At 37.7% G+C, this 115343-nt stretch carries 106 protein-coding genes and 2 pseudogenes (2 of these 108 cut by a window edge); 67 read left to right on the forward strand and 41 right to left on the reverse strand.

The window, feature by feature from the left end; translation table 11 throughout:
• The 6 genes from parC to PLANO_RS07325 all read left to right on the forward strand — a co-directional run.
• On the forward strand, positions 1–387 hold the final stretch of the coding sequence (gene parC / locus PLANO_RS07300) for a DNA topoisomerase IV subunit A (protein ID WP_038703809.1). It extends 2040 nt beyond the left edge of the window; only the last 387 of its 2427 coding nucleotides appear in the window; its start codon lies off the left edge, out of view; its stop codon occupies positions 385–387.
• 265 nt (positions 388–652) lie between these two features.
• Positions 653–1942 (forward strand): threonine ammonia-lyase IlvA, encoded by a 1290-nt coding sequence (ilvA, locus tag PLANO_RS07305; RefSeq protein ID WP_038703810.1) that lies wholly within the window; start codon positions 653–655, stop codon positions 1940–1942.
• Between the two features lie 116 nt (positions 1943–2058).
• A complete protein-coding gene (locus tag PLANO_RS07310) occupies positions 2059–2625 on the forward strand; it encodes a DNA-3-methyladenine glycosylase I (protein ID WP_038703811.1) in 567 nt (188 codons plus the stop codon).
• 233 nt (positions 2626–2858) lie between these two features.
• The gene (locus PLANO_RS07315) at positions 2859–4805 is read left to right on the forward strand and encodes a fructose-bisphosphatase class III (RefSeq protein ID WP_038703813.1); all 1947 of its coding nucleotides are present in this window, start codon (positions 2859–2861) and stop codon (positions 4803–4805) included.
• A 222-nt stretch (positions 4806–5027) separates the two neighbouring features.
• Positions 5028–7076: a GAF domain-containing sensor histidine kinase gene (locus PLANO_RS07320; protein WP_038703815.1), complete on the forward strand. Its 2049-nt coding sequence runs from the start codon at positions 5028–5030 to the stop codon at positions 7074–7076.
• Positions 7077–7265: 189 nt separating this feature from the next.
• Positions 7266–7694, forward strand: a complete 429-nt coding sequence (locus PLANO_RS07325; protein WP_038703816.1) for an NUDIX hydrolase — start codon at positions 7266–7268, stop codon at positions 7692–7694.
• A gap of 52 nt (positions 7695–7746) precedes the next feature.
• Here PLANO_RS07325 and PLANO_RS07330 read toward each other — a convergent pair whose 3' ends face one another.
• The gene (locus PLANO_RS07330; protein ID WP_038703817.1) at positions 7747–8193 is read right to left on the reverse strand and encodes a DUF305 domain-containing protein; all 447 of its coding nucleotides are present in this window, start codon (positions 8191–8193) and stop codon (positions 7747–7749) included.
• A 247-nt stretch (positions 8194–8440) separates the two neighbouring features.
• On the opposite strand from PLANO_RS07330, the gene PLANO_RS07335 reads away from it, so the two are divergent.
• Together PLANO_RS07335 and PLANO_RS07340 are read left to right on the forward strand one after the other, a co-directional pair.
• A complete protein-coding gene (locus PLANO_RS07335; protein ID WP_038703819.1) occupies positions 8441–9322 on the forward strand; it encodes a DMT family transporter in 882 nt (293 codons plus the stop codon).
• 37 nt (positions 9323–9359) lie between these two features.
• Positions 9360–9911: a GNAT family N-acetyltransferase gene (locus PLANO_RS07340; protein WP_038703820.1), complete on the forward strand. Its 552-nt coding sequence runs from the start codon at positions 9360–9362 to the stop codon at positions 9909–9911.
• 54 nt (positions 9912–9965) lie between these two features.
• Here the strand turns inward: PLANO_RS07340 and PLANO_RS07345 are convergent, their stop codons facing one another.
• Positions 9966–10991 carry a YeiH family protein gene (locus PLANO_RS07345; RefSeq protein WP_038703821.1) on the reverse strand — a complete coding sequence of 342 codons (1026 nt, stop codon included), beginning with the start codon at positions 10989–10991 and terminating at the stop codon, positions 9966–9968.
• Between the two features lie 100 nt (positions 10992–11091).
• Here PLANO_RS07345 and PLANO_RS07350 point away from each other — a divergent pair, with 100 nt between their 5' ends.
• From PLANO_RS07350 to PLANO_RS07375, 5 genes are all read left to right on the forward strand, one after another.
• Positions 11092–12000: a LysR family transcriptional regulator gene (locus PLANO_RS07350; protein WP_038703822.1), complete on the forward strand. Its 909-nt coding sequence runs from the start codon at positions 11092–11094 to the stop codon at positions 11998–12000.
• A 233-nt stretch (positions 12001–12233) separates the two neighbouring features.
• Positions 12234–13070: a hypothetical protein gene (locus PLANO_RS07355; RefSeq protein WP_038703823.1), complete on the forward strand. Its 837-nt coding sequence runs from the start codon at positions 12234–12236 to the stop codon at positions 13068–13070.
• A gap of 123 nt (positions 13071–13193) precedes the next feature.
• Positions 13194–13601: a DUF4279 domain-containing protein gene (locus PLANO_RS07360; protein WP_038705407.1), complete on the forward strand. Its 408-nt coding sequence runs from the start codon at positions 13194–13196 to the stop codon at positions 13599–13601.
• 105 nt (positions 13602–13706) lie between these two features.
• Entirely contained in the window at positions 13707–13961 is a 255-nt protein-coding gene (locus PLANO_RS07365; protein ID WP_038703824.1) for a DUF1871 family protein, read from the forward strand.
• Between the two features lie 588 nt (positions 13962–14549).
• Positions 14550–14969, forward strand: a complete 420-nt coding sequence (locus PLANO_RS07375) for a YxiG family protein (protein WP_038703826.1) — start codon at positions 14550–14552, stop codon at positions 14967–14969.
• Between the two features lie 186 nt (positions 14970–15155).
• On the opposite strand, the gene PLANO_RS07380 is transcribed toward PLANO_RS07375, so the two are convergent.
• Complete coding sequence (locus tag PLANO_RS07380) at positions 15156–16355, reverse strand: MFS transporter (protein WP_038703827.1); 1200 nt, start codon at positions 16353–16355, stop codon at positions 15156–15158.
• Between the two features lie 275 nt (positions 16356–16630).
• Between PLANO_RS07380 and PLANO_RS07385 the strand changes: the two genes are divergently transcribed.
• A complete protein-coding gene (locus PLANO_RS07385) occupies positions 16631–16906 on the forward strand; it encodes a hypothetical protein (RefSeq protein WP_038703828.1) in 276 nt (91 codons plus the stop codon).
• Positions 16907–16908: 2 nt separating this feature from the next.
• Entirely contained in the window at positions 16909–17373 is a 465-nt protein-coding gene (locus PLANO_RS07390) for a GNAT family N-acetyltransferase (RefSeq protein ID WP_038703829.1), read from the forward strand.
• A gap of 166 nt (positions 17374–17539) precedes the next feature.
• Here PLANO_RS07390 and PLANO_RS07395 read toward each other — a convergent pair whose 3' ends face one another.
• Together PLANO_RS07395 and PLANO_RS16080 are read right to left on the reverse strand one after the other, a co-directional pair.
• The gene (locus PLANO_RS07395; RefSeq protein ID WP_038703831.1) at positions 17540–18592 is read right to left on the reverse strand and encodes a DUF4179 domain-containing protein; all 1053 of its coding nucleotides are present in this window, start codon (positions 18590–18592) and stop codon (positions 17540–17542) included.
• Positions 18589–19248 (reverse strand): sigma factor-like helix-turn-helix DNA-binding protein, encoded by a 660-nt coding sequence (locus PLANO_RS16080; RefSeq protein WP_231554761.1) that lies wholly within the window; start codon positions 19246–19248, stop codon positions 18589–18591. The genes PLANO_RS07395 and PLANO_RS16080 overlap by 4 nt, the downstream gene beginning before the upstream one ends.
• 698 nt (positions 19249–19946) lie before the next feature.
• On the opposite strand from PLANO_RS16080, the gene PLANO_RS07410 reads away from it, so the two are divergent.
• Both PLANO_RS07410 and PLANO_RS07415 read left to right on the forward strand, forming a co-directional pair.
• A complete protein-coding gene (locus PLANO_RS07410; RefSeq protein ID WP_038703834.1) occupies positions 19947–24746 on the forward strand; it encodes a DNRLRE domain-containing protein in 4800 nt (1599 codons plus the stop codon).
• On the forward strand, positions 24743–25309 hold the full coding sequence (locus PLANO_RS07415) for a DUF2247 family protein (RefSeq protein WP_038703835.1): 567 nt from the start codon (positions 24743–24745) through the stop codon (positions 25307–25309). The genes PLANO_RS07410 and PLANO_RS07415 overlap by 4 nt, the downstream gene beginning before the upstream one ends.
• Before the next feature lie 1291 nt (positions 25310–26600).
• Here the strand turns inward: PLANO_RS07415 and PLANO_RS07420 are convergent.
• The 3 genes and pseudogenes from PLANO_RS07420 to PLANO_RS07425 form a co-directional block, all read right to left on the reverse strand.
• A complete protein-coding gene (locus PLANO_RS07420; protein ID WP_052124293.1) occupies positions 26601–27923 on the reverse strand; it encodes a VTT domain-containing protein in 1323 nt (440 codons plus the stop codon).
• A 440-nt stretch (positions 27924–28363) separates the two neighbouring features.
• Positions 28364–28639 (reverse strand): annotated as a pseudogene (locus tag PLANO_RS15830) (transposase); the annotation flags it as partial.
• Positions 28640–28916: 277 nt separating this feature from the next.
• Complete coding sequence (locus PLANO_RS07425) at positions 28917–29279, reverse strand: hypothetical protein (protein ID WP_038703837.1); 363 nt, start codon at positions 29277–29279, stop codon at positions 28917–28919.
• A gap of 261 nt (positions 29280–29540) precedes the next feature.
• Between PLANO_RS07425 and PLANO_RS15685 the strand changes: the two genes are divergently transcribed.
• The 7 genes from PLANO_RS15685 (at position 29541) to PLANO_RS16085 (ending at position 33435) form a co-directional block, all read left to right on the forward strand.
• A complete protein-coding gene (locus PLANO_RS15685) occupies positions 29541–29726 on the forward strand; it encodes a hypothetical protein (RefSeq protein WP_052124294.1) in 186 nt (61 codons plus the stop codon).
• 15 nt (positions 29727–29741) lie between these two features.
• Positions 29742–30140 (forward strand): hypothetical protein, encoded by a 399-nt coding sequence (locus tag PLANO_RS15690; protein WP_052124295.1) that lies wholly within the window; start codon positions 29742–29744, stop codon positions 30138–30140.
• A gap of 298 nt (positions 30141–30438) precedes the next feature.
• On the forward strand, positions 30439–31404 hold the full coding sequence (locus tag PLANO_RS07435) for a S66 family peptidase (protein WP_038703838.1): 966 nt from the start codon (positions 30439–30441) through the stop codon (positions 31402–31404).
• 337 nt (positions 31405–31741) lie between these two features.
• Positions 31742–32254, forward strand: coding sequence for a GNAT family N-acetyltransferase (locus PLANO_RS07440; RefSeq protein ID WP_038703839.1), 513 nt, complete (start codon positions 31742–31744; stop codon positions 32252–32254).
• A 192-nt stretch (positions 32255–32446) separates the two neighbouring features.
• Positions 32447–32821: a hypothetical protein gene (locus PLANO_RS07445; protein ID WP_038703840.1), complete on the forward strand. Its 375-nt coding sequence runs from the start codon at positions 32447–32449 to the stop codon at positions 32819–32821.
• 122 nt (positions 32822–32943) lie between these two features.
• Positions 32944–33162: a hypothetical protein gene (locus PLANO_RS07450; protein WP_038703841.1), complete on the forward strand. Its 219-nt coding sequence runs from the start codon at positions 32944–32946 to the stop codon at positions 33160–33162.
• A 123-nt stretch (positions 33163–33285) separates the two neighbouring features.
• Positions 33286–33435, forward strand: a complete 150-nt coding sequence (locus PLANO_RS16085) for a hypothetical protein (protein WP_197053116.1) — start codon at positions 33286–33288, stop codon at positions 33433–33435.
• Between the two features lie 153 nt (positions 33436–33588).
• Here the strand turns inward: PLANO_RS16085 and PLANO_RS15960 are convergent, their stop codons facing one another.
• A complete protein-coding gene (locus PLANO_RS15960; protein ID WP_156108890.1) occupies positions 33589–33798 on the reverse strand; it encodes a hypothetical protein in 210 nt (69 codons plus the stop codon).
• 291 nt (positions 33799–34089) lie between these two features.
• On the opposite strand from PLANO_RS15960, the gene PLANO_RS07455 reads away from it, so the two are divergent.
• From PLANO_RS07455 to PLANO_RS07470, 4 genes are all read left to right on the forward strand, one after another.
• Positions 34090–34440: a YciI family protein gene (locus PLANO_RS07455; RefSeq protein ID WP_038703842.1), complete on the forward strand. Its 351-nt coding sequence runs from the start codon at positions 34090–34092 to the stop codon at positions 34438–34440.
• Positions 34441–34967: 527 nt separating this feature from the next.
• Complete coding sequence (locus tag PLANO_RS07460; RefSeq protein WP_038703843.1) at positions 34968–35159, forward strand: DUF6440 family protein; 192 nt, start codon at positions 34968–34970, stop codon at positions 35157–35159.
• A 398-nt stretch (positions 35160–35557) separates the two neighbouring features.
• Entirely contained in the window at positions 35558–36292 is a 735-nt protein-coding gene (lepB, locus tag PLANO_RS07465) for a signal peptidase I (protein WP_038703844.1), read from the forward strand.
• Between the two features lie 1415 nt (positions 36293–37707).
• Positions 37708–39348, forward strand: coding sequence for a thiamine pyrophosphate-binding protein (locus PLANO_RS07470; protein ID WP_038703845.1), 1641 nt, complete (start codon positions 37708–37710; stop codon positions 39346–39348).
• Between the two features lie 388 nt (positions 39349–39736).
• Here the strand turns inward: PLANO_RS07470 and PLANO_RS07475 are convergent, their stop codons facing one another.
• On the reverse strand, positions 39737–40972 hold the full coding sequence (locus tag PLANO_RS07475) for an MFS transporter (protein ID WP_038703847.1): 1236 nt from the start codon (positions 40970–40972) through the stop codon (positions 39737–39739).
• A 1059-nt stretch (positions 40973–42031) separates the two neighbouring features.
• Between PLANO_RS07475 and PLANO_RS07485 the strand changes: the two genes are divergently transcribed.
• Positions 42032–43837 (forward strand): M3 family oligoendopeptidase, encoded by a 1806-nt coding sequence (locus PLANO_RS07485; RefSeq protein WP_038703849.1) that lies wholly within the window; start codon positions 42032–42034, stop codon positions 43835–43837.
• 95 nt (positions 43838–43932) lie between these two features.
• On the opposite strand, the gene PLANO_RS07490 is transcribed toward PLANO_RS07485, so the two are convergent.
• Positions 43933–44487 carry a peroxiredoxin family protein gene (locus PLANO_RS07490; protein ID WP_038703850.1) on the reverse strand — a complete coding sequence of 185 codons (555 nt, stop codon included), beginning with the start codon at positions 44485–44487 and terminating at the stop codon, positions 43933–43935.
• Positions 44484–45104 carry a hypothetical protein gene (locus PLANO_RS07495; protein WP_038703851.1) on the reverse strand — a complete coding sequence of 207 codons (621 nt, stop codon included), beginning with the start codon at positions 45102–45104 and terminating at the stop codon, positions 44484–44486. The genes PLANO_RS07490 and PLANO_RS07495 overlap by 4 nt, the downstream gene beginning before the upstream one ends.
• Positions 45105–45253: 149 nt before the next feature.
• Between PLANO_RS07495 and PLANO_RS07500 the strand changes: the two genes are divergently transcribed.
• On the forward strand, positions 45254–45853 hold the full coding sequence (locus tag PLANO_RS07500) for a class I SAM-dependent methyltransferase (RefSeq protein ID WP_038703852.1): 600 nt from the start codon (positions 45254–45256) through the stop codon (positions 45851–45853).
• A 94-nt stretch (positions 45854–45947) separates the two neighbouring features.
• Here PLANO_RS07500 and PLANO_RS07505 read toward each other — a convergent pair whose 3' ends face one another.
• From PLANO_RS07505 to PLANO_RS07525, 5 genes are all read right to left on the reverse strand, one after another.
• The gene (locus PLANO_RS07505; protein ID WP_038703853.1) at positions 45948–46433 is read right to left on the reverse strand and encodes a DMT family transporter; all 486 of its coding nucleotides are present in this window, start codon (positions 46431–46433) and stop codon (positions 45948–45950) included.
• 11 nt (positions 46434–46444) lie between these two features.
• Positions 46445–47113: a Crp/Fnr family transcriptional regulator gene (locus PLANO_RS07510; protein WP_038703854.1), complete on the reverse strand. Its 669-nt coding sequence runs from the start codon at positions 47111–47113 to the stop codon at positions 46445–46447.
• Between the two features lie 13 nt (positions 47114–47126).
• A complete protein-coding gene (locus PLANO_RS07515) occupies positions 47127–47552 on the reverse strand; it encodes a DMT family transporter (protein ID WP_038703855.1) in 426 nt (141 codons plus the stop codon).
• Between the two features lie 261 nt (positions 47553–47813).
• The gene (locus PLANO_RS07520; protein WP_038703856.1) at positions 47814–48590 is read right to left on the reverse strand and encodes a 3-hydroxybutyrate dehydrogenase; all 777 of its coding nucleotides are present in this window, start codon (positions 48588–48590) and stop codon (positions 47814–47816) included.
• A 41-nt stretch (positions 48591–48631) separates the two neighbouring features.
• Positions 48632–49915 carry a GntP family permease gene (locus tag PLANO_RS07525; protein ID WP_038703857.1) on the reverse strand — a complete coding sequence of 428 codons (1284 nt, stop codon included), beginning with the start codon at positions 49913–49915 and terminating at the stop codon, positions 48632–48634.
• Between the two features lie 367 nt (positions 49916–50282).
• Between PLANO_RS07525 and PLANO_RS07530 the strand changes: the two genes are divergently transcribed.
• Positions 50283–51710: a GntP family permease gene (locus PLANO_RS07530; protein WP_038703858.1), complete on the forward strand. Its 1428-nt coding sequence runs from the start codon at positions 50283–50285 to the stop codon at positions 51708–51710.
• Between the two features lie 208 nt (positions 51711–51918).
• The gene (locus tag PLANO_RS07535; protein ID WP_038703859.1) at positions 51919–52455 is read left to right on the forward strand and encodes a dihydrofolate reductase family protein; all 537 of its coding nucleotides are present in this window, start codon (positions 51919–51921) and stop codon (positions 52453–52455) included.
• A 58-nt stretch (positions 52456–52513) separates the two neighbouring features.
• Here the strand turns inward: PLANO_RS07535 and PLANO_RS07540 are convergent.
• Positions 52514–53248: pseudogene (locus tag PLANO_RS07540) on the reverse strand (DsbA family protein); the annotation flags it as partial.
• A gap of 271 nt (positions 53249–53519) precedes the next feature.
• On the opposite strand from PLANO_RS07540, the gene PLANO_RS07545 reads away from it, so the two are divergent.
• Positions 53520–54812: an APC family permease gene (locus PLANO_RS07545; RefSeq protein ID WP_038703860.1), complete on the forward strand. Its 1293-nt coding sequence runs from the start codon at positions 53520–53522 to the stop codon at positions 54810–54812.
• 77 nt (positions 54813–54889) lie between these two features.
• Here PLANO_RS07545 and PLANO_RS07550 read toward each other — a convergent pair whose 3' ends face one another.
• The gene (locus tag PLANO_RS07550; protein ID WP_038703861.1) at positions 54890–56392 is read right to left on the reverse strand and encodes a multicopper oxidase family protein; all 1503 of its coding nucleotides are present in this window, start codon (positions 56390–56392) and stop codon (positions 54890–54892) included.
• Positions 56393–56577: 185 nt separating this feature from the next.
• Here PLANO_RS07550 and PLANO_RS07555 point away from each other — a divergent pair, with 185 nt between their 5' ends.
• The 4 genes from PLANO_RS07555 to spoIIP all read left to right on the forward strand — a co-directional run bounded on the left by PLANO_RS07555 (position 56578) and on the right by spoIIP (position 62178).
• Positions 56578–57486, forward strand: a complete 909-nt coding sequence (locus PLANO_RS07555) for a F510_1955 family glycosylhydrolase (protein ID WP_038703862.1) — start codon at positions 56578–56580, stop codon at positions 57484–57486.
• Positions 57487–57724: 238 nt separating this feature from the next.
• Positions 57725–59581, forward strand: coding sequence for a copper-translocating P-type ATPase (locus tag PLANO_RS07560; RefSeq protein ID WP_081976684.1), 1857 nt, complete (start codon positions 57725–57727; stop codon positions 59579–59581).
• 186 nt (positions 59582–59767) lie between these two features.
• Complete coding sequence (locus tag PLANO_RS07565) at positions 59768–61039, forward strand: murein hydrolase activator EnvC family protein (RefSeq protein ID WP_038703864.1); 1272 nt, start codon at positions 59768–59770, stop codon at positions 61037–61039.
• A 77-nt stretch (positions 61040–61116) separates the two neighbouring features.
• Entirely contained in the window at positions 61117–62178 is a 1062-nt protein-coding gene (spoIIP, locus tag PLANO_RS07570; RefSeq protein WP_038703865.1) for a stage II sporulation protein P, read from the forward strand.
• Positions 62179–62257: 79 nt separating this feature from the next.
• Here spoIIP and PLANO_RS07575 read toward each other — a convergent pair whose 3' ends face one another.
• Positions 62258–62914, reverse strand: coding sequence for a TetR/AcrR family transcriptional regulator (locus PLANO_RS07575; RefSeq protein ID WP_038703866.1), 657 nt, complete (start codon positions 62912–62914; stop codon positions 62258–62260).
• 142 nt (positions 62915–63056) lie between these two features.
• On the opposite strand from PLANO_RS07575, the gene PLANO_RS07580 reads away from it, so the two are divergent.
• From PLANO_RS07580 to PLANO_RS07590, 3 genes are read left to right on the forward strand one after another with little or no spacing between them, the layout of a single operon-like run.
• Positions 63057–64616, forward strand: coding sequence for a BCCT family transporter (locus PLANO_RS07580; protein ID WP_038703867.1), 1560 nt, complete (start codon positions 63057–63059; stop codon positions 64614–64616).
• 34 nt (positions 64617–64650) lie between these two features.
• Positions 64651–66696 (forward strand): CocE/NonD family hydrolase, encoded by a 2046-nt coding sequence (locus tag PLANO_RS07585; RefSeq protein ID WP_038703868.1) that lies wholly within the window; start codon positions 64651–64653, stop codon positions 66694–66696.
• A gap of 15 nt (positions 66697–66711) precedes the next feature.
• Positions 66712–67266, forward strand: coding sequence for a DUF2179 domain-containing protein (locus tag PLANO_RS07590; RefSeq protein ID WP_038703869.1), 555 nt, complete (start codon positions 66712–66714; stop codon positions 67264–67266).
• Positions 67267–67331: 65 nt separating this feature from the next.
• Here PLANO_RS07590 and PLANO_RS07595 read toward each other — a convergent pair whose 3' ends face one another.
• Both PLANO_RS07595 and PLANO_RS07600 read right to left on the reverse strand, forming a co-directional pair.
• Complete coding sequence (locus tag PLANO_RS07595) at positions 67332–68423, reverse strand: FAD-dependent oxidoreductase (RefSeq protein WP_038703870.1); 1092 nt, start codon at positions 68421–68423, stop codon at positions 67332–67334.
• Positions 68424–68439: 16 nt separating this feature from the next.
• Positions 68440–69021 (reverse strand): CDP-alcohol phosphatidyltransferase family protein, encoded by a 582-nt coding sequence (locus PLANO_RS07600; RefSeq protein WP_038703871.1) that lies wholly within the window; start codon positions 69019–69021, stop codon positions 68440–68442.
• A gap of 174 nt (positions 69022–69195) precedes the next feature.
• On the opposite strand from PLANO_RS07600, the gene PLANO_RS07605 reads away from it, so the two are divergent.
• The 9 genes from PLANO_RS07605 (at position 69196) to PLANO_RS07645 (ending at position 78518) form a co-directional block, all read left to right on the forward strand.
• A complete protein-coding gene (locus PLANO_RS07605) occupies positions 69196–71079 on the forward strand; it encodes an FAD-dependent oxidoreductase (protein ID WP_038703872.1) in 1884 nt (627 codons plus the stop codon).
• Positions 71076–71735 carry a TVP38/TMEM64 family protein gene (locus tag PLANO_RS07610; RefSeq protein WP_038703873.1) on the forward strand — a complete coding sequence of 220 codons (660 nt, stop codon included), beginning with the start codon at positions 71076–71078 and terminating at the stop codon, positions 71733–71735. Before PLANO_RS07605 ends, PLANO_RS07610 begins: the two co-directional genes overlap by 4 nt.
• Positions 71736–71770: 35 nt before the next feature.
• Positions 71771–73018: an ABC transporter substrate-binding protein gene (locus tag PLANO_RS07615; protein WP_038703874.1), complete on the forward strand. Its 1248-nt coding sequence runs from the start codon at positions 71771–71773 to the stop codon at positions 73016–73018.
• Positions 73002–73886 (forward strand): ABC transporter permease, encoded by an 885-nt coding sequence (locus tag PLANO_RS07620; protein ID WP_038703875.1) that lies wholly within the window; start codon positions 73002–73004, stop codon positions 73884–73886. The genes PLANO_RS07615 and PLANO_RS07620 overlap by 17 nt, the downstream gene beginning before the upstream one ends.
• Positions 73886–74701, forward strand: coding sequence for an ABC transporter permease (locus tag PLANO_RS07625; RefSeq protein ID WP_038703876.1), 816 nt, complete (start codon positions 73886–73888; stop codon positions 74699–74701). The genes PLANO_RS07620 and PLANO_RS07625 overlap by 1 nt, the downstream gene beginning before the upstream one ends.
• 12 nt (positions 74702–74713) lie before the next feature.
• Positions 74714–75787 carry an ABC transporter ATP-binding protein gene (locus tag PLANO_RS07630; RefSeq protein WP_038703877.1) on the forward strand — a complete coding sequence of 358 codons (1074 nt, stop codon included), beginning with the start codon at positions 74714–74716 and terminating at the stop codon, positions 75785–75787.
• 177 nt (positions 75788–75964) lie between these two features.
• Positions 75965–76312, forward strand: coding sequence for an ArsR/SmtB family transcription factor (locus PLANO_RS07635; RefSeq protein ID WP_038703878.1), 348 nt, complete (start codon positions 75965–75967; stop codon positions 76310–76312).
• 30 nt (positions 76313–76342) lie between these two features.
• On the forward strand, positions 76343–76762 hold the full coding sequence (gene arsC, locus PLANO_RS07640) for an arsenate reductase (thioredoxin) (protein WP_038703879.1): 420 nt from the start codon (positions 76343–76345) through the stop codon (positions 76760–76762).
• Between the two features lie 160 nt (positions 76763–76922).
• Positions 76923–78518, forward strand: a complete 1596-nt coding sequence (locus PLANO_RS07645; RefSeq protein ID WP_038703880.1) for a long-chain-fatty-acid--CoA ligase — start codon at positions 76923–76925, stop codon at positions 78516–78518.
• A gap of 408 nt (positions 78519–78926) precedes the next feature.
• Here PLANO_RS07645 and PLANO_RS07650 read toward each other — a convergent pair whose 3' ends face one another.
• The gene (locus PLANO_RS07650) at positions 78927–79247 is read right to left on the reverse strand and encodes a hypothetical protein (RefSeq protein ID WP_038703881.1); all 321 of its coding nucleotides are present in this window, start codon (positions 79245–79247) and stop codon (positions 78927–78929) included.
• A 594-nt stretch (positions 79248–79841) separates the two neighbouring features.
• On the opposite strand from PLANO_RS07650, the gene PLANO_RS07655 reads away from it, so the two are divergent.
• From PLANO_RS07655 to PLANO_RS07670, 4 genes are all read left to right on the forward strand, one after another.
• Complete coding sequence (locus PLANO_RS07655) at positions 79842–80090, forward strand: acyl carrier protein (RefSeq protein WP_038703882.1); 249 nt, start codon at positions 79842–79844, stop codon at positions 80088–80090.
• Positions 80083–81477: an AMP-binding protein gene (locus tag PLANO_RS07660; RefSeq protein ID WP_038703883.1), complete on the forward strand. Its 1395-nt coding sequence runs from the start codon at positions 80083–80085 to the stop codon at positions 81475–81477. The genes PLANO_RS07655 and PLANO_RS07660 overlap by 8 nt, the downstream gene beginning before the upstream one ends.
• 92 nt (positions 81478–81569) lie before the next feature.
• Positions 81570–83021 (forward strand): MBOAT family O-acyltransferase, encoded by a 1452-nt coding sequence (locus PLANO_RS07665; RefSeq protein WP_038703884.1) that lies wholly within the window; start codon positions 81570–81572, stop codon positions 83019–83021.
• A 75-nt stretch (positions 83022–83096) separates the two neighbouring features.
• The gene (locus PLANO_RS07670; RefSeq protein ID WP_038703885.1) at positions 83097–84008 is read left to right on the forward strand and encodes a hypothetical protein; all 912 of its coding nucleotides are present in this window, start codon (positions 83097–83099) and stop codon (positions 84006–84008) included.
• Positions 84009–84249: 241 nt separating this feature from the next.
• On the opposite strand, the gene PLANO_RS07675 is transcribed toward PLANO_RS07670, so the two are convergent.
• On the reverse strand, positions 84250–84726 hold the full coding sequence (locus PLANO_RS07675) for a putative immunity protein (RefSeq protein ID WP_052124298.1): 477 nt from the start codon (positions 84724–84726) through the stop codon (positions 84250–84252).
• Positions 84727–85120: 394 nt separating this feature from the next.
• On the opposite strand from PLANO_RS07675, the gene PLANO_RS07680 reads away from it, so the two are divergent.
• The 5 genes from PLANO_RS07680 to PLANO_RS07700 all read left to right on the forward strand — a co-directional run bounded on the left by PLANO_RS07680 (position 85121) and on the right by PLANO_RS07700 (position 89061).
• On the forward strand, positions 85121–86020 hold the full coding sequence (locus tag PLANO_RS07680) for a DMT family transporter (protein WP_038703886.1): 900 nt from the start codon (positions 85121–85123) through the stop codon (positions 86018–86020).
• Between the two features lie 267 nt (positions 86021–86287).
• Positions 86288–86749 carry an NUDIX domain-containing protein gene (locus PLANO_RS07685; protein ID WP_038703887.1) on the forward strand — a complete coding sequence of 154 codons (462 nt, stop codon included), beginning with the start codon at positions 86288–86290 and terminating at the stop codon, positions 86747–86749.
• Between the two features lie 269 nt (positions 86750–87018).
• The gene (locus tag PLANO_RS07690) at positions 87019–88227 is read left to right on the forward strand and encodes a Bcr/CflA family efflux MFS transporter (RefSeq protein ID WP_038703888.1); all 1209 of its coding nucleotides are present in this window, start codon (positions 87019–87021) and stop codon (positions 88225–88227) included.
• 245 nt (positions 88228–88472) lie between these two features.
• On the forward strand, positions 88473–88745 hold the full coding sequence (locus tag PLANO_RS07695; RefSeq protein WP_231554763.1) for a hypothetical protein: 273 nt from the start codon (positions 88473–88475) through the stop codon (positions 88743–88745).
• 40 nt (positions 88746–88785) lie between these two features.
• A complete protein-coding gene (locus PLANO_RS07700) occupies positions 88786–89061 on the forward strand; it encodes a hypothetical protein (RefSeq protein WP_038703889.1) in 276 nt (91 codons plus the stop codon).
• A gap of 55 nt (positions 89062–89116) precedes the next feature.
• Here PLANO_RS07700 and PLANO_RS07705 read toward each other — a convergent pair whose 3' ends face one another.
• The gene (locus PLANO_RS07705; RefSeq protein ID WP_038703890.1) at positions 89117–89923 is read right to left on the reverse strand and encodes an AraC family transcriptional regulator; all 807 of its coding nucleotides are present in this window, start codon (positions 89921–89923) and stop codon (positions 89117–89119) included.
• A gap of 236 nt (positions 89924–90159) precedes the next feature.
• Between PLANO_RS07705 and PLANO_RS07710 the strand changes: the two genes are divergently transcribed.
• Positions 90160–90546: a VOC family protein gene (locus PLANO_RS07710; protein WP_038703891.1), complete on the forward strand. Its 387-nt coding sequence runs from the start codon at positions 90160–90162 to the stop codon at positions 90544–90546.
• Between the two features lie 689 nt (positions 90547–91235).
• On the opposite strand, the gene PLANO_RS07715 is transcribed toward PLANO_RS07710, so the two are convergent.
• The 5 genes from PLANO_RS07715 to PLANO_RS07735 form a co-directional block, all read right to left on the reverse strand.
• A complete protein-coding gene (locus PLANO_RS07715) occupies positions 91236–93239 on the reverse strand; it encodes an ABC1 kinase family protein (protein ID WP_038703892.1) in 2004 nt (667 codons plus the stop codon).
• Between the two features lie 79 nt (positions 93240–93318).
• Positions 93319–94578, reverse strand: coding sequence for an MBL fold metallo-hydrolase (locus PLANO_RS15835; protein ID WP_081976640.1), 1260 nt, complete (start codon positions 94576–94578; stop codon positions 93319–93321).
• 175 nt (positions 94579–94753) lie between these two features.
• Positions 94754–95269, reverse strand: coding sequence for a P-loop NTPase family protein (locus PLANO_RS07725; protein WP_052124300.1), 516 nt, complete (start codon positions 95267–95269; stop codon positions 94754–94756).
• Complete coding sequence (locus PLANO_RS07730) at positions 95266–95715, reverse strand: SRPBCC family protein (RefSeq protein ID WP_038703894.1); 450 nt, start codon at positions 95713–95715, stop codon at positions 95266–95268. Before PLANO_RS07730 ends, PLANO_RS07725 begins: the two co-directional genes overlap by 4 nt.
• 17 nt (positions 95716–95732) lie before the next feature.
• Positions 95733–96185, reverse strand: coding sequence for an SRPBCC family protein (locus PLANO_RS07735; RefSeq protein ID WP_038703895.1), 453 nt, complete (start codon positions 96183–96185; stop codon positions 95733–95735).
• A gap of 116 nt (positions 96186–96301) precedes the next feature.
• On the opposite strand from PLANO_RS07735, the gene PLANO_RS07740 reads away from it, so the two are divergent.
• Complete coding sequence (locus tag PLANO_RS07740; protein ID WP_038703896.1) at positions 96302–96490, forward strand: hypothetical protein; 189 nt, start codon at positions 96302–96304, stop codon at positions 96488–96490.
• A gap of 218 nt (positions 96491–96708) precedes the next feature.
• On the opposite strand, the gene PLANO_RS07745 is transcribed toward PLANO_RS07740, so the two are convergent.
• The 5 genes from PLANO_RS07745 to PLANO_RS07765 form a co-directional block, all read right to left on the reverse strand.
• Positions 96709–97296, reverse strand: coding sequence for a histidine phosphatase family protein (locus tag PLANO_RS07745; RefSeq protein WP_038703897.1), 588 nt, complete (start codon positions 97294–97296; stop codon positions 96709–96711).
• 75 nt (positions 97297–97371) lie between these two features.
• Positions 97372–97704, reverse strand: a complete 333-nt coding sequence (locus PLANO_RS07750) for a hypothetical protein (protein WP_038703898.1) — start codon at positions 97702–97704, stop codon at positions 97372–97374.
• 368 nt (positions 97705–98072) lie between these two features.
• Positions 98073–99980 carry a PTS fructose transporter subunit IIABC gene (locus tag PLANO_RS07755; protein ID WP_038703899.1) on the reverse strand — a complete coding sequence of 636 codons (1908 nt, stop codon included), beginning with the start codon at positions 99978–99980 and terminating at the stop codon, positions 98073–98075.
• Positions 99977–100909, reverse strand: a complete 933-nt coding sequence (pfkB, locus tag PLANO_RS07760; RefSeq protein ID WP_038703900.1) for a 1-phosphofructokinase — start codon at positions 100907–100909, stop codon at positions 99977–99979. The genes PLANO_RS07755 and pfkB overlap by 4 nt, the downstream gene beginning before the upstream one ends.
• Positions 100906–101658, reverse strand: coding sequence for a DeoR/GlpR family DNA-binding transcription regulator (locus PLANO_RS07765; protein WP_038703901.1), 753 nt, complete (start codon positions 101656–101658; stop codon positions 100906–100908). The genes pfkB and PLANO_RS07765 overlap by 4 nt, the downstream gene beginning before the upstream one ends.
• Before the next feature lie 192 nt (positions 101659–101850).
• Here PLANO_RS07765 and PLANO_RS07770 point away from each other — a divergent pair, with 192 nt between their 5' ends.
• Positions 101851–102120: a phosphocarrier protein HPr gene (locus PLANO_RS07770; protein ID WP_038703902.1), complete on the forward strand. Its 270-nt coding sequence runs from the start codon at positions 101851–101853 to the stop codon at positions 102118–102120.
• Positions 102117–103835 (forward strand): phosphoenolpyruvate--protein phosphotransferase, encoded by a 1719-nt coding sequence (ptsP, locus tag PLANO_RS07775; RefSeq protein ID WP_038703903.1) that lies wholly within the window; start codon positions 102117–102119, stop codon positions 103833–103835. The genes PLANO_RS07770 and ptsP overlap by 4 nt, the downstream gene beginning before the upstream one ends.
• A gap of 852 nt (positions 103836–104687) precedes the next feature.
• Here ptsP and PLANO_RS07785 read toward each other — a convergent pair.
• A complete protein-coding gene (locus PLANO_RS07785; RefSeq protein ID WP_038703905.1) occupies positions 104688–105038 on the reverse strand; it encodes a DoxX family protein in 351 nt (116 codons plus the stop codon).
• Positions 105039–105161: 123 nt separating this feature from the next.
• Here PLANO_RS07785 and PLANO_RS07790 point away from each other — a divergent pair, with 123 nt between their 5' ends.
• Complete coding sequence (locus tag PLANO_RS07790; protein WP_038703906.1) at positions 105162–105530, forward strand: winged helix-turn-helix transcriptional regulator; 369 nt, start codon at positions 105162–105164, stop codon at positions 105528–105530.
• Positions 105531–106757: 1227 nt separating this feature from the next.
• On the opposite strand, the gene PLANO_RS07800 is transcribed toward PLANO_RS07790, so the two are convergent.
• The 4 genes from PLANO_RS07800 to PLANO_RS07815 form a co-directional block, all read right to left on the reverse strand.
• Positions 106758–107048: a hypothetical protein gene (locus tag PLANO_RS07800; RefSeq protein ID WP_038703908.1), complete on the reverse strand. Its 291-nt coding sequence runs from the start codon at positions 107046–107048 to the stop codon at positions 106758–106760.
• 69 nt (positions 107049–107117) lie between these two features.
• Positions 107118–107486: a hypothetical protein gene (locus PLANO_RS07805; protein WP_038703909.1), complete on the reverse strand. Its 369-nt coding sequence runs from the start codon at positions 107484–107486 to the stop codon at positions 107118–107120.
• 70 nt (positions 107487–107556) lie between these two features.
• Positions 107557–108063 carry an SMI1/KNR4 family protein gene (locus tag PLANO_RS07810; RefSeq protein ID WP_038703910.1) on the reverse strand — a complete coding sequence of 169 codons (507 nt, stop codon included), beginning with the start codon at positions 108061–108063 and terminating at the stop codon, positions 107557–107559.
• A gap of 397 nt (positions 108064–108460) precedes the next feature.
• Entirely contained in the window at positions 108461–109180 is a 720-nt protein-coding gene (locus tag PLANO_RS07815) for a 3-ketoacyl-ACP reductase (protein WP_038703911.1), read from the reverse strand.
• Positions 109181–110065: 885 nt separating this feature from the next.
• Between PLANO_RS07815 and PLANO_RS07820 the strand changes: the two genes are divergently transcribed.
• Positions 110066–110911 carry an NAD(P)H-hydrate dehydratase gene (locus PLANO_RS07820; RefSeq protein WP_038703912.1) on the forward strand — a complete coding sequence of 282 codons (846 nt, stop codon included), beginning with the start codon at positions 110066–110068 and terminating at the stop codon, positions 110909–110911.
• 68 nt (positions 110912–110979) lie between these two features.
• Here PLANO_RS07820 and PLANO_RS07825 read toward each other — a convergent pair whose 3' ends face one another.
• Positions 110980–111444 (reverse strand): low molecular weight protein-tyrosine-phosphatase, encoded by a 465-nt coding sequence (locus tag PLANO_RS07825; RefSeq protein WP_038703913.1) that lies wholly within the window; start codon positions 111442–111444, stop codon positions 110980–110982.
• Positions 111445–112030: 586 nt separating this feature from the next.
• Here PLANO_RS07825 and PLANO_RS07830 point away from each other — a divergent pair.
• The 3 genes from PLANO_RS07830 to PLANO_RS07840 all read left to right on the forward strand — a co-directional run.
• Positions 112031–113023, forward strand: coding sequence for a potassium channel family protein (locus PLANO_RS07830; RefSeq protein ID WP_038703914.1), 993 nt, complete (start codon positions 112031–112033; stop codon positions 113021–113023).
• A gap of 135 nt (positions 113024–113158) precedes the next feature.
• Positions 113159–114094 carry an acetamidase/formamidase family protein gene (locus tag PLANO_RS07835; RefSeq protein ID WP_038703915.1) on the forward strand — a complete coding sequence of 312 codons (936 nt, stop codon included), beginning with the start codon at positions 113159–113161 and terminating at the stop codon, positions 114092–114094.
• A gap of 59 nt (positions 114095–114153) precedes the next feature.
• Positions 114154–115343, forward strand: the 5' portion of a protein-coding gene (locus PLANO_RS07840; RefSeq protein ID WP_038703916.1) for a DUF2207 domain-containing protein. It continues 481 nt past the right edge of the window; 1190 of the gene's 1671 nt are visible here — the first part of the coding sequence; the start codon lies at positions 114154–114156; its stop codon lies beyond the right edge, outside the window.

Below are 115343 nucleotides of genomic sequence, written 5' to 3' on the forward strand. Positions count from 1 at the left end.
GGTGGCGTGAAAGGTGTAAACTTAAAAGGCGATGATGAAGCTGTTTCAGCTATCTTAATCAACCCACAAGTTAAACAAGAATTAGTGCTCATTACTCACCGGGGTGCAGCTAAAAAAATGAAGCTTGATGAATTTGAAAGTGGTGGACGTGCGAAGCGTGGCGTAGTTATGCTTCGTGAGTTAAAATCAAATCCTCACCGTGTAGTATCCGTAATAGGAGCAACTGGAAAAGAAGAAATGATTTTAGAAACAGCTAAAGGTGTTCATATTCCATTAATAGCAAATTCATTAAAGAATGTAGATCGTTATTCAAACGGTTCATTCATAGCGGATGAATCAACAGATGGACAAGTAGTAGAAGCTTATCTTTTGAATAAAAAAGAATAAAATGAATAAACCGCTCTTCTGTTTACGGGAGAGCGGTTTATTTTTTATTCAGCAAATGTTAATATTCACTGAATGATTAACCGGAAAATATTCATTCATTATAAAGTTGTATAGGTTTGAATAGTGCATTTAAATCAATACAATCATTGGTTACTGGGGTATTAATACTCTCCAAACTTTCTTCTAATTGTCAAAATCTTCTCGACAATTATATACTTTTATGTGTTAGAGTAGTGAGATAAATAAAAATAAGAGGGTGACAACTATGACTAAGAGCAACATCAAAGAGCTCGACAGAAAAGAAATAGTAACGAAGGTATCGGTAGAAGAAATTATGGTAGCCAACCAGGCGCTCAAAGACGTTGTCATCAAGACACCTTTGCAAAAAAATGAACTGCTCTCAGCACGTTACGAATGCAATGTCTATTTAAAAAGAGAAGACTTACAAGTTGTCCGATCTTTTAAACTGCGAGGAGCATATAATTTCATCCGTAGCTTGAATGCAGTAGAACGGGATAAAGGCGTTGTCTGTGCTAGTGCTGGTAATCATGCGCAAGGGGTAGCGTATTCATGTTTTGCTCTTGGCATCGAAGGAAAAATATTTATGCCTTTAACAACACCTCGTCAAAAAGTATCTCAAGTTAAACGTTTCGGCGGCGATCAAGTATCGGTGGTCTTAGTAGGAGATACGTTTGACGATTCATTCGCAGCGGCGATGGAATATTGTACATCCGAAGAAAAGGTATTTGTTCATCCATTCAACGATACGCGTGTCATTGCTGGACAAGGAACTGTCGCAGTCGAAGTGTTAAATGATATGCAAGAACCTGTCGACTATATGTTTTGCGCAATTGGTGGTGGCGGTTTAACTGCTGGCGTCGGATCTTATTTAAAAGGAATCAGTCCCAGAACAAAGTTGGTGGGTGTGGAACCAGCAGGAGCTGCAAGCATGAAAACCTCATTGGCAAATGGCAAGGTAACGCGTTTAAACACAATAGATACGTTTGTAGACGGTGCAGCAGTCAAGCAAGTTGGGGATTTGACGATGGCGATTTGTACAGATGTTTTAGATGATATTGCACTAGTTCCCGAGGGCAAGGTTTGTACAACGATTTTGCAACTTTATAACGAAAATGCAATTGTTGCTGAACCAGCTGGCGCCTTATCGGTAGCTGCTTTAGATTTTTATAAAGATGAAATTAAAGGGAAAAACATTGTTTGCGTAATTAGCGGAGGCAATAACGATATTGAACGAATGCAAGAAATTAAAGAGAAGTCCTTGATCTATGAAGGACTCAAGCATTATTTTATCGTTACTTTCCCGCAACGTGCTGGTGCGCTTCGTAAGTTTATGGGACAAGTACTTGGTGAAACAGATGACATTACTCATTTTGAATACACCAAGCGCACAAATCGCGACGAAGGACCTGTACTCGTCGGTATTGAACTGAAAAGTCCAGAAGACTATGAGCCACTTGTTAAACGCATGACCGAAAGTGGTTTTCCGTATAAAGACATTAATAACGATTCTCTATTGTTTAATTTATTGATTTAAGGACATGGAAAGGACGATCTACTCAAAAGAGTGGATCGTCCTTTTTTTATATAGTGGAGAATATCAAATAGTTAAAATGATATAGTTAAGACAATGAAGAAAATGGAGTGATTTACATGGAGAAAAGGTGTTTATGGGCTCAAAGTAATGCGCTAATGCAAAGTTATCATGACGAGGAATGGTGCATACCAAGTCGAGACGATCGATACATTTTCGAAATGCTCAACTTAGAGGGTGCACAAGCTGGTTTGTCGTGGAATATTGTGTTGTCCAAACGCCAAGCTTACCAAGAAGCTTTTCAGCATTTTGACATACAGTATTGCGCGCAATTGTCAGAAGAAGACTTAGCCTTTATCAAAGAACATTTCGGGGTTATCAAACACAGTGCGAAATTGAAATCTGTTCGATCTAATGCACAAGCAGTTATTCGGATCCAAAAAGAATGGGGAAGCTTTGCTAATTTTTTGTGGAGCTTTTCAAATGACCAGGTGATCGACAATATCTGGCTGAGCGATGCTCAAATACCAGCTCAATCTGCTATATCCGTTCAGCTCAGCAAAGAGTTGAAAAAAAGAGGATTTAAATTTGTAGGGCCTGTAACAACTTACTCGTTCATGCAAGCAATTGGTATGGTAAATGACCACATTGAAAATTGTATTAGCCGTTCTTCAAGCGACAAGTAAAACTCGAGTTGTACAGAAAATTTTACATGCACAAGGGATTTCCAGATAAATGCAGAATACAGGTAAAGAAGGTAAAAGATTATAAGTTGCTTGAAAGGGTTAGGTTTTAAATAGAGTTGTTTTTCTTGCTAGAGCTTATGCTGTGACTAAGGTAAACTAAGAGATAAGAATAGTCTTTTTGATTCGACTAAATACAATAAACATTAGACATGAAACTATAAGGAGGAGACAAAATGGTTAACTTAAAATACTTAGATTTATTAGCGCAAAACTACGATTGTGAAGAAAAAGTCGCTACTGAAATCATTAACCTTGAGTCCATATTGGATCTACCTAAAGGAACGGAACATTTTGTCAGTGATTTGCACGGAGAGTTTCAGGCGTTTCAGCACGTATTACGTAATGGATCTGGAAACGTAAAAGTTAAAATTAAGGATTTATTTAAAAATGAATTAAGTGAAGAAGAGTTGAACGAATTTGCGACGCTAGTTTATTATCCAGAAGAGAAGCTACTCATGACTAAAAGTCAGTTTAACAGCAAAGCAGAGCTGCATGAATGGTACATAGAGGTAATTGAGCGGCTGTTAAAACTGATTGCGTACGCTTCTTCTAAATACACACGTTCAAAATTGAGAAGAGCGTTACCCGATCAATTTGTTTATATTATCGAAGAACTCTTGTATAAAACAGATGAATTTAAAAACAAAAAAGAGTATTACGCAAAAATGGTTGCACAAATTATATCTTTAGGACAAGCGGACAAATTGATCGTTGGGTTAGCGTATACCACTCAGCGGTTAGTTGTCGATCATGTACATGTAGTAGGAGATATTTATGACAGAGGACCAGATCCGCATAAGATCGTGGACACGCTTATCGATTACCATTCAGTTGATGTTCAATGGGGGAACCACGATGCTCTATGGATAGGAGCCTTTGCTGGTTCAAAAGTATGCTTAGCTAATATTTTGCGTATTTGTGCACGCTATAATAACTTGGATATTATTGAAGATGTATATGGCATTAACTTACGGCCGTTATTAAACTTGGCTGAAAAATACTATGATGACAATCCAGCTTTTCGACCGAAAAGAATTTCAGATGAAAAAATGACAGAGCAAGAGCAGCTGCAAATTACTAAAATTCATCAGGCAATTTCGATTATCCAGTTTAAGCTCGAAAGCCCCATAATCAAAAGACGTCCATGCTTTGACATGAGAGATCGGTTATTGCTTGAAAAAGTTGATTATGAAAAAAATGAAGCAACAATACATGGCAAGACTTATCCCTTAGAAAATACGTGTTTTGCGACCATTAATCCTGAGCAACCAGATGAATTGTTAGAAGAAGAACAACAAGTTATCGATAAATTGTTGTTTTCGGTTCAACATTCCGAAAAGCTCGCAAGGCACATGAATTTCTTGATTAAAAAAGGCAGTTTGTATTTGAAATACAACGGCAACTTACTTATCCATGGGTGCATTCCACTAGATGAAGATGGCAATATGGAGAAAATGGAGATCGAAGGAAAATCATACGCAGGTCGTGAGCTACTCGATGTGTTTGAACGATATTTACGTACTTCATTTGCGCATCCAGAAGAAACAGATGATTTTGCGACAGATATGGTTTGGTATTTATGGACAGGTGAATATTCATCGTTGTTTGGTAAACGCGAAATGACAACATTTGAGCGTTATTTTATTAACGATAAAGAAACACATAAAGAGCGTAAAAACCCTTATTATTATTTACGTGAAGACGAAGAAATTTGTCGGAAAATCCTCACTGAATTTGATATGAATCCTGATCATGGTCGGATCATAAATGGTCATACGCCTGTTAAAGAGCGGGACGGTGAGAATCCAATCAAGGCTAATGGTAAAATGCTCGTAATCGATGGTGGGTTCTCAAAAGCCTATCAGTCAACTACAGGGATTGCCGGATATACGTTGCTTTATAATTCTTACGGTATGCAACTAGTCGCTCACCAATTGTTTAATTCGAAAGAAGAAGTTTTGCAAAATGGGACAGATGTATTGTCCGTGAAACGATTGGTTGATGAAGAAGTTGAACGCAAAAAAGTAAAAGAAACCAATATTGGCGAATCTCTCTTGCAGGAAATTTATAATTTAAATAGTTTGAGAGAATATCGTTATATGAAGTCGGTTAGAAAATAGTAGAAGAATGGAAAAGAAGATGTATATCTATATACCTCTTCTTTTTTGTGTTTTAAAAGCAATTAAAAATACCGGTAGTTAAAAAGGAATGGGAAGGAAAAAATAATTAGTACAAAACTCTTTAAGATAAACCTGGATAATAATATACTGTATAGAATAGCTAACTTTAACTAGACATTGATAAACAATAATTAACATAGATGAAGAGCGGAGCGAATAACCATGTTTATAGAACAAGTAAGATATTCAAGACTGGCAGAAATAACGAGAATCATTAACACCAAGCTGGAATTAGCAGACATGCTACAACATGTCGCAACAGCTATCTCTGAAGAAATTGTTCAGTGTGATTCTATTGGGATCTATCTTCCCGATAGCGAAGGCGTTTTTCGAGCTGTAGCAGGAAAACCTGAAGCTATTGATAGTAACGCCTTGTCTTCTCAAAGAATAGATTTTGATAAAGATCTCTTAGCAAATGAAATTGCCACTACAAAAAGAGTGATTTATATTCCAGATACTTCAGTAGATACACGACCACATCCTGGAGCAGTTGCTGCGTTTAATGTCAAATCTCTTTTAGGTCTTCCAATTACCTACGAGCAACATTTATACGGTCTGGTATTCTTATTCGATAATGGAAAGAAAATGGAGTTAACCGAACTACAAATTCAAAGTGTTGAAGCTTATGTCAATATGGCTGCAGTGGCCATTCAAAATGCCGCTAATCTTAAACAAAAAGAACAACTTCTTGCTGAAAAACAAATGCTGCTCGATGCAAACAATGAGCTTGCTAATTGTTCGACTGTGAACGAAAGCTTAAAAACGTGTTTTCGTTATATAGAGAATGTCATAAGCTGTAAAAATATCGCCGTTTTTTTAAGAAATCCTATGTTTACAAGCAAAGTTGATTTTCAACAAATGAACATAGAATCAGAATGGACAAAACCAGAGTGGGAAAGAATTATTGATGACTTTCAGTCAAATACAAATTCAGAAACAGTTGTCAAAGAAATAATCACTAAAAAAAATATACGTTATGTACCTAATGAAGGAAATTGCCGATTAATTCTCATTCCCTTTCTTTCCAAAGGAGAAGTTATAGGGATTATCGCGATCGCTTGTTCATTGAATAAGGTGCAGTCTTACGAAAAATCGCAAATTAATTTAGCACAATCCATTATTAATGCTACGGCAATTACAATTTCAAATTTGACTTATATGGACCAACTTGAGCATCGCGTTCGAGATCGTACGCTTGAATTGGCTAATGCGAACGAAAAAGTAACAAGTGTTATCGAAAGCATTACGGATGGTTTTTTTGCATTAAATGAAAACTGGGAATTTATCTATATTAATAACCACCAACCTCTGCCAGAAGGGCGGACAGCTGAGAATGTACTAGGTGAAAAAGTATGGTCTGTTTTTCCCGAACGATTTAATGCAGTTATGTACGAAGAGTTTTCTAGAGCAATGCTAAAAAGAGTGCCTTCTCGTTTTGAAATTTCTTCTGTTGAAGATGGCTATAGTTATGATATTGTCGCCTATCCCTTTGATGAAGGTATTTGTTGCATGTGTAAAAACACAACCGATTTGAAAATTTATGAAAATGAGCTAAAGCGACTTTCAAATTTAGAACTTATTGGACAAATGGCTGCAGGAATCAGTCACGAAATTCGAAATCCAATGACTACCGTTCGCGGTTTTTTACAATTGCTTACAGATAATGAAGGGTTAGAAAGCTATAATTCTTATTTTAATCTTATGATAGAAGAATTGGACCGAGCAAACTCCATTATTTCAGAATTTTTATCGGTAGGTAATACGAGGTCATCAGATTTGAAAATGCAAAATTTAAACGCAATCCTTACCGATATTGCTCCCTTGCTAAAAATTGATACGTTCAGTCAAAATAAGTTTATCGAAATTGAAACAATGGATTTACCTGACTTGCTACTAAATCGAAATGAAATCCGTCAATTGCTTATTAATATTTGTCGAAATGGATTAGAAGCGATGCAACCAGGGGAAATGTTGTCTATTCGTACGTATTTAGAAAATGGAAATATGATTGTTCTTGAAATAGAGGATGAAGGCGAAGGGATGAGTGAAGAAGTGTTAAAGAAAATCGGCACTCCTTTTTATACCACCAAAGATAACGGAACAGGTCTTGGACTTGGTGTTTCTTATGCGATTGCTGCTCGGCATAAAGCAAAAATTGACGTGCAGTCAGGGATTGAAGGAACCATCTTCTCATTCAGATTCCCATTATAAAAAATAATTGAAATTAAATAATCTATGCCGAAACTAGAAGACGATAGACAAATAGAATTTGTCTGTCGTCTTTTTTGAAAAGTAAAATGCTCACCTGTGTGAACTTCTAGTATTTACTAAAAAGTCTGTCCATTCTTTATCAGTCTATTATAATAGGATAAAGGCAAGAACCGAAAGGAGAAAAGTATATTGACTAAACTAAGTGCCGATATCGTAACTCCCAAACATATATTATCTGCAGCAGCAATCGTATTAAATGATCAAGGAGAGTTATTACTCATAAAAGGACCTCGACGGGGATGGGAGATGCCCGGTGGCCAAGTAGAAGAAGGGGAGTCCCTAATAGAGGCAGCAATTCGCGAAGTGAAAGAAGAAACAGGAATTGATATTGAAATTCAGAAGTTTTGTGGTGTTTTTCAAAATGTGGAACACTCTATTTGCAGTACGTTATTTTTAGCGAAACCAATCGGAGGCACGTTCACAACCTCGACCGAAAGTTTAGTAGTCGGATTTTATCCGATTGCCACAGCACTGGAAATGGTGACATGGAGAAACTTCAAGGAAAGAATCGAGTATTGTCTCGATGAACGCAAGCAGCCATTTTGTATTGATTTTTAAACAGATAAATACCAAGAGCTAAAATTTTGCTCTTGGTATTTACTTGTTATTTCTAGTCTTTAAGGTCTTTGATTAACTTTTTCATTTCAGCAATTTCTTTTCGCTGCGCTTCTATAATTGAGTCTGCCAATTCTTGAACGCGGGGGTCTGAAAAAGTGGCCCGCTCACTCGTCAAAATTGCAATCGAATGGTGAGGAATCATGGCTTCCATCCACTTAACATCTTCGATTAAAGTTTGACTGCGTACTAGCCATAAAGACAGCGCAAATACAACAGCACTTATCGTAAGAATAAATGTATTGGCTTTTTTGTTTTTGTACATTGGCCACATGAAGAGCAGCATAACAATCGCCATAGTGGATCCCATAATCAATGCCATATAGACGCGTGTTTCACTATAAAAAATGTGATCTAATTGAAATGTATTTAAAAAAGTTAACCAATACATAATAAAAGCTGAAGTCACGATCATGACACCGAACTTCACATAAGCATTCATGAATAAATCTCCTCCTTTAGAATTAGGTTGCTCAAGAGCTAAGCTTATTATTTATATACCTTGATATTTTTTGAATAAACTCCACAAAAACTGCACAAATATGCTAGAGATCAACTTTTTCACACAGAAATCATTTAAACATGAATCTGAATAAATGAAATAATAAAAATGTTATGATTATATAATGAAGACAATTACTTTTAATAGGCTGTAACTAGTGTATTAGGTGACAGAGGAGAGTGATAAATTGAAAGAAAAAATAATTTTTTCTTTATTGGTCGTTTTAACTACGGGATTGATGGGGTCATCTTTTGTAGTAGCGAAAATAGGCTTGAATTACATATCGCCTCTATTATTGGCAGGTATACGATTTACGATTGCTGGTAGTATAATGATTTTCTTTGTCTTAATATTTAAAAGAAAACATCCTGAAAATTTAGCGACTTGGGGAAAAATCATTCTAATTGGAGCAGTACAAACCGCAGGAGTGATGGGAGCTATTTTTCTAAGCTTGCGCACCATTACATCCGGTGAATCCGCAATTTTAACATTTATGAATCCTTTACTAGTGGTACTGATTGGCACATTGGCACTCGGCATGCGTTATCGAATTGTTCAATGGATAGGTGTCTTAGTGGGATTTGCGGGTGTTTTTGTGACTATGGGAAGCCACTTGGATCTACAAATCGGCACATTGCTTGGATTTTTAAGTGCAGTATTTTGGGCTGTCGGCACATTGCTCATTAAAAAATGGGGTGGCCCAATAGATATGTGGGTGTTGACTGCTTATCAAATGTTGTTTGGTGGTCTCATTTTATTATTCGGATCGATGTTTTTAGAAAATGCCTATATTGTCATAAATACAACATCGGTGGCAATTTTATTGTGGTTGTCGATTCCTGCTTCGATCGTTCAGTTTACAATTTGGTTTTATTTGTTGCAAAAAGGGGATTCTGGCAAAGTCAGTGCCTTTTTATTTTTAGCACCTTTTTTTGGCATTGTATCTGGCTGGCTTGTTTTAGGAGAGTCGATTGGGTTGCCGTTATTATTCGGGGGCAGTTTAATTTTTTCTGGAATTTTCTTAGTCAACTGGCCAGAAAAACGAGTGCCTGTGAAAGTGACAATATAGCTCATCTAAATTAGTCGGAAAGAAAGGAGGCACGAAATTGATAGCACTATCAGGGACAAAGGTTAATCTTATAAACAGTACTAAAGAGTTGTTAGAAGAGCTTTATTACTGGCGGTTTGAAGATTCTCAACAAGAAGCGAAAAAATGGAATGGACCATATATTTCAGAAGCATGGTTAAGTAAAGACCAACATCGCAAGCAATGGATAGAGGAAATAGATATTTCGAACGGTGTACCCGCATCGCTCATAATTACCGTAGCTGGCAAAGCGATTGGTTACGTCGGAGCTTATTGGGTGGACAAAAACACAAAATGGTTAGAAACGGGCGTTGTTATTTATGACACGGATTATTGGAATGGTGGCTACGGCTCTGAAGCTTACCAACTGTGGATCGACTTTTTGTTTACAAATACCAATTTGCACCGACTTGGCATGTCAACTTGGTCAGGCAATAAACGAATGATGACCGTAGCGAAACGGCTCGGAATGACAGAAGAAGCGCGTATTCGAAAGGCACGTATCGTAAATGGACAGTTTTTTGATGCGATTAAAATGGGGATGTTGCGAGAGGAATGGGAGCACGAATAAAACAAAAAAAGAACTAGCCAATTGGCTAATTCTTTTTTTGTTTAAAGAAGTATATCAAACTATAAAATACGTTAAAACTGATAACAAAATAGATGTGATGGACATTGCAGCAAGTGGCAAGAGAGCACGTTCTCGTAAGTCACGTAAGCTGACATTCAAGCCAAGCCCAACCATTGCAGCTGTTAACAACCATGTAGTTGTAGTCGAAACAAGGTCGCGTAATGCTTCTGAGAATGGAACGATAGGACCCAGTACATAGCTTCCCAAAATACTTAGGACGATAAATCCGAGCAGGAACCAAGGGAATTCGACTTTAGCAGCAGTTTCTTGGTCTTTGTCTTTCCGTTTCATCATGAAAATAAAAATAAAGCAAAGTGGAACTAGTAAAAAGACACGGCCCAGTTTTCCAAGCAAAGCCATTGCGAGCCCATCTTCTCCAGCAGGAGCACCGGCTAATGCAACGTGAGCGATTTCGTGCAAACTAATGCCAACCCACATGCCATATTCAATGTCATCAAGAGGTAAGAATGGGCGGATAATCGTATAAGAAATGGCGAAAATTGTTCCCATTAATGCAATGATGCCGACACCAATCGCAGTATCTTCATCTTTTGCTTTAATAATCGGTGCAATAGCAGCAATTGCTGCTGCACCACATACGCCAGTTCCAACTCCAAGAAGTAAAGAAATGGTCTGATCGGCTTTAAAGCGTTTTGCGAGGCATACAGTTACTAAAATTGCAAATGCGATAACGCCTACATCGCGCACTAAGAGCCAAAGACCATCACTCAACACGGTATTAATGTTTAGTTTTAATCCATATAAAATAATTGCGACACGCAGTAAGCGTTTTGACGAAAACGTAATACCAGAACGAATGGCAGTTGGATAGCCAAAAAGCTGTCTGTAAAACACAGCGATAATTATTGCGCATGCCAGTTGGCCAATTTGATCGAAACCTGGTACTTGTGCTAACAAATAGCCCAAGAATGCCAGTAGAAATGTAAACAGTATACCACCGAGCAGTGCCGTTTTGGGCGAAGTCGGTTTGTTCAGTTTATTGTTAAAAGCAGACATCATATAACCTCCTGCTACAAGCATAGAAAAAGAGTGTTCATTAGTAAAATAAATATATAGAATGTAAATAATAAGTAAAAACGAATGTGAGGTGCTCTGGAAAATGGATCAACGATTAGAAGTATTTATAAAAGTAGTTGAAAAGAAAAATTTTTCTAAAGCAGCAGAAGAGTTACATATGACACAGCCTGCTGTTAGCCAATATATTCGATCGTTAGAGGACTCGACAGGTGTGAAATTATTAGAGCGAACAAATAAGTACGTGCGTGTGAATAAAGCAGGCGATATTGTTTTCCATCATGCACTTGAAATCAAAGAATTATACGCAAAAATGAGTCACTTACTCGATGATTTGACCAACAAGGCAAGTGGATCTATAGCAGTGGGCGCAAGTTATACATTTGGCGAATACTTATTGCCAACGATTATTGCTGAAGCTAAAGAACAATATCCAGGTATCAAACCAACCGTCACGATTGGTAACACCACTACGATTGCTGCACTGGTACTAAACCATCAATTAGACATAGGAATCGTCGAAGGTCATTTTAAAGACGTAAAGGAACTGAAAACAGAACCCTTTGCGAAAGATCGTATGGTCATCGTCGTACCAGCCAATCACCCGTTGGCAAACCTTATAGGTTCTATCTCAATTTATGAACTCACTGACGAAACTTGGATATTGAGAGAGCAAGGATCTGGCACACGAGAAGCAGCTGAAGCAGTCTTCCAGAAGTTTTCTCTATCGCCTAAATCCATTATGCACTTTAGTAGCACGCAGCCAATCAAAGCGATGGTTGAAGCAGGAATGGGTATTAGTTTGCTATCAGAGTGGGCGATTCAAAAAGAATTAAAGTACGGAGATATTAAAGTACTAAACGTCAAAGAGCTACCATACACACGAGATTTTTCGATCGTAACACGCTCGCCATTTCAAACAAAAGCACTGTCTGCGTTTCTTAATCTATTAAAAGATCATAAAATTGTAAATGATTTTAAAGCTGAACAATAAATGCTGCTGGTTAGTTCGTAAAGGTTTCAAGACAATGGTGAACGTTCGTAAAATGAAATGATACATTTACGAACGTTCTTTTTGGGGTTTTATGCTGATTCTATAGTGTTCGTAAAGGTGTACTTTTACGAACGGTTTTCTCTGTAAAATTAGCTAGCTTTTACATCTTTCCATTGGTATATTAAGGAAATAAAGAAAAAGAACTATTCGGTGTGAAATCAGGAGGAGTTATTTTGAGTCAGACATTAACCAAAGAGGTCATTTATACAGCTTCCTCCCTGCTAGAAAAGTCAGTAGAAATCGTTGATGCAGACTGGAGAGACAAGTACGGGTTAGCAGTAATTCTTCGTAGACATAAGAAAACCGTTGTTCAATTGAATGGTGTAGAAATAGCAGTGAGCTTTACATCATGCAAACTAACGAAGATTCGTTGGATTGATGACAATCGTTTTTTGACAGCTACCTATGAAAGTGACAAAAGGAATATATTCATTGTCGACTCGTCTGGAAAACTTCTCTATTCCTTCAAGGGAGGAGAGGCGTTCGAAGAGATAGTCGTTGGGAAAGAAGGAATCTGGATTAGTTATTTTGACGAAGGGATTTTCGGTAACGGGATCTCTACCGAGGGACTCGTACTTTTCGATATGACCGGCAACATCCTCTTACGATACCATTCCGATTTATTGAATCCCAATACAATAGCTGACTGTTATGCTCTTTGCAAAGGGAGAGGAACGTCTGTCTGGATTTTTCCTTATACTGATTTTCCTCTGGTTGAAATAAAGTCAAAAGAGCGAACGAGTCGCACATATCCGGTTCCTGAATTGCTGCATGGCGCCCACGCACTATGTATCAGAGGAAAGTACGCTTACTTTTTTGATCCTTACAATTCCAATCAGAAAATGTATCAGTTGAAAATTGGCACACAGAAACCATTGCTTTTGGGAACCGTCCAAGGAGCCCTAAGAGGGCTAGATCCATCAGAAACTAACCACTTTATCTCCATTTCACTCAATCAGGAGATCGTACTTTATCAAGTAATGAATGGGGATGAATATCAATATATTTGAGACTGCAGTTTGCTTAGATTTGAATGTAACTTATGTGCAGTTAAGTTATATTCGCAGATAGAAAGAGTGGGTTTATTTTGCTGCTTGTACAAAGGGGGAGATTGTATGGATGTTACAAAAGTGATGGCTTACTTCAGCATAGTTGGTAACCACTTCCAACCTGAGAAAATAACTGAAGAACTCGCCATTCAACCAACTGAAACGCATGTCAAAGGAGATATTATCAAGAAAACCAGTACTACTACTTCATCTGGAACCAGAAGATGGGTAGAGACCGACTGGACATTGAGTACAGGATATCAAGAATCACCTGACATCAATGATCAACTCAAACCACTTTTGCGTTCGCTTGAAGGAAAAGAGAAAAACTTAATCCGGCTGAAAGAAGAATATGAATTAACGTATATTTTTATGATTGTCATCGAAATAGAAAATAATGAAAAACCTGCTATGTATTTTGAAAAAGACATTATCAATTTTGCTAGTACCATAGATGCTGAGATACAATTTGATCTTTACATATACAGCTAAAGGTTTATGTGTTTTGAATGTAACTTAATGTGAATTAAGTTACATTCACATCACTAAACAAGGCGGTGCTAGAACGAATAAGCATAGATTAGGGGGGTAGTGGTTATGGAAGAATATATACTTGTAAAAAGTATCATTGATGAGTGGGATCCGATTGGTTTATTAGGTCTTGGATGCCCAGATGACGAATATCTTCCTGAAATCAGAGACATTGTAGCGCTCTTGCCTCATGCGAAATCGGTTGATGAACTTGCATTAAGAATCCGGCAAGTTTTTATAAAATGGTTTGAGGAATTTTTATCAATCGAAAAGTGCTATCCGGTAGCTTTGAAAATATGGGAGGCTGCTAAAAAAACATAGATTTCTTTTTTAGGGGATCTGAATGTAACTTAATAGTAATTATGTTACATTCAGTTTCGCATACTTATCAATCTAAAATTAATTGGCTTTTCAATTAGTTTTCTGAATTAAAGGAGTTCATTATGTTTCAAAAGAAGAAAACAGCAAATCCAGTGAAACCGAAGATTTATGTCCCCATTTTATATACATTTTTTCTAATGGTCTCTCTCGTACGTTTAATTCACGATTTATATACCAATAAAGATGCAGGTCTAGTAAGTAATATTTTAATAGCTGTTCTATTCTTTTCACTATCGCTTTTCAGTTGGATTATTTTTAAAAAACATTCCACCTTATATCAAAATTCCTTACATTCTAAGCATCTTAAGTAAAGATGGTTTTGGCAAAATCTGAATGTAACTTATGTCTATTTAAATTACATTCAGTACCCCCATTCCATTAGCTTTTCCGAAAATCTCAACAAAGTTGAGTTTACGAGAAGAAATGATACATTCAAAAATAACTCCATATGGCTCTAAAGCTGGAATTTCTTCAAGATAAAAATTTACATATGGTTAGATTATTTGAAGGAAGGGAGAATTGGACTTGATGAATAAAGGGATACAAGATCAATTAAATAATCTTTGGGGAACGGTCATTACCGACGTACAAGTGGATCTGTTGAATGATAATCTTACCATTCAGCTGGAAATTCATGAAGATGGCCGTATTAATTTTCAAACGTTAAAGTTTATTGATGTTGCTGCTTTTTACTACGTTAAAGACAATTTAGAAAATCGCTTTAATTTCTATGATCGAGAAAAAGTTTATTATTTGGAACTGACCACTATTGATCATGTAGAAAACAAAAAGTACGATTTCCAAATTAAATCTACTAGTGATAAGGAATGGAGCGCACAATATAATACTGACGCGAATATCGTTATCGAAATATGGGAATCGGTTTTATTTATAGAAGCCAGAAGAATTCAATTAGGGGATCAGGTTTTCGAATTGAAAAAAATATAAAATCTTTGATATTTGAAAAATCAGCTATGCGGAATGGATATCAAATACGACTGAGCTTGAACTTTGTAGCCACTTTTTTAGGTTTACATATCGCAGCTTATTGGAAGTATGTTCACGAAAAAGTGACAAGTAAAAAGAAGGAGATATTCGGAATATAGCCGAATGTCTCCTTCTTCTACTAAAAGCTTATACTGTTCGCCATAGTAAGACTCTGCCTTTATAAGCAATCAGACTGACAATGCTCAATAAAATTCCAGACAAGATGAATACGCCACGAATGCCAAATACGTCTGCCAGAACACCCATCAAAAGGGAAGCAATCCCAAAGGTTCCGGTACCAATTGCGCCGAGTGTAGTAAATACGGTTGGCAATTGCGCTTTGGGGACACTTGTTTGAACCACCGTCTGTTGCGGAATATTTTTAATCTGACCAAAAACCCCAACCAAAAAGGAAAAAAGCAGTGCGAGCATTGGCAGGCTCGTCAACCCAAAGAAGATGGTGACCAAGCTGCTGGAGATTGCACCAAGAAAAATAAACTGGCTAAGCTTCTGTTCGATCCAATTCGAAAACCGTAGACAGAACAAGCTGCCAGCGATTAATCCTAAGAAAAAGGCGCCATTGATGAACCCCCACCATTTTTCAGCTGCCAACAAGGCATCACTGACAAAAACATAGAGAATCGCGGCAATCCACACCGTCCCAGCTATCGTCTCCAGGACATCCATCCAGACAATTCGCTTGAGTACAGGTGAAGTGGAGACCGTTTGCCAGTCTTGGCTGATTTGTTCCCATTTTCCTTGCTCCTTCGATGGCGTAAAGTCGACCGTCTCCAAAAAGCTTAATAGCAGACTCGAGACCAAAAACAAGCCGGCTGTTAACCAGACCAATTCAGTTGCAGAGAGCCAAATTAACAAGGAACTACCAACAAACCACATGGCAGTCTGGATCAGCTGAGTGACTGTTTCCGTAATGCCATTCGCCTTCAGCAGCTGTTCACTCTTCACATAATTCGGAATAAGCGACTGTGTTACGGGATTAGCACAGCCATCCAGTAAGGCGACTAAGCTGATAACCAGAAACAGTCCGTAAAAATTGGCCAGCGAGAGTTGCGGTAGAAAGAATGCCAGAACGATTAGCAACACCGTTTTGCCCATCTGCGAACCTGCCAACAGCCATTTCAGGTTGAAGCGTTGTATCAACAAAGGTGTTAAGGTGTTCGAGATGAACATCGAACTGGTGATGGTAAACGGTACGAAAGCAGCTGCAGTAGCTGATCCGGTCAATTCAAAAATAACGTAAATGATACTGACAATGTACAAGACATCGCCAATGTTGGCAAGTGATTGCCCAGTCAGCAATAAGTTGAAATTTCGATTCAGTTTCATTATTCAGTTCCCCCAAGAAGTCAATTCGTAAATGATTTCTACTAAAGGGGATTTATCAAATTGGGCTAGTTGTCATGTCAGCAGTTCCTTTCCGATTGAAGATAAATCTTTGGGGGACTTCGATTTATCGAGAAGTTTGATTATTTTCATTATACGTGAAGTTATTAGAAAATAAATGGAGACTAAAGAAGAATTTGGATATAGTAAACGAAAGTATCGTTTTGTTGCCGGTACGTAAGAAATAGTTTAATTCAATATATAAGGGGAGTGTATATATGTTTACTACTAAGGGAGCAAAAATCCTTGACGGTACACCCAATTACTTGGTGATTGAAGAGGTAGGAGAAATAGATTCTGTAAAATATTTTGAAGAGGTCTTATACGAAATGAAAAAATATATTAAAGAGAAGGAAATTCAATCTGTTTCAATCGTTCTTAATGAAAAAGAAGCTGGATATACTCAATATACAAGCCTACTTGAAGAGTTCAGTTATCAAAACAAGAAACTCAATACTTTTACAAACGTGAACTTGCTTCTTTCGAAGTTTTGAAAATGAAAGCATCTCTTGAAATAAAATCACTGGAAGAAACAACGAGTGATGTATTTATAAAGTCTTGGACAGAGGCTAGTGTCGGTTCGCTGAATGCTTCAACTCCTTTTTCGTCTCTTTCGGTCGAAAAAGAATTTGAAGGGATGAAATCCGAGCTTGGCTCGGATTATAAAAAAAATTGTCTAGTTATTTTTTATGAAAATCAGCCAATAGGCGTGACAATGCCTCAAATTGAACAGGGAACTATTGATGAAGGTAGACTGTTCTATTTTGGACTCATACCATCTTTCCGCAACAAAGGTTGGGGTCAATATCTACACAATGTTTCACTGCATCTTCTCAAAAAAATGGGCGCTACTTACTATATTGGCGCAACCGGACAAAATAACATTCCCATGCAGCGAATATTTCAAGCTAATGAATGTGAACTGATTGAAAGAAAATTTATTTATAAACTGATTACTTAGATGAACTTTTTTTCTAGTTTACATATCATCAGTTTATCGGAAGTAATTTAGACTTAAACTAATTAAAGCAAAAGAAAGAGAAAATGCGTTACATGCGCATCTTCTCTTTCTTGTTTAATAAGTATAATTTGCAGTGGATAATCTCAAAAAGAAATGACGAGTCCGTTCATTTTTCAACTTCAATCACAATGTCTTCCAGTATCACTTTACCATTCCCTGTCTTGAAATCGGCTATTTTCGACTTTGGGATTCCCGCGGTATCCAGTGTCGGAGTAATGAATATCTTTGTGGCATTTGGGTCTAATTTGGTGAACGTCGTACTCCAGTTCATATGAGCCAAATCAGAACCATAACCCCCATTTCCTTGACTGGCATAGACGTTTCCTAAATCGTCTTTTACTGTCAGATCCACAGTCGACTCTTGGTTAATTGAACTGGTTTCTTCTATGCTTTGTTCGTAATAAATCGTAAATCCATAGGGAGTGGAGATCACTTTATCGACCATCACTTGAACGTCTCCCAGCTGGCTCACTTGATTCACGACTTTGGTCTTACGGTCCGGTGCAGCTATTGTAAAGTCGAACTGCCAATCGCCTTTGATTTCCTTAGCGTTTTCCCCGTTGTATACCGTGAAACTGCCAACATCCCAAGTGATATCGGCTATGTCCAAGTTTTCACCCTCTAGCGCGCTTCCGGTCATCATGCCCTTGTATTCACGGGCGTTTACTTTCCTGATTTCTGAACTGCCGCCCAGTGCATGGACTCCTTTGATATCAAATTGGTTTGTTAAGGGATGATCTCCTAAATCGTAGTCGCTATGGATGGTGAATGTGAGTGTAGCCGTTTCGCCATCGAAAATGGCATCATTCAACATCACTTTGATGCCATTGCTTTCTTCGACCATACCCAGCGGTGTAGAGTGGACTTTGTAGTCGTCATAAAACCCTGTTTTTTCATCATCAAAGTACGTAAACAGGTTTCCGATTAACGGAATTTGGCTGGCTGCTTGCGGAAATGAAAAACCGGCAGCTACTGTAGAAAATCCAACGATCACCGCAGCGGCAACGATTCTCTTTGTCCTACGCACCGGCTGCTGTTGCCGGATGCTTTGTTTCAATCGCGTTTTTACGCGGGTGGTTTCCACTTCGTCCACTTCGGCTTCTTCGAACGCTTCGGCATCTACCTCAAGGCGGCTCAGTAACTGATAAATATCCTTCATGCAAAACTACCTCCTAACTTATTCCTTGAACACTTTTCCTGCAGCCGTTTCTTGCCGCGGTAAATCCGTTTGTCAATCGCGGCCTTTGTCAAACCCATGTGGAGGGCGATTTCTTCATTGGTCATGTCCAAAAAGAATTTCATCACCAAAATGTCCCGGTCCAATACGTTCATTTCCCCGAGGCGGATACCGCTGCCTAGGAGCAGGGAGAGGATGGCTAAATCCCGTTCTTTGTCTCGATTAAATCGTTGACGAGAAAGGGCATTTTTAAAAGTGCCCACATACTCCTGTTCTACAAACTGGAGGAAATCATTAATTTTGTGCTCGTTCAGGATGACGGAGCTGATTTTCTGGGCACGTCGGCTAGCCGTCTCTTTCATCAAGTAATTAAAGAGCAATTTCAACGCATTCACTGAGAGCGTCACCACGGCGTTGCCGCGCTTTTTCACGGTGTTATTCTCCTGGGTAAGGGATTCTTCCTTCAGGAATTCAATGTAGTGCTCCACGTCCTGCTTCTTCAGTTCCGCCAAAACGGAATAGGGGATGGAAGCGGTGTCCGTAGCCTCTGCCAGGCCTTCCCGACCGATAGAGGTACTGCAGCAACGTATCCGTGGACAGGCCAGCCCGCTTTTTAGAGCGGACGTATTCAATGACATAAAAGGGCACGCTTTTCAGATGCGTTTCAATCCGCTGGAGGATCTGGAGTTTTTCGGGTGTCAGTGGCATATCATGTAAGCCTTCTTTTAAATAATCCTTTTCATTTGTTCGCAAATTTTAATTTAAGCAAACAATTAAACGGGAAAAGCGATTTATCGAACCGCTTTTAGGATTCTGCCTTTAAGCGACTTGCAGGAACGTTATACCGTATTAAATGTGCTGGAGAATAAGGGACAGCTGGGACAGGAAGATAAGAAGGCGGAAGATTTCTTAAAGGTAGAAAAATCGGAAAACAGCCCCTTTATCTGCCTTAAAAGTACCGTTATTAATAAAATGTATTAATGATAGTTAATCGAATAGAATGCAGCACAAAAACTAACTTGAATTGAAATAGAGAGTACAGAATTTATGCATTGTATAACAATACGAGAAAGATTAAATGGATTTTAAAGAATAAAAAGATTTTATAATAAATTATAATTTTATTTTTCTAAACTAATTATACTGACAAATTTTCAATTTCAATATGAATATTTAATTATATTATAATGATAATACTGTATTTTTTATGAATCTTAAGATTCATGACTTTTTTACCGCATTTAAGTAATATAGATGAAGTTGTTCCAATTATTGTTTTAGCTAGGGGGGAATTAATAAAACGTCTTATTAAGTAACTATAAAAGGGGAAAAAGAGATGAAGAGTATCAAAAAGATTTTAATCTCTGTGATTGTATTTGCGATGATCTTATCGATTGTGCCAGTCAGTAACTTCGTGCAGGCAGAGGAAGAAAAACAAGTATCAGCTAGTAAGCAAGTTGTAGATGAAAATACTGAAGTCACAGAACTTATTGAAGAGAGAACCATCTATTCAAAGACATTCGATAACCATGATGGGACCATGACGACGGAAATTTCCCAATCACCTTTACACTTTGAGCGTGAACCGGGAGTGTTAGAAGAGATTGATAATACGCTGACAGCCGTTGACGACGGGAAAATTGAGAATGATAACAATGTATTCAATGTTCAATTTGATGAGGTCAAAGAAGTTGTATCGGACGGAGTAAGCATCACTGAAGAAGACTACAAAGTGAAGATGAATCTGAACGAGATGGTCATCGAAGATGAAGTCCTTGAAGCAAATCCTTCAGAAGCTGCAATCTTAGACAATACAGTCACGTATAAGGATGTTTTTGAAGATATCACCTTGAACTATACTCTGGGTGATGACTTTGTAAAAGAAGATATCGTGATTCAAGAGAGACCAGAAGCTGGTCTACCAGAAAAGTTTACATATACCATGTCATTAAACGGCCTTGATTACAAAGTCGAAGAGAATCGTATCTATCTGTTTGATAAAGCTACGCAAGATGTCATGTATGAGATTAGTGCTCCATATATGTATGATAGTTCTAGTCCAGCTGACTTCTCTTATGGTGAAGAGATGATATCTGTTCCGGAAGAGGCAAAGTCGTTCGATCTAAGCCTTGATGTACGTGAAGAAGGAGACACTTTATTTGTAGACTTGAGACCTGACAAAGAGTGGTTGAACAGCAATGAGCGTATCTACCCGATTGTCATTGATCCTACCCTCAGTCGTTTCCAAGGAGATAATGTTACGACAGACACCATAACCCGTAGCGGATTTCCAACTCAAGTCGGAGGGTTGGATACTGAGATCGGAGTAGGGCGGGCGACTACGAATGTTGTACGAAGCTTAGTACGTTTTGATTTATCCTCTATTCCAAGAGCAAGTGATGTCTTATCAGCAGACCTCAACCTGTATCTTTCTTCTACAAATGGGTCGGCCCCTATCGACGTTTCAGTTCATAGAGTATCAAAGTCTTGGAACGAGTCTGCAGCGAACTGGACGAATCGTACAAGCACGGATAAATGGCTTACTGCTGGAGGTGAATACTCTACTAACGTATTAGGGCGTGTCAATGGAATCACTACGATTCCGACTTCGATGGACGCTCGGTTGTTCAAATGGAAGATTCCGTTGATTACAGTGCAAGACTGGGTATCCATCCCAAGTAGAAATCTAGGTTTCTTGCTTAAGAGTGTCGATGAGAACCAGCCTGTCTATAAAAAGTTCTATAGTAAAGAGAGTACAGTGGGCAATCAATATAAACCGAAGCTTGTCGTAACCTACAAAACAAGTGCACGACTTGGGTTAGAGGAGTATTGGGATTATGCTTCGCATCCATTGGTCGGTGGAACAAGCTATGTGAACATCGGTACATTGAACAATGTCATACAGTACACAGATCTTTCCTTGGCGAACTATGGCGACCTTGGTTTAGGCTTCACTCGGACATATAACAGCAAAGACTCTGAAAAGTCAGCCTTCGGATATGGATGGACCTATACAGGGGACGAAAAACTGTATATCAACACACTCCAGACAAACATTGATTATAAAGATGAAGACGGTACGGTGCATGTCTTTGAATGGAACGGGACGAAATACTTGAAGCCACAAGGGTTCCAAGGTGAACTGGTCAAAGTTTCGAATACCTTATATGAAATCCGTCATAGAGATGGGCATGTATTGACGTTCACTGTACGAGAGGACACTCAAGATACAGATGTGAAGGTAGCGTACTTGACGAAGCAACAAGACATACATGGTAATTCAATCACTTATACCTATAATTCATTGAACCAGTTGACAAAGATCCGAACGGGTCTAGGTGATGAAGTGATATTGAGCTATCGCAATGGCATGATCGTGAAGGCTGAATCAAAAGGTAGTGAAATTATCTATGATTATAACGCTCGACACAATCTCACAACTGTATCCGTCAAGAAGAATGACGCTGAAAACACGACTACAATCTATCGCTATACCAACGACTTCCTAACAGGCGTTGTGGATCCAAATAAGAATGTCACATCTTTCGAATATACAGACAGCTTCTTGAACACGGTGACAGAACCAGAGTTAGTTGATGGCGTACCTTCTACGACTACCTATGAACTCGATAGGAACACCTTGACAGCTCGAACGGTCAGTGGAGAAGGAGAAGAAACCGTTTATGATTTGAATAGCAATTATGTTGTTCGAGGAATGTTACAAGGAAACACCCAGACTCTTTATACTTTAGATAATGACTATAGAATACTTACTGAACAGACCACAGTGTTTGGTGAAGATAGCTATATCAAGAATTATCAATATAATACTGCAGGAGACTTGTTGAAGTGGACAGATTCTAAAGGTGATGTGCAAGTATTCACTTATAATGCCGCAGGGAATGTGTTGACAGAGACGGATTCAGCAGGCAACAAGACAAGGAATGTCTATGATGCAAAGAACAATCTAATATCTACTATGACTCCAAAAGGAGAGCGCACAGAGTTCACATATGATCAACGTGGGGAACTCATTCAGATGAAGTTGCCTTCGGGAACTATTCAAAATTTCGATACGGACTATTTGAACCAACAGAAGAAGACGATATATACTGATCCGACTAATGGTGTCACGACTGTAACTGTCCAAGATTTAAAAGGGAACCTACTATCCTCAACAGATGGGAAGGGACAGACTACATCTTATCGATACAACCTAAAAGATGAGTTGACACAAGTTGTGGATTCAGCAGGAAATGTGACGACTTATACTTACGATAGCAATGGGAATCGTATATCCGCCACAAACGCAGCAGGTAAGACGACTCTTCTTGGGTACACTGGCCAAAACAATGTAAGCAAAGAGACTGATGCGCTAGCAAATACGACACTATATCGATACAATGCGGATGGGGAACTCAATCAAATCACGAAAGCGAATGGGGTAAGAATTGGTTATTTAAAAGATGATGTTACATCAACCAGTTATATTACGCTAAATGAAGCAATCCGATATACAACGAAGGTTGAAGGTTTGACGAACAAAGTCACGAATCATAACTTATTTGGTCAAATCACCACCTATAAAAATTCAGAGGACGGATTGTTGGAATCGATTGATTACAATACGCCTTTTGGCACAACGATTGCGTATGCATACAATCAAACTAATTCAGTGTCGTCTATTTCATACAGAAACGAAAAACTCGACTATACAAGAAACCAAAACGGACTTTTAGAAGCAGTAAGTAAAAATGATGAAATACTTGTTAGTCAAACATACAATTCAAATTCACTTCCAGTCGCACAGATTTTTTCGAACCAGAGTTCGAAATTAACTCAATATGGTACAGATGCAGCTACTTTGAAATCTGAAGAGCTTCGCCTTAAGGAGACGTCTCAATATAATAAATTTGACTATACATTCGATAAAAACTCACAAATCACTCGAATCTCTGATAAACAAGAGGATACGGACTATCAATATGATAAGCTAAATCAATTGATCAAGGAATCGTATAGTAATGGGCAGTCTATTGAGTATAAGTATGATTTTATTGGTAATCGTATTTCGAAGAAAAAAACAGTTAACAACTTAACACAAGAGACTAAATATACCTATAACGAAGCAAATCGGTTGACAGCAGTTGGTACTCAACCTTTGAACTATGATGCAAATGGTAATCTGATTTCAGATGAGAAGTATCAATATGTGTGGAATGCTTTTGACCAGTTAATTGAAGTAAGAGACAAATCAGGTAAGAGCTTGGTTGTCTATAAATATGATGAGATGGGTAGAAGAGTCTTTAAAGATGATAAGACAGCCGAGTTATATTATCGATATGATGGTAACAGCAATCAAGTTCTATTTGAAGAAGATGAATACGGTAAAATCATTAGTTCGTATACTTATGATGATAATGGAATCCCACTAACTTGGACATATAATGGGCAGACCTATTACTATTTGACAAACTACCGAGGCGATATTTTGGCTGTAACAGACGCGACAAGTAAAGTCGTTGCTGAATATACTTATGATGCATGGGGCAACATATTGTCTCAGTCTGGATCACTAGCGTCAGTCAATCCGTATCGTTATGCGGGATATCGTTATGACGAAGAGACGAAACTTTACTATTTAATAGCACGCTATTACAATCCGGAAATAGGTGCATTCCTTTCATTAGATCCAGTACGTGGGGAACTTATGAAACCTATCACCATGAACGGCTACGTTTATGCAAACAATAATCCAGTTATAAATGTTGACCCTGATGGTGAATTTGCACAATTTATTCCTATAGGTATTTATTATATATATCAAGGATATAGAGTATATAAAAGTGTAAAGTACATTAAGTTTACAGTTAGTAGTGTTGCAAACTTTATAAAAACAGCACCAAGAGTAGGAAGTGCTCTTAAAAGCGATTCATATCATAGAGCGGCAAGCTTTGTTTCCTTAAATCAGCTGAAACGCGGGAAAATATATAAATTTAAAGGGGGAGATGGAAGGACGTATGTGAAATTAAAGACTAAAGGAGAAGTAAATGGAAAGAAGGGTGTATTTGAGTATATTCTAGACAGTACAGGTAAGGTTACACATCAACTATTTGTAATAGGAGGTAAATTGTGAGCGAGGAGAATGAACAGATTGAAAATAGCTTAAGGATAAAAATCCCATTATCCTTTATTGAAGAATTGGTCTTATTGAATTGGGAAGAACTATATATGGGTATCAAGTGGAACTATGTATCGCCTGAGGCAGCAATTGAGAAAGCCATTAAATATCTGGATTTTAATGATTCTGAAGATATAATAGGTCTAGCAAGTTTATATAGTAATGAAATAAGTTCAGTAAATTATTATCTAACTAAAATTTTATCAAATAACAAATCAACAGACATAAAAGAAATACAAGAAAAATGGCTGTATCTAGTTATTTCTTGGCTACGAAAAAATCATGCTAATTATAATATTATCTATGCAGAAGTGAATTATCCTATCAAGGAATTGTTTGAAAAGATTAGCGTAGTATGGGATGACTTCAAACATCCAGAATCGTTAGGAAAAATTTTCTATAATCAAGAGGTTTTTGATAATCAAGACTTTCAAATCACTGAAGCAAACAACACTGAGGATTTTAATGTGTTTTTAAACAATTATTTATCTGAGCAATCTATTCGTTTTAAAAAATAATAGAATACAAAAATGTTTAGATTCAGTTTATAGTTAAAAGTATTTGAATTTATTATGCCCCTAGTAAATTAGCCTAGGGGTATATTCATATTAAATCTCTTTTGCTTGATTATCTAGAGTGATCTGAGAAAAGGCATTTCTTAATTCTGTTATTGAATTACGTTTCGTGTTTAATTCGTCTAGATGTTTCTAAAAATCATTCTTTAATTGGATATGTGGATTCTTCACAAGTTACCACCCGATTGTAATGCCATGTTTAGAATCGGCTTGTAGGTTTGGTTGTTTCAGTACCTTCACAAATCGAGCATTCAGATGGCTCAAGTTTAGCTGTTTGAGTTTTAGTACATCTTTATGTTTTGTCTGAATAAAAAATTTGTCTGTATTCAGAGACTATGCAATAGCTGATTTATCGATGAAGCGTTCAGCCTCCGATTTCTTAAAGAACGTCCGTTGCGAGCTTTCCTTCCTCAATCGTCACAGTGTATTTTCCCTCATCAATCTTCATTAATACCTAATCGACAGCGGCCAGACGATTGAGGACTGGCTGTGGGATTATTACAGGCTGCAAAAAGTTCAGCAGCTGCAACCTTCAGTTGTGGATGAGGTGGATGATAAACGGATGGAAGAGAAAATCAGGCAGTTGAGCAATAAAATCAAGGTCTTCTTGTTTGGTTGAAACAATAATAAGAAGGCGATGGCGAATATTTTCGCCATCGCCTTTTAATAACTAAAGAAAAATCTTGCTGCTCTTCGAGAAAGCATTTTTATTTTTAGTTTACATATCATAACTTATCGGAAGCTGCATAAATAGAATGAGAGAGAAGAAGCAGATTAAAGCTTGTCTTCTATCTTTTTGTCTGTAAATGTGTACTTTTACGAATGCTTATTATTTGGAGAAACTCTTTTCTTTGTCTATCTAATTCTAAGGGGAATAGTGAATTGAGAATATACAGTAAGTTATCGATGAAGTAAGGTATTGTCCATAAACATTGCCATCTTATTTTCATATATTCATAAGGGTACTCATTAAGATTTTAGTGATCAAATATAAAAGTATATAGGTTTATAATAATGATGAGGAAGTATTCAACTTTATTTCACAAGAAGAGCCAGCTTCCCTTTACAGGAAAGCTGGCTCTTCGAAAAAATTCACTATATATTTGCTTCACTTTACCGATAACGGACACTCTTTTTTAAGTTGAATCACTTGTGTGTATAAAAACTCATTTCTAATTTTTCCGCACCTTCTGAGACTACTAGTAGATTTGTGATTTCTTCAAGTTGTTTATTTTTATAATTCTTTTTTCGCTTTTCTTTCACTTTGATTGGAATCCAAGTATTTCAAAAGAAGTAAAATTTCAAACACAAGTATAGCAAACCCTAGCCAAACGCCTCCAAAAATATAGCCTGCAACAACTTCACTTGGGAGCTCCAATCCCAGGTACAGACGGCTAATGGCAATGAGAACGGTCATGAGGAATGTTGTAATCAGGAAAACTGTACGTACTGTAATTCTATCGATGGTCCTAGCCAGCAAGAAGGCTGTGAACCCGTAAATCACCAGTGTCATAAATGATTGTTCACTTGGAAAGGAATACAATTGATCTGCAAAAGACTGCTTCAAAGGAGAGAATATGTGGAATATCCTTCTTAAACTTTCTTCGTATACTTCTCCGGCACTTGCCACTAGCAATAGGGCTGTTAATTCAAAAGCTCTATTACGGCCTTTCCAGAAAAGCCAAATGGACGTAAGAACAAGAAGCATAATAAGGAAAGTTCGGGAGCCTATAAATGAAAATCGCACCATAGGGTCTGTCCACTTTTCACTAAATGTGTAGTGGATTATTAATCCGATTAATTGGTTGAATTCATTAAATTCATTGCCAAGAAAGTCCTGTATCAGGCCAAGCATCAATAGGAAAAAAATGAGGGTAGCCAATGCAATAAATGTCAAAAAAAGACCGATTTTTTTTCGTGAATGGAGTAAATAGAAAGCAACTTCTAGCAGCTTTATTGCTAAATCCTTTATTTCTTTCTTATATTTCTTATAGGTATAAATCACAGTTAAAATGACAGCTGCTATAAAGCTTGCGACGATAAGGTATGTTTTGATGGAAGTATGGAACTGTTCCCATTGCGGACCTAAAATCTTGCCCAATGTGATAAATAGGCTGACCCATAGAAATGCCCCCATGTATGCATACAGGGCAAATATTCGGAACGGAACCCGGACAATCCCGGAAAAGTAACCAGTAATGTGCCTTACTCCAGGAATGAAGTATGCAATAATCAACAACTTATTCCCATGCTTGTTGAACCATAGCGATGTTTTTTCCATTTTTAATGGACCCATATGAAAGTAAGTACCATATTTAATGAAGAAAGGAGCCCCTACCTTATAGCCGATGAAATAGGAAGTGGTCATGCCGATCGAAGTGCCAATAGCTGCCGCTAAGATACTGTAACCCCAATTTAAATTGTGTTGGTATACAAGAAATCCGCTATAAGTCATGAGGATTTCACCCGGAACGGGAAAAGCGAACATTTCAAGAAGGAGTGCAACAAACAAAACGATATATCCATACTGATCGAGATAAGCAGTAATATTACTCAAGGATAGGCCTCCTCATTTAAATAGTCATTCATTTCAAAGGATGCTTGCTGATATTGCTCAGTCACTTATTCAGATTAAAACCATTTTAAATCCGATGATGTGTAAACAATCTTTTGGAATGGAAATGAATCAATATCCAGATCAATAAAATCTTCATACGATTTTTGTTTATATTTAAGTAATAAAGGCTAAAATTAAAATTTTATAAAACTTAAAATACTGAATAATTAGAAAAAATATCATCTTCACCTAATTTTACCATGGGAGATGGATTTGCGCCTAATGGAATTTTCAGAGAGAAAGAGTAACTTGGCTAAAGGAGAGATTGATTGATGCAAACTGAATGCTAAGGAGATGAGATAATGGAAGTTTATCTTTTGTGTAGAGACCGTCAATAATTATGTGTAAATAAGTAAATCCTTTTCTTATATGTATATCCATTAAGCTTGCTTGAACATCTCAGCCAGTTCTGTACGAGCTTTATCGAATCCGATATGGCATTGGGGAGTGAAGTTCTGATTGTAGATTTCAAACTGGGAAACCAGAAAGCGCTCCAAGGAATCTTCGTTCGGGAATTGCTCCTTGCGCTTGCTGTATTTTTCCACATTCTTTTTGAACGACTCGATGAGATTCGTTGAATAGATGCTTCGCCAAATGGATTTCGGAAAGTCGTAGAAAGTGAAGATGTACGGATTCGCTTCCAACGATTTCGTCATATTGGAAATGGTTTGTGGCTTATAGTGATGGCTGTACATCTTCTAGATCAAATCCGATATCTCGGACATCGTGACGCCTTTTTGGAAAATAAGATAGATGGACTTGCAGATTTTACAATTATTGATAGAGGTAAGAATCAGCTACCTAGGCATCTTTATCACGCCGAGCCTTCGGGCATCAACCTCTATATCAGCTATGCTTCAGAAACCAGTATGCCATTAAACATGTCCCGATAATTTTAAACGGATAGCTTATATAGTAATGAAAGGGGCTTTTTTATTCATTTGTCCGACGGGATAATTCTTTCTGAATCATATCGAGTTTGGCGGATCGGAGCTTGCGCTCGTATGGGTCCGTTTCGGATTCCGGTTTGGCGAGATAGTCTTTATTATACTTTATTTCCAGGTAAAGGATGTCGGTAGTCTCTATAACAGCATGTCGATAGGACTTCTCCACTTCTGCTTCGATTTTCCCTAATTCATATTCTGCTGGATTTCGCTTAGCAATTTCGGCTTGAATTAGCGTTAGTGCTTTCAAATCCGGACTTTTTTCATTGTTTAATCGTGTCAGTCGCTCATATAACTTCTTATTCGTCATTTTTCTAACGTTCGCTTCACTGAATTTTGAAAATAAGCTCATCATTATCCTCCTTTAAAGCTCTATTAGTGTAGTTACTTATGCATTTCGTTCACATCATACGAAATGGGTTGTTCAAAATAGGAACTTCCACTGATAAGTACACAGTACCATAACGGAATCAACTCCTATAAACTTAAAGAGACTCGCAAAGTTTAAATCGTGCATGTTAATTGTCCCAGTTTCATGTGTAATTGTTCGTACTTGAACATTATCCTTCGTCATTCATACAAAATGTATAAAAACGAAATGAGGGCTTTTAGAATGATTGGAAAACTTTTTAAGAGATTATTTTCTAGAGATTACGGGCTGTCATCAACAGAGTTTGCGTTACTAATAGGTTATAAAACATGGAAAGAAGCTCAAGGAAATACCTATGCCATGTTCTTTACTGAAGTGGATGACTGGTGGTTTGCGACAGAGCTTCCTGACGGTCAATGGGCGGTGTGAAAAGAAGAAGGAGAAATGCCCTATCCTTTTACGGTGTTTTCTAGTTGGATTGAAGCGATTGAACATCTACGAGTCTTGTTCATAAAAAGTGCCTTACCTGAACGCAATTGGATCGAGGAGGCGTCAAAAAAGAAAGGCAAAGTTTTAATTGATAAAGAAACCCAAATACAAATCTTGCTCCGGGGAAATGCCTTACAATTTGCTTGTGAAACATTAGGTGTGAAAGATATGCGAATTCGTGAATATGCTGAAGTTTTTACAGTAAGCATGGATGAAGTCTATGCCTATGCAGTGAAACAGGGTCTTCCGCAAAGTGGCTCGACACGCGACGAAAAGAATTTTGATGGTGAGGAGCTTGGAAAAAGGTACATCAATAAAACCCTGGTTCAATTGAGTGGTACGGGACTGTACTGACAAATGCAAGTGCAAAGGGTCACTAGCCGTTAATTTCTTAAGCTTTTAGGTAAGGTTTTATGAGTTTACATATTCCGGATTATCGGAAGAGTAAAAGCGACATACAGCTTTTTCTCCTGTTTACGTATAGGAAATTTTACTTTTACGAATTATTTTCTATAGAATCACATTTAAAACGTAGAGTTCACATCTATTCTAGCTATGTTAAGGTAAATAGAAAAAATTTCTTTATGTTATTAGTTTTGAAAGATTCATTTGCCTTTTTTAATAGACCTTATAAAGAATGGAGAAATAGTTGATGATTATACCGAAAAAATTACAATATGGAGATGAAGTTCGTATTATCGCACCGAGTAGGAGTGCCAGTATTTTATCAGAAGAAGGGATAGAGAAGGCAAAATCAAAGCTAAAAGAATTAGGCTTAGTTGTGACTTTTGGCAAGCACGTTTTTAAAAGTGATCTGCAGCATTCATCATCTATTGAACTCCGTTTAAGTGATTTACATGAAGCCTTTCAAGACCCTAACGTTAAAGGAATACTGACGGCTATTGGTGGATTTAACAGTAACGATTTACTTCCTCATGTGGATTATGAGTCTATTCGAAAAAACCCTAAAGTATTTTGTGGGTATAGTGATATAACAGCTCTTGCCACAGCTATTACGACAAAGACTGACTTGATTACTTATTCGGGACCGCATTTTTCAAGTTTTCACATGGAGCAATTACAAGATTATCAATTTGAGTATTTCAGAAATTGCTTAATGCAGTCTGATTCGTATCGAATTGAGCCATCTTTGGCATGGAGCGATGATGCGTGGTTTTTAGACCAAGAGAATCGAAACTTAGAATCTACAAAGTGGAAAGTTTATAACGAAGGTCAAACAAAAGGGAAACTCTATGGCGGTAATTTATGTACATTAAATTTACTGCAAGGAACTTCTTATCTCCCGAATTTAGAAAACACCATATTATTTATTGAAGATGATGAAATGACAATTCCCGAAACATTTACACGCGATTTAACTTCTTTGCTTCAATCAGCTGGAAAGATAAATGGGCTGGTTATTGGACGTTTCCAACGCGAGTCTAACATGACAGAGGAACACCTATTGTTTTTGTTGGACAAACTGCCTATTCTAAAATCAGTTCCGGTTTTGTACGATGTAGATTTTGGGCATACACAACCAATTTTCACTTTCCCGATTGGTGGAAAAATTGAACTGAAGAGTAAAGACAACCAAATAAAGATGATTCATTTTTAATGAGTTTATAGTATGTACGGAAGAACGATGCTATCTAGACTTCTACTTTTATAGAACGGATAGAAAGCTAAAAAAAGTGGGGAAATCGTTTACGAAATGAAGGATCAATTTACATAAGGGGTATCTAATCACAAGAGAAAAAGCTGTCTGTCGCTTTTTCTCTTTCTTTGGATCTGAAAAAGTGCACTTTTACGAACGGTTTTCTGAGTGAACCTCATAACAGAAATATAACGAAGTGGAATTTCAGAAAGTTCTATTTATAATCAAAAATAATGGATATAATTGGTATGATGAAAGAAATCAATAAATCCACTACTTGAAAAGGATTGGACAACTTATGGAGATATCTTTAAATCTATTACAAGAAGTCGATGCAGAAGCGTTATTTAAGTTTGAGTCTGAAAATCGATGGTTTTTTGAAAAAATGGTTCCAAGTCGCGGTGACGATTACTATTCTTTCGAAACATTTTTAAGAAGACATCAAGAATTGCTGAAGGAACAAAAGAAGGGTCTTTCTTATTTTTATCTGATCACTAATGATGCTGGAGAAATTGTGGGAAGAATCAACTTGGTTGATAAAAAAGATAACATAGCACACATAGGATTTAGAGTAGGCGCAATATACGCTGGAAAGGGAATCGGAAATCAGGCATTAAATCTACTATTGAAAACTGATCTAAGTTTGAAACAAATACGTGGGAAAACAACGACTGGTAACCATGCATCGCAAAAGGTGTTAGAAAGAAATGGGTTTAAGCAAGTTCGAGTAGGCGAAGAAGAATTCGAAATGAACGGGGAAATAATGAAGTTTATACATTATTTATGGGAAAATAAAAATCCTCGTTTGTAAAAGAGAATGAATCGATTTTATTGCTACTCAATTTATAAAAATATCAAGAAAGTCTATCCTACGTTTCAATCAGATTCGAACCTGCTTATTTAAAGTTTGAGACCAATATAAGGTTAAGAAATTTGCCTTGGTGAATGTAACTTATGTGCAGTTTAGTTACATTCAAAATTATTTTATAAAAGGGGGGAAGAAATGAAAAAGGTTGCTTTATTAACAATTCTATTGCTTTATTTAGGCGGTTGCAGTAATGGTGGAATCTATGAATTCTCAGGGACTAGCGAAAATTGGGATGTTTTTTATGTGGTAGATGTTACGAACGATGATGAACAAAAAGTTACAGGATTTCTTGAGTATATTGGAGATGAACCAATTCCAGAAACAGTTGATTATGAAGTTAGAACCTTATTAACCAGAATGGGGAACACAGGAACAACATTAACAGACGGAAAAGCCGAAATTGGAAATGGTTGTGGAGGTTGCACAACTTTTCAAGAAGACGATGAGCTTGAAGCGGAAATTATGTGGGATAACCAGCAAGAAGAATTGATACTGACGACTAAAAAGTAGTTGTTGTTAGGTTTCAAAAATTTTGCGAACTTTATCTGAATGTAACTTATTGTGAATTAAGTTACATTCAGATTCAGCGTTAGATACAACTTTTATTTAGTAAATTTAAAAGGAGGTTTACATTGAAAAATCTCTCTGAGAAGTTAATTTATTATTTAATAACTTTTGTTATTTTCTTTTTACTTTTTAAAATTTTTGCATGGATGGAAAATGCGTATATCCCTTTGAATACTCAAACTCAATTGATGTCTGGCATTATTATTCTTCCTGCAATTGTTATTCTTTCATTTGTTTTATCCGGTTTACTTTTTAAAAGTCTAAAAGAATCCAATGGAAAGTGAATGTAACTTAATAGCAAGTAAGTTACATTCAAATTTCTGGCTTATAAGAGCTCAAGAAAAATAAAATAACCTCATTTTCTTTTTCAGCTATACTAATATTTAGAAATAGAGGGGGTTATTGGGGTGGAGAAAACGTTAGCTATTTACATCGCTTTTGATGCAGCCATCGGATTCTTTTTCGGGGGAATTTGGGAGGCTATTGCGGCAATGGTCTTGATTTATATTGCGCTAAGAATTGATCATCTTATAAAAAAATTCGAATACAGAAGATAAGCTTAATTAAAATAGTATACGCAAATTAAAGGTCGTGTTCGAAAAAAGAGCACGGTTCTTTATTGAATCTGAATGCAACATACGGGCAGTTGAGCGACATTTAGATAGTCATTAAGGACAAGTAAAAAGGAGGATTTACGTGAAAAATGGCTTTTAAAATTCGTTTAAATTATTTGTATTTTTCTTTTGTTTAGGTGTTTTAGCTTTAATACTAGGTGTAAACGGGGAAGCAGTGGCTATATTTATTTCAAGACCTTTGGGTGCTGAATCATGGACAACATCTGGAAGCATGATGAATGGATTTATATATATACCAACAGCTATTGGTGTTTTTTTCTTTGCACTAGCTATTGTTGTTTTCACAGTTTCTTATATAAAAGTGCAAGAGAAATGAATATATAATTCTTTCTAAGAACTCAATCTAATCTATTTTGAGAAGCTGTAAGGGAAAGACCTTGTTACGATAACTTTTTTATTTGAAGTAAAGAGTGTGAATCTGAATGTAACTTAATGGTAATTAAGTTACATTCAAAAAGGTTACCTAAGGGATGAGAGCGTAGATATCTTGTGTAAATGAATAAATAGACGAATCAGATGTAAAAGGCTCAACTTAACTTAAGGAAAATCTATAATTACAAATTAGGAGGAGTATGTATGTTGTTCATGTTAATTGTAAAAGCTTCAAAAAACTCAGAATCCGGAAATTTCCCAGACGTAAATCTTATTGAAGCAATGAATAAGTACAATGAAAATCTGATTAATTCAGGAGTACGCATTATGGCCAAAGGACTTAAACCAAGTTCAAATGGAATCCGAATTTCATATCTTAAGCCAGGAGAAAAACCAGTAGTTACAGAAGGTCCTTTTGAGGAAATTCAAGAATTGATTGCGGGATTCATTGTTATCGATGTAAAGTCTAGGGAGGAAGCAATTAAATGGGCTATGGAAATGCCTGATCCTCAAGGATATGGAGAAGGACAAATTGAATTAAGGGAATTTTTTTAAATAGACCTTTCAATCAATTTCATAAATTTCACTTTTAAAAAAATGTGGACAACTTTATCGTTCATATTCTCTTTTTTAAAACCTAAAATTAAGGAAAATGAATTCTGTGAAAAGAGTTGGAAGTGAAGTAGTCATATATTTAGCTTCTTTCCTTTCGATTGTTTGTATAGGTATACTTTTACGAACGATTATAGTGGTGGTAGTGATCCATCCTCAATTTAAAATCATTCCATAGACTTAGTTCATAATATTAATAAATAAAGTATTGGTTGGAAATATGTATGCTAAGCAGAATCAGTTCTCCAAGAATAAAACTAGCTTTATGAAACAAATCTAGTTTACATATCGCAGCTTATCGGAAGCTACGTGTATTTTTAAGGAGAAAAGGGGCTAGTATCTGACCCTATCATGAATACTCACTGAAGTTTGTTTATAAAAAAGCCGATTTCGCATCTTGTGAGCGACGAAACTTGAAGACCTTTCAATCGTATATACAGAGAGTGAATTAGTTTAAAAGGAGTGGAACTATGTTTGGGAATAAAAAAGAAGAAGATCATCGTTTTTATATAAAATCGTCCGAAGATGTACCTGTACTGGGTAGAATAGTGATTTTAGTCGATCGTTATACGGGTGTAAATTACCTTCAATCATGGGTCGGTGCAGGTAGTAGCATTACACCTTTATTAGACAAGAATGGACAAGTCATTATAGACGAATAATCATAAACACATGCTAAAATAATAGTCTGCTTTTCTAAGAGAAAATTAAATTTAGATTAAAAACTCAAAATTGAGAATGTAAATCGGATAGAAGATAAGTTTACATATCATGAGTTATCGGAAGAGAGAAAGCCGTTTATTGTAAAAAGTTCCATTTCCAATTGCAAGATTCTAAAATGCGATAAAAATTGTAATAGAAAAATGCGTAATAAAGTGCACCCTAACTTGTGAGAAATTCTGGTAATACAGAGCCTCTTCGGTTAGGGTGTTTTTTACTTATAAATGTATTTGAATAACATAAATTAAATTGAAGTCTACCTTATTAGTTTACAGAAATTCTTTAATTTTAAGGGGGAATTTGGGATTTTAGGTATAATGATTATAAGGAGGAGATTGCGATGAAAAAGTTATGGTTGATAGGAATCGTACTATTTTTGAGCGCTTGTTCGATGGAAGAAAGCACACAAGACACTAGTAAAACAGTGGCAACGGAAACAGCTGGACCTGAAGTTTTGACTGATGTTCAAACGAAACCATCTACTGAAATGGTTGTAGCCAAAGAGAATACGAAGTTAGTTGAGTGGGAATCGGATGCAATGGATCGGGGAAATCACGATTATAACACTTTAACTCACAGCAGTTTAGTAGTTGAAATCGGTTATGAAGAAGCTAATCGCGGAGATATTGTGTATTATAAAACACCTGAATCTGCAATTAGCAAAAACCCACAATTACCTGAATACTATATTGCCAGAGTAGTGGGATTACCTGGAGAAACTGTAGAAATACGCAAGGGGCAGGTTTATGTGGATGACAAAAAAACTGATACATTTTATGGCGTTGCAACAGATAAAGGGCTTGAAAAGGATGAGTATTTCAAAATGGCAGAACTAAATATTGAAGACGGCACTTGGACAACAGATGTAAAAGTTTCTGAAAAAGAACGTATAACTTGGGTGAATATGGATGCCAAAGAAGAGAATTTTAATACCACGATGGAACCTGTAAAAATATCAAACGAAGCAGTTTTTGTTTTAGTAGATCAGTGGTGGAGAGGTATAGACAGTAGAGAATTTGGAGAATTACCTATAAAAGATATTGAAGGGAAAGTTTTAGGATATGCAAAAAAGTAGGTTCAAACAACGTATAAATGAGTGCTGCCAACTGGCAGTGCTATTTTTTTGTCATATTTCGCTTTTTTAAATTAAAAATTAGAATTAACAATTGGATTAATGGTTGTTTTTGCTGGATTTTAACATCTTACAATAATTATTATATGTCAGTTGAAAGTTCTGTTATTAAAATTTTAATGAGTGCAATCTAACGGTCTATTTGGTGTTTAATATATATTTTTTGTCTTGTAGCTGAAAGCCATAATCTTAGCATACAATTTACCAGTCGTACTACTGTACCTATTTCGGTACGAAATGAAATTCGTCATATTTAAAAGTCTAACTCTTAATAAGAGAGGTAACATACGAAGAGGTTTACATATTCCGAATTATCGAGAGTCCTACAAGAAAATATAAAAGAAGATACTACTGTTAATTAATTGCGCTTCAGGAAGACGAAAAGATAGTTAACTGAAGACCTTAGGAAAGATAAATTAGTGGAAAGTTAAAGAGACTCTTGGCAATGGTTATTAGTACAACTATAGTGTCACTCGGACTTTCTTTAATCAATTATGTACTCCAGTGACAAAGAGAGCCTGATGTATATTATTTCAATACAGGAGAATATTTTCTTTTTGCTTCATACATTTTTTTATTATTTATGTTGTGATTGGTTTGCCTTTATCGTGGCTCCTAGATAAGGGGCGTATACGTTTTCTAAAAAATCATGTACAGCGTATTATTCGTGATAAAAAAGCGCCGATAAAGTTGAGATTCCTACTTGATAGAGAAATAAAACTATAAAGTTCTTTCTATGAGTAGGGTGTGCGTTAATTGGAGTGCTAAAAGAAAAACAACATTTTGTAATGAAGTTAAAAAACTAGTTTATATGTAGCCTGTTTATCGGTAGCAAAGACGCTCCATAAGATAATTCTTTTTCTCTAAAAAAATATAAACATAAGTTAAAATATTTGCTATTCTTTCTTTTTTAAACTGTATACTCCTCAAATGGAACTTATGGTAAACTTTGTATGAATAGAATTTTGAAATTTAGAAAAATTTCATAAGATAGGTGATTACATAGTAGATTAAGCATTTCGAATAATACGATCAGGGTCAGTGAGAGATGTTGCCGCTACTGATTTTACTATTAAATAGTATTTTTTAGCGACTTAGGTCGCACAAATGAAATGGGCAAGAATATCTCAATATGAAAATTATATTGAATTTTTTACCAGGGATTAAATTAGTAAGTTTTAAGGTTTGTATAGTTTCGATAAAAGAAATCACCTATTAGTAACTACTTTAATAAAAATGATTCCTTTTTTTATTCAAAGAAATTAGTACTATAACCAAGAGAAGTGCTTTTATCAGCTGATAAAAGTGGGAGGATACAAAAAAAGTATTTATCACTATTTATGGAGAGTGGGTCAAGTATGAAAGCAGTTCGTAATGTTTTAGAATTTTTAGAGGATAATGGCGTCAAGTATGTATTTGGAATACCAGCAGGTTCAGTCAATGCTTTTTATGACCAACTTTTGGACTTTCCTGAGATTACACCAATTGTCACAAAACATGAAGGCGCTGCTTCTTATATGGCAGCATCGTATGCAAAATATTCTCAGCAGTTGAGTGTGTGTATCGGTAGTAGTGGTCCTGGAGGCACTAATTTATTGACAGGGGCTGCGAATGCGATGCGGGAGCATTTGCCGATTTTGTTTCTTACCGGGGCAGTTCCGGTAAGTACGATGGGGCTGAATGCTTCTCAAGAATTGGATGCTCAGGCACTCTTTCAACCAATCACCAAGTATAGTGTTACGGTTTTGGATTCAGCGAATTTATTGGATGAGATTGTAAAAGCGACACAAATTGCCCTTTCAGGTGTACCTGGCCCTGTCCATGTTGCGATGCCAATAGATGTTCAAATGGGGAATGTTGAAAAACTTCCTATACCAAAGCTAGAAATAGAGCGTCATCCATCTATAGACCTTACATTAATCAAACAAGTAGCGGATCATTTGATGCAGAAGAAAAAGGGCTTTATCTTCGCGGGACAGGGAGTACGTAATTCGGTAGCTCAAGTACTAGAACTTGCAGAATTGCTTAATTGGCCTATTGTTGCTACACCTGTGGCTAAAGGGTTATTCCGGGAAGACCATCCACTTTTTTCTGGCGTATTTGGTTTTGCCGGAAAAGACGATACGTCTTCATTAGTCAATGAGGGAGATGCAGAAACACTGCTTGTACTAGGATCAAGTCTAGGTGAAACAGCGACAAGCAATTACAATCCAAACCTGTCAAAAGACCGATTTGTCATTCAAGTTGACTTTGATGCTACCGTTTTTAACCGTAAGTATCCGGTTGATATTCCGATACATGGAGATATGTCAGAGGGTTTAACTAAATTAATTGAAGAACTTAAAGCAAGAGGTTTAGAGCGACCGAAAACTATAAAAGCTATTAAACAAGAGTCACCCACTACTACTGAAGAAGAATTTAACACAAAAAATGTCTTGCGGAAGTTACAAGAATTCTTGCCATCTTCTACTCGCTATACCATTGATATCGGTGAGTTTATGGCTTATGTTATCCATGACATGGAAGTAATGGAGGAAGACACATTTGATATCAATGTCCATTTTGGTGCAATGGGAAGCGGACTAAGCGCAGCAATCGGTTCAAAGCTTGCTGACCCTAATCGACCTGTAGTTGCAATTACAGGAGATGGCTGTTTCTTTATGCACGGTATGGAGATCTTAACGGCTAAAGAATATAATTTGCCAGTTTTGTTCGTGGTAATGAATAATGCGCGATTAGGTATGGTATACCAAGGGCATACGCTGCAATATAAGCGTTCACATCCTTCTTTTGAACAAGAACCAGTAAATATTGCAGCAATGGCTGAAGCATTAAATATTCCAAATTTTCGCGTAGATACTTTCGAGGACTTATCTCAAAATGTCTTAAATGCGTTGACCTATCTAAAGGGCCCGGCAATTTTAGAAGTCGCACTGGTCGATAACAATATTCCACCGATGGGAGATAGAGTTAAGTTTCTTTCTTCTTTTGGGAAATAGAGTATAAGTTGTTATAAGTGAACGGATCATCAAATGATGAATGTTTTTTAAAAAAGAACGCATATAGGCTTTGGTGTATAGAAGGAAATCTTATTTGTGTAATGAATTTGAATAGAACTTAATGTGGATTAAGTTCTATTCAAATCTTTGGAAATAAGTATTTTGTATCAACAATCTTCATCATTCAATGGTTGGAATCTTTTTAGCAATTCTACGTGAACCGAGTTCTTTTTTCACTATATTAATCCTAATTATTGCTGGTTAGTGATTACTAGAAATGCGATTTGCGTTTTTTACGAAAGGATGACTAACGAGAGGCTACGCTAAACAAAATCAACTTTAAATTTTTTCATTCCCTAAATAAGCTCAACATAATAAGCCTGTTCTTTTACCTATTTTTATTAATAAGTCTAGGCAATGTTTCACTTAACCGGAAAGTTGCGATTAGTCCAGCACTCAGTGGCAAAATGGCGACTAAACCGATAGCCCAATCTACATTGAGTAAATCTGTTAGTAAACCAGCAAATATTGCACCAAAGGCATATCCACTATCTCTCCAAAAACGATAAACCCCCATTGAAGAAGCTCTCCAAGACGGATCTGCGATATCGCTTATTGAAGCTTGCAAGGTTGGATAAACCATGGCAGTTCCAACCCCTAATAGGACTGCTGCAATAATCCACAGATGATACTCACCAACTAGAAGAATTAACCACAGTGAAATGGCTTGTAACCACATGCCACCAACAATCAATTTCTTCCTACCTATTTTATCGCTAAGAACACCTGTGAAAAGTTGAAAAAATCCCCACGAAGCCAGATAAATAGCAACCAACAATCCAATTTGCGATAAGGTCAGTCCGACACTCGCAAAAAATATTGGAAACAGTCCCCAAGCCATACCATCTTTCAAGTTGGTGCTCAGCCCTGAAAAGGTAAGGATGGATAAATTTTTATTTTTATAAGTCGTATTTTTAAAGACATCCGCTGCTGAAAAGATCGAATTTTCAGTAGCAGTACTGGCCTGTAATTTAATATGAGACTGTGTATCTTTTACGATTAGAGACAATGCAAATCCAATTATGACAATGACAATTCCGATGTAGAAAGGTTCTGGTCGATTCGAATAACTTGAGGCGACAAAGCCCGAAACAGCTGCCATCGTAGCCACTCCGGTATAGCCTGCAAATTCGTTAAACCCAACAGCAAATCCTCTTTGAGTAGGTTTCGCTAAATCAATTTTCATATTTACAGTCATAGACCACGTGAGTCCTTGGTTAATACCTAAGAAAATATTTGCCACGACAATCATCCACCATGCGCTTGCGAAGATCACCAGTACAGGAACTAATAAGCCCACACTCCAACCAACGAGTAAGATCTTTTTTCTTCCAAACCGATCGGCGATAGTTCCTGCGAAATAGTTTACAATAGCTTTTGAGAATCCAAAACTAATGATAAAAGACAAGGCTGCGCTAGTTGAGACTAACCCGAAATCTTTTTCACCGATAATTGGGAGGATGGTTCTTTCCAAGCCAACCATAGATCCCACAAAAAAATTTGTTACAACTAAAAGGATGAAGTTTAGTAAATTTTCCTTTATACCAATTTTTACAGTTTTCATAAAGTCCACCTTTACCAATAGGTTTTTCTAGGGTTGTTTTCTTTGATCATTTTTTAGTATTAGTTATTTAGATGAGTATTGAGTTATTCATTTGTACAAAATAGAGTCGATTAGCAGCACTGAGGCTATTACAGATTTTTAAAGAAATACGTTGCCTAGGCACTTTCAATATTCAAATGCTTGTACTCATAAAAATTTGAATAATACTTAAATTATCCGCGAAGCGAACAGTGCCAGTTTTATTAAAATACACTAGAGAATTTAACTATAAAATAAGAATTTTCTTTTCACAACATGAATACTTATTTATCACCGTTTTAGAATAGAAAGTTAGGACATTCGAAATTACTGCATTTGCCTATTTAAATTCTTGAAAAGAGGGATTAACTTGTTTTTTAAAAACGCAAAGCCAACAGCAGAGCAAAATAAAGGGACCGATAAGGCAATTAAAATAAGCCATGAATTTTATGGATGGGCTCTCTTCGGACATGCCATTTACTCGATCTTTTTCTTATCAGCGTTTAATGCTTCATTTTGGATTTTAGTTTGCGGATCTGTTATTTATTCCGTAAGCAATTTTTATTTTTCTAGTAAGAAAAAATAATTACTTTGCTGTCCGTAACCATTTTGCTATGTCGAGTCAGCCCATACAACTTTAATTAATTATTAAAAGGTGAGTTATGGGGGCAAATTTTTATGTGTTCTGGTATCGTTTTGCTGATTTGTGGTATCGTTTTGCTGATTTGTGGTATAGTTTACCTTTTTTCAGCACTAAAGATTTGCAAAGGGATTGAATAAGAACAAGATAATCAGTTAAATAGAGGAATTTGAAGGAAGAAGCTTATAGATGAGCTTCTTTTTTCATTGTTATAGGAATAAAGTATGCAATTATTGTTTATTTTATGGAAATTAATGTTATTCTATAAAAAGCTGAATTAGTTTCTGTTAATTTACAGTAGTGACTTAAAAACTTGCTGATTTGGATGCTCGAAAAACTTAACAAGCTCGATAGAGTCCTTATGCTATTAGGATGATTATTGAAATTGGAGGAGACTTACTATGAATCAATTAAGAACACAAAATTGGAATCTAAATTCTCTATTTGATGGCGGAAGCCAATCTATACAATTAACTAGGCTTATGAATCGTCTTATTGATAATTTAAAGGAATTAAATCAAAGTCTAGAAGCACACCTATCAGTACAAGAAAATAACAATTTGCAACAAATTATTACTATGATTCTACAGTTACAAACTATTTTAAGCGAGTGGGAAGAAGTCGACGAATACTTAGCGTGTGTTTACGCAGAGAACGTGGATGATAACACAGCAATAAACCTTATTGAAAAAAGTGATAGCATAAAGGTGGAAATCGAAACAGTAAAGGTAAAATTAACTCAATTGCTCGTATCTTTGCCGGACCATATATGGAACGAACTTATTAAGTTAGAAGATATAAAACCCATTTCGTTTTACTTAGAAAAGCAAAAAAACAATGCCAATGACCGTTTACCCGCAGAGATGGAGAGGTTAATTAATGTTTTATCTATCAACGGTATGAAAGGGTGGGAGCAGCAACACCAACTTATGCTATCTAAGTTAACTGTACCGCTCGAATTGGATGGAGAGACAAGGTCTGTGTCCATTGGTCAAGCTTTAAATTATGCAATTCACTCAAAAAATGATTCTTTGAGAAAACAGGCAGCTTTTGGAATAAATGAAGTTTGTGAAGCAGAAGCCGTTGTTTTTGCCTCGGTATTCAATCGTATTGCTGGATCACGTTTAGATATATATGAGCAACGAGGATGGACCAATTTGTTGAAAGAAGCTGTAGAGCAAAATGATATGAATGAAGAAACACTCTATTTGGCGATCTCTTCAATCGATAAGAATAAGACAAAGTATATAACGTATATTCAGCGCAAACTTGAATTGAGCCAAACTGAGAAGGCTAGTTGGTTTGATTTAGTTACCCCATTATTTGCGCCTGTGGAAAAAATACCATATTGCAAAGCGAAAGAAATCATTTTAAAACAGTTTTATCAGTTTAGTGAGAAGTTAGGATGCTTTGCGGAAATGGTTTTTGAGCAAGACTGGATAGAAAGTGAAAATCGACCTCGTAAAATGGAGGGTGGATTTTGCGCTTCGATGCCACAAACAAAAGAAAGTCGAATATTTTTAACATACCGAGAAACATATCAAGATGTGCTGACTTTGGCTCATGAACTGGGTCATGCTTATCATAATTTCATTATTCACGATGAACCTGCACTTGCCCAACAAAAAGGCATTAGCGTTGCTGAAACGGCTTCCACATTTATGGAGAATTTAGTGTTAGATGAAGTGATTAAACAAACAAGCAACGAACAAGACAAACTAGCTCTTCTTGAAATTAAGATTAAAAATGGACTTATGTATGTCGGGGCAGTGCCGAATATGTTTCGTTTTGAAAAAGCTTTTTATGAAAAAAGAAAACAAGGGCTAGTAACAGTCCTTGAAATAAAAAAATTGTTAAGTGACGTGGAGAATTCCTTCTACGAAGGACAGATTGAAGATTTAGCACTTTATAAATGGATGTATACGAGTCATTTTTACGATGCTGAAAAGCCCTTCTATAATATTCCTTACACAATCGGGTATTTGTTCAGCAACGGCATTTATGAAATGGCAAACTTAGAACCCAATGGCTTTGAAGAACGTTATGATGAGCTATTACGCAACTCAGGACGTATGACAATTGAACAACTCGCAGAAATTTTCTTGAAGGTAGACATATCCAAGAGTGAATTTTGGTATGCCGCTCAACAACCATTAAATGACGCAATTGACGAGTATATGAGACTAACTGAGAAATATTGCATGTGAGATTAAAAAAATCTTAACAATCTAAGGCTTAGAAAAACACCTTCTTCAAGTACAGCAGAAACTGTACCTGAAGAAGGTATTTTAAAATACGTTATTTAATCGATGCTTTCTGTCTGATCGATCATGATTTGTTCATCCATAGGACCGACGATCTTCTGTGCGATTTCGCCTTTCGTATTCAAAATATAAGTTGTCGGGACTGTGCGAACTTGATAAGTCTGAGCAACACTTCCGGATTCGTCCATAGGGATTTGGAAGGTTAAATCAAATTCGTCGATAAAAGAGCGGATTGCTTTATCACCTTTATCTTGAGCGGTTAAATTGACGGCCAATATTTCGACATCGCTTTCTACATTGTTTTCGTGAAACTCTTGCATATGCGGCATTTCTGCACGACAAGGTGGGCACCATGTTGCCCAAAAATTAAGAATGACTTTCTTTCCACGGTAATCAGACAAGCGAACTGTTTCTCCATTTTGATCGGTTAACGTAAAGTCAGGAGCTTCTGCACCAGGTGTTAGTCCTGTCGAAGCGGATTGATTTGAATCTACTTTAGATTGTGTAGATTCAGAGTCTTTTTCTATAAAGTTGTTTGCAATAATAGCAATAGCCGCAAGAAATAAAACAGCAAAAAGTATTTTTTTAATCACGAAATCTGTCCTTTCTGTACAAATCTTTTATAAAAGAAAATAGTTACAATTGCTAGAACAGCTAATGTTGCATTTTGCCATGACAATAAGGGACTAAATATGCTTAAAATTAGCAGTTCCAATGCATATAAGGTTGCAAGCAACAAGTCTGTCGGTACATCCGCACGTTTTTCGAGATAGCGAATAGCCAATACACTTACTACCAATAAGAGACTATGGAAAATTGCCTCTAGAAAATTTTTTTCGAAAATCTGCAATATAGTTTGGTATGACAGGAAAAATAACAACCAAGAAAAAACTGCTTGTTTTGCTGTACTAGGGTGTTTCTTCAATGCGATAGCTAAATAAGCGATTACGAGAACGACACCTAGCAAGTGGCCATATAAGCCTCCGTTAAAGTAAAGTATAGACAGGGGCATATCGAGAAAGTTCTCGAAATTAAACGGGATATAACTTAGTTTCCAGGTGAGGATATACAGCGTCACGGCATTCCAAAACCAATCACCCATTTTTTCTTTTAATGCAACGCGTAATAAAAAACTTGTTAATGCAGCTGCTATAAGGACAGATACCCAAACTGATGGTACGGTTAGGTGGAATATTGGAACGTAACTCATCGTTGCACGTTCGATCTGGTTTTATGTATCAAAAAATCTCTCCGTTCATATAATACTCAACATTTCTTATTATATCGAAAAGTACGATCTTTTCATCTTTTTTGATTGGCAAGCAGGATTAGAACAATACTAAATGAGGAGGTAGGAGTATGGCATCTTGGCATGAACGTTTTCAAACTAAAGAATATTTGTACGGAATAGAACCAAACGTATTCATCAAAAAAATCCATCCAAACTTTAATCTTTCAGGGGATGCCCTTGCGATTGCAGAAGGGGAAGGGCGCAATGCGGTGTATCTTGCTGAACGAGGAATGCAGGTTACTGCTTGGGATATTGCTCAAAGCGGCCTTGATAAAACAAAACAACTTGCAAAAAATCGTTCCGTAAAAGTCTCAACCGAACTGGTAGATTTGTCGCAAGCCACTTGGCCAGAAAACAAGTGGGACGAGATTATTTGTGTGTTTGGTCATTATCCAAAAGAGGTCCAGCAGCAAACATTTGAAGGGGTAAGACGTGCGTTAAAACCAGGTGGTTATTTTTTGATGGAAGTGTACTCTGTTGATCAACTGCAATATGGAACAGGCGGACCGAAAACGGAACAACTCTTATATCGGCCCGAAGAAGTTCTGTCGGCATTTACTGACTACCGAATCGTTCATTTTTTCACTGGGGAAGTCATTAGAAACGAAGGAACTTTACATAATGGCTTGTCTCATGTAATTCAACTGGCTGTTCAAAAGCCGGTTTAAGTAGAAAAAAGAGAAAACCCCAACAATCCTGATAAGTTCAGGTTGTTGGGGTTTTCTCTACTTAGTTGAAAAATACGAAAGTATTGATGTAATTTTATACACGGCTCGTTTGTTTAATACCAGAAGAAGTGGTGCAGTAAGTTGTTGATTTAGGTCCAAGTTGGAACAGTAATGCGCCACCTGCAATTAATACAAGTGCAACAAGAGACTGCCAAGTGAAAGGAACTTTTTCAAGGCCGAACCAACCAAGCGTATCCCACACAAGCCCAAAGAATATCTGCGAGATCATGACTAGTGAGATGGCTGCACTGGGTCCCAATTTTTGGACGCCTTGCGTAATGGAAGCAACAACGCCGACGCCGATAAAGCCACTGAACCAAAACCATGGCTCAGCCTGGAAATGGAAAAGAGTCTCACCTTCGAAAACGAGTCCTGCTAAAAATGAAGCGACAAAGCCAAGAAGAAGAACAAGAGCTGTCGTCGACCAGACACTTACCCTTTTTTTGACGTTTGCATTAAAGGTGTTTTGGACGCACACAAATGCGCCACCTATAAAAGCTAGCAGTATGCCGATTGCCATTAAAGTTCCTCCTATTCGTAAATGTTGTTGCCAAACTGTTTTAGCATGGAGTCACGGTTTATTATCGTTATTTTTCCGCGTTTTTTCAAAATCCATCCCTGTTCTTCAAACTTCTTTAGCACACGATTCAAATGCCGGTAGCTTGTGCCGATTAAATCTGCCATGTCTACGAGTAAAGTAGAGTCGAGCGCGGTATCATCTGGCGTCATTGCCAATAAGTAACTGGCCACCCGAACATCGACTGCATACAACAAACTAAAATTCATGGCATGCGATTTAAGCTCGAATTTGTGGGTAATCGTCTCTAACAAAAATTGTAGCCATTTCGTGTTGTTCGTCATGTTATTCTCTAGTGCCTCATACGGAATGCGAATAACTGTTGTTGTGGAAACGGCTTCAACTGTATTAATCAGCGTAGATTTTCGGATATATTCAATATCTCCAACAAAGTCAAAGGGAGATTTAAACGCCAATATAAGTCTTTTGCCTTCCGGCGATAACCTTGACACTTTTAATTTTCCTTCAACTAGCAAATACAGCGTATCGGATTTCTCACCTTGTGAAAACAAAAGGCTTCCACCTGTGTAAGTTTCCAATTGCATGGCTTGTTGTACGCGCTCAGGGAACATTGTGCTCAAGCTATATTGCTTAAGGTAACTTAAAACGGTTTCTTTTTTCAAAGTAGACACTCCTTTACCATTTCAAGACAATAACGCCTGCAATCATCAGGGCAACACCGAGGATGTGATGGCGGCCAATGGTCTTTTTTGGCATATCCAGCCAACCTTTAGAGTCGATCAGCACAGCTGCGATCAGTTGTGCAATTAAAAAAACGCCAATCGTCAGTGTCACGCCCATACGGTGAACCGCTGTCATGTTACTGAACAGAACGATTGCTGCTAGCACACCGCCTGATGCATAAAGGGGAGAGACCTGTGTCAGCTGTTGATACGACCGATCTTTTAGCACCAAGACGATTGCCAATGCTAAGATAAAACCAGAAAATTGAGTCATGGTTGCAGCTTGCCATGTGCCGATTTGCGAACTGATGGCAGCGTTTGCGACACTTTGAAACGTCAGAAAAAATCCTCCTGCTAATGCAAAAACTATGCCCTTCATTCAATTCACACTCCTTATATTCTATTAACTGTACAAGCAGTATAAAAGTACCGAAAGGACATATGTCCCATTATTATTCCCTTATTGTTATTGCTTGTCCAGTAGCATTGAAAAAAGAGTTTCATCATTATTTGGTTTAGCTTCCGTCTTTTACGATAAGCAGATTAAATGACTTTTAGTTTTACTAATTGTTCCTATAATAAAGGCGCGATGGGCATCAGCTTTTTAGCTGAAGTCCATCGCGCCTTTTGGTTTATAGAGTTATTGTGCTGTGTAACCGCCATCGATGACAATTGTTTGACCAGTGATGCTTTTCGCTTTGTTGCTTGCCAAGTATAAAGCGGCATCTGCAATTTCAGCAACGTCAAGTAACCGTTTTTGAGGCACGAGCGGTAATAGAACTTCTGCAAGTACTTTTTCGATAGGAACATTACGCGATTTAGCTAAGTCAGCCATTTGACCGCGTACTAAAGGTGTGTCGACATAACCAGGTGCAATTGCGTTTACTGTAATGCCATGTTCTGCTCCTTCTAAAGCAGCAACTTTTGTCAAACCAATGACGCCGTGTTTGGCGCTGTTGTAAGCAGCTTTTCCAGCAAATCCGATCAAACCATTGATTGAAGAGATGTTGATAATGCGCCCAAACCCTTGCTCTTTCATAATCGGGAAAACTGTTTTTGTTAAAATAAAGGGAGCAGTTAGCATGATTTTTAGCATCAATTCATATTTAGCTGTAGGAAATTCCTCGATAGGTGACACGTGTTGTAAACCAGCGTTGTTAATAACAATATCGACTCGGCCATAAGTTTTTTTAGTTTCTGCAACTAAGTTTTGGAGTTCAGGTTCACTTGTTACATCTGCTTTAATACCAATTGCTTCAAAGCCGTCGTTTCTTAGAGATTGTGCAGATTCTTGTAAAACCTCTTCATTGATATCCGATAAAACTACTTTTGCTCCGCTTTCTGCAAAATGCTTACCAATTTCAAAACCGATACCGCGAGCGGATCCTGTAATAATTACGACTTTTTGTTCTACCATGATAAATTCCTCCATATAATTTAATGTAATTTTTTAAGTGGTTATACTAAGCCAATTCCACCCATAATAATGCCGACGATTACAGCGATTGTTGGGATGATTAATGCTACAACGAAAACGTCTTTATAAGTTTCTTTATGAGTTAGACCCGTTACAGCTAGCAGAGTTAAAAGGGCGCCATTGTTTGGCAAAATAGATGCGCCCGCTGCAACAGAAGCCATGCGGTGGAAAACTTCTGGATTAATACCAGTAGTTTGCGACAAATTATAAAACGTATCGCCGAGTGTACTAAGCGCAATTCCCATTCCACCAGAAGCTGAACCTGTAATCATCGCCATTACTTGAATCGCTAACGATTGTGCAACCAAAGGGTTGTCGGATACATTAAGTAGCCATTCTGTAATATTGTCAAAGGCAGGGACAATAGCAATTACGGCTCCAAAACCAACTGCTGCACTAGTATTTAAGATAGCCATTACCGAACCTTTTGCACCTTCATTAATCGAAAAGATAAACTTCTTATAATCTTGTACATTGATCAACATAATGCTGACAATTCCTAGCATTAGCGCATAAATTGGCTCAAGTTTTACAATGTTCAAAAGGATAACAACAACAGTTAGAGGAACAATCGATGAAATCCAATTGGGTGTAGAACTTTCATCAGCTTTAGATGCGCCAGCTTTTTCGCGCATTGTAAAACCTTCACCTTTAGCTGAAAGCTTCTTCTCACGATAAGCTAACCAAGCATAACCGCCAACTGCCATGATTAAAGTAGTAACGATACCAATTACTGGTCCCGCCATTGGGGTTGTATTGTAGTAAGCAATCGGTATTAAGTTTTGAATCTGCGGTGTACCAGGCATCGAAGTCATCGTAAATGTGAATGCTCCGAGTGCGAAAGTTGGTACTAAAAGTTTGCGTGTAACGTTTGCTTCTCTAAACAGTTCAAGTGCGATTGGATATACTGCAAAAACGACAACGAATAAACTAACGCCACCATATGTTAACAATGCTGATGCAATCAGTACGCCCAAAATTGCGCGTTTACCACCAATCAATTGTGTAACTTTTTTAGCTACAGCTCTCGCTGCCCCCGTTTCCTCCATCAATTTACCAAATATTGCACCTAGCAAGAAGATCGGAAACCATTTTTGTACAAAACTTACTAAACCGTTCATATACGTATCTGTATATGTTGAGTAAACGTCTAGTCCGCTTAAAAGTGCTACGACTCCTGCCGCTAACGGAGCCACCCATATAATAGACCACCCTAAGTAGGCAAGTGCCATTAATAGGATCAATCCGATAAGAATGCTTAACATATGTTCTCTCCTCTTTCTAATCTGTGAATCTAATATTTTTGTAGAAACAAGAATTGATTATACACGAATAAAGATATATTGAAATAAATAAAGTTTAGTTATGAAAATAAAAAACAATTGCGATATTTACATTTTTTCTTGTAATTTTGTTATTGTTGCTATTTAATTAAGCTTCTACAAGTATGATTGATTGCGAAAATTTTTATTAATATGATTGTGAAAAGCATATTTTATTTTAATGTTATTTTGAAATTATTAAATGTGCAAAAAGTGAAATTATTTAAAATGAATTTCCAATTGCATTTGATAATTTTACAATTCATGCTGCAATCTTTCGCCACTTAAGAAAAGAATTGGAGGAAAACTAATGGATTTATTTATTATTTTATTAGCGCTAGGTTTGTTAATGTTTGTGGCTTATAAAGGATTTTCGGTGATATTGTTTGCGCCACTATGTGCTTTATTAGCAGTTTTCTTGATTGATCCAGCAAATATTTTGCCGTTTTATTCAGGCATTTTCATGGATAAAATGGTCGGTTTTATCAAACTATACTTCCCAGTATTTTTACTAGGTGCTATATTTGGTAAAATTATCGAAATGTCAGGTATAGCAGAATCAATTGCGAAAACAATTGTGCGTTTTATTGGGGCAAAGCAAGCGATGCTTGCCATTATCATTTTAGGAGCGATTTTGACGTATAGCGGTGTTAGTTTATTTGTTGCGGTTTTCGCAATTTATCCGTTTGCGGTGCAATTGTTTAAACAAGCAGATATTCCAAAAAGGCTTATGCCCGCTACGATTGCACTCGGAGCGTTCACGTTTACGATGGATGCACTACCGGGAACGCCTCAAATTCAAAATGTCATCCCAACTTCGTTTTTTGGTACAGACATCTATGCTGCACCAATTCTAGGAATTATTGGCGGCGCAGTTGTATTGTTTACCGGCTTATCATATTTGGAATTCAGACGCAGACAGGCAAAAAAAAGGGGGGAAGGCTATAGCGGATTTTCTGATAATGCTTCTATCAGCACATTAGATTCAGAAGACGATTCTATCTTAGAGTTATCTTCTGACAACTCTATAATTCGACAGATTTTCGCTTTTGTTCCACTGGTTTTAGTAGCTGTAATGAATAGTTATTTGGTTCGAGCAATTCCAGGCTGGTATCCGGATGGTTTTGACTTTGCGGCTTTAGGGCTTGATAACTACTCGATAGATGTCGCATCAAATGTTGCTATATGGGCTGTAGAAATTGCCTTAGTCGCAGGGATTCTTGCAGCGCTTCTATTCGATTGGAAGCGAGTTATGGTAAATATGAAAGATGGTCTTAATACGAGCATCAATGGATCATTATTAGCTGTAATGAATACGGCATCTGAATATGGATTTGGCGGCATCATTGCAGCACTTCCTGGTTTCGCGAAGATCAGTGACAGTATTTCAGGAACTTTCACTAATCCACTGGTTAATGGTGCGGTTACTACGAGTGCGCTCGCGGGTATCACAGGATCTGCTTCAGGTGGAATGGGGATTGCGTTAAGTGCGATGGGCGATCAATTCAATAAAGCCATAGCTGCGGCTAACATCCCGCCAGAAGTTATGCACCGCGTTGTCGCAATGGCATCAGGCGGAATGGATACTTTGCCGCATAACGGCGCAGTTATAACGTTGCTAGCGGTCACTGGACTGACGCATAAACAATCTTACGGTGATATTTTTGTCATCACGTTGATCAAAACTTTAGCTGTTTTTGTGGTCATTATCATCTATACATTGTTTGGTATTGTCTAAACTAGTCACTAACTAAAAAGCTGCCAAGTTCTATAAGATTTGGCAGCTTTTTATCGTCTCTTGAAGATGGAACTTTAAAGTAAGTATTTAAGTTAAAATAGAGGGAGGAATAATTAGAAAGTAATTGAATTACTAATGGACAAGCTTACAAAAGCTAATACTCGTTTAGAACGAAGTCATTAGTGGGAAATCGATGGGAGTGCTTTAAGTGAGAAAGTTAATTTTAAATTTAGCTATTAGTTTAGATGGTTTCATTTCAGACGAGTATGGTGGATTTGATTGGATTGTTGGTCATGGAGATAGTAAAAATGACACAAAGGATGTTTTTGATTTTGCCGAATTTATGGATAGTATCGATACTATCATTATGGGATCAAAAGCATATGAAGATGTAGTGTTAACAAATTTGGATACATACGAAGACAAAAAAATCTTGGTTGCAACGACTAGAGAGCTTGAGAAAAGAGACAATGTAGAATTTATTCAAGGCGATGTTTGTAAAGTTGTCTTGGCATTAAAAGAATTAAAAGGAAAAGACATGTGGTTGTATGGAGGAGGAATTCTTGCCGAACCTTTTGTTAAAGCGGACCTTGTAGATGAATACATTATCGGCATTATTCCAACCATTTTAGGAAGTGGGCGGACATTATTTAAAGGCAACAATAAAAAAGTTGATTTGCATCTTGATCGTGCTACTGTTGTAGATGGTATCGGCATGTTGATATATAGCCGAAGACTAATATAAAAAATTGGAGAGAAGTTATGACACATTTTCTCTCCGGTAACATTTTTCGTTTTAAATTTCATTTTGCTAATATGTAGTAAAATTCACTAAGAAGTTTATTGGTTTCAAAATCTACTTGGGCGAGTTCTTTGTTTATAAATTTTTGGATGTTCGCTTGTTCTACGTCATACAACACTTCAATTTCTTTAGAAAACAATAATTTTTCTTTTTGCAGTATTTCTGAGAGTGGTGCTGGTTGTTTTGCTCTAGGCGTTACAGAATTTAGCACTTGTTTTAAACCGTCGACGTATTTCTCAAACGATTGTCCTCCTACAATTCTTACTCCTCTATTTTTAGCATTTACCATTATTATTGAAGGGAATCCTCTTGCACCTAAACTCCTTGCTAAAGCAAAATCATCAGTTAATAATTTTCGCATAGCTGGTTGGTTTGCGGCGCTGACAATCGATTCGCCTTCAAGTCCCATATCATTCAACAGTTTAATCATAACGTCATCTTTTGAGATATTTTGGTTGAATGCAAATAACGCTTCGCGAGCACGGCGTAAATATTCGTTGGCTTTTTCATTACCAAACTGTTGTTGTAGTACTTGAAACACGCGAGAAGGTGGATAAGATGAGTGTACCGGATTATTGATCATTAGCGATCCGTCAATCGGCATTCTTGAATGTTCGCCAACTTCTCTCCAATGGCCAGCAACATCCGCTGGTTTGTAAATTCCATTAGCAGGGTCGATCGGTCCAGCGTACCATTTTTCAAGCAACCCACCCATAACCGTTTGAAAATCAAAATACTCACCGTAATAATAAGCGGATTGTGTATCTTAAGCATCACATATTACGTAAAAAAGATGAAAGTAAGGCAAGTGTATAATGAAGTTATGAAATAAATTAACTAAGTAAACTAAAGGGGCAGCTAGCGAATATTTTCGTTAGCTGTCTTTTATTTGTGCAGTTTTTAAGGAGTTTGTTTAATCTTGTTTATTACAAACTATAGCAGGGAAAATTTTATTACACGGTATATGTCGCATTAACATGTTTAGAACAAAGACTGGAGGAAAAAGAATGGCAGATTATAAGAAGAACAGTATTTCCTTAACAGGGGCTGTCGGTTTAGGAACTGGGGTGATGATTAGCGCAGGAATTTTCGCCTTGCTTGGACAAGTCGCTCAACTTGCAGGAGCTTGGTTCCCGTTAATATTTATTGCGGGTGGGCTTGTCACAGCGTTTAGTGCTTATTCGTATATTAAATTGAGCAATGAATTTCCATCGGCCGGTGGTATTGGCATGTTTTTAGTTAAAGCATATGGTAAGGGCACGATTACAGCTGCAGCAGCATTATTAATGGCAATCTCAATGGTCATTAACCAAAGTTTGGTAGCCAGAACATTTGGTACGTATACGTTACAACTTTTTGATGTGGATCAATCAAGCTATCTCGTTCCACTATTGGGGGTTGGGTTACTAACTTTCGCATTTCTAGTTAATATTTCTGGCAATAACTTTATTCAATCATTTACATCCGTGGCGTCACTACTGAAAATTGCTGGGCTGGCTGTTTTTGGTATAGGCGGATTAAGTGTCGTAGGGTTTTCTTTCGCACCTGCAGAAAGTGGGGGCAATTCGGTAGATCCTACCGTCGCAAGCTATATTGCTGCTGTCGCGTTAACAATTTTAGCGTTTAAAGGATTTACCACGATTACAAATAGTGGTTCTGAAATAACCAAGCCCAAGAAAAATGTAGGCAGAGCCATTATGATTTCGATTTCAATCAGCTTGCTTGTGTATTTATTAATTGCATGGTCAGTTTCAAGCAATTTGCCGTTGGACCAAATTATTAAAACAAAAGATTATGCACTTGCTGAAGCAGCTAGACCTGCATTTGGCGATTATGGACTTTGGTTTACTGTAGGCATTGCCATCATCGCAACAATTTCTGGGATTATTGCAAGTGTCTTTGCGGTATCTCGAATGTTAGCGATGTTGACCGATATGAAACTGATTCCTCACAAACATTTCGGTATGCCTGGAGATATTCAAAAGCACACATTGGTTTACACGATCGTGTTGGCAATGTTCTTAACCATCTTTTTTGATTTAAGTCGAATTGCTTCAATGGGTGCAATTTTATACTTAGTGATGGATATGATTATCCATTGGGGCGTGTTCAAGCATTTACGTGAAAAAGTTAGTGCCAATAAAGTGATTGTATTGACCGCGTTAACATTAGATGCAGTCATACTCTCTGCCTTTCTATGGGTGAAAATAAACTCTGACTTATTTGTAGTTGGTGTCTCCTTAGTGTTTATTTTGTTAATCTTTGCAGGTGAACGTTTCTTTTTAAAACGTACAGCGTAAGATTTTTAAGTATTGTAAAAATAAATAGCCCCAGAAAGTTAGGAGAAACACTAACTTTCTGGGGCTATTATTTATTTTTAATAGATTTCAATTTGTCCCATCATGCCATTATCTTCGTGTTCTAAAATATGACAATGAAACACGAACACACCTTTTTCCGGAAAAGTGACGAGCAATTTTACTTTTTCGCCGGGATTAACTAATACACTGTCTTTCAAACCTTGCTCACTTTGAGCCACTTCTTTACCATCACGAGAAATAACTTTAAATTGAGTCCCGTGAACATGGAACGGATGAATCATCCCACCCATCATATCTTTTTTATTGTACACTTCCCACACTTCGGTCACGCCTTGTTCTTGGCGTAAGTCAATGCGATCGGCATCGAACTTTTTACCATTAATCGTTACCATATCCATCATGCCAAATAATTCAATGTTTTTTTCAATCGGCATTTCTTGTTCCTCTTGCGATAGGAAGGGCTCATCAGTTGTCCACATTTCAGTTGAATCTACGGTAGAACCGTCAAGCTCTACATCAAATGGCAATAATTCAACGCCTTCATCATTTATGATAGCGAGCGATTCTTCAGCTGTTAGTTTTGAAAAATCTATCAGAATCTCTGCACGCTCTGATGCTGCCAATGTTAATTCTTGAATCTCAACGGGTTCATCGAGCAAACTGCCATCAGATGCAATTTGCGTAAAGCTAGCGCCATTGCTCAAACTGAATGTGTAGTTACGCGCATTCGATCCATTTAATAGACGGAAACGCATTATCGGTTCCGTAATCGTTAGTTTAGGATTCACTGTGCCATTAACTATAGAAACGTCTCCTAATGTGCCATCTTCATTCATTAATCTTTTGTAATTCAACTGTTTGTTTTCATCAAAAAGGCGGTCTTGGAAAATCAGTGGAATATCATTGACTCCATATTCATTTGGTATAATAGGATCTTTCTTATCAGAGCTATCGATAAGCAACATACCTGATAATCCTCTGTACACTTGCTCAGCAGTTTTTTCGTGCACGTGTGGATGGTACCACAACGTTGCAGCAGGCTGGTCAGCTTCTAATGTGACGATTCGACTTTCACCAGGTTGGATTTCATCACTAGGGCCACCATCAATTTCACTAGCCACTTCAAGGCCGTGCCAATGAAATGTAGTAGGTTCACTTAAATCATTGGTAATTTTAACATCAACCTTTTTTCCTTCTTCTATTTTAAGTGTAGGGCCAAGTAAGTTACCGTTATATCCATATGTTTCTGTTGAAACTCCTTTAAAAAATTCAGTAGTTCCTTCTTGTGCAACAACTTCATAATCGTAATCTTGATCTTTTTGCTTTTCGAGTAATGGAGGGATTGCCAAATCATTTAATCCTTCGGAAGAAGTAAGGGAAGGTACATTTCCATGATCCATCATTGATCCCATACCTCCTTGGTTCGTTCCACCCATACCTTGGTCAGCATCTTCTTCACTCATCATATTTGAGTTCATGCCCCCATTATTACTAGAACAAGCAGATAGAATTATTGCTAAAAAAAGCAATAGACTTATCGCTCCATTTTTTCGCTTCATCGTAAACCCTTCTTTCTTTCGTTTCTATTTATACTTTATCTAAAATATATGCATAACCCGTGCAGGATTAGTGGCGTTCATATGGCTTTTTAGACTGGCTTTAAAAAGCCGTGAATCTGCACAAAAAATCAAAACCTTTCCTTTACACTTAAATGAGAACTGATCGTCTAGAAAGAGGGAGAACCATGATATTTAAGAAATTAGGCTGGATAATTGTTTTTAGTACATTAATTTTGATGGGCTGTAATGATAGTTCAGATCTAAAAAAAGAAATTCCGTATAGTGGCGAACTCAATCATGTTCATGGAATAGGCTACGCTGGAAATGATGGTGGTTTGTATTTTGCGGCCCATACAGGATTGAAAATTTACCGTGAAGGTGAATGGTTTGCCATTTCTGATAATTTTTTTGATTATATGGGTTTTAACGCAATAGACCAAGGATTTTACACATCGGGACACCCGAGTGCTGACTCAAATATTCCAAATCCACTTGGGATTCAAAAAAGTTTAGATGGCGGAAAATCTCTGGAACATATTGCGTTCGAAGGGGAAACGGATTTTCATACGATGGCTGTAGGATATATTAGCCAAGACATTTTCTTGTTAAATCCAGAAGCGAACACTGAATTAGACGCTGGATTTTACAAACTCTCGAGAGAGGACGAACAATGGGAGAATGCAAAAGGTACTGGTTTAGAAGGAGAAGTTTCAGCACTTGCTTTACATCCCACCGATTCCAACATTGTTGCGGCAGCTACATCTAAGGGAATATATATATCAGAAAATGGCGGCGTACAGTTTGAACGGATTACAGATGATAATGAAACGGGAACAGCTATTTTCTTTAATGAAAACGAATTGTTTTATGCAAGCTCCGGAAAAAGTGCAATGTTGACTAAATATACCGTATCAACTAAAGGAGAAGAAAAAGTCAGTTTGCCAAATCTTACGCAAGATGCAGTAGCTTTTATTTCTCAAAATCCTGCTAATAAAAAGGAAATCGGGATATATACAATGCAAGGAGAAGTTTTTTTTACACAAGATAATGGGAGTACGTGGTTGCCTTTACTTCAAGAAGGCAAAGTAGATTAACATAAAACGTTTATAGGCAAGGAGAAGCCAATAAAAAGGAGTGGTTAAGGTGAACGCTAAAAACTCACATCATAATCATGAAAAACAGTCACCAGAACACGCGCATGATAAAAACAATGCAAATCATTCAAATCACGATCACCAAGGTCACGGGGGTCACGGAGATATGGTGGCAGATTTTAAAAAACGTTTTTTTATATCATTGATTTTAACTTTACCAATTTTAGCGTTATCACCAATGATTCAACATTTTTTAGGACTCGATTTGCGCTTTGATAATGACATGTATATTTTATTTGTCTTATCAACAATTGTTTTCTTTTATGGTGGATGGCCGTTCTTAACTGGAGGAATTAGAGAACTAAAGGATAAAAATCCTGGTATGATGACGTTAATCGCTTTAGCTATTACAATTGCCTACGGTTATAGCACGATGGTTGTCTTTGGTTGGGACGGCAATCAATTGTTCTGGGAGTTGGCAACATTAGTTGTCATTATGTTACTAGGTCACTGGATTGAAATGCGTTCCATTATGGGAGCATCCAATGCTTTAGAGGAATTAATTCAACTCATGCCAAGTGAAGCACATAAGTTAGACGAAAATAACGAAGTTCATGATGTGCCACTAGCTGAAGTTCAAAACAACGATCGTTTATTAGTAAAACCCGGCGAAAAAATTCCGGTAGATGGTTTGATTATTGAAGGCAAATCTACAATTGATGAATCTATGTTAACTGGAGAATCGCTTCCTATAGAAAAAGAAGAAGGCGATCAAGTTATAGGGGGTTCAGTAAATAATGAAGGTTCTTTAACCATTGAAGTAGAAAAAACAGGGGAAGCTTCTTATTTATCACAAGTCGTTAAAATGGTGAAAGAAGCGCAAGAGTCCAAATCTAGAACTCAAGATTTGACGAATCGCGCAGCCAAGTGGTTATTTTACTTAGCAATAGTAGCAGGTCTTGTAACGTTTTCTGTTTGGATACTCCTCGGATACACAGTAGATGTGGCAGTAGAACGAATGGTAACCGTAATGGTTATTACATGTCCTCATGCATTAGGTCTAGCAGCACCACTTGTAGTTGCTGTTTCAACTTCGATTTCTGCTAAAAAAGGCTTATTAATTCGAAATCGCGCCGGATTTGAGGACGCTCGTCATTTAAATGCAGTGGTGTTTGATAAAACAGGCACATTAACAAAAGGCGAATTCGGCATTACTAATATTATACCTAGTGGCGATTACACAAAAGATGAGGTTTTGCAGGTTGCTGCTGCAATAGAGCAAAATTCAGAGCATCCCATTGCAACTGGTATTGTAAAATCTTCGAAAAAGCGAGGGCTTGAGCTCAAAAAAGTAACAGAATTTGAATCGATTACTGGAAAAGGCATTCAAGGAATAGTAGATGGACAGAAAATAAATGTAGTAAGTCCAAGGTTTGTTAACGATAACAAGCTCAGCTTTGATCAAACTCAGTTTAGTGAGTTATCAGAAGAAGGAAAGACAGTTGTGTTTGTGTTAGTCGAAGATCAACTCGCTGGTATGATTGCACTCGCTGATATCGTTCGAGAAACTGCTAAAGAAGCCGTATCTGCTTTAAAAGAACTAGGAATTCATTCAATTATGTTGACAGGGGACAATCAAAAAGTTGCCAATTGGGTAGCTGAACAGCTCGGCATTGATGAAGTATACGCCGAAGTGTTACCGGATGATAAGGCAAACCAAATTAAAAAATTAAAAGAAAAAGGTTGGAAAGTCGCCATGACTGGGGACGGTGTCAATGATGCACCGGCATTAGCAACAGCACACTTAGGAATTGCAATAGGCGCTGGAACAGATGTAGCAATGGAAACAGCAGATGTCGTTTTGGTTCGAAGCAATCCTAATGATGTTGTCGACTTAATCGACTTATCTCAAAAAACGTATCGAAAAATGGTTCAGAATTTGTGGTGGGCAACAGGCTATAATATATTTGCTATTCCATTAGCTGCCGGTGTATTAGCACCTTGGGGAATAATTGTCAGTCCTGCGGTAGGTGCAGTTTTAATGAGCTTAAGTACGATCATTGTTGCCATTAATGCGAAGTTATTAAAAGCTTAATAAGAAAAGGCGATCCCCTTATTACTAATTTAATGGAGGATCGTTTTTGTTTTGAAAATAATGAAAAGATTGTGGTATTTCACATTTTTTTCATTTTTAGATAGCATATTAGTAAATTTCCTGTAATATGAAATAAAAGATGTAAAAAATAATAAGAAGTATAGGTCAATCGAAGGGGGCAAGGATTTGAGCAATAAATCAAAATGGTTGATAACGAATATTTCTATTGTATTGGCTCTTTCCATAAATATGCCGATAATGAACGCTAACACATTAGGTGAACTAGAAAAAAGGCAACTAGAAACCGAGAGAAAGAAAAGTGAATTGTATACAGGTATTAAAGATAAAACGGCAGCCATAAGTACAAATCAAACGGAATTATACAAAATTATGGACAAAATTACTGAACTATCTAATAAAATTAACGAAATGGAATACCATGTTGCTGAAGTTCAAGAAGAAGTTAACCAACGAAAAATTGAAATTGATGAGTTGAAAATGTCTATTGAAATATTTGAAAACAAAATAACGGAGCGTTCAGAGTTATTAAAAGAACGAGTTCGAGCTATACAGATAAGTGGTGGATCGATTGATTATATGGATGTATTGTTAAGTGCGAATAGCTTTGTTGACTTTATTGACCGTTTTTCAGCTGTAAATACATTGATAGAAGCAGATCGTGAAATTATGATAAAACAAGTTGAAGATACTAAGTTATTAGCTAAACAAAAAGTAATAGTTGAAACAAAGCTTATTGAACAAAAAGAACGCCATTCAACACTGCAAAACATGAATGATTTAATTGCTACTCAAAAGATAGAACACGCTGAATTTGTAGTTGAGCTTACTGCTGAACAACAACGATTAACAATTTCGAAATCTGAATTAGAAAATCGTTTTGAAGAAGAACTAGAGTTAAGCGAAAAACTAGAAAAACAAATTTTAGATGAACAAGATCGTCTTGCGGAATTAGCAAGAAAAGCTGAGGAAGAGCGAATACGTAATCTTTCTAGTAACCAATTCTCATTAGACTTTATGGATAAAATCGATAATTCTCCTTTTATGCGACCAGCGGCAGGGCAACACACATCTGGCTTTGGAGGACGTGATATTGGGGACGGTGCTGAAACGCATTTAGGTTATGATATTGCGAATGCCACTGGAACTTCGGTTGTCGCAGCGGCAGATGGTTATGTATCATTTGCAGGAGTCATGGGTGGATATGGGAACGTGGTAATATTAACTCATTCTATTAACGGTCAAACACATGCTACGGTTTATGCGCATTTGAACTCGATAAATGTCACTCTCAGTGAATTCGTTTCTCAAGGCCAACAGGTTGGTGGTATGGGGAACACTGGACGCTCTACAGGAACGCATGTGCATTTTGAAGTTCACGTAGGACCTTGGAATGGATCACGATCGAATGCCGTAAATCCAGCTCAATATATATGGTGAGCTTTTAAACAATCATCACTGATAAAAAGTGACGATTGTTTTTCTTTTATAAATTCTATTGTAAAGTAGGGCATTTCGTGTCAAAAAAAAACAAAAATACCACAACAGAAGAAAACACCAAAAAGAAAATCCCTATATTGACGGGATTTTTCTATATTTCAATCATTTTTGTAGCCAGTCTATTGCTCATTGTTCTAGGGTTTGTCTACACAGGTTTTAAAAATGAGGCAACAAACAATTCTCAAACTACGAACTCAATATTATCGGAAGATACAGGTGATGATAAATCCACCTTTTATTTTAAACTCTTCAATCAATCGGCAGAAACCAACTCTTTAGCATCTACTTTAGATTCTAGTTTGCAAAATGAGCAGCTTACAAATGATGAATTCCTTCCGCCTATGAAAGTTTTTAAAGATGAAAAAGAGTTATCAGTAGATTTTAATGAAGTGCTGTTCGCTCAAATTAGCTCTGGGATAAATCTTGACACGGGTCATTCAACTTTTGACAAAGACGTTATTTATATTTACCAGAGTCATAGCAGAGAATCATTTTTACCCTATTTGAAAAACGTAAACGCACCCGAAGAAGCTTTTCATTCAATAGCTAATGTCACTCTAGTGGGAAAAATGTTAGGAAAAGCTTTAGAACGAAGAGGGATAGGTACTACAGTTAATTCTGCAGACATTGTTAAGGAACTAGATTCAAGAGGAATGGATTATGAAAGTTCATATTTTGTATCAGGGGAACATGTAAAAAGAGCAATTCAAAAAAATCAGGATTTAGAAATTTTCTTAGATATCCACCGTGATTCATTGCGCAAAGATTCTACAACAATCAACGTAAATGGAGATGATTATGCTCAATTACTATTTATTGTAGGTACAGGGCACAAAGAATTTGAAAAAAACTTAAACTTCGCTAGAGAATTGCAATTACAGCTCGAAACAAATTATCCTAAGGTTTCAAAAGGCATACTTGAAAAAGATAAGAGCGAGGGAAATGGCGTTTACAATCAGAACTTAGCTGCTAACGCAATTATTGTTGAAATAGGTGGAGTTGATAATACGGTACAAGAATTGTACCGTACTGTTGAAGCTTTGGCTGATGTACTGAGCAGTAACTATTGGCACGATTAACTAGTACATTGATTCTTTAAAAGAAGCAAACCCGACTAAAGAGTTACTGTTGGGTTTGCTTTTTTTAATTCGACTCCTTTTAGTCTGTAACTTTGAAGGTAATGACTTCACGTATATACTTCATAGTCCGCTCATGCGCCTCTTCTGAAGTGTACCGATTACGGTTATTTAATACCTTAGTAAACATGCCTTGCCAAATTAAATTTGTGATTTCATTGAGTTCTTCAGCTTCACCTTCAGTTAATAAACCAGCATTAATCATATAGCTGATCGCAAAACGTCCGCGTTCATCAATGCTACGTTCCATTAATGCTGGTTTTAACTCTTCTGAAACGTCTAATAAATCTACTGGGTAGAGTTCGTAATAATGAGTAAGTAAGCTTTCCGGATGTTCACCGAGGTCCATTAGAAAAGCTGAATGGAACACCTCGGGAGAATTAAAAGAATATTTACTAAAAACTTCCCAGGCCACTAAGTATTTCTCGATAGGATCGGTTTTTAATTTCATTTCTTCTGTAACCTCTTCAATATAAGGTTTTAAAAACTTTAACGAAGCAAAAAATAGCAGATGGGACAACTCCCCGAAATAATTATAAATAGTAGCGCTATTGTATCCGGCTTTTTCTGCAACTTTACGTATCGTTACTTGTTGGAAACCTTCTGTGTTGATCAACTCTTCTGTTGCATCAATAAAGTAAGTCCACATTCGGCGTTTTTTTAATTCTTTATTGTCCATAGTAAATCACTTCCTTGAAAATTTTTTATTTTTAAAAGATATTGATTATTCCTTTAATAACATGATAACATGAAAAATGTCAAAAGTAATCATGATTACTAATTAACCGCGATTACTGATATTGATCAAAGGGGGAAGTAATATGAACAAAGTTAAAATTGATCCAACGGTTTTTTGGTCTTCGTTAATAGTGATTGTCGTAGCAACTTTATCACTAGTTATTTTTAGGGGATCAGCAGAACCGGTAATGAACAAAATGATGACAAGCATTACATACAATCTAGATTGGGCATTTCAATTTCTAACTTTCGGGATTTTCATCTTATTAGTATGGTTGATTTTCAGCCGCTATGGTAAAGTGCGTCTTGGTGATGAAGCACCTGAATTTTCAACGTTTAGTTGGGGAGCGATGCTGTTTTGCGCAGGGATGGGCACGAGCATCATGTTCTGGTCGATGATGGAACCACTTTATTATTATATGGGGCCACCATTTGGTATTGAACCAAATAGTACTCAGTCTGCTGAATGGGCAGTGGCATATGGCATGTTCCATTGGGGAATTTCAGCATGGGCATTGTATGCTTTGCCAACGGTGACAATTGCTTACTCGTTTTTTGTGAAGAAAAACCGCTCGTTAAAAATTAGTACGGCATGTCGTGGTGTTTTAGGAAAACATGCAGATGGACCAATTGGTAAAATAATTGACATTATGGTTATTTGGAGCTTGGTTGGTGGACTCGGAACTTCACTAGGTCTAGGTGTTCCTATGGTGTCTGCGGTTATTGGTGAGATTTTTGGAGTTCAACAATCTTTGCAACTAAGCATAATTATTATTGTCATTTGGACAGTTATTTATGGTGCAAGTGCTTATATGGGCTTATATAAAGGTATTCGTAAACTAAGTGACTGGAATGTATATTTGGCATTAGGCTTGGCATTATTTGTTTTAATCACAGGTCCGACTTTGTTCATTTTGTCGAACTTCTCAAATAGTTTTGGCCTCATGCTTCAAAATTTCGCATTAATGAGTTTTTCAACAGATCCAATTGAAAAAGGAGGGTTCCCACAAGCGTGGACAGTGTTTTATTGGGCTTGGTTTGCAGCGACTGCACCGTTTATCGGTTTGTTCGTAGCAAGGATTTCTAGAGGACGCACAATACGTGAGTTAATCGTCCATATTTTATTATGGGGATCATTGGGCAGTTGGATTTATTTCGGTATATTTGGTGGATACACGATGAATCTACAACTGACAGGTGCATTAAATGTCGTTGACATGCTAAATACTAGCGGAGGTCCAGCTACAATCGTTGAAATTTTGCGAACGATCCCGCTCGACTTTTTAGTGTTACCATTTTTCGCTGTGCTTGCTTTTATCTTCTTGGCAACATCTCTCGATTCTGCAACGTACATTCTTTCAGCAATTGCAACGAAGGAATTAATTGGCGACCAAGAACCGGCACGTTGGCACCGTATGCTATGGGGAGCAGTTCTCGCTGTTCTTGCCGTATCGCTATTGATGATTGGTGGACTAAAAGTTATCCAAACTTCATCTGTTATTGTATCGGTGCCGGTTATACTTCTATATTTACTTTTAACTTCTTCTCTTTTGAAGTGGTTAAAACAAGATTTTCCTGAACAACCAAATAGCAGTCTTTCTATAACTCAACAGATTCAGGCAAAAGAAAATGAAACGCTTTAAAAGGGAATTAAAATGCTAAAGAGGGGGAAGAATAATGGTATTTAATGTTCGAGAAAGCACACGTAGTATTAAAAGAGAGTTTCCACATGAAGTAGAAGTGATCGACCATATTTGGATTTCGATGTCTGACGGAACTAGGTTGTCTGCGAAGCTTTGGATACCCAAAAGTGCATATGAGAATCCTGTACCGGTCGTTTTAGAATATCTTCCATATCGCAAAAACGAATTTACCGCATTACGTGATTCAATTCGTCATCCTTATTTCTCGGGCCATGGCTATGCCAGCGTTCGTGTAGATATTCGTGGATGCGGTGATTCAGAAGGCATCATTTACGATGAGTATACAAAACAAGAACAAGATGATGCATTAGAAGTTTTGGATTGGATTACAAAACAAGAATGGTCAACTGGATCTGTTGGCATGATTGGCAAGTCGTGGGGCGGTTTTAATGGCCTACAAGTTGCAGCACATAATCATCCAGCGTTAAAAACCATCATTACACTATGCTCAACAGATGATCGTTATGCAGATGACGTCCATTATAAAGGTGGTGCTTTACTCGCTTCAGACATGCTTTGGTGGGCTTCGACAATGCTTGTTTATAATGCTCGACCACAAGATCCTAAACATGTAGGTGAATCATGGCGCGAAAACTGGTTAGAGCGTTTAGAAAAAACACCGCCATTTGTGGAAGAATGGATGCGTCACCAGCGTCGAGATGATTATTGGAAACACGGTTCGATTTGCGAGAATTACGATGATATCAAAATTCCGGTTTACGCAGTAGGCGGTTGGGCAGATGGCTATACAAATGCAGTTTTTCGCTTGATGGAAAATTTGAAAGGTCCAAAAAAGGGATTGATTGGTCCATGGGCACATGAATATCCAGAAGTAGCTGTGCCGGGTCCGCAAATTGGATTTTTACAAGAATGTCTTCGTTGGTGGGATCAATGGTTAAAAGAAGAAGATACAGGCATTATGGATGAACCGGTGTTGCGTATGTGGCTTCAAGACGCCGTACCACCTAAAACCGATTACCACATTCGTCCAGGTGAATGGGTGCTCGAAAATAGTTGGCCAAGCCCTAACACGGAGGATAAGCACTATTTCCTTGGTAATCATCAACTTACAGAAACTCCAGATAGCGGATCTGAAATATTGAAAACTCACCAACAGCACGGCTTGTATGCAGGGGTTTATTGTCCATTCGGGCAAGAAGGCGACATGGCTTCAGATCAGGCAATTGAAAATGGCTTATCGAATACATTTACCAGTGCACCACTAGAGGAAGAGTTGAGCATTCTTGGCTTTCCAAAGCTGAAAGTAAAATTAATGAGTGATAACAAACGTGCTAATCTTGCTGTGAGGTTAAGTGATTTATCACCTACGGGAACTTCAAAATTGATTTCGTGGGGACAGTTAAACTTAACTCATCGGAATAGTCACGAGTCTCCAGAAGATGTACCAGTCGACCAAGAGTTCACAGCCGTAGTGGAGCTGGATGCCATTGGCTATAAAGTGCCTAAAGGACATAGTCTTCAATTATCCATTTCACCTACTTACTGGCCGCATGCTTGGCCAACGGCAAATGAAGCAGAACTGTATATTATTAAAGACAAAGATACGCACTTTGTATTGCCAACTTACAACAATATAACGAAAAAAGAAGATATCATTCCATTTGAACAGCCAGAAACAGCTGCTGTAATGGAACGTGAAGTTCTTCGTGAAGCTGGACGAACGCGAGAAATTAACCACAATACAGTTACAAACGAGTGGGTATTGAATGACTTCTCTGATGAAGGATGCAGACGTTTACCAGCTAATGGGCTCGAATACGGCAGTACGAATAAAAATATATACCGTATTAAAGAAGGCGATCCATTGTCAGCTTCTGTTCAATGTGACTGGACCTTAACGGTCGGACGTGAAGAGTGGCAAACAAGTTTGGAATCTGTTTCGACTATGACGGCAGATGCTAAAAAGTTCTATATCACGAGCCAGTTAAAAGCGCTCGAAGGTGACAAAGTACTTTATGATACATGTAGAACTTTTGAAGTCGATCGTGATTTTATTTAATCGGCTATCTGAATAATGGGCGGGGACTTTGTGAATTCAATATTAATGCTAATTATTTTAATTAACGTTGCCTATATGACCCTTTTCACATTGCGTATGATTTTAGTGATTAAAGGCTATCGTAAAGTAGCTGTATTCTTGTCCATGGTAGAAGTTTTTATTTATTTGATGGGGTTAACGATTGTTCTTGATAATTTAAGTAACCCATTCAATCTTGCCGCATACTGTATCGGGTGGGGAATCGGCGTCTACCTCGGTGGCATAATCGAAAATCGTCTCGCACTCGGTTATATCGTGTTTGATATTATAGTCGATGCATTAGAAATTGATTTACCGATGCACCTAAGAGGTAAAGGCTATGGGGTTACTTCGTGGACTGCCGAAGGGAAAGACGGCGAACGGTTATGTTTAAAAGTGTTAGCAAAAAGGAAAAATGAAACCAAACTCCGAAGTTTCGTGACGCAGTTGTCTCCAAAAGCATTTATCATTTTCTATGAGCCCAATCGCTATAATGGTGGTTTTCTTATGGGAAGCTTTGAATCCATTATTCAGATTAATAATAAAGTTTAAACGCTAGAATATAGAAAAGACTTCTTGTGAATTCACAAGAAGTCTTTTCTATATTCTAGCGTCGATTATTCATAAAGATCTTTATACCGTTTCATAAATTTACGGTCAATGTATTGTTTCATCTTCCACGGAATTTTGCCATGAAAAAGCTGGCTTCCATAAGATAAGAAAGCTTCGCCATCGCCTGTAGAAAGAATGGAAATATATCTCTTTTGAGGAGTAAAGCGTACTAATTGGCCTTTCGATAAGCTCTTTTTTAAGTTTTCCCAAAGAATCGGACCTTGGCGTACCGCATAAACACCATTTTTAGCTAGAGCGGGATACTGATCAATGGTTACACAATCACCAGCACCAAAAATTTCAGGATGTTGATTATTTTGCAACATTTCGTTTACTAACAAATATCCGTTGGTATCTGTAGGGAGTCCAGAAGTTTGAAACAACTCAAAGCTTTTCGGACCTGTTAGCCATAAAACATCTGACTGTGGATGACTGTCACCTGTACTTGTTCTCACATTGCTTTCATCAACTGACTCTATGCCCACGCCTGAATAAAAAGACAATGCTTTTTGCGTGGCGATTTTCTCGATTTTTTTTGAAGCTGCAGTTCCTTGACTGACTAGCAATTTGGTTGAACTAAAGAGTGCTACATTGCTAGGTAGACGATTTTTCTTACGCCAAGACAGAATTGAAAAGGCCAATTCTACTCCAGACGCGCCACCTCCCACGATTACTGGGTGAGTAGATTCACGCATTTTGACCAATCGATCGGGAAAGCGATAGTTTGGTTTGATCGATAATGCATGGTTTTCAACTGCCTCAGGGATCGCGATTTGTGAGCCAATATCAAATGATACAACATCATACGGATAAACTGCTCCGTTTAGACCTGTCAGCTTTTGCGACTTTGCATCGATATTCACGATTGCATCTTCTAGAAATTCAACATTGATGCTATGGGATAGTTTAGGTAAGTCAATCCTGACATCGTCCAAGCTATATACACCTTCTGTATATCCAGAGAACATGCCAGAATAATATTGATAAGGAGACGGTGAGATCAATACGACGCGCCAGTCTTTTTGAGAATCGTTCTTTAATCGCTCTAGACAATGCAAATGCGCATGTCCGCCGCCTACTAATACGAGGGTTTTCATTTCTCACTACTCCAATCTAGTTTAAAATACGTTTTGCTTCAGCCATACGTTGGTAAATGGTGAAAAGTTGAATTGCGACAAAAATTAACGTAATGGCGATCAAATGCGTTGAAAACACTATCATTAGGGTAAACAATATAAAGCCTTCCGTTCTTTCTGCTAGTCCAGCTTGATAGTAGAACGACTTTACTCCTTTTTTATCAGTTAAAGCCCCAACGGTTAGAAAGACAGTCATGGCAACAATAATGGAAGTGCTTAACAATAAAAGCGCCCACATCGCGTCTGGAAAACGGAAAGCTAGTCCCAAAATCACGCTAATTTCTACCATTCTGTCAAAGCTAATATCAAGCAATGTTCCCCACGGAGAAGGTTTTGTTTTTCTGGCCATGGTTCCATCGACAACATCTAAATAGCCGGATAACCAAAGAACAATGACTGCCCATAAAGGTTGATCGAGGTAAATAAAGACGCCTGATGATAGGCCGACTGCAAACGCAATTTTGGTCACACTGTTGGCTGATAAGCCTATTTTCAATAAAAAATCAGCTGTTTTATCTACGACTGGTTGTACATGTTTTCGTGCATGGGTATCGAGCATGAGTTTCACCTTTTCGTTTTCAGTATAAATTAAGTATAAGTGATGTTCACAATTGTAACCTGTATTAACACTCGATTCAAAATAATCACATGTTATTGAGTGCAATTAAGCGAAATATGGGGTTCTCTATTGTTAAGATGGATTTACTTTAAAAATAGAAAGGAATTGATAGTAATGGTCAAAAAATATGATATTGCCATAATTGGAGCAGGTGCAGCGGGGTTAACTGCTGCTTTTACAGCCGCAGGATTTTCAAAAAGCGTCGTTTTAATCGATAAAAACTTACCTGGTGGTGAATGTACTTGGTCAGGCTGTATTCCAAGTAAATCACTTATTAATATCGCAAAAGAAGTACACAGCGCAAAAAAATATACGCCAGATTTACAAGTAGATACTTCAGTTGTCTTAAAAGATATACAAGACGTTATACAAAAGGTCTATGCGGGCGAATCACCAGATGTATTAGAAGAAGCAGGCATAGACTTTATCAATAGCTACGCAAAATTTATCGAGCCTCATGCACTAGAAGTAGATAATGAGCGTATTGAAGCGAAAAAAATCATTCTTTCAACAGGATCTTCTCCGATGGTTCCGCCAATTGAAGGCTTGGATCAAGTTTCATATTTAACAAACGAAACCATTTTTACTCAAACGACGTTCCCGAAAACAATGACGATCCTTGGTGGTGGTGCAATTGGCGTGGAACTGAGCCAAGCATTAAATCGCATTGGTGTTAAAGTCACACTTGTCGAAAAATTCGAGCGCATCTTGCCAAAAGACGAAGAGGATCTCGTGTTGATGATTCAGCAGCGCTTGATCGATGAAGGTGTTACGATTCACACCGGCGCAACTGCCGTTCGTGCAGAGCAAAGCGGTGAAATTATTGATTTGATAATCGAAAAAGATGGCAGTGAACAAACGATTAGTGGAGAAGGGCTTTTAGTAGCGCTTGGCCGTCAAGCAAATGTAAAAGGTTTTGGATTGGAAACTGCGGGTGTCGAATATGATTCGAAAAGCATTAAAGTTGACGATTATTTAGAAACAACTACTAAAGGAGTATATGCGATAGGCGACGTCGTAGGACCTTATCAATTATCACATATGGCAAATGCACAAGGAATTTTAGCAACACAAAATGCGATTTTACCTATAAATCGAAAAATGGATTATGAGCACGTAACGTGGTGTACATACACTGATCCTGAGCTCGGACGCTCTGGATTATCCGAAGATGAAGCTCGCGAGAAATACGGCGATTCTATTCGCGTATATGAACACGAATATGCAGACTTAGACCGTGCCAATACAAAAAAAGACAGCATTGGGAAAGTAAAAATTATATTAGATAAAAAAGGTTATATTTTAGGTGCTAGTATTCTTGGTGACCGCGCTGGTGAAATCATCAGCCAAATTCAAACGATTAAAACCTTGAAGATCAATATGGGCAAACTATCAGGTGTGATACACCCGTATCCAACTTATAGTGAAGTGCTAGTGAAAATTGGTAAAAAAGTATTTGTAGACAACTTATTAAATCAGCCTGTTGTTAAAACGTTCAACCAAGCTAAAGCGGGTGAATTGCCTGCCAAAAAGATTGGCATTTACGGAGCTGTTGCGACAGCGGGGATCGGTATCGCCAATTTGGTTCTCAACAACAATTTAAAACCAAAACTAGGTGTTGAAAATGGCCGTTTAAAAGAAATACCTTCAACACCAAACGCCATCTCTTCTCAAACAACTAAACAAGAAATGCACGTTCCAGCATGGCCATACAATGGCAACAAGCATATGGCAAAACAAAGTTTGCTTAGGATGCTAGAAAATTATGAAGGCATCAAAATCCAGCAAAACGATGGCAATTACGTACACGCCGTAGCTGTATCCAAACCACTAGGCTTTAAAGATGATATCGAATTTTACTTTAACGACCAAGCCGAAAGAATCGAGTACCGATCAGCATCTCGCGTTGGCTATTCAGACTGGGGCGTCAACCGAGAGCGTTACGATGATATGAGAGGTCGTTACTTTAGCATTTTGGCGCAAAAGCAAAACCTATGAACAAGAAAAAAAGTTTACAACTAGCAAAATGGATAGCGATTGCTGCGTTAATTGGGATCGTGATTTGGCTTAGCCGCTCTGTTTTTCAAGTAGATGCCAATGATCTTCGTAATTGGATTTTGTCATTTGGTTTTTGGTCGCCCGTTTTATACATTTTAATTTATACTGTTCGACCGCTCATCTTTTTTCCCGCATCGGTATTATCCATTGCAGGCGGCTTAGCTTTTGGGGCTTGGCTAGGGACACTTTATACCATTATTGGCGCAACACTTGGCGCGATGTTGTCTTTTTACGTTGCGAAAACTCTAGGGAAGAGCTTTGTTCGTAAATCATGGACCGGTAACGTTGGGAAAATCCAGTCTCAAATGGAACAAAACGGCTTTTTCTATGTCTTGCTGTTTCGTTTCATCCCGGTAATTAATTTTGATTTGATCAGTTACGTAGCGGCTTTTGCGAAAGTACGATTTTCGTCTTTCGCGTTAGCTACATTTATCGGAATCATCCCGGGTACGTTTGCTTATAATTTTTTGGGCAGTAGTTTTGTTAGCGGAAATCCAAAAATCATTGTTCTTGCTGTCGTCGTTTTCGTTATACTAACAGTAGTGCCAATTGCTTTACGCAATCGGTGGAACAAAAAACAAAAGCTCGATAAATAATAGCCATTTTATCAACGGATTTGGGAAGTGTGAAAATGAAGAATTCCGTATTACTGGTTTCATCCATACTAGCGTTAACCTTAACAGCTTGTACTCAAGCCACTAAAGAAAAAACAGCTGAAGAAACAGATCAATTGCTGACTAGTGATTGGCAAACAATTGCAGATTCAGCAACGGGTCAGCAAGTAAATATGTATATGTGGGGAGGCAGTGACAACATTAATCGTTATATCGATGAGTGGGTTGCGCCTCGCTTGAAAAAAGACCATGACGTGGAACTAAACCGAATTCCGATGAACGATTCGCAAGACATTGTTAATCAATTAGTTGATGAAAAATTTGCTAATAAGTCCAGTGGTAGTATGGACATCATTTGGATTAACGGTGAAAATTTTAAAGTCGCTAAAGATAATGAGCTGCTATGGGGAAGTTTTAGTGGACAGTTACCAAATTTTAACGACTTTGTCGATAAAGAGGCACCTGAAATTGCCAATGATTTTGGTGAGCCTGTAGAAGGCCTCGAAGCACCATGGGGCAAAGCACAATTTGTTTTCGTCCACGATGAAAGCAAATCGCCAAATCCACCAAAATCGATGGATGAACTAGCTAAATGGGTCGAAGAAAATCCAGGACAGTTTACGTATCCGGCTTTACCCGACTTTACGGGGAGTGCGTTTGTCCGTCACGTGTTATATGAAACAACGGGTGGATATGAGCAGTATCAACAACCGGCTGAGTCGTTTCCAGACTTGGAGACACATCTAGAGCCGATGTGGGATTATTTAAATAGCATCGAGCCACATTTGTGGCGTGGTGGGGAAACGTATCCTGAAAATTTAGCAAAACAAGATCAATTGTATACAAGTGGGGAAATTGGCGTAACTATGAGTTATGACCCTGCACTTGCTGCAAGTGAAGTGCTAAAAGGAAGATTTCCGGATTCTACGCGTACCTTTATGTTAGATGCTGGAACGCTTTCCAACACACATTTTCTTTCGATACCATTTAATTCTTCTGCAAAAGCAGGAGCGATGGTGGCGATCAATGAATTAATGTCACCAGCCGCCCAAACAGCTAAATTGTCTCCAGAAAACTGGGGAGACTTATCAGCACTCGACTTAAATTTATTGTCATCTGAACAGCAACAGGCAATGAACAACGTTGATCTAGGCACAGCTACATTATCGTTAGCAGAACTAGAAGATAATCGTCTCCCAGAACTTTCATCTGACTATATTGAAATTATTGAAAAAGGTTGGTTGCAATATGTGGCAAAAGAATAAACCGTATCTCTTATTGCTTCCGGCTGTCGGAACCATTGTCCTCCTGTTTTTCGGGGGACTTTTTGATGGCTTTTTAAAAAGCCTCGGTTATTTTCCAGCACTTGGGCAACGTGACTTTAATGCCGACGCGTATCGAGCGTTGTTCGATTCATCGGAATTTTGGGTATCACTTGGATTAACTTTTCGCGTAGCGTTACTATCTTCTTTTTTCGCAGCTATTTTGGGTGCGGTTTTGGCGATTTCACTATTTACGCTAAAAGAATCGACTAATGGTGAGAATTCGTCTATTTGGCAACAATTATTTCAATTGCCTTTGACGATCCCCCACCTAGTTGGTGGTTATATAATGGTGTTGTTGTTTATGCAAAGTGGCTTTTTGTCGCGAATTCTAACCAATCTTGGCATAATCGATACAATTGCAGAATTTCCGGTGTTGGTGAATGATTCGTTTGGGTGGGGCATTATATTTACATACGCTTGGAAAGAAGCACCCTTTATTTCGTTAATGATTTATCCCGTGCTGTCCCGCATTCACCACTCTTGGCGAGATGTTTCGCGCGTATTCGGCGCAAATCGGTGGCATTACATTCGAGAAATTGTTGTCCCGGTTATGATGCCAGCTTGGACAATCGCCACATTTATCGTCTTTGTTTTCACGTTCTCTGCTTTTGAAGTTCCGTTTTTATTGGGGGTCACGTATCCGAGCACATTGCCCGTGTATTCCTATCAACTCTATACAAGTGGTACGCTAACAGACCGGCCAGAAGCACTTGCGGTCAACATTCTTTTGGCTAGTTTCACTGTATTATTAGGTGTCGTTGTTTACGCAATTAATAAACGGTGGAACGCTTTTAAGGGGTGGGATTGATGAACAAACCTCGCGCGATTTTGAAGATCATCCTGACTGCTGTAGTTTTTGTTTTAATATTCTTGCCTTTTATTCCGCTAGTTCTAACAAGTTTGTCGTTTGGTTGGCAATGGCCGGCCGTTTTACCAGAGTCGATTAGTTTTCGGGCGTGGAATTACGTGCTATTTGGCAGTTCGGGAACATGGCAAGCGGTCGGTATAAGTTTGCTAATTGCGTTAATTGTGACAGCTCTAAATATACTGCTCGCAGTACCAGCTGCCAATGCACTGGTGCGCAATTCGTTTCGTGGCAAATGGCTAATAGAAGCCATTATTTTTGCACCAATTATTATTCCACCTTTTGTCGCAGTTATGGGCATTCATTTAACATTTTTAAGACTGGGATTAACAGAAACGATAGGAGGTGTGGTATTAGCTCATATTGCGCCGACCTTGCCCTATATGGTGCGTGCTATTATGATAAGTTATCAAACTTTATCTATCGATTGGGAAGACCAAGCTCGTATGCTCGGTGCAGGTCCTGTTTCTCGCTTTAGCTTTGTTGTATTGCCTCATTTATTACCTGGTATTATCGCTGGGGCAAGCTTGAGTATGTTAATTTCATTGGGTCAATACTTGATCACCTTTATTATTGGTTCTGGTCAAGTAGTTACTTTGTCTATACTGTTATTTCCATTTATAAGCGGAGGAGACCCTGCAATCGCTTCGGCATATTCGTTAATGTTCGCAGGCATGGCAATCATGACCTTATTTGGATTAGACGTTCTTTTGAAAAAATACTACCAGCAGAAAAAAGCAGTAACAATTAACGACTAAGGGAGTGAGAATGTGAGTGATTTGCGAATTGTTGATATGGAAAAACAATATAAACAACCGCGACAAAAAGACAACTCTGCCTTTTCTTTGCATCCAGTCAATTTGACGATTCACGAAGGCGAATTTTTCTCATTGCTTGGACCTTCTGGTTGTGGCAAAACGAGTCTTTTAAAGTTAGTTGCAGGTTTGCTTCAAGCCGATAGCGGAGAAATCTGGATTGGTGATCAAAATTTAACTCGAGTCCCATCAGAAGAACGAAACTTCGCAATGGTTTTCCAACAATCGTTATTGTTTCCGCATATGACAATAGAAGAAAATGTTGCTTTCGGATTAAAGATGCAAAAAGTTAATAAAAAAGAGCGTTTAAAAAAAGCGCGCGATATGCTTGAGCACGTCGGACTCCGTGGCTACGGCAGCCGATTTCCTGACGAACTAAGTGGAGGCCAACAGCAACGCGTGGCCTTAGCAAGAGCATTGGTAGCCAATCCGCGCGTGTTATTAATGGATGAACCATTTAGTGCACTAGATCCTGGACTGCGTGAGGAAATGCGTGATTTACTTAGCCGGATTCAACAAGAGTTTCGTGTCACCGTATTGTTTGTAACGCATGACCGAGAAGAAGCCTTTACATTATCAGATCGTATTGCCGTAATGAGCCAAGGCACGGTGTTGCAAGTGGGAAGTGCAAAAGAGTTATACGAGCGTCCGAAAACAACAAAGGTAGCCTCGTTCCTTGGCTTAAAAAATATCATAGAAGGAACTGTTGAAAAAGGTCGTTTTCAGTCTGCAGATGGTCGCTTTGAGTTTTTAGTAGAAGATGCCACGGAGACAGGTCCAAGTTGTTTGATCATACGACCTGAAGTATTGCAGGTCGTAACTGAAAATTCACCTTCACTGCGCGTCTTTCAAATTCACGGAGTGGTAGAACAGATCAAGTTTAACCACGGTTTTTATTCAGTTAAAATAAGCGTAGGAGACTCTCATTTAACTTGCAGTTTGACGAGTCAGCAAATCGAGCTATTCAGCATAGGGCAAACCATTTCTCTACAAGCAGAGAGAAGGGATTTATGGGTTGTGAAAAAGTGAATAATTTATATTCAGTACATTTTATTAAGTTATTCAATTTATTCATCTAAAAAATAGAAGATAAATGAATATTTATATTAAATTATTCATTACCACTTGATAACTCTTTAAATGAATATAAGCTTTGACTTATATAATAAGGTTGGCATACACTTAATCTAAAGGAGTGGATCTTAAATGGAGACTTTATCAACACAATCTGCAGCTGACGTTACGGCTTGTCTAAAAGCTGTCAGCGATCCAACTCGTCTAATGATGATGAAATTGCTTGAGACGAACGAGTATTGCGTATGTCAATTTGTTGAAATGTTTGGCATGAGTCAGCCAGCAATTAGTCAACATTTGCGAAAGCTAAAACAAGTAGGGCTTTTAAACGAAAATAGAAGAGGGCAGTGGCGCTTTTATTCGATGAATATTGATTCAGCCCACGCCGACTTGCTGTTGGATATTTTAAGTCATATTAATGACTCGGATGCACAACTTCAATCTTTGCGTGCGAAAGAAAAACCGGTAGATTGCTTTTAAAACTATAGCTATGTTAAAGGAGAATCAAGTATGACGAAAAAAATTATTTACTTTTTATGCACAGGAAATTCTTGCCGTAGCCAAATGGCTGAAGGTTGGGCAAAACAACATTTAGCACCCGAGTGGGACGTATACAGTGCAGGAATTGAAGCTCACGGATTAAATCCAAATGCTGTGAAAGCAATGAATGAAGTGGCTATTGATATCTCTACTCAAACTTCAGACATTATTGACGAAGAGTTGCTCAACCGCGCGGATTTTATCGTGACTCTTTGCGGCGATGCAGCGGATAAATGTCCAATGACGCCTAATCATATTCGCCGCGAACATTGGGGTTTTGAAGACCCGGCAAAAGCACAAGGAACAGAAGAAGAAAAATGGACTGTTTTTCAAACGGTTCGTGATGCTATCGGAACGCGCATAGAATCGTTTGCGAAAACAGGTATCTAATAGACTAATTTTTACCCCCACAAGCTTATAAAAAGGCTTGTGGGGGTTTATTTATTTAAATTGTCGACCTATTCCGATAACTGTATTGACACAGTTGAGAGGGCTAATTATACTTGCTATATAACAGAGTTAGTTATTTTCACACGAGAGGGGTCATATAATGTTAGCAACATTAACACCACTAGATTGGAAACGTCGTGCAGTAAAATACTATCCAGAAAAAGTAGCAGTGATTGATGGAGATAAAAAGTTTACATACAAGGAATTTGGCAAACGGGTAGATCAGCTCTCCATCGCTTTACATAAAGCGGGTATTGGCAATAATGATCATGTGGCGGTTATGCTGCCGAATAATCACGCCATGCTCGAATGCTTTTACGGCATTCCACCACTCGGAGCGGTTATCGTACCGCTCAATTACCGATTATCAACAAAAGATTTAACGTATATTTTAAAACATAGTGATGCAAAAATACTCATAGTAGATGCGGAATTTGGCAAAATGCTTGAAGAAGTGCAAGATGAGCTGCCGATTGAAACGTACATTGTTGTCGCAGTAGATGGAACGGAATCCGCAATTAAAGGTGAAGACTACGAAGACTTTATCGGAAACATAGCAGTTGATGCAAAAGTTCCTCAAGTTGAGTTAGATGAAAACCAAATGCTGTCGCTAAATTATACGAGCGGTACAACGTCTAGTCCAAAAGGCGTTATGCAAACGCACCGCACCAATTACATGAATGCTGCGAATTTCTTGCACCATTTAGAGATCAAATATGATGACGTGTATTTACATACTTTGCCAATGTTTCATACGAACGGATGGGGTGGTGTATGGGCAATTACTGCAGCGGGAGCGACGCATGTTTGTTTGCGTAAAGTTGATCCACCTCTGATTTTAGATCTATTTGAAAATCATGGCATCACGTCACTTTGCGGTGCACCGACCGTAGTCAATATGCTCGTCAATGAACCAAAAGCGAATAGACTTCAGTTAACACAAACGATCCGGATGGGAACTGCAGGTGCACCACCAGCCGCAGCACTTATTGCGAAAGCGCAAAGTATTCTCGGGTTGAATATGATGCATGTATACGGATTGACTGAAACTTCACCGTTTATCCTTTATTGCGAATGGAAAAACGAGTTTAATGACTTGGATCCTGAACAACAAGCATCTATAAAAGCACGCCAAGGGATAGAGCTCGCTTTTAACGGCGAAACAAAAGTCGTCAACCAAGAAGACGGCGAAGAAGTAGCCTGGAACGGCAAAGAACTTGGTGAGATTGTCACGCGTGGCAACGTCGTTATGGCCGGTTACTACAAAGATCCTGAAAAAACAGCAGAAGCTATTCGCGATGGTTGGTTTTATACAGGGGATTTAGCAGTGACGCATCCGGATGGCTTTATCGAAATCCAAGATCGTATTAAAGACATGATCATTTCTGGAGGCGAAAACATTTCTTCAACTGAAATCGAAGGGGTCTTGTACAATCATCCGGCCATTGCTGAAGTGGCTGTGATTGCCGTGCCGGACGAAAAGTGGGGGGAAGTACCAAAAGCCATTATTGTGCTGCATGAAGGAGTACAAGCAACAGAACAAGAAATTCTCGATTATACACGCGAACACATGTCACGCTTTAAAGTACCAAAATCAGTAGACTTTGTTGAGGCTTTACCGAAAACGGCAACAGGGAAACTGCAGAAATTCCAGTTGCGCGAAATGTACTGGGGTAGCGGGAAAAAAGTAAATTAAATTTTAAAACCGTTTATCCATGAGATTGTGCATGGATAGACGGTTTTTGTGATTGGTTAACATTACAAAATGGCTACAAAAACTAACGTGACTATTAAACTTATGACGGTTGAATTAACCCAGTAATTTTTGTCACGAATATTCAGCAGAAGAAAACCAACAATAAAATTAATGAATAACATCGCGATAAACACAAGTGTAACGGTGCTCATTATATATATCATCTAGTCAATCTCCGTTCGGTTTATTTTTTACCTTTGATTTCTTCTGAAAGTTTGACGATTTTTAATTTTAATTTTCAATCGTTTTGAGTTTTTTTAAATAATACTTAGTGAACAATGACAATGAGTACAATAGCCATACCTACAAAAACCCCCATTGCATTATTCAACTATCTATTAAGCTGTTTTACTGGCTAGTTTCGATTAAGTTGTTTGTGTTATCTTCTATCGAAACCAAAGATCCATCGCCGCTCAGTTTCACTTCTAAATAGTACTTTCTCTGTTGTTTATTTTGCACGATAACAAAATAATTACCTCGGCCGAAATCATATTTAGTTCCTCCACGAGACAAATTAGTACTCTCGCTATATTCAGTTACCACAAATTCTTTAGCATAATTAAATGCAGCCATTTTATTTTCTTTGTGTTCATAATACAAAGAAGCTGCGCCAACGATGATTCCGATAAACAAAAGGGAAGACAAGCATGCGATTACGATTTTTTTCATGAAATTTACCTCTACAATTTAATGATAGTTATAATGTTGGTTTCGAATGGGTGTAACCTATGTAAATAATTTATCAAACTTTCCAGGCATAATCCGGTAGTTTTTAACTTCTGTCATATATGTTGTGAAATTTAGAGGAAATCCAATTTGCTTACTGACTAAACTGATTGATGGAAGCATTTTAAACATATAAATCTTGAGATAGCCCTATTATATCTCGGCACTGAGTACCGTTTTCTAAAATTTCCTTTGCATACTGTCTGACAATGCAATTAACAACTATAAACTTAAGACTCGAATTCGAATACTATATTGACATTTCTTATCATGCATTTATAATTGATTATGATAATCATTTTCAATTAGCTCGAGTAAATAAAAGGAGCTAGTCCAAGCCACATGACGATTTTAAAAATGCATGAACTAATGAATTCAAAGCGAAACTAGTTTTAAAGACCATATAAGTAAGTAGAGCGGAGGACGAGTTAGGTTCAATTTCAAAAAGCAGTAGTATAGTTGGCAGCTATAAAGTTATTTCCGCAAAAAAGATTTTCACAGATGCAAGTGACAGTATGGTTCGAAAGGGTGTAAATGATGAAAAATATCGAAAAATACAGAAATGCTTTTATAGATGCGTTGGAATTAGAAGAGGACGAGGTAAGTGAAGATTTGGCATTAGGAGAAACAAGTGAATGGGATTCACTTGGACATATGATTCTCATTTCTACGATGGAGGAAGTTTTCGATGTGTCATTAGATTCTGAATGGATGACAGAGTTCAATTCTTACCTGTCAGGGATAGAGCTATTGAATCGTTTGGGAGTAGACTTTGTAAATGAATAGTTTCAAAAATTTTGAGGTGTTCGGAAACCGCACCGCTGTAGTTGCTGAACGAGACTATTCGTACGCTGAAATGGTGGATATTGCGGACGCTATTTGCGGTAAAGTAGGTGAAAGAACACTTGTTTTTTGTTTGTGTTCAAATAACAAAGAATCTTTATTTGGCTACGTAGGTTTTCTTAGAGGTCATGTTGTACCGGTCCTTTTGGATGCATCTATACAGACTGAGCGGTTGAATAAACTGATTACTATATATAAGCCTGCATACATTTGGGCGAGTAGTGATAATCAAGGGCTAATAAACACAATGGGTCGCTCATTTGTGTATGGTGAATACACATTATTCAAAAGTCCGACATTTTACCAGCATAAGCTTGATGAACATCTTGCGCTTCTTTTAACAACCTCAGGAAGTACCGGTAGCCCCAAATTTGTTCGCTTAAGCTACGAAAACGTCTTTAAAAATGCTGAATCGATTGTGAAGTACCTTGAGATTAAAGCGGACGATAAGCCAATCACAACACTTCCAATGAATTACTCTTATGGTCTATCGATCATCAACAGCCATTTTATATGCGGCGCGACAATTATTGTCACGGATGCATCGATCGTAAAAAAAGAGTTTTGGAACTTATGTAAAGAGCAGGGAGCAACAACTTTTGGTGGAGTTCCTTTCGTGTACGAAATGCTTGATAGGTTGAAGTTTGAAGACTTTGATTTGCCGAGTTTAAAAACACTCACGCAAGCGGGTGGAAAACTAAACTCAACGCTGTCGTCTAAATTTGCGGAGGTATGCAATCAAAAAGGGATTCGATTTTTCACGATGTACGGTCAAACAGAAGCAACGGCGCGGATGAGCTATTTGCCTGCTGAAAAAAACCTTGATAAAGCCGGAAGCATCGGGATTGCCATTCCAGGTGGAGAACTGATGCTGCAAAATGACAACGGCAACTGCATTACAATACCTAACGTGATCGGCGAATTGATCTATAAAGGTGCAAATGTTTCTCTAGGGTATGCGGAGTCGTTAGGCGACTTGTCGAAAAAAGATGAGAATAACGGGACGTTGCATACAGGTGATCTGGCGTACTTTGACCAAGAAGGATATTTCTTTGTAACAGGGCGCATCAAACGAATAATTAAAATCGCTGGAAGCCGAATCAGCTTAGATGAAGTGGAAGGGCTTTTAAATGAGTATGGTCACGAATGTGTCTGCGCCGGAGCGGATGATCAACTACATATCTATACATTAAAAGAAGACCGTATTCAAATTAAAAAAATAATTAAGGAAAACTTAAACTTAAAGGGCTTTAAAGTTATGAGAATTGAGAAAATTCCACGCAACCATTTTGGGAAGATACTCTATAGCGAGTTACCTGAATCTAAATGATTTACGGCTATTTGAACCCGAAACCATAAAAGCACGATACGTAAAAATCGTTTTATGAAAAATCTTAAGTTTATTTTTGATCAGGTGATTAGATGACTTTTATATCAATTGAGTTTCTTTTATTTTTCGCAGGTATCGTTTTTACCTATTATTTAATCCCACACAAGTGGAGATGGATTCTTTTACTCGTTGCAAGTTATAGTTTTTACGCTACGTTGAGCGGTTACTTTGTCTTGTTACTCCTTACGAGCACAGTGTTTACTTATTTTACGGGAATAGTCATTGAAAAACAGGAAACCAAACAACAGAAGAAAAGAGTCATGCTGCTTGGTATTTGCGTATTGCTGTTTTTTCTCGGTTGGTTTAAATATTTTAATTTCCTAAATGATTCCATTCGAGCCATCTCAACATACTTGAATTGGAACTATACCCTACCGTACCAAGAAATTGTACTGCCGTTAGCTATTTCTTTTTATACATTTCAGGCAGTCAGTTATCTTGTAGACATCTCTAAAGGAAAGCAAAAAGCAGAAAGACATTACGGCTATTTCTCCATCTATTTTGCCTTTTTCCCACAACTCGTTGCGGGACCGATTGAACGTGCTAAGAAATTGCTTCCTCAATTTAAAATAGAACAAACCTTAAATTATGACAATATAAGCTATGGGATGAAGCGAATCGCCTGGGGATTTTTTAAGAAAACCTTAATTGCGGACCGACTCGCGCCAATTGTAGCGAGTGTTTACGATAGTCCAGACCCAACCGGTTCTCAAATCGTCCTAGCAACAATTTTATTCTCGGTTCAATTATACGCGGATTTTTCAGCACTTAGTGACATTGCCATTGGTTGTGCACGAATGCTTGGGATTAGACTTACCGAAAACTTTAAGCAACCGCATTTTGCCACGTCAATCGGAGATTTCTGGAATAGATGGCACATCACGCTTTCGACATGGCTTAGAGACTATATCTTTATGCCTTTATGTAAAGGAAAAAAGAAAAGAAGCGAAATTTATGTAGCTATCATCATTACGTTTTTAATAAGTGGCATTTGGCACGGAGCGGCTTGGACTTTTGTGTTGTGGGGACTTATTCACGGGTTTTACCGCGTCTTTGGAGATCACACAAAACATACTCGTGGAAAAATGGCGTCATTAGTTCAATTAGATAAAAATCCAGTAGTGCATAAATGGCTGAAAATCACGATTACGTTTCTTCTTGTATGTTTTTCTCGTGTATTTTTCCGGTCAAATTCGGTTACAGAGGCATTTGAAAATGCACGTCATTTCTTATCACCTAGCTCCTGGAATCCGTCGGGAATCATTGCGGCATTTGAAATGTTTTCTTTGCTCGATTTAGTGATTTTCAGCTTTTTCTTTATCGTGATGCAGCTGTATCATTACATCGAAAGAAAAAATACGTCAACGTGGACCTGGTTATCGCAACGCCCGGCAGTTGCTCGTTTTGCCGTGTATGTTTTAATCGTTGTCTCAGTTTTGGTGTTCGGTGCTACAGGTCAAGGATTTGTTTACGGTGGGTTTTAATCGTAAACAGACTGACTCGCAAACGAGTCAGTCCATCAGTTTAATAAAAAGAGTAAAAGATCGAAAGGATTTGCCATGGGCCGTTTATTTATTAAGTTAACTATTATCATCACTGCGGCTTTACTATTGTTTATACCTGTAAATAACTTTGTAAAGCAATCTCGGAGCTACAACATCAACGACGACATCTTGACGTTTAAAAAAGATCCATATCCAGTTGATGTTATCAATCTAGGTGCCTCTCATTCTATGTATGGCTACTATTTTAAGCCAACGGGTTTGGCTCACCTGGATTTAGCTCTGCCTGGTCAGACTCTCGAGTACGACTTTAAGTTGTTAAAAGAGTACGGCGAGTATTTGAAACCGGATGGAGTTGTCATTTTATCCATTTCTCAAATGACGTTCATAAATAGCGAGAACGAGGAAGTAGACGAAGGACGTTATTTCGAAATTTTAGATCGTTCGCAAATTGAATCGTTTCGTTTGCTGGATTATTACAAGTACATGTATCTCCCAGGAACAAATAGTGACAATTTTACTTCTGCGCTTTCAAGCAAATGGAAAGGCTTTAAATGGACTTCTCATCAATCTTGGGCAAATGACGGTAAGAACTATGCGGAAAGAAAGTCTGAATACGTAGAAGAAAACTATAGAAAAGCAGCTGAAAAAAATTACGTGGAACAAAATATAAAGCAGCTACAAGAGATAATTGCTTATTGTGAAGAGAAAGGATACGAAGTCGTACTCACTATGGAGCCCGTTCATCAAACTTATCAAGACCACTTTGACGAAGAAGTGATGAATCGACTTGTTTTTCAGCACCTAAACAAACTTGACTTAGATGTCCCGTTTTTAAATTACATGAACGATCAACGATTCGCTGACAACCAAGACTATTTTATTGATTCCGATCACTTAAACAGTGCAGGAAGAAAAGAATATTCGTGGATCGTTTATAATGACCTCAAGAAATTAGGGTATTTCTGAGTGATTGCTGGTACTAGTTATTATTGTTGAAATTTATGTAATACACGTAAACATACTAGACAGAGAGCAATGACAGTTCTGCAAAAACCTCCTAGACGACAAGAAACGTTTGTCGTCTAGGAGGCTTTTTTGTGTCCTCAATTTTTGTAGAATGAGATTAAGAAGTAATAGAAGAGTTCATTTTTCAAATCGTACTAATGTTTTTCTGGCATTTCGATTTGATCAATTGCAAAATGATAATTTACTCGAACTTACAATCTTGAATGAACTTATGTAGTCGATGCAATTGCCACTCACGTTCTTCCGTTGCCTTGTTTAACTCATTATTAAATGCGAGGTTCATTGTCTTAATCACATAATCTGTAGCCACCATTGCATGACCTCTCATATGACCTACGGCAATGGCATGTCCTATAGCCCTTGCTGCAGCCTTTGCTGTTTCTTTTTTACACTCTCTGGCTAGTTCATGAACTTTAAAGCCAGCTTTTCTAACTTGATGAACTGTTGCTTCCTGGTTTTGCCAGAGTTCAATTATTCTAATTCCATTTAGTACTTTTTCATCTTGAGGAAATTCTTGTTCAAGATATGGTAGTACACGCTCTGCGGCATCAATAGCCCATTTAGCCAACTCTATTTGATCAAGTAGTTCAGTATTATCTACAATTTCATTTCGTAATTTCATATCGTCAACAATTTTAATTTTAGGTTTACTGATCATATAAATTCTCCTAGCTTTGCAAAGTCATAGTCCATTCTACAAGTTGCTACAGTTTAATCTTTCTAGAAAAAACAATAGTTAAAGTATCCATCTATTCAGTCATTTTATCAACAGGGCATGCACCTTCCATAACTTGACTAGTTGTTATGGAAAAATCTAAAGTTCAATTTATTTTGAATTGCATAGCACATATTCAATAGTGCAAACAAAAAAGACGCAGTTTTTCTATAACAAAATTAGTGTATTAAACTGTGCTGTAAATTACTTTGAACTAGTTAACATAAAGTATCGATCTAAAAGAAGCAAGATAAAACAGACGATAAATCTAGATATTTTTGGTTGAATTAACATGTCCTATGGTAGTATAAATGAATTAAAGTTGGGAGGGATTGAGATGGAGAATAAATCAGCGTGGTTACTTATTGCGATTGGAGCTTCATTATGGGGTGTAATCGGTATTTTCGTGACCTACCTTTACGAAGTGGGTTTTACACCTATCGAAATCGTTGCTGTGCGCGTGTTAACGGCTTCTATCATTATGGTTCCTTATGTTTTTGTAAAGAATCGTCATCTATTCAAAATAAGGGTGAGAGACTCGAAGTATTTTATAGGTACCGGTATTATTAGTATTGTTTTGTTCAATTGGTGTTTGTTCAGTTCGATGAAAGAATCTTCTATTTCAATTGCCTTTATCTTGCTATATACAGCACCGGCGTTTGTAACGATTTTGTCTCGAATTTTCTTTAAAGAATCGCTTACCGCTCGCAAAGTTACGGCGTTGATAATTACCTTAGTAGGGTGTTCGCTTGTTATTGGAATCTTTTCTAGTTCTACTGCATCGATTTCGCTTTATGGATTAGTCCTTGGACTGGGATCTGGATTTTTCTATGCCCTTTACAGCATTTTCGGAAAAGCAGCATTATCAAAATATGACTCATTAACGGTAACGGTGTACACGTTTCTTTTCGCAACTGTTGCCATTGTCCCTTTCAGTGGATTGGGTTCAAAAATGTCTACACTGACTGATGTAAAAGTAATCGGACTCGTGATTGGACTTGGTTTTCTTTCTACAATGTTGCCATTCATTTTCTATACGAAAGGCCTTCAATACGTTGAGTCAAGTCGTGCTTCGATTATCGCAACAATTGAACCAGTCGTCGCTTCGGTAGTCGGGTTCTTTATTTTCAATGAAACCTTATCGACATGGCAATATATTGGCATGATTATGGTGATTAGTTCCGTCATTATTGTACAAGAATCCAAAAACGCAAAAAAATCGCTCGCAACAGTATGACCAAGCAGACGCCTGACGCATACTGTATGATAGTAGAAATTTTTTATCTTGGGAGGTAGTTGTATTGTTAAATTATCCTGCTCCTACAACTCGGAGTGAAAAATTCGATATGATTGCTGTGTTGCAAGACCGGTTGCTTGCCGCTCATGGTGAGCATATTGTTAACTAAATGGATGGAGTCGTTAGGAGTGGATTACCGGCTCGATAAATTACCAATTTAGAGCGGGAGCTTTTTATCCTAGTCACACTTTAATAAGGAGGAGTAAAATGCATATACGCAATTCAGCTAAGGCAGTCATCCATAAAGAAGGTCATGTGTTACTGACAAAAAATAAAGATGCTGAAGGGTTCTTTTATTTGTTTCCAGGCGGGGGACAAGAGCACGGGGAAGTGTTAGTCGATACCATCAAACGAGAATGCTTAGAAGAAACAGGTTATCAAGTAGCTGCAGGAGATCTCCTCTATGTACGCGAATACATAGGAAAAAATCATGAACATGCACATGATCGAGACTTTCACCAAATTGAGTTTTATTTTGTTTGTACAATCGAAGCGGGGTCAGTAGAAATACCGGTTCCAACCAATCCAGATTCACATCAAATTGGCATAGAGTGGGTAGCAATCTCTAAATTACCAGAGCTTCGTATGTACCCAAAAGAAATTGGGGTGCCAATACAACAATTTGCAGAAAACCAGAAAGCTGCAGTGTATTTAGGAGATATTAACTAAGAAAAAATCGTTTAAAGAGCAATTATGGTTTTTATTATAAATGTAGTTATCTACTTAAGGATTATTTTTTAAATTCAAATAAGGTCAATAAATAAGTTAACAATAGTAAGTCAATGAAATAATGAAGATATTCTAGTCGCAAAGTGTCGAGTATATCCTGATAAAGCTGTTAAAACAAGCAGGAATTCTTCTAAATGGCTACTGCCAACAATAACAAAAATGTTGTATAGTAATGAAGGATATAAAGAAGTGAAAGGTGTTATCAGGATATGATGCAAAACCCGAAAGGAAGAAAGCGACTGGGTCTCGCGTTGATCCTCAGTATGCTTGGAATTTTAGCGCCGCTGAATATCGATATGTATTTGCCGGCTTTTCCTGCAATCGCAGATGAACTAGATGCGCATGTGTCGTTAGTGCAGCTGAGTTTGACCGCATGTTTGATCGGACTTGCGGCTGGACAAATTGTTGTTGGGCCATTTAGTGACGCTGTCGGAAGACGAAAGCCGCTCATCATCTCTGTCATTTTGTTTGCGCTGTCGTCCGTACTATGTGCTGTAGCTCCAAACATAGAGACTTTGATTGCAGCTCGCTTTGTACAAGGTTTTACGGCTTCTGGTGGGGTGGTGTTATCGCGAGCGGTCGTTAGTGATGTGTTTACCGGACGCGAAATGACGAAGTTTTTTGCGTTGTTGATGGTAATTAATGCTGTAGCTCCGATGGCTGCACCGATTGCAGGGGGCGCAATTTTAGCTTTGCCGTTTGCAGGATGGGAAACGATTTTTTATTTTCTTGGATTCTTAGGTGTGATGATGGTGATCGTGGTGACTTTGCGCTTACCGGAAACCTTGCCTCCTGAACAACGCGTACCAAGTTCAATAGGACATTCGGTTCGGACGATGGGCAGTTTGTTTAAAGAACGCCCTTATATCGGTTACGCATTAGTGGTGGGCTTAATCCACGGTGGTAGTTTTGCCTACGTTGCCGGTACGCCATTTGTATACCAAGAGATTTACGGCGTTTCACCGCAAACCTTTAGTGTGTTGTTTGGCATTAACGGAATCGCGATGATTCTCGGTAGTTTTATCATTGGGAAGTTTGGCGGCATTGTTTCTGAGCATCGTTTGTTGCAAGGAGCGGTCATTGTAGCTGTGAGCGCGACGTTTGTTCTGTTGATCATGACCATTATCCAAGGACCACTCGCTTCACTTGTAATCTCGATTTTTATTTACATGATAGCGATTGGGATGATTTTTACGAGCTCGTTTACGTTAGCGATGAAAGGACAAGGACACCGAGCAGGGAGTGCCAGTGCCGTTGTTGGAATGTTGCCTTTAGTTGTAGGTTCGCTCGTTTCACCTTTAGTTGGAATCAACGAAACGTCAGCAATTCCCATGGGTGCGATTTTATTTGGAACTTCTATACTCGGAATGATGGCCTTTTTCTTTTTAACTGGGCATCGACAGCAAATAAAACATTGATTTGAAAACAAGGGTTGAGAATTTTTTCTCACTCTTGTTTTTATTTTCAAAAATAAAAGAAACATTCAATTAATTAAACCGTCAACTGGTTTTATTTGGTATATTAGGTAAAAGAAATTTATTTTAGGAGGGTTCTTTATTAAAAAGCTACTCGTGTTGATGATGTTACTCTTACTAACTGCCTGCGGAGACGAAACCAATCGTACAATTTTAAAGGCAGTAGTGACAACTGGGATCTGATCTATGTGGTAAACGTCACGAGTTCTGATAGCCAAGATAAAAGCGGAACGGTTATCTATACAGGTAAAGGTCAAGCACCCGAAACGGTCGATTACCAAATTACTACGTCTTCAAGTGGATCTGAGGGGACTGGAGTTGTGTTAGAAAGCGACAAAGCGGGAAGCATTGGAAAGGTCTCTTGTGAAGGCTGCACCGTTATTCAAGAAGACAAAGAGATACAAGTCGAAATTAGCTGGAATGGACAAACTGAGGAATTTGTTTTAACTAGGGATAACTAATCCGTAACGATTGATTAAGTAACTAGTAGGAGGAATCAAAATGAAGAAGTTTTTTGTTTCATTGTTTGGAGGGTTACTAATCGGCTTGCCTTTAGCGTTTTGGTGGATAGGTTATGAAACCATTAGCTATAGCCAGTTAAATGTTACGGGTGTGGACGAGGTGATTGTGCGCGAGATGGATTTTGACTTTGTTTTTTATGCTTCGTTACTCGTTGTTGCAATTGCTGCGATAATTTACTTTGTGTGGAGCTTCATTAGCAAAAAGCGTGATGAGAAGTTTTACCGAGATTATGATAAAAATCGTAAACACTCGTAAATGAATAGTAAGCAAATAAAAGCAACGGGTTTGTTACTCCTCGTTGCTTTTTTTTTTATTGAACTGTATGTTGGTACTGCTGAATGCGGTACTGACGAGGTGTTAAGCCTGTTGCTTTTTTAAAAGCTGCTTGAAACTGAGTATTACTTTTATAGCCAACTTTGCTGGAGATCTTTGAAATAGGGCTATCACTCGTACATAGCAAATATTTCGCCGTATTAATGCGACAGGAGATAATGTATTGAAGCGGACTCATGTCAGTCACTTGCTTGAACAAACGTGCTAACTGGTATTTATTTAGCTCAAATCGCTCAGCAAGCTCCTCTAACGATAGCGTCTGTGAATGGTTTTCCTCCATATAGTATTTAATCTCTTGAATCGTAGCTTCTACATTAGAGTACTCGTTTGTTTCCGGTTTAGTGGCAGAGCGGTATACAAATAACAAGATCGCGTTGATCAAGTGATGTGCCATTTGTTTGGAGTCAGCTCCAGGTTGTTCTTTTTCTAGCTGCAACTGCAAGAAGAGCGACTTTAAGTTAGCAATTTGGCTAATAGATATAATAGACGGGTAATTAGCGTAACTAGCGGGGTCTAGTGGACAAAAGGTAAGTCGGTAGCCACAATATGTGTCTGAAGCTACATATAGCTGTTCATGCCAAGAACCTGCTTGTATAAAAAGAACGGTTCCAGCTGAAGCATGATAAGTTTGTCCGTCGATCTGACAGTGTATTGTCCCATTTAACACCAATAATAATTCAACTGTATCTGGGTGATGGTGGAGCGGGACTTGCTTTGACGTTCCATCGGGGACTGAAAAAGATTGAATGCTGTGAAACAGGAAAGAATCCGTGGCTATAGGCAAGTATATCGCTCATTTCTTTTCCTTTAAGTTTAACAAGAATTGATAAGAAAATCTGTATAATACCCGTATATTTAGTAACAAATTCATTAGTTACTACAAGAATCAATAGGAACTATTTTGTGAAAGCATATTTAAAAGAGATAACTAACTAAATCTATACTAATATGAATATTATGATAATTGAAGTAAAATAAAAGTAAGATGACTACCTAATAAATGAAAGAAGGTTGAGTGAGATGAAGCAATTATGGATAAATTTACCTGTTAGCGACTTAAATCGAGCAAAGGAGTTTTTCAGCATTATTGGCGTAGCAATCATGGAAAACCAAAGTAAGACAGATCAAATGGTCGGTTTACTCGTTGGAAATCCACAAGTACAAATTATGTTATTTCAGGACGAACAATTTAAAAGGTTTACTCAAAGTGAATTAACTAACACAAACGAATCAACAGAAGTATTATTTTCAATCTCAATAGAGACTAAAGAAGAACTTGATGAGACGATTAAAAAAGTGAAAAAAGCAGGTGGATTTGTATATAGCGAACCGGTAGAGCAAAACGGATTGTACGGTGCAGGATTTGCAGATTTGGACGGACATCGGTGGAATTTGCTAGTGATGTAGTTAAACGAAGTTTGTAAGCTGAAAACTAATGTATATGGAAACATGATAATTTGTATGTACTAAAACCCAATTTATAAAAAGAAATATTACTGCAGAGTTTCATAAGCAATAAAACTCTGCAGTAAATAAAATTGTGAATCAATTAGTGAATTGTTAACAGCGTTATATAGAAAATGCTCTAAAGATGGTTAACATAGAATTTAGCTTAAAATAACAAAAAAAGGCTCAAAAACGATTCCGTCTCACTGTCTTAAGTATACTTATTAAGTGAAACACTACTTCCGATAATTTATATTATGTAAACTGAAATTAAATTTTAAGATAAGAGCCCTTTTCTTGATTGCCTCTGCCCTTACCTTAGTTCTTTTCAAAGTATATTTGTATATGGTTAAAAGTTTCGAAATTTTATAAGATCTACATTAGTAATTAAATATCAATCGAATTAAGTATTATACCTTTCTTACGTTGCATCGTTTTGTTTCAATTTAAATTTAGAATAACTACATACAAGCAATTTCAATCATTTAACTATCAGTTTTAAATTCTTCCGAAAATACACTCCGATTTTCTTCCAAGAGCTTTTTTACTTATTAAATGGCTTGCTATCTCTCGTAAAGCTTATACCACCTTGAACCTTAATAATAATACCAATAATAAAAATCCAGCACCCTTTAAGGATGCTGGATTACTTAAGTACTGCTACGTTTCATATCTCGTATCGCTTGTATTGATAGCCGAACCAGCAAGATGACACAAAGAAACAATCCGGTATAGGCTGCTGTATTCAAATATACGGCGTAAGCATTATTGATAAACTGTGCTATGGCTAATAAAGCTGCGGAAATCAGTCCAAATGTGATTCCGGAGAACAATAACACAAACCGCGAGAACAGCTGCAAGATGAAATTGGCATTGTGCTTATCAGAAAAAACATCGTGATGAAGAATCATTTTCCCACCTTCGATACGCTGGATCAATTGATCAGCGCGTTTCGGCAACTTCATCAGTTCGGGAATTAACAGGGCTAACTCTTCTTCGATTTTCTGTTTGGTTTCACGCGGTTCTTTAAAGGGCTTTTTCAAAACGGCGGTTTTGTATTTTTTTGCAAATACTTTTGCTTCAGTAAACATATCGAATTTCGGATCGATTGTGTGTAAAGTACCGTCAAGACTGATCAATGACCGAAGCGCCATTCCGACTGATGGATAAAACGATAAGCCAAACTCACGGACGATTTCAAACATCGCATGAATCAGTTCTTCGGTTTGAATTTTATCAACATACACAATCTTCAGCAGCAATTGACCAACAGATTGTTCCAGTTTCTGACGATCAATATGACTATTGTCTTCTACTAGCACGTTAATCGCGTCACAAATGACTTCTGCGTCATTTTGCTGCACACCGATGATAAAGAGGTTAAGACCATCTTGTTGTTGGGCAGCGAGACGTCCAACAGCACCAAAATCGAGTAAAATGGGCTTACCGTCTTGTTCATCGATAAAAATATTGCCTGGATGTGGATCGGCATGAAAAATACCCGAAAATAACATTTGCTCGAAAAACGAAAATAAAATCGTGCGACCAAACTCTTTTTGATCAATCCCAAACTGATCAAAAACTGCTTGCCCACGGGATATGCTTTTTCCTTTAAAATACTGCATCACGATCAAATTATCATTACAATATTCCGGATAAATATGTGGGATTTTCACCGGATAATCACTTTTTCTTAAGGCATTCGCTACTTGAATCGTGTTGCGTGTTTCAATTTCAAAGTTAATTTCTTCACGCAGTCCGTTCGCAAAGCCGATAGCTAACTCGCGAAAACCAATGTTCTCAGCCCATGTGGATTTACTCGTCACCCACTCGGCAAACTCTACGAGAATATCTAAGTCGTTACGCATCACCCCTTTAACTTCGGGACGTAATAGTTTGACGACGACTTTTTCTTGTGTCGATTTCAACACTGCTTGATGAACTTGTCCAATCGATCCTGCAGCTAAGGGCTCCATATTGAACTCTGAGAATACATCTTCTACACCAGCAGATAACGATTTCTTTAAAATCGCCGTTACTTGTTCACTGGTTAACGGTTTAACATCTTGCTGTAAAGTCTCTAATTCTTCTATAAAGACCGGTGCAAACAACTCCGTGCGCGTAGATAAAACTTGGCCAAATTTGATGAAAATTCCACCACTTTGTTCTAACGTATCACGAAATGCAATGGCGAAATCGCGGTTGCTTTCTCGGTGACGCGCGTACCTTATCGTGCGTGAAAACCCATTTCTTACGGCGATTTCCACCACTTGGCTCAATCGTTTTTGACGTCGCCAGCGATGGCGTAATCGTTGTACGATGAATTTTTGACCTGTAATCCGTTCTCCTCGCTCACCAATTTCAATTGGATCAAACAATTCAAAGAACAAGTAAAATAGCATGGAAATGAGCAACATACTGCCGACCCAAATGATTGCACTGGCATCTGCGACCGCAAATCCAATGCCTTCGCTTAAAAAGTCAGTGTGACGTAAATAGGAATACCAATAAACAAAAGTTGTTAAACTAACGCCTAATAAAACCGAAAGAATTCTCTTAGTGAAATTAACTTTCGAGCCCATTAAACGCCCGCTGACATAATAGATAAATAATGCGATCACCAATAATTCCAGCAGCATAATGAAATAAATCATGGAAGAGATTCTCCTCTCATTGCTAAACTTTAAACGAATCTAGTATTACTAATCCGATTGTCTAGTTAATAACTCCCGATCACTTATTAGCAACTGGGTTTGGCAGTTTTTTTAGTAGTTCGAGTAAGCCGTTAGGATAAAGAACGGTTTGATTACCTTCTAATTCATCAAGTGATACCCATTTAGCTTTTGTCATTTTGCCATTTTCAAAAACATTAAATGTCTCCTGGTCATAAAGATTAGCTTGTTCTAATTCCACTTCATAAACCAAAGAAATTTCGTGAAAAATTTGATTTTTTAAGGTATAAATATTCTCTAACACATCTACATAACGAACAATCGTAATACCAACACCGAGTTCTTCTTTAAACTCTCTTTGCAATGTTTTAGTCGATCGTTCGCCAAGTTCTATCGTTCCCCCAATTGGGCGATAAAAAGGACCTTCTCCACTTGAATGACGCGCAAATTGCTGTTCTACTAAAACAGAATTACCTCTTCTTAAAATCCCTAACGCGTTAGCTCTAGGTCGCGAATGTCGATTCTTTTTTTCTTCGTAGTCAGCGATAGTAGAAGAAACAATATGGAGTGAATCCCACTCTCCTTTTGACAATGTAACAATGGGATAGTTTTTAGGGAATAGTTGTCGTTTTATATCGTTTGGAGTTACGCCATTTTGATAAAGGTAGATAATTTTTTCTTGTAAGGCCTCTAAATAATGTAGTTTTTGCTCTACTAAAGCACGCCCATTTTTAAGATAGCCGGCATGACTGCAAAAAACAGATTGAAACGGAAGCGCCAATAATTTGCGCAGTGATGTTTTAATCTGTGAGATTGATTCCCCTTTCATCACAACTCGTGTTTTCGGTGATACAAACAAATCTCCAGTAAACAAACGACCCGATTCTGAATGATACAACGCCACGTGATCGTCTGCATGGCCTGGCGTATAGATTACTTGCCATTCAAGCGTGCGCGAATTTATGCATTCATTTAGAACTTGAGTACGAAAAGCTTTGCGATTTCCCCATGTGAGTTGACGATAAGCTGGATAATCGCCATCTTTATCCGTAATTTCTTGACCATATGGATGAATAAAAAATGGAACTTTATAATTTTGTTGAATCCAAGCTGCATTTCCAGTATGGTCTTCATGATGATGCGTTAAAACAACTTGATCAAAAGAAAGCTTGCATAACAGGTCTTTTAGCTCGTCCTGTATTTTCTCAGCGCCAGTATCAATCAGCATACCGTCTACTAAATATAGAAAAACTTTACTACGGGTTTCTTCTAAAATTGCTTCCATACACACAACTTGTTCATGTTCATAAACTTTTAGCATGCTGAATCCCCCCTGAATCATAAACTCTCTTTTCTATTATGATACAGACTTTATCGAGTAGCTGCTATAGCTTTGATCATGTACTTTTAGTGTTATTCACTTTTCTTGTTGACGGGTTTGATTTTATGTGTTAATTCCTTAAGTAGTTTGTTACATATCTTAAGAAATAGAGATGTTATGTCTCTTTAAGTCCCAACTTTATTAGTAAATCGTCAAATTCTTTTTTATTGTTTACAACTATTGGTTTTTCTTGCACCGCTCCTAACTTCATCATAAATTCAGGTTTCATTGTGTCTTCAAAATAGCGGTTCCATTTGAACATTTTCTGCAACATAACAAAACTAGGGTGATAATTGGCTGCTTCCTTCCCTGCTACTTGTTTAATATAGCGAATAATAAACCGTAACGTTCTTGTATGATATGGAATATCTAAAAAGATTACCTGATCTGCTTGATAGATCGCTTTGTCAGTCCACCCAAAATGCACACCTTCGATAATCCAATCAGACTGCTCTAATGCTTCTGAAAACTGGGCATTTCTTATTGATGCATGGTTTCGAACATCCCCCTTTTTGTGACGTTGCCAAACGAAACTATCTGTTTCAAAATGTGGAATCTGTAAATTTTGAGACAATCGACGGGCTAAAGACGTTTTCCCGCTCCCGACAGAACCAATAATATAAATCTTCACGATTCAGCCGCCTTTTTTACACGCTCTATCAATTCCAGAACTTCTTGCTTGCTGCTATTTTGCGCATCAAGCTTAAGTAAAGTTCTGCCGATCAAGTTTGCCCCTCGATTTGAACCACTGTAAACGAATAAAGTTTGATTATGATCTAGCTTTTTAAAAACAAAGCTCAATGTAATTTGAAACAAGCCCGCTGGGACAAAATAAAGGTCTTTTTGTTTAAAGTCAGGTCTATCTACATAACTAGTAACTTCCATCACGTAATTCACTACACGGCCTTTTATGCGGTTTTGTTGTGCGTATTTCGAGCCTACTTGATTAGGGTGTCCTTCGATTAATTGATGCTTTTCAAGTTGAGGCATAATAGTTTGTAGCCTGGCGTCTGAAAACAATGTCCATACATCTTCGATTGATGCGTTAATTAGTTGTTGTTCCGTCCATTCAACCATCCCACCCCACTCTCCTTTTAGCTTTTCAGCGCTTCTTCTTTTACCCGATCCATAAATGTCATGACAGTTTGCTGTCGCGTCTTTTTACTACCAGACAATAACATCACCTTCCCGAGTAAACCTTTGCCTTTATTCAATCCTTCGTAGACGAACGTTGTTTGATTTTCATTTTCTTTCCTCAACGTAAACGAATAAAACACATCGAAACTTTGACCCATTTCAAACTGTGTTTGTTTCAGCTTTTTATCTGACATATCTTCATAGCCAACGGTCTCCACAATATAGGTTTGCAATTGACCGCCTTCGTGATAGCTTTGAGCATGTTTTGCGCCCAATTCATTATTATTGTTTTCGAGTAAAATATGTTCTTCAACTTTTGGCATTAATCGTTTAATGTTTTCGTCTTGGAATAAACGCCATACCTTTTCGATATTTGCGTTAATCGTCATTTCTTCTTTCCATTTAACCATTCGTGCGCCTCCTCGAAATATGTATATTTGTTAGTATCTCATGTGTGATCAGAACATTCACGTCGCTTGTATTAATTCCGCTCATCTTTATAATAAGAAATGAACGGAGTGATTAGATGAAAACTGCAACTATACTTCTATTATTTATCTTAGCCATGCAAGCCATTCTTGCAGCAAACGCGTTGATCTTTGACGGAGTGCTAGGAGATTTAGTGTTTTGGTTCAATTCGTCCTTATTCATGGCTGCATTAGCTGTTTATGTATACCGGATGGACAAAGACAAATCACAGGTTAAAAACAAATAATCAACAGTTAAAACGATCCCACTAATCAAGCATACGACTAGAGGGATCGTTTTATACGCTGAATTTTCACCAGGAAAATACAATAAGTATTTAGACCTTCAACTGGAAGATTAATAAAAGAAGCACCCCAAATCGAAAAGGTTTCAAAAACCTTGTGAATTGGGGTGCTTTTATGTTTTAAATTTAAATTATGAATTCTATACAGCTAATTTTGCTATTTACGTCCCGCTCATCACTTTTTCAAGATGACTAACTTGGTTGTACTTTTCGATCACCCAATTGCGATGATCAAATTGAATATGGCTAAAACAAGCATTCAGCAATCTTGTTTTGCCAGAACCGATTTCACCATTTGATAATGTGCCTAGTAATGCGTTTATGACACCCCCGTGAGAAACGAGTAACACCCGCTTGTTTGGGTAGCGTTCATGAATGGTTTGCAGTCCCGAACTCAAGCGCTCAGCAAACAACTGATTATCTTCTTGGTTTGGATAATGACGATTTGGAAACGTTAATGCCCGCTCCTCGTAAGTCATGCCTTCAGCATCGCCAAAATGCTTTTCTTCAAACTCCGACATCTCAACAAGCGGCAAGTGTAGTTGCTCGTTTATAAGTCTAGCAGTCTCTCTAGCACGTTTGAGAGGACTGGTAATAATAACATCCCAACCAGAACTAGTTAAATAGGTCGCACAAAGCCTGGCTTGTTTCATGCCTTCTGTATTTAAAGGGATATCGGTTTTGCCTTGAATCTTTCCTTGTACATTCCAATCCGTTTCTCCGTGCCTTATTAAACAAATCCTAGTCATCTACTTCACCTCTTTATTTATGCGAATGATTTGACTAGTTTAGCATAAATAAAGAATAGACTCATTAAATAAGCGCTAAAATCCTATCAAGTCAATCAACTGGAAATCATTTAATGTTATTCGATTGCCGCAACCTTTACACGTAAAACTCAATTCAAAGTCGATGGTTTCAGCATAAGCATTTCGGTCAAGTTCTGCTTCAAGTAGTTCTTTACGTTCTTTATCTGTAATTGCTTTCCCGAGCTTAGATACTAAATCATCTTGAATATTTTCAATCACTTGGCTTTTCCAACTGACACCTACTTGAAAGCTTTGCGAATTGGAATGAATGCTTATTTCTCCATTTTGACCAGGCGATCGAAACTTTCCAATCGTTTCGCATTCTTCACAAATAATCTGAATATCCATCTATTCTCCCCCTTTACTAAGCAATTAAAAATATAAATTTATAATTATCTGATTATAAAGAGAAAATGTGGAGAAACTGTCGAGATATTGTTTTTCTTGGTTGCGGGTAGTGAATTGATGGATATATACCTTATGTAAATAGCTACAAAACTTGATTAAACTGACGAAAAAAATCCGCATTTTTAATGGTATCCATTTCAAGGTGTCCCCTTTCATAAATTTCCAAGTCAATACTCTACACATTCACCTCTTCCACTACTTAAATTCAAATAACCCTGGCTTGTTGTTTATACATTATTTAATACCCCGCTTTTAAGGAGTAAAAACTAAAAAAAACAGATCCAAGGTTTCCCTCAGAGCGGTTTTAGTTATGCGATTATTCTTTTTTTCAGTGTCCCAGCAACGAGTGCCGTAACAACAGAACCGATTAAAATAGCTGTAATGTACAGTAGGATGTTCGGTATACCGCCGTCTACTAATCCGATCACAAAGATTCCGCCGTGTGGTGCGCGTAATGCTATATCAAACAACATAACAAGCGCGCCTGTCACGGATGCCCCTGCAACCGTAGCGGGAATCACACGTGCCGGGTCTGCTGCGGCAAACGGGATAACGCCTTCGGTGATAAAGCAAGCGCCGAGAACATAAGCCGTCTTCCCTGCTTCACGTTCGGGTTTTGTAAATTTGTTTTTAAACAAACTTGTGGCTATCGCTAAACCAAGTGGTGGCACCATACCAGCTGCCATAACTGCTGCCATGAAGTTGAAGTTTTCCGCATCTAACATCGCCAGCCCAAATGTGTAAGCTGCTTTGTTGATAGGACCACCCATATCAATCGCCATCATGCCACCTAGTAATAATCCGACAAGTATTAAGTTTGTCCCACCTAAACTTTCAAGGAAAGAAGAAATCCCAGTATATACTTTTGTCAGTTGTGGATTGACTAGCATCATGATAATGCCTGTAATTGCAATTGCAAACACTGGGAAAAACAATACCGGTTTTAATCCTTCTAGAGAGTTAGGCAACCTAGAAAACATTTTCTTCACAAAAAGTGTCACATAACCTGCCAGAAATCCGGCAATCAATCCACCCAAAAATCCAGATCCTCCACTTGCCCCTTCAACACCTGTTACTGTAATGGCGATTAATCCCCCAATCATACCCGGTGCAAACCCAGGACGGTCGGCAATGCTCATTGCGATAAAGCCGGCGAGTACCGGAACCATTAAGAAGAACGCTTTCCCGCCTCCGATGGTGCTTAACATTGCCGCAAATTCATTGTATTCAGGACTATCGGGATTGCCTGCATTGATGCCCCAGAAAAACGAAATAGCAATGAGGATCCCACCACCGACGACAAACGGCAACATATTCGATACACCATTCATTAAATGTTTATAAAAGCCGCCTTTGCTGTCCCCCGCATCCGCGTCTTCTTTAGATTGCACGTGCGTATACGTTGGAGCATCTCCTGTTACCGCTCGGTTTAGTAATTGGTCTGTTTCATAAATCGCTTTCCCCACCGCAGTTTGAATGACCAGCTTGCCGTCAAAACGACTCATTTCCACTTTCGTGTCAGCTGCGACAATAATAGCATCCGCTCCAGCAATGTCTTCAGCAGTCAATCGGTTTTTAGCACCGCTTGAACCGTTTGTTTCCACTTTAATTGAAATGCCCAATTCTTTAGCTCGTTCATTTAATTTTTCTGCGGCCATATATGTATGTGCAATGCCTGTTGGACACGCCGTCACTGCTAAAATCTTCTTTTGTGTGGCGTCTACAGACGTTTGTTCGACTTCATCTTCTGGTTGGTCGACCGCTGCTTCTTTTTTAGAGACAATCTCGACTATTTCTTGTTTTGATTGCGCAGCTAATATATTTCCGCGGAACTTCTCATCCATTAAAAATGTGGCCAGGCGCGACAAAGCCTCGAGATGTTCATCGTTTGCCCCTTCGCTTGCGGCAATCATAAAGAACAAATGACTCGGCTGCCCATCTAGCGATTCAAAATCAAGTCCTTTTGGCGAACGGCCAAACGCAATCGCTGGAAATTTAACTGCAGATGACTTGGCATGAGGAATCGCAATGCCATCACCAATCCCTGTCGTACTCTGACTTTCACGTTCTAAAATGGCTTTTGTGAAAGCTTGTTTATCGGTTAATTTACCGGCACGGTCTAATTGGTTCGCTAATTCTTCCAAAACCTGTTGTTTTGTTTTAGCTGATAAGTCTAAAATGATGGTTTGTTCCGTTAACAGCTGTGTGATTTTCATCCTGTCACATCCTTATCTTCAAATGGGTAAACTTCTATTTGATCGATCAATTTCGTCACATCTTCTTTTTGACATAGATCGGATTGAAAAGCCGTTGCACTGCCACTGGCAACACCAAAACGGAAGGCTTTTGCTGCATCTCCATGTTCTGCGTATGAAGCGATAAATCCAGAGACGACAGAATCTCCAGCTCCAACTGTATTTACGACATTTCCTTTTGGTGCTTTTGCGATAAGCGCAGTTTTCTCAGAGACGAGCATGGCACCATCGCCTCCCATAGATACGACCACGTGTTCAGTGCCACTTGCGACCAATTTGCGGGCATACTCATACACTTCAGTCATACTAGTAATTTCAACTCCAAACAACTCGCCAAGCTCTTGTTGATTGGGCTTAAACAAAAATACAGGTGTATTCAGTAGGCTTTTTAGTATAGGCCCCGACGTATCGAGTACAAACCGAATATTTTTGTTTTCACAAATTCTAGCGAGCTTTAAAAAATAATCTGTTGGAATTGTGTTTGGCAAGGTACCGGCTAACACAAACCAGTCTCCTTTGTTCATGGTGTGAACTTTTGTTAACAAAGCTTGTAACTGATCTGGACCTAACTCAGGCCCTGGACCGTTTAATTCGGTTTCAGTTGCTGATTTGATTTTGACGTTAATGCGCGTAACTTCTGCCGTTTCGATAAAATCTGTTTCCACGCCTTCATTTTTCAAATACTCTTCTATATAACGTCCTGTAAAGCCACCAGCAAATCCGAGCGCTTTGTTTGCGACGCCAAACCGTTTTAATACGCGAGAGACATTTATGCCTTTCCCCCCCGGATAATAATACACACGGTTTGTCCGGTTTAACTTCCCGTTGTCGAATTCAGGTAAATACGCGGTATAATCAATAGAGGGTGCCATGGTGCACGTATAAATCATGATTTCGCCACCTTTACAATTGTCTTTTTTTCGAGTACAGCATTGGCTTCTTGAGTAATTTCATCTACAATTAAGGTGGCATGTTCTAGGTCCATAATTTTAGCAAAGCTGATTTTATTATTTTTGGAGTGATCCGCGAGTACGAACGTCTTTCTCGATAACGAACTTGCCATTTTTTTGACGGCCGCTTCTTCTGGGTCTGGTGTCGTATAGCCATACTCTGGATGAAATCCATTAATACCGAGGAAACACACATCAAACCGGTAGTTCTGCAAAGCTTGAATCGTCTGTGATCCAACAAACGCACCTGTACGAGGTTTCATTAAGCCACCTGTTAAATAGGTGGTAATGCCTTGGTTGTTTAGTGCCTCGACAAGCGTTAAGCCATTTGTCACGACAACAAGGTCTTTATCTTTCAAAAACGGAATCATTTGAAAGGTTGTGGTACCGGCATCTAGATAAACGCTATCGCCTTGGTGTATAAAGGATGCAGCTAACTTCGCAATTTCAATTTTTTCAGTTAATAATTGTGTTGATTTGTCTAAAATGCTCGGTTCTAGCAAGTTTTTTCCAGTGAGCGTTGCGCCGCCGAAAACACGTTCCAACTTTCCGGCGTGTTCAAGGTCGACTAAATCTCTTCGGATCGTTGATTCAGATGCGCCGGTCGATTCAACAAGTTCTTGAATTTTGACTGTTTGTTTTTCTTCTAGTAATTGCATAATAAAGAGATGTCGTTCGTTCGTTAGCACATTTTCACCCTCTTTTTAATAGTTTAAAAGTTCTGTTAAAGAGATAATACTTGAAATCGCTTCCACAATCAATCATAATCATTCATAAGTAATCAAAAAACGTCATTTATATATTAAGAACAATCATAAACCGTCGATAACGGTCACTATTTTGTTCGAAATGACGACACCCATTAAAGGAGGAATTTAATCATGGTAGAAAAACAATTCACAATCACAGATACAGCAGGTATGCATGCACGTCCAGCTTCAGCATTAGTAGGAGCAGTGTCTAAATTCTCATCAGATATCACACTTGAACACAACGGCAAAAAAGTTAATTTGAAATCAATTTTAGGTGTTATGTCTCTAGGTATTCCAAGTGGTTCAGTTGTTACAATTGCAGCTGATGGTGCAGATGAAAACGAAGCGATTGAACAAGTAGGAGCAGTCATGGAAAAAGAAGGGATTTCAAACCAATGACCCAAACAATGTCCGGAATAGCAGCCTCAAATGGAATTGCCATCGCGAAAGCTTTTCGCTTGGAAAATCCGGAATTGAATGTTGATAAACGAACAGTTTCGGATGCAGATAACGAAATAACACGATTAACTTCGGCATTAGAAAAGTCAATTGCTGAATTAGAAGTGATCCAGAAAAAAACAGCTGAACAAATTAGTGAAAAAGAAGCGGCCATCTTTGGCGCTCACCTACTTGTATTAAGCGATCCTGAACTCGTAGGACCGATTACAGAAAAGATCAAAACTGAAAACGTCAATGCAGAATTTGCATTACAAGAAGCAACGGATATGTTTATTGGCATGTTTGAAGCGATGGACAACGAGTATATGAAAGAACGCGCTGCAGATATTCGTGACGTACGTAAACGTGTACTCGCTCACCTATTAGGTGTAACTATTCAAAGCCCAAGCATGATTTCTGATGAAGTGATCATCATTGCGGAAGATTTAACCCCTTCTGATACAGTGCAATTAAATGCGCAGTTTGTGAAAGGTTTTATTACTGATATTGGTGGACGTACTTCCCACTCGGCGATTTTGGCGCGCACTTTGGAAATTCCTGCAGTCGTAGGTGCTAAAAAAGCAATGGCCGATATCCAAAACGGCATGGTGGTTATTGTTGACGGATTAGATGGTATGATTTTAATCGATCCTGAAGACAGCGTTATTGAACAATACAAAAACAAACAAGCGGCCTACGAAGAACAAAAAGCTGAATGGGCTGTTTTGAAAAACGAAGCAACGGTTACGGCTGACGGGCAAGCTGTTGAACTTGGCGCGAATATCGGGACACCTAAAGATATTACAGGTGTTGTCGATAACGGCGGCGAAGCAATTGGCTTGTATCGTACGGAATTTCTTTATATGGGACGCGATTCATTCCCTACTGAAGACGAACAAGTAGAAGCATACGCTGCAGTTTTAAAAGGTATGGAAGGCAAACCAACTGTTGTGCGCACACTTGATATTGGTGGCGACAAAGAATTGTCTTACTTGGATTTACCGAAAGAACTAAATCCATTTCTTGGCTTACGTGCAATTCGTTTATGCTTAGAAATGCCAGATATGTTTAGAACCCAATTGCGTGCACTGTTACGTGCGAGTGTTCATGGCAATTTGAAGATCATGTTCCCTATGATTGCAACGCTTGACGAATTCCGTTCCGCAAAAGCGTTGTTATTAGAAGAAAAAGCGAAGCTTCAAGCTGAAGGCGTAGAAGTAAGCGAAACGATTGAAGTCGGCATCATGGTTGAGATTCCATCAACCGCTGTCATGGCTGATACATTCGCAAAAGAAGTTGATTTCTTCTCGATTGGAACAAATGACTTGATCCAATACACAATGGCTGCAGATCGCATGAATGAAAGCGTGTCGTATTTGTATCAACCATTCAATCCAGCCATTTTGCGTTTAGTCAAAATGGTCATTGATGCTTCTCACCGCGAAGGTAAATGGACGGGCATGTGTGGTGAAATGGCAGGAGATGAAATTGCGATTCCGATTCTTCTAGGTCTTGGCCTTGATGAATTCTCGATGAGTGCTTCATCTATTCTAAAAGCACGCGCACAAATCAGTAAACTGTCAAGAGCTGAAATGGCGCAACATACAGACCGTATCCTAGCACTAGGCACTTCGCAAGAAGTTGAAGACTACGTAAAACAATTGCCAACTAAATAAAAAAATGAGCTAAGGAATCTTTTCCTTAGCTCATTTTTTATGGCGATTCTAATGTTATCCCAAACAAAATAAACATTAGTAAGATTAAGGGTCCAAAAATAGTTACCACGTACTTTCTATTTCTATCCGTTTCAGAAATACATCTTAATACGAAAGCAGGCTTGATTAGGCCAATACAAAATACCGTTATTGATAAAAGAAGTAAAATAAAAAACAAATCCCCCACTTAGTAACCTCCTGTTTATAGTGCATTTGTAAAATTTCTCTGCTAAAAGTATTATGTGTTCTTTTAAAATTTTAAGTTACTATATCTTTCAAAATTCTATAATTGATCCTTTCATAGATTTTTTATACTATGTATATAGATTTACATATATTGTAATAGTTTTCCACTAAAATTACAACTAAGTTTATTGAATGATATTTATTCTATACTTCAATCATATCAATTCAGATGCTATTTTATATTTTATTGAGCGTCATTTTGCGTAAAACTTAATATCCCCTCACTTCTTGTTGAAAAGGATGCAGCGGGTTGTTACATTTTTTTAAATTATGGTAACTCTATATAAATCCTAGTCATTGGACTAGGATTTATATAGAGTTACTTATTAGAAGATTTACATTCACTTAACCTAAATCGGAGATAAAAACAAATAATCTACTTCTTAATAAAAAACTCTTCCAAGACATACGTTTCGATAAGTAATAACACTGAAATAAAATAGGATACTCTCAACAACAGCATGAATCTTGTTGAAGAGAATATCCTTTTAGTTATTTTAATTTATTGCTTTACTTGTCTTACATTAATCATCCAAGTCAAGCTACACATATTCTGAAAGTGAATTTTTAAAAACGTACGACTGCGACAAGTAATGTCAAGCCAATAATGATCACATTAGTAACGATCGCTTTGTATTCTCCACGCTTCGCGTGAAATATCGTCGCAAACACCATAATCAGTAATAAACCTAGAGCCGCTAAGGGGGTTAAAATTGGCGCTATGCCTAAAGCAAGTGGCAGTATTAAGCCAATCCCTCCTAAAACCTCGACCATACCAATAAATGCAATAAAGCCCTTCGAATGATTGCTGACCCACGGCAGTGATTTTTTTGCCTTTTCATATTGTAACTTGGTCGTACCCGCACTAATAAAAAGTAATGCTAATAATCCTTGGATAATCCATAAAGCTATGTTCATTTAATTTCCTCCTTGTTTCGAATCAACTACTAAGGCTATAATAAACCCTAGTAAACTTATTGAGAAGTAGGCACTTTAAAGTGTCATAGTATACAAAAGGATACCTATAGAGGAGGAATTTTAATGGCTACTGAATGTAATGGCGGAATCGAAACAGCTCTTGATTTACTCGTTGGCAAATGGAAACCCGTAATTCTTTTCCACCTAATGAATAATGGCATTTTGCGTTTTAGTGAACTGCAACGCTCAATTCCCGGGATAACTAAAAAAATGCTGACTACCCAATTAAGAGAATTAGAATACCACAATATTGTTAACCGCAAAGTCTATGCGCAAGTCCCACCAAAGGTTGAATACTCAATTACCGAATATGGAAAAGGCTTAGCTCCTACTTTATTGTCTATGCATGAATGGGGTTTTAAACACTTGGAGCACTTAAATAAACTTTATGGCACACACTATGAAGATCAAATTCAAATAAAAAAGAGCTGATACTCACTCTTTTTATCACGATCCAGTTCTTGAAAAAATTTATTGTAATAAACTTTCCTATTAGCCTAGCTATGAATGAAAAAAGATATTAGGTAGATTTATTGAAACTGAATTGATTAACAAAACTAGAAACACCATATGAAATTGCTCTTAAAAAGAAAACTTAAACGCCTAACCAGTTTCCTGGTTAGGCGTTTTTTTGTACAAGAAGATTTACAAGTAAGGCAATAGGAAAACAAAGGTGACAAGCTTATACTTGAACCTCTTGCCTTTTGGTTGGCTGCGATATTTAAATTTTTATTCACTCAAGATACGATCTTGAAGCCTTATAATATAGATATTGAATGCATCAATTTTCTGCAACTTCAATTTTGCTGGTTTTTCTCGGGAATGCAATGGAATCTATGATTTGAATGTAACTTAATTAGGATTAAGTTACATTCAAAACCATAATAAAATGACTACCGGTAGTCAATGAATGAAGGAGATGCGCTGTTTTTTAATAAATGGGGCTACATAGTAAGCAATAAGGAATACACTTATGGACCTGGATTAACTAAAGTCGTAATCTTTTGTGTACGCGAAAGAAAAAAACGCAAACACCTTTTTGAAGCTTTTTAAATTATCACTAGTTGATTATTTCCTTATATTTCTCAATGAAAATAAGGATAATACAAAGGAATGGAAAAGGTTACCTACGGGATTCTCAATCCCTTGGGTAACCTTTTTGAATGTAACCTAATTGCTATTAAGTTACATTCAAATTTGTCGTTCATTACCTATATGATCTCTTTTATTTTTAAAGAACTCCATAACAAGCATATTTATGAATGTGTTTATCGGAATGAAAAATAGTAACGTCACTATACCCATTGAATCAAATAAACCTTCTGTCTGTTTATGAAAAGGTTGAACGTCCAATTTGTAAAGATAAGCCGAAGCAATTGAAAGGATAAGTGCGTTTACAAAAAAGACTGCCAAAATTCTTGTCCATTTATTTGCTTTTTTTTTATCATCCAAATAGCTGCTAGAGAAGAAACAAGTAAAGAAAATAGAATAATTTCTAGAAATACTGGATGCAAATATGTCCCCCCTAGATTGATTTTGTTAGGAAACGAATATAACTTAATTCATGATAAGTTACATTCACGTCCGATTTTTTCAATCGAAATAATTGGCTTAAAATCTACAATCCTAATGGTAATTAAAAATACAAACTTGTAAGTATTAAAGGTAAACAGTCTTTCCAACTTCTTTGTAAGGAGATTTAATTACTTTCGCTTTGGCCCTCCCTTTTTTGAATTTCACATTATTTAACCATTCAACTATTTCAGGCGCAGCAAAATTCGGAATAGATTCTCCTACATCTTCATCTTCTATCCAATATTTCTTATTCTTACTCTCATCGTGGAACCAATTTATCATTTCATCCGCTACTTTATTGATTTTTCGTCCTACCTTGGCTGAGCAAGAAATGTATTGAATCATATCATTGCCAAAATCAAATTTCACAATCATTTTTAACTTCCTTCTTTCCACAAATATAATGTAACTTATTTACTAGTAAGTTACATTCGTTCTCAACTTCTAACATATCTCAATTGATTTACAGGTAATCTGACAATCCATCATAGGGATAACCATTTTAACTTGATAAAGATGGACGTCTTCTACTAATATTTCTCTAATTGAGATGTCATGAAAATAGAAAGCTAAGTCGTGGGGGGATTGTGGAATATCTCCTTTTGCCCCTTCCAGCCAATTATTGAAGATGGTTGAAAAACATTCTTTAAACAGAACGGTATACTCTCTTTCTTCGCCCTCAAAATCGCTTAAACCCATATATTTCATTGTCACTAAATGCTTGGTATGATCATAGTTTAAACCCTTTAATTCTGAATCAATATAGTGAGTAGCCATTAATTTCTCTTCGAGTTCTTGACCACTTAGTTTCAATCTTTATAACCTCCACTTCTAAACTTCAAATCAAAAATGCTGTAATTTTTCGGTTTTGAATGTATAAGATTTATGGAATTATGAATCCCCATTCCCAGAATTTTGATCCCTGTGCGATGATAATTTTTTCAAGCCAATCTTCAAAGGTCATGCCAATGAACATATTATCTTCGAAGTTATAGCCAGTATCCATGACATAAAGATAGCCATTGCCTACCATTTTGTCCGTCACGATCAAATAACAGCCATCATATCCATAAGCAATCGGATACCAGTTATCAGGATAGTCATAGCCAGGGATAGCTCTGTGTTCCAAAACTTCATCTACAGTAAAAAGTTCAAAGCCCCCACCATATTCGGGATGGTTGAAAATAAGTCCCCCATTATGCAAACGAAGAAACTCTTCGTAGTCTTTCGGTACATTAAATGGCAATTTCTTCAGATCTTTTTCTGCTGCCGGAGGATTAAAGAGCACTTCCGCTTTCTCCAAATATCCCTCTTCCTGTTGAATTTCCAAAAGGCCATTTCTATCGAGACGCTTCTTCAAAGCTTCTAAAGTAATTTTTATCTTAGACATCATCTCCCCCTCCCCTCTAATTGCTTCTTTTTATCTTTAAAACTGAATGTAACTTAACTGCACTTAAGTTACATTCAAATCCTAGTCTTTACTCAATTCTTTTCTATACTGCTTAGGTTGTTTTCATATTTTATCTTATGTAACTAAAATCGAAGCTCATACATTAAATATACTTAGAATTTTAAAAAATAGCTAGATAATTCTGGAAATAAAACCATTCGTAAAAGTACACTTTTACAGACAAAAATGTTTGAAACAGCTGTTTTAGAAAGTAAATTTTGTCGCACCACAATTTTTGCTGCAAACATCAAAGCGTAAAAACACCCGCTCACTTTTGTTAAGTAAGCGGGTGTTTAAGATAGTACATAATAAATTTAGCTGTCAATCTAGCTGTGACTTAAAAAGGATTTGTTGCCCACTGACTTGAAGTCGGAATAAATATGCGTGGGTGAAGCTTTAACTGCGCTACCATGTATTCAGCTAAATCTTCAGGCTGCATAAATTTCTCTTTTTCTTGATCGGTTTCCCCTTCTTTAAATGTTAAATCAGTTACTACACGGCTTGGGGTTAACGCAAATACGCGAATATTATGCTTTCGAACTTCTTGTGATAGCGATTCTGTCATTCCTAAAATACCGAATTTAGAAGCGCTATAAGCACTTGATCCAGCGGTTCCTCGCAAACCTGAGCTGGAGGAAATATTGATGATATCTCCCCCGTTTTTTTCAATCAGTTGCGGCAATACTGTACGGGTAACATAGTACATGCCCATTAAATTAACATCTATCATCCGTTTCCACTCTTCTGGCTCTAACTCTAAAAAAGGTCCATATTTACCGATTCCCGCATTATTAATCAATATATCGGCGCTGCCGATTTCACTTGTCAATTTCTCAATGGCTTTTTCTACTTGAGCAAGATCCGAAACATCTGCCACAGCATAAGCGACACGACCGCGCAATGACTTAATTTCTGTAGCTAGTTTAATTAAATCAGCTTCGGTTCGTGCGATTAATCCGACATTGACTCCCTCGTTGACCAAAGCTAAAGCTGTCGCGCGTCCAATCCCTTTACCCGCTCCTGTAATAAATGCTGTTTTCTCTGTTAATAACTGCATATTCTATTTCCACCTCTCGCTTAATTTTCCAAATTTATAGTTGCTTTGCTTATATAGATTCATCTTTAGGATTCTTTTATAATATTTTATTTACCCATAAAAGGTGACGGCATAAACGAGAAGTTACATAAGTTTTTTAGTAAATCACATTTTTCTTTATCTCTGTAAATACAATGAATATACTTATTCATTTCTCGATTTCATTCATTCATAAATATTCACTCAGCGATTTCCCTTCGTCAAGCTCCTTGAATAATATTCATTTTTCGAAGGAACAGTGAAACTCCATTGTATTTACATAGAGGTCAACCTATTTTGAAAACCAATCTTTTTTTACCGAAATAACTAACGCTCTTTCTCCAATTAAAAGACTTTGCCCTGTATCGACTAAAGTTTAGGTTTCTACCTTTATTACATAAGTTCCTCTTGCCCTAACTACCCCAAATTAAACTTTGCAGCCAAATATACGGGTTAGATAATTGGGTCGGTTGTTTTTCAATCATGATTTGCACTCTTTTATGCGCAATGAATCTATTCATCGAGGAGTGATAAGCAAGTACTTTAGTATATAAAAGCTTTTTATATCCATCCATTAAAGTTGCAAATTTTTATTTAAATTCAACTTTTGGGAGTAAGTATCTTTATCTAATAAGTATGGACCTAAACATTTAACAACAGGAAATTGACTTCGCAAGTGTACGACCAGTTCAATAAGATTTTTACATTTAAACGATACCTTTCATCTGGATCGTTTCCAATATGCACCTGTATAGTCTGTTCCGCAATAAATCCTAAGAAAGTAGATGGTTTTGCAATTTTCAAAAATATTACGTACTGTTAAGTAATCTTGAACTATACATTTATAAGTTAGGAGGAACGGTTAAAGTGAATATGCCTGAAAATATTTGGACCGAAAAGCACGTTAAGTCTACACTCCCGATAAGAGATGCAAAAAGTCATAAAAGAAGCTACGGAACAGCTTTGTTAATAGCCGGTACTAAGGATATGCCTGGTGCAGCATTACTTGCAGGACTTGGTGCAATGCGGAGCGGTGTGGGTAAGCTCGTTATTGCGACTGATGCTATAGCGATTGCAATGATTGTCTCTCGATTACCTGAAGCAACATTCTTACCAAACGGTTTAAAGAAAATCGTTAATCGACAAACTCTAATAGATACGTACCGCGCAGCAGCGATTGGTCCAGGTACTGAGCCGAATAGATTAACAGAACAAGCCATTCATGTTCTATTAGAAAGTAATATGCCCGTCGTGTTAGATGCAGGTGCATTAAGCAACCGTGTTTATCCTTCTCGGCAATCACCGACTATATTGACTCCTCACCTAGCTGAGTTTTCACGGATAACAGGGGCTAACGTGCTTGATATACAACATTATCGCTCGTATTATACTACAAAATGGGCAATGAAATTAGGCGTAACGATTGTGTTAAAAGGTCCACACACCGTTATATCTTTTCCTAACGGTGAAACATGGATAAATCCTACGGGTAATAGTGCACTTGCTAAAGGCGGCACAGGAGATACGCTGACAGGTATGATTCTTGGCATGTTGTGTTGTCATTCAAACTGGCAACAAGCAGTATTAAATGCTGTATACCTCCACGGAGCTTGTGCAGATGAATGGATTAAAACACGCTCTGCTCACACGATGCTAGCGCATGAAGTGAGCGACTTGTTACCAGAAGTTTGGGCGAAATTCGAAAATCGTTAAAAAACTGCCGCTCGGTTAGTGATCGTTACTAACTGGGGCGACAGTTTTATATACTGTTTAGTGAGCCCTTAAAAAGCATGCTCTTGTTTAATTTTCTGAAGTAAAGCCGTACAACCTTCAGTGACTAGCTTATACGTTTCGTTAAAATCATCTGTGAAATAAGGATCAGGAACGTCCTTTGAATGATGAGTTACGTCTAAAAAACGAAAAATTTTTGGATGATCTGGCTGTTCTAGCATCGAGCGAATATCTGCTATATTGTTTTCGTCCATCGCAACAATATAGTCAAATCGCTCAAAATCTTTATGCTGGATTTGTCTCCCTTTTAATCCTTTAACTGAAATATTATGGTCTTTTAAAATTTTTAATGTTCCCGGATGCGGATCATTTCCAATATGCCAACTTCCAGTGCCCGTAGATTCTACTTGTATTTTTGAAGATAAATCATCTTTAGTAACTAGCTCTTTAAAAACAGCTTCGGCCATTGGCGAACGACATATATTTCCCAAACAAACAAATAATACGCGGATCATTCGGATTCCCCCTTATTTGGCGAGTTGTATTTTCAGTCATTATAACATCACAAACAAAAGTCGTGGAGGCAATCAATAATATTCAAACACAAAAAACAGCTCGTCCCTTTAAGGAGGAAAGCTGTTTTACACCGACAGTCAAATTTTAAAATGTCTTTTGCCGGTAGATTTATTGCGTACTAATTTTCCTTTGTAAATGACCCACAGCACATATAGGATACCAACAATACTTAACGAAAATAAGGTGACTTGAGAGAAAGTCAAACTTTGCTGCATCAATTTTTCTGTATAGCGGATGCAGTTTAACGTAAGAAGCAATATCGGCAACCATAACCAATTATTAGAAATTGACGCTTCCTCCCTTTTAAGAGTGACCGGCTTTATCTCTGAAAGCTTCTAATCAACTCGACTCTTTATTTTAGCAAAAAAATAGGATAAATAAATAGTTTTTTATTTTTTTATTTTCAGAATGGACTTATTGTTTAAATTTCATATAAAAGCTAGTGGTAACGTGCTCTACACTACCGGCTAACTTTTTTCGTTGTATTTCATACAGCCTTGTAACAAAAAGAAAGGACTGATTTTATTGGAGACTTTATACTTAATCGCGGGCATTTTTGTACTTATCGTATGCATTATCGATTTTACATGGACTACATTATGGATTGATGGCGGAGCGGGACCGGTTACTGATCGTCTATCTTCATCTGTCTGGAGATTCATGAGAAAGATTGGAGGTAATCACTCCAAGTTATTAAGCTTAGCTGGACCGCTCGTATTAAGTACCACATTACTCATGTGGATTGTTTTATTGTGGATAGGCTGGACCTTTACTTTTGCTGGCTTAGAGCAATCCATTTCGCCTTCTCACGGAACAGATCCGATTTCTTGGTTTGACCGCTTTTACTTTGCAGGCTATTTAATATTCACATTAGGAAATGGTGATTTTAGTCCGATGGAAGGAACTGCTCAAATTCTTTCGATTGTCGCAACTGCCACGGGTATGTTGTTTATTACTTTTGGTGTAACTTACTTAATCTCGATTTTAAGTGCCGTGACAATGAAACGGTCTTTAGCTGTTAGCGTTCACGGTCTTGGTGAGTCTGCTGAAGAAATTGCTAGAAGTTCGTGGAATGGTGAAGATTTTCATGATTTGAATCTGTTGCTAGCTAGCTTTTCTGAAAACTTAAGTTCACTCGCTGCTCAACATGCTGCCTATCCTGTTTTACATTATTACCATGCGATCAGCAATACAACCGCAATGCCAACAGCCATCGCGGTGTTAGATGAAAGTTTAAGTATCATTAAGCTAGCGGTTCCAGAAAAGCATCACCCAAACCAACTTATTTTGAAAGAAATGCGTTCTAGTATCGATCAATATTTAGAAACGCTTGAACAATCGTTTTTCAAACCATCTGAACAAGTCCCTCCTCTTCCGGATTTTATTTCACTCCATGAAGAAGGGATTCCTTTAATACTAGAAAAAGAATATACATCAGCTTACAAAAAAATTGAAACTCGCCGAAGAAAATTACTCGGTGGTCTCGAGGCAGATGGTCGCCCTTGGCCGTCAAATTAATAAAATCAAAAGCGGTCGCAGCTTTCTTCTGCGACCGCTTTCGATTTCCTGCATATCTTTTGTTATAAAGGTGTCTTACTTGGTATAATTATAGACAAAAAACAGAAAATTCTTTCACCTGAAAGGGGCACTTTTTTGATCCATTCAATTTCACTCGACTCGACTCATTTTCATTCGTCTTTTAATCGTGACTACCAACCGATTTTGACCATTAATTCAGGAGATACAATTCAATTAAAAACAATCGACATTGAATGGGGGTACTCAGCAACTTCTGGCGAAGAACAAACATTATATACTTCCAGAGAAAATGAAGAAAAACTTATTCATCCAATTATTGGTCCCATTGCAATTGAAGGCGCTAAACCTGGAATGGTATTAGAAGTTCGAATCAATAAGCTAGTTCCTGGTTGGTATGGTCGCAACTGGGCAGGTGGATTACCAGCTTGGCAAAACGATGCTCTTGGCATTACAACAAGTGCTCGTCTACAATTGGATTGGCTATTAGATGCCGCTCGATTGACTGGGAGTTGTAAGGTTGGGGATCAAGAGTTCCGGGTTGACTTATCTCCTTTTCTTGGACTTATGGCCGTCGCACCGGGTGAAGCTGGTACTTATTCCACCAAACCGCCTAGCTATTTTGGTGGAAACATCGACTGCAAAGAGCTAGTAGCCGGAAGTAGTTTGTATTTACCGATTTCGGTGGAAGGTGCCAATTTTTCATTAGGTGATGGTCATGCTCTACAAGGTGATGGTGAAAGTTCGGGTACTGCCATCGAATGCCCAATGGACTTAGTAGATATTACATTGATTTTGCACGAAGATATGCATTTATCCATGCCACGTGCGAATACTCCAGCCGGATGGATTACTTTTGGATTTAACGAGGATCTCGACAGTGCTGCGGCTGTCGCTTTAGCTGAAATGGTATCGTTTATGGAGAAGTTCTACGGCGTCACACGTACAGAAGCTGCTGCCCTATCGAGTGTGGCGGTTGATCTTCACGTTACACAAGTCGTCAATGACGTTAAAGGAATACATGCCATCTTGCCTCATGGCGTACTACGCTAATGAACCTTTCTGAAAATTTTATATGAGGCCTCTCGTAAATAGAGAAAGAGGTGATGACAATGCACAAGAAAAAATCTACTATCGCTTTGTGGTTCTTGTTAATCTTTACATTGTTTCCCGTACAGGCATTAGCTGTTGAGTATTCGATTTCTAATGTAACGATTGATGCCCAAGTAAACGCCGACGGCACCGTTGATGTTACCGAAAACCATACGTATGCGTTTGAAGGTGAATTTAATGGCATTACGCGCGAAATCATTCCAAAAGACGGTACCTCAATTCAACAGCTGAGCGCTACAGAAAACAACCAGAGATTAAAGGTCGAGCGACAAGGAGATTTATACAAGATCTTCCGTAAAGGTGAAGACAAAACCATTACAATCGAAATACATTATGAGATTGTAAATGCGGTTGAAAAATTTGAAGATGGTGCACAATTTTATTGGGCATTTTTTGATGACCGCAATGACAGTGATTACAAACAATTAACGATTACTGTCCGCCCACCCGCTTCTGCAAAAAACGTAGATTTTATCGGTTACAATCAAGCTTACAAAACAGCTAGCTTACAAAATGGCGGAACAGTGCGCTTTGACATGGGAACAGTTCCCGCGGGGTCTAATGGCGATATCCGTATTGTTTTTGATAGCGAGTTGTTTCCAGGTATAGCTCAACAAGACGGAACTATCCGCTCAGAAATAACAGGTGAAAAAGAACGATTAGAAACAGATGCAATCGCTTTTTCGGCAAAACAACACAATAGTCGGATTACTGGAAACTTTTTCGTTGCAGCTGCTAGTGCGTTTTTGATAGCACTTTTTGGCTGGTCGTGGAAGCAAGCACGTCAAACAAAGCTCCAGGCAAAACCTAATACGGCTAAGTTTTATGTACCAAAACAAAAAATGAGTATTCCGGCAACGTTGTTCTTCACCACCTCTTCTATTTTAACGCCAGCTGTCACAGCAGCCGCTTTAATGGAACTGGTACGCAAAAAGAACATTGAGCAACTTTCTGAAGACACTTTTAAATTATTAAATCGTCGCACTGACTATGTACATGAAGAAAAGTTATTGGAATTGCTGTTTGATAAAACCGGTGATGGTGAAATTTTTGAAACAAAAGATCTTGAAAATTACACGAAAAATGAGTTAAATCACTCTTCTTATAACGATTCAATCTCTGCTTGGCGACAAAATGTTGCCGAAGAAGTCAGCCAGCATAATTTACACGACAAGCAAGTCTTTCTTCG

Origin of the sequence: Planococcus sp. PAMC 21323, assembly GCF_000785555.1 — a bacterium.
Classification (GTDB): domain Bacteria; phylum Bacillota; class Bacilli; order Bacillales_A; family Planococcaceae; genus Planococcus.

Bases quoted from the DNA above. Each gene is read 5' to 3' on its own strand.
- ilvA (WP_038703810.1), top strand. From the start codon at position 653: ATGACTAAGAGCAACATCAAAGAGCTCGACAGAAAAGAAATAGTAACG.
- PLANO_RS07310 (WP_038703811.1), top strand. From the start codon at position 2,059: ATGGAGAAAAGGTGTTTATGGGCTCAAAGTAATGCGCTAATGCAAAGT.
- PLANO_RS07315 (WP_038703813.1), top strand. From the start codon at position 2,859: ATGGTTAACTTAAAATACTTAGATTTATTAGCGCAAAACTACGATTGT.
- PLANO_RS07320 (WP_038703815.1), top strand. From the start codon at position 5,028: ATGTTTATAGAACAAGTAAGATATTCAAGACTGGCAGAAATAACGAGA.
- PLANO_RS07330 (WP_038703817.1), bottom strand. From the start codon at position 8,193: ATGAATGCTTATGTGAAGTTCGGTGTCATGATCGTGACTTCAGCTTTT.
- PLANO_RS07345 (WP_038703821.1), bottom strand. From the start codon at position 10,991: ATGATGTCTGCTTTTAACAATAAACTGAACAAACCGACTTCGCCCAAA.
- PLANO_RS07350 (WP_038703822.1), top strand. From the start codon at position 11,092: ATGGATCAACGATTAGAAGTATTTATAAAAGTAGTTGAAAAGAAAAAT.
- PLANO_RS07360 (WP_038705407.1), top strand. From the start codon at position 13,194: ATGGCTTACTTCAGCATAGTTGGTAACCACTTCCAACCTGAGAAAATA.
- PLANO_RS07365 (WP_038703824.1), top strand. From the start codon at position 13,707: ATGGAAGAATATATACTTGTAAAAAGTATCATTGATGAGTGGGATCCG.
- PLANO_RS07375 (WP_038703826.1), top strand. From the start codon at position 14,550: ATGAATAAAGGGATACAAGATCAATTAAATAATCTTTGGGGAACGGTC.
- PLANO_RS07380 (WP_038703827.1), bottom strand. From the start codon at position 16,355: ATGAAACTGAATCGAAATTTCAACTTATTGCTGACTGGGCAATCACTT.
- PLANO_RS07385 (WP_038703828.1), top strand. From the start codon at position 16,631: ATGTTTACTACTAAGGGAGCAAAAATCCTTGACGGTACACCCAATTAC.
- PLANO_RS07390 (WP_038703829.1), top strand. From the start codon at position 16,909: ATGAAAGCATCTCTTGAAATAAAATCACTGGAAGAAACAACGAGTGAT.
- PLANO_RS07395 (WP_038703831.1), bottom strand. From the start codon at position 18,592: ATGAAGGATATTTATCAGTTACTGAGCCGCCTTGAGGTAGATGCCGAA.
- PLANO_RS16080 (WP_231554761.1), bottom strand. From the start codon at position 19,248: ATGTCATTGAATACGTCCGCTCTAAAAAGCGGGCTGGCCTGTCCACGG.
- PLANO_RS07410 (WP_038703834.1), top strand. From the start codon at position 19,947: ATGAAGAGTATCAAAAAGATTTTAATCTCTGTGATTGTATTTGCGATG.
- PLANO_RS07425 (WP_038703837.1), bottom strand. From the start codon at position 29,279: ATGAGCTTATTTTCAAAATTCAGTGAAGCGAACGTTAGAAAAATGACG.
- PLANO_RS15685 (WP_052124294.1), top strand. From the start codon at position 29,541: ATGATTGGAAAACTTTTTAAGAGATTATTTTCTAGAGATTACGGGCTG.
- PLANO_RS15690 (WP_052124295.1), top strand. From the start codon at position 29,742: ATGCCCTATCCTTTTACGGTGTTTTCTAGTTGGATTGAAGCGATTGAA.
- PLANO_RS07435 (WP_038703838.1), top strand. From the start codon at position 30,439: ATGATTATACCGAAAAAATTACAATATGGAGATGAAGTTCGTATTATC.
- PLANO_RS07440 (WP_038703839.1), top strand. From the start codon at position 31,742: ATGGAGATATCTTTAAATCTATTACAAGAAGTCGATGCAGAAGCGTTA.
- PLANO_RS07445 (WP_038703840.1), top strand. From the start codon at position 32,447: ATGAAAAAGGTTGCTTTATTAACAATTCTATTGCTTTATTTAGGCGGT.
- PLANO_RS07455 (WP_038703842.1), top strand. From the start codon at position 34,090: ATGTTGTTCATGTTAATTGTAAAAGCTTCAAAAAACTCAGAATCCGGA.
- PLANO_RS07460 (WP_038703843.1), top strand. From the start codon at position 34,968: ATGTTTGGGAATAAAAAAGAAGAAGATCATCGTTTTTATATAAAATCG.
- lepB (WP_038703844.1), top strand. From the start codon at position 35,558: ATGAAAAAGTTATGGTTGATAGGAATCGTACTATTTTTGAGCGCTTGT.
- PLANO_RS07470 (WP_038703845.1), top strand. From the start codon at position 37,708: ATGAAAGCAGTTCGTAATGTTTTAGAATTTTTAGAGGATAATGGCGTC.
- PLANO_RS07475 (WP_038703847.1), bottom strand. From the start codon at position 40,972: ATGAAAACTGTAAAAATTGGTATAAAGGAAAATTTACTAAACTTCATC.
- PLANO_RS07485 (WP_038703849.1), top strand. From the start codon at position 42,032: ATGAATCAATTAAGAACACAAAATTGGAATCTAAATTCTCTATTTGAT.
- PLANO_RS07495 (WP_038703851.1), bottom strand. From the start codon at position 45,104: ATGAGTTACGTTCCAATATTCCACCTAACCGTACCATCAGTTTGGGTA.
- PLANO_RS07500 (WP_038703852.1), top strand. From the start codon at position 45,254: ATGGCATCTTGGCATGAACGTTTTCAAACTAAAGAATATTTGTACGGA.
- PLANO_RS07505 (WP_038703853.1), bottom strand. From the start codon at position 46,433: ATGGCAATCGGCATACTGCTAGCTTTTATAGGTGGCGCATTTGTGTGC.
- PLANO_RS07515 (WP_038703855.1), bottom strand. From the start codon at position 47,552: ATGAAGGGCATAGTTTTTGCATTAGCAGGAGGATTTTTTCTGACGTTT.
- PLANO_RS07520 (WP_038703856.1), bottom strand. From the start codon at position 48,590: ATGGTAGAACAAAAAGTCGTAATTATTACAGGATCCGCTCGCGGTATC.
- PLANO_RS07525 (WP_038703857.1), bottom strand. From the start codon at position 49,915: ATGTTAAGCATTCTTATCGGATTGATCCTATTAATGGCACTTGCCTAC.
- PLANO_RS07530 (WP_038703858.1), top strand. From the start codon at position 50,283: ATGGATTTATTTATTATTTTATTAGCGCTAGGTTTGTTAATGTTTGTG.
- PLANO_RS07545 (WP_038703860.1), top strand. From the start codon at position 53,520: ATGGCAGATTATAAGAAGAACAGTATTTCCTTAACAGGGGCTGTCGGT.
- PLANO_RS07550 (WP_038703861.1), bottom strand. From the start codon at position 56,392: ATGAAGCGAAAAAATGGAGCGATAAGTCTATTGCTTTTTTTAGCAATA.
- PLANO_RS07555 (WP_038703862.1), top strand. From the start codon at position 56,578: ATGATATTTAAGAAATTAGGCTGGATAATTGTTTTTAGTACATTAATT.
- PLANO_RS07560 (WP_081976684.1), top strand. From the start codon at position 57,725: ATGATTCAACATTTTTTAGGACTCGATTTGCGCTTTGATAATGACATG.
- PLANO_RS07575 (WP_038703866.1), bottom strand. From the start codon at position 62,914: ATGGACAATAAAGAATTAAAAAAACGCCGAATGTGGACTTACTTTATT.
- PLANO_RS07580 (WP_038703867.1), top strand. From the start codon at position 63,057: ATGAACAAAGTTAAAATTGATCCAACGGTTTTTTGGTCTTCGTTAATA.
- PLANO_RS07585 (WP_038703868.1), top strand. From the start codon at position 64,651: ATGGTATTTAATGTTCGAGAAAGCACACGTAGTATTAAAAGAGAGTTT.
- PLANO_RS07590 (WP_038703869.1), top strand. From the start codon at position 66,712: ATGGGCGGGGACTTTGTGAATTCAATATTAATGCTAATTATTTTAATT.
- PLANO_RS07595 (WP_038703870.1), bottom strand. From the start codon at position 68,423: ATGAAAACCCTCGTATTAGTAGGCGGCGGACATGCGCATTTGCATTGT.
- PLANO_RS07600 (WP_038703871.1), bottom strand. From the start codon at position 69,021: ATGCTCGATACCCATGCACGAAAACATGTACAACCAGTCGTAGATAAA.
- PLANO_RS07605 (WP_038703872.1), top strand. From the start codon at position 69,196: ATGGTCAAAAAATATGATATTGCCATAATTGGAGCAGGTGCAGCGGGG.
- PLANO_RS07610 (WP_038703873.1), top strand. From the start codon at position 71,076: ATGAACAAGAAAAAAAGTTTACAACTAGCAAAATGGATAGCGATTGCT.
- PLANO_RS07615 (WP_038703874.1), top strand. From the start codon at position 71,771: ATGAAGAATTCCGTATTACTGGTTTCATCCATACTAGCGTTAACCTTA.
- PLANO_RS07620 (WP_038703875.1), top strand. From the start codon at position 73,002: ATGTGGCAAAAGAATAAACCGTATCTCTTATTGCTTCCGGCTGTCGGA.
- PLANO_RS07625 (WP_038703876.1), top strand. From the start codon at position 73,886: ATGAACAAACCTCGCGCGATTTTGAAGATCATCCTGACTGCTGTAGTT.
- PLANO_RS07635 (WP_038703878.1), top strand. From the start codon at position 75,965: ATGGAGACTTTATCAACACAATCTGCAGCTGACGTTACGGCTTGTCTA.
- arsC (WP_038703879.1), top strand. From the start codon at position 76,343: ATGACGAAAAAAATTATTTACTTTTTATGCACAGGAAATTCTTGCCGT.
- PLANO_RS07645 (WP_038703880.1), top strand. From the start codon at position 76,923: ATGTTAGCAACATTAACACCACTAGATTGGAAACGTCGTGCAGTAAAA.
- PLANO_RS07650 (WP_038703881.1), bottom strand. From the start codon at position 79,247: ATGAAAAAAATCGTAATCGCATGCTTGTCTTCCCTTTTGTTTATCGGA.
- PLANO_RS07655 (WP_038703882.1), top strand. From the start codon at position 79,842: ATGAAAAATATCGAAAAATACAGAAATGCTTTTATAGATGCGTTGGAA.
- PLANO_RS07660 (WP_038703883.1), top strand. From the start codon at position 80,083: ATGAATAGTTTCAAAAATTTTGAGGTGTTCGGAAACCGCACCGCTGTA.
- PLANO_RS07665 (WP_038703884.1), top strand. From the start codon at position 81,570: ATGACTTTTATATCAATTGAGTTTCTTTTATTTTTCGCAGGTATCGTT.
- PLANO_RS07670 (WP_038703885.1), top strand. From the start codon at position 83,097: ATGGGCCGTTTATTTATTAAGTTAACTATTATCATCACTGCGGCTTTA.
- PLANO_RS07675 (WP_052124298.1), bottom strand. From the start codon at position 84,726: ATGATCAGTAAACCTAAAATTAAAATTGTTGACGATATGAAATTACGA.
- PLANO_RS07680 (WP_038703886.1), top strand. From the start codon at position 85,121: ATGGAGAATAAATCAGCGTGGTTACTTATTGCGATTGGAGCTTCATTA.
- PLANO_RS07685 (WP_038703887.1), top strand. From the start codon at position 86,288: ATGCATATACGCAATTCAGCTAAGGCAGTCATCCATAAAGAAGGTCAT.
- PLANO_RS07690 (WP_038703888.1), top strand. From the start codon at position 87,019: ATGATGCAAAACCCGAAAGGAAGAAAGCGACTGGGTCTCGCGTTGATC.
- PLANO_RS07700 (WP_038703889.1), top strand. From the start codon at position 88,786: ATGAAGAAGTTTTTTGTTTCATTGTTTGGAGGGTTACTAATCGGCTTG.
- PLANO_RS07710 (WP_038703891.1), top strand. From the start codon at position 90,160: ATGAAGCAATTATGGATAAATTTACCTGTTAGCGACTTAAATCGAGCA.
- PLANO_RS07715 (WP_038703892.1), bottom strand. From the start codon at position 93,239: ATGATTTATTTCATTATGCTGCTGGAATTATTGGTGATCGCATTATTT.
- PLANO_RS15835 (WP_081976640.1), bottom strand. From the start codon at position 94,578: ATGCTAAAAGTTTATGAACATGAACAAGTTGTGTGTATGGAAGCAATT.
- PLANO_RS07730 (WP_038703894.1), bottom strand. From the start codon at position 95,715: ATGGTTGAATGGACGGAACAACAACTAATTAACGCATCAATCGAAGAT.
- PLANO_RS07735 (WP_038703895.1), bottom strand. From the start codon at position 96,185: ATGGTTAAATGGAAAGAAGAAATGACGATTAACGCAAATATCGAAAAG.
- PLANO_RS07740 (WP_038703896.1), top strand. From the start codon at position 96,302: ATGAAAACTGCAACTATACTTCTATTATTTATCTTAGCCATGCAAGCC.
- PLANO_RS07745 (WP_038703897.1), bottom strand. From the start codon at position 97,296: ATGACTAGGATTTGTTTAATAAGGCACGGAGAAACGGATTGGAATGTA.
- PLANO_RS07750 (WP_038703898.1), bottom strand. From the start codon at position 97,704: ATGGATATTCAGATTATTTGTGAAGAATGCGAAACGATTGGAAAGTTT.
- PLANO_RS07755 (WP_038703899.1), bottom strand. From the start codon at position 99,980: ATGAAAATCACACAGCTGTTAACGGAACAAACCATCATTTTAGACTTA.
- pfkB (WP_038703900.1), bottom strand. From the start codon at position 100,909: ATGATTTATACGTGCACCATGGCACCCTCTATTGATTATACCGCGTAT.
- PLANO_RS07770 (WP_038703902.1), top strand. From the start codon at position 101,851: ATGGTAGAAAAACAATTCACAATCACAGATACAGCAGGTATGCATGCA.
- ptsP (WP_038703903.1), top strand. From the start codon at position 102,117: ATGACCCAAACAATGTCCGGAATAGCAGCCTCAAATGGAATTGCCATC.
- PLANO_RS07785 (WP_038703905.1), bottom strand. From the start codon at position 105,038: ATGAACATAGCTTTATGGATTATCCAAGGATTATTAGCATTACTTTTT.
- PLANO_RS07790 (WP_038703906.1), top strand. From the start codon at position 105,162: ATGGCTACTGAATGTAATGGCGGAATCGAAACAGCTCTTGATTTACTC.
- PLANO_RS07800 (WP_038703908.1), bottom strand. From the start codon at position 107,048: ATGATTGTGAAATTTGATTTTGGCAATGATATGATTCAATACATTTCT.
- PLANO_RS07810 (WP_038703910.1), bottom strand. From the start codon at position 108,063: ATGTCTAAGATAAAAATTACTTTAGAAGCTTTGAAGAAGCGTCTCGAT.
- PLANO_RS07815 (WP_038703911.1), bottom strand. From the start codon at position 109,180: ATGCAGTTATTAACAGAGAAAACAGCATTTATTACAGGAGCGGGTAAA.
- PLANO_RS07825 (WP_038703913.1), bottom strand. From the start codon at position 111,444: ATGATCCGCGTATTATTTGTTTGTTTGGGAAATATATGTCGTTCGCCA.